We start from the raw sequence: 114,741 nt of genomic DNA, 5'->3' as shown, positions 1-114,741 counted from the left end.
ATGCCTTTCGTGACGCTCTGCGTCACACATCTACGCTGCACCTCACCCTCTGGACCGGACGCGGAGCTTCCAGACCGGCACACCCCACGGAGTACCAATAGGAATAGAGGGGTTTTTCACGAAGATGGTGTTTCATTGGGTGAGTTTTCGGCGATCATGCAGCCCCTTTCGCGAACAAGTTCGCTCCCACGGCCTCCGGCCAGAATCCAAAGCGGACTTGTATATGACGATGGGCACGAAGGGGTTCTTGCCGGCACCTGCAAGACGGATCAGAGCATCAGTTTGACCACGTGCTCGGAAGGGTCGCGGGATTTGCCGGCTTTCTCGAGCTCCTGCACATAGTCTTCCCACAGCGACGCCTGACGTGTGGCCAGTTCGTACAGGTATTCCCAGGTAAACAGGCCGCTGTCATGGCCGTCATCGAAGGTCAGTTTCAGCGCATATTGACCGGCGGGCTCGACCTTGGTCAGGCCGACGCCCAGTTTGCCGAATTGCAGGATCGGCCGGCCGTGGCCCTGAACCTCGGCAGAAGGGGAGTGCACCCGCAGAAATTCGGCGGGCAAATGGTATTCCTCATCCGGCGCGTATTTCAGCGTCAGGGTCTTGGAGGCCTTGTGCAACTGGATGGCAGTGGGCAGAGCGGGCATGGCTGCAGTCTCGGGTTTTAAGCTTCGGGCAGAAGCAAAAAGCTGCAAGAGTGAACAACCTCTTGCAGCCTGAAATGCCAACCGCTTGTGGCTTAGAGAATATAGCGCGACAGGTCTTCGTTTTCCGCCAGATCACCGAGGTGGCTGTTGACGTATTCCGCGTCGATCTCGATCGGCGCTGCGTCAGGGCTGATGGCCAGGTCACCGGCGCTGAACGAGACTTCCTCGAGCAGGCGCTCAAGCAGCGTATGCAGGCGGCGGGCACCGATGTTCTCGGTTTTCTCGTTGACCTGCCAGGCAATCTCGGCCAGACGCTTGATACCTTCAGGCTTGAACTCGATCTTCAGGCCTTCGGTCTTGAGCAGCTCACGGTACTGCTCGGTCAGCGACGCATGCGGCTCGCTGAGGATGCGTTCGAAGTCCTGTGGCGACAGCGCCTTGAGTTCAACGCGGATCGGCAGACGGCCTTGCAGCTCGGGGACCAGATCACTCGGTTTGCTCAAATGGAACGCACCCGACGCGATAAACAGGATGTGGTCGGTCTTGACCATGCCCAGTTTGGTGTTCACGGTGCAACCCTCGATCAGCGGCAGCAGATCGCGTTGCACGCCTTCACGGGACACGTCGACACCGCCCGAATTACCGCGCTTGGCAACCTTGTCGATTTCGTCGATGAACACGATGCCGTGTTGCTCGACCGCTTCCAGCGCCTTGGCTTTCAGCTCTTCTTCGTTGACCAGACGGCCAGCTTCTTCTTCGCGCACCAGTTTGAGTGCTTCCTTGACCTTGAGTTTGCGGCTCTTGGTCTTGCCCTTGCCCATGTTGGCAAACAGGCTCTGCAGCTGATTGGTCATTTCCTCCATGCCGGGCGGCGCGGAGATATCGACACCAACCGCTTCGTTGATCTCGATCTCGATTTCCTTGTCATCCAGCTGGCCTTCGCGCAGGCGCTTGCGGAACAACTGACGGGTGTTGGAATCACTGCTCTGCGCCGGGTCTTCGTTGAAACCCACCCGGGCAGGTGGCAGCAGGGCGTCGAGGATGCGCTCTTCGGCAGCATCTTCGGCGCGGTGACGCACCTTGACGATTTCCTGTTCGCGCAGCAGCTTGATCGCGGCATCGGCCAGATCGCGGATGATCGACTCTACATCGCGGCCCACATAACCCACCTCGGTGAATTTGGTGGCTTCGACCTTGATGAACGGTGCGTTGGCGAGCTTGGCCAGGCGACGGGCGATTTCGGTCTTGCCGACACCGGTCGGGCCGATCATCAGAATGTTCTTGGGGGTTACTTCGACGCGCAGTTCTTCAGGCAACTGCATGCGGCGCCAGCGATTGCGCAGGGCAATGGCCACGGCGCGCTTGGCATCGTCCTGGCCGATGATATGGCGGTTGAGTTCATGGACGATTTCGCGGGGAGTCATTGACATGGTTATTCACGGTCCTCTGTTGCGGGCAAGTCGCTGGGGCCGCAGGCTGTGCGGCCCGGCAGCGGCTTAGCCGGCGAGGTCCTGCTCCTCAATGGTGATGTTGTGGTTGGTGAACACGCAAATGTCGCCGGCGATATGCAGGGAAGTCTCGGCAATTTCGCGGGCCGACAGGTCGGTCTTGAGCAGCAGGGCGCGGGCTGCGGCCTGGGCGAATGCGCCGCCGGAGCCCATGGCGATCAGGCCGTCCTCGGGCTCGACCACGTCACCGTTGCCGGTGATGATCAGCGAGGCGTCCTTGTTGGCGACGGCCAGCATTGCTTCCAGACGGCTCAGCGAGCGGTCGGTGCGCCAGTCCTTGGCCAGTTCGACAGCTGCACGAACCAGATGCCCCTGGTGTTTTTCCAGTTGGGCCTCGAAACGTTCGAACAGCGTGAATGCATCGGCGGTGGCGCCAGCGAATCCGGCGATCACTTCACCGTGATACAGGCGGCGTACCTTCTTGGCGTTGCCTTTCATGACGGTGTTGCCCAGAGAAACCTGGCCGTCGCCAGCCATGACGACTTTACCGTGGCGGCGCACTGAAACGATGGTGGTCAAGGGAGAGTCTCCACACTGCGGGGCGAAAATGCCCTGATGCAAACTCATATGGGGGTGTTGGTGAGTATTTCAACCTTGGGGGTGAAGAGCGCGGGGTCGAGATGACCCTCGTGCCAGCACGGAGCATGGGCACGAGGTCGTCTCAAGGGGTACGTATTACCGGCTCTGACGCTGTTGCAACAACAGGTTACTAAAGCCGCCGCTTGCCAGTTGTTTTTGGGCCGTGGTCAGTTGTTCGCGGTTGCTGAACGGGCCGACCAGTACGCGATACCAGGTTTCATCCTTGACGGTGCCCGACTCGACGGTAGAGGTCTGGCCCAGCAGGATGATTTGCGCACGGACTTTCTCGGCGTCAGCCTGTTTGCGGAACGAGCCCGCCTGCAGGAAGAACGTCGTCACTGCGGCCGGCTTGGTGGTCGCAACCGGCGGCGCCGGTGGTGGCGTCAGGCCGCTGAGGGCTGCCTGGGCACGTGCCGTGTCGATCTTGGCTGCCTGTTCCGGCGAGACCGGTGCTGTCGGGGCCACGGGCGGCGGGGTCTTCTCCGGCACGGCTTCGTTCGGCACGATCACTTCCGATTCCGGCAGCAATGTATAGAAGTCGTACTTGGGTTTGACCGGCGCCGTAGGGCTCGGCGGTGTCTTGTTCGCTTCGGCGATCTTTGCAGCCTTGGCGTCTGCCTTGACCCGTTTGACGTCTTCGCCACCGGGTTCGAGCTTCATCAAAAAGACCACGAATGCGCCCACGGTCAAGCCAATCGCCAGCCATAACCATCCTGGAATCGGCTTCTTCGCGGGTGCCTGATAACGGCTGGCGCCCCGCTTGGGTGCCGGTTTCTTCTTCGCAACTGCCAACTTACATACGCTCCAGAGTTTCCAGACCCAACAGGTCCAGGCCTTGCTTGAGGGTGCGGCCGGTCAGTGCAGCCAGACGCAGACGGCTCTGTTGCTGATCGGGGTTTTCCGCACCAAGGATCGGGCAGTTTTCGTAAAAGCTCGAAAACAGACCCGCAAGGTCATACAGGTAAGCACAAAGTACGTGCGGTGTGCCTTTTTCTGCGACGTTGTTCAGTGTTTCGGTGAACTGCGCCAAGCGTGCGGCCAGTTCCTGCTCCTGCGGCGCCTCGAGGACGATCTGCCCCTTGCTGGCGTCGAAAGGTGTGCCCAGCTTGCGGAACACGCCTGCCACACGGGTGTAGGCGTACAGCAGATAGGGCGCGGTGTTGCCTTCGAAACTGAGCATCTGATCGAAGTTGAAGCTGTAATCGCTGGCGCGGTGCTTGGACAGGTCGGCGTATTTCACCGCACTGATGCCCACGGCCTTGGCAATGCTGCGCAATTCCGCTTCGGCCACTTCCGGGTTCTTTTCCTTGACCAGCGTGTAGGCGCGCTCTTCGGCTTCATCGAGCAGGTCTATGAGCTTGACCGTGCCGCCATCGCGGGTCTTGAACGGGCGGCCATCGGCGCCGTTCATGGTGCCAAAACCCATGTGCTCCAGCTGCATGCCGTCATGCACGAAACCGGCGCGGCGAGCCACTTCGAACACCTGCTGGAAGTGCAGGGCCTGACGCTGGTCGACGAAATACAGCACGCGGTCGGCCTTGAGCACCTTGCTGCGATAGCGGATCGCGGCCAGATCGGTGGTGGCATACAGATAACCGCCACCGGCCTTCTGCACGATGACCGGCAACGGCGTGTCATCGGCGGTGCGGAATTCTTCGAGGAACACGCATTGCGCGCCATTGCTCTCGACCAGCAGTCCCGCGGCTTTCAGGTCGTTGACCACATTGGCCAGGTCATCGTTATAGGCACTTTCGCCCATCACATCGGCCGGGGTCAGCTTGACGTTGAGGCGCTCGTAGGTTTCCTGGCAGTGCGACAGCGAGATGTCCTTGAAGCGCGTCCACAGCGCCAGGCACTCGGCATCGCCGGCCTGCAGCTTGACCACCAGGCCACGGGCGCGCTCGGCGAACTCTTCGGATTCGTCAAAGCGCTGCTTGGCGGCGCGGTAGAAGTTTTCCAGGTCGGACAGCTCGTCGCTGGTCGCCGGCTTTTCCTGCAGATAGGCCAGCAGCATGCCGAACTGGGTGCCCCAGTCGCCCACGTGGTTCTGACGAATGACCGTGTCGCCGAGAAACGTCAGGACGTTCGCCACGCCGTCGCCAATGATGGTCGAGCGCAAATGGCCAACGTGCATTTCCTTGGCCAGATTCGGTGCCGACAGATCGACGACCACGCGCTGTGCAGCGCCCGCCTTGCGGACTGACAGGTGCGCGTCGGCCAGTGCAGCGTCGAGGCGCGCGGCCAGCGCGGCAGTATTCTGGAAGAAGTTCAGGAAGCCCGGCCCGGCAATTTCGACCTTGCTGACCTGCTCGTCGGCCGGCAGCGCGGCGATCAGCTTTTCAGCCAGATCGCGTGGTTTCATGCCGGCAGGCTTGGCGAGCATCATCGCGATATTGCTGGCGAAGTCGCCGTGCGTCTTGTCGCGGGCGTTTTCCACCTGAATCGCCGGCGTCAGCCCTTCTGGCAAGACGCCCTCGGTGACGAGACGGGTCAGGGCTTGTTGAATCAGCTGGCGAATCGTGTCTTTCATGGTGCTCTCTTCGACCGCAAGCGCGGTGGCGCTTCGATGCGCGGGTGGAAAAACTCCGCATTATCCGTTGCTCAAGCCTGCTTGCCAACGGCGTGACTTAATAAAGATCCACAGGATCCACATCCAGCGACCATCTGACCTGTCGACCGCTGGGCATTTGCTCCAGCGCGAGCAGCCAGGTGGCAAGCAATTTATGCAAGGGCGCGCGTGCGCTGGACTGCACCAGCAGTTGCGCACGATAACGCCCTGCGCGGCGTTCCATCGGCGCCGGAACCGGGCCCAGCAGCTCGATGCCGCCCAGCGCCATTTGCGTAACCAGTTGCTCCGCATCGCTGCAGGCCTGATCGAGAAAGGCCTCGGCCTGTCCCGGTTTGTGTGCTTCAGCGCGCAGCAGTGCGAGGTGTGAAAACGGTGGCAGACCCGCGGAACGGCGCTCGCTCAAGGCCTGTTCGGCAAAGGCGAAATAACCCTGCTCGGTCAGCTGGATCAGCAGTGGATGGTCGGCCAAGTGGGTCTGGATGATCACCTTGCCAGGCTCTTCGGCGCGCCCGGCACGGCCTGCCACCTGCACGATCAGTTGTGCCATGCGCTCGCTGGCGCGGAAGTCGCCGGAAAACAGCCCGCCGTCGGCGTCCAGAATCGATACCAGCGTGACCCGGGGAAAGTGATGCCCTTTGGCGAGCATTTGCGTGCCGACCAGAATGCACGGCTGGCCGCGCTGGATCGTCGTGAACAGCTGGTTCATGGCGTCCTTGCGCGACGTGCTGTCGCGGTCGACGCGCAGCACGGGATAGTCCGGAAACAGAATCGCCAGGCGCTCTTCGGCGCGCTCGGTGCCCGCGCCTACCGGGCGCAAATCCACCTTGCCGCACGACGGGCACTGACGCGGTACACGCTCGACATACCCGCAGTGATGGCAGCGCAGCTCGCCCGAGCGCTGGTGCACGGTCATGCGTGCATCGCAGCGCTGGCAGCCGGACATCCAGCCGCAGTCGTGGCACAGCAGGGTTGGCGCAAAGCCGCGCCGGTTGAGAAATACCAAGACCTGCTGGCCTGCCGCGAGTGTCTGGCCGATGGCCTGCTGCATGGGGCCGGAGATGCCGCTGTCCAGCGGTCGGCTCTTGACGTCCAGGCGCATGAAGCGCGGCTGCTGTGCGCCGCCCGCTCGCTGATTCAGGCGCAGCAGGCCGTAGCGGCCGGTGTAAGCATTGTGCAGGCTTTCCAGGGATGGGGTGGCCGAGCCCAGGACAATCGGAATGTTTTCCTGGCGCGCCCGCACCAGCGCCAGATCGCGGGCGTGATAGCGCAGACCTTCCTGCTGTTTATAGGAGCCGTCGTGTTCTTCGTCGATGATGATCAGGCCGGGGTTTTTCATCGGCGTGAACAGCGCCGAACGCGTGCCGATGATGATGTCCGCCTCGCCATCGCGAGCCGCCAGCCAGGCATCCAGCCGTTCGCGGTCGTTGACCGCCGAGTGGACCAGCGCAATGCGCGCATTGAAGCGTTGCTCGAAGCGCGCCAAGGTCTGCGGGCCGAGGTTGATTTCCGGGATCAGTACCAGCGCCTGCTTGCCGGCTTCGAGGGTTTCACGGATCAGTTGCAGATAGACTTCGGTCTTGCCGCTGCCCGTCACGCCGGCCAGCAGAAACGCATGAAAGCTGTCGAACCCGGCGCGGATCGCTTCGTAAGCGGCGCGTTGTTCGGTGTTGAGCGGCAATTCAGGCTGGGCCAGCCAGTGTTCATGGCGTGCGCTGGGCGCATGGCTGCGGACCTCGACGTACACCAGCTCCTTGGCCAGCAACAGGTTGAGACTGTCCTTGTTCAGCATCAGCTTGCTGAGCAGTTGATGCGCCACCCCGTGCGGGTGTTGGGCAAGGGTGGTCAGGGCTTCGCGCTGCTTGGGCGCGCGGGCGATGCGCGGATCATCGACGCTGGCGCCCGGGGCTACGTGCCAGAAGCGTTCCTGGCGACTTTCGGCCAGTTCGCCCTGACGCAGCAGCACCGGCAGGGCCCAGCTCAGTGTGTCCCCGAGGCTGTGCTGGTAGTACTGCGATGTCCACAGGCACAGCTTGAACAGCGCGGCTGGCAGCGGCGCTTCGCTGTCGAGCAGGGCGATAGCCGGCTTGAGCTTGTCGGCGGGCACTTCGCTGTGATCGACCACTTCCACCAGAATGCCGATCATTTCCCGACGTCCGAACGGCACTCGCAGACGCATGCCCGGCTGCAAGGCGCTGCGCGTCACGCCCGCAGGGGCGCGGTAGTCGAACAGGCGGCGAAGCGGTGAGGGCAGGGCAAGGCGCAGGATGGCGTCGGGCACGCGGTGTTTCCCTGTGGTGATAAGTGATGACGGAGGCGCGATCTTAGCAGACGACCGGTGTGAAGGTTCGCTTGCGTCGTTGCGATTGTCTGGTACTATCCGCAGCCTATTTCCGTGCGGTATTCAACAATAGTGTTGAGTGGCGGCGCGTTAGACCGAGGAAGTACCGATGAAAGCTGATATCCATCCAGTTTACGAAGCCATTGACGCTACCTGCAGCTGCGGCAATGTCATCAAGACCCGTTCCACCCTGGCCGCTCCTCTGAGCCTGGACGTGTGCAACGAGTGCCACCCGTTCTACACCGGCAAGCAGAAGACGCTTGACGTTGGCGGCCGTGTCGACAAGTTCAAATCCCGTTTCGGTGCGTTCGGCGCTACCAAAGCGAAGTAAGACTGGCTGCCTTATGGGCATCTCCAGGCTGCTTGAAAAGGCGCTCCTTGTGGGCGTCTTTTTTATGCCCGCGATTTGGGTGTCCGGCGCGCAGGCCTTCTGCCCGGCACCTGCCTCATTGCCGGTCGCCCAGGTGCAGCGTGTGGTCGACGGCGACACCTTGAGGCTGGCCGATGGCCGCAGTGTGCGCATGATCGGGCTCAATACGCCTGAAACCGGCAATAAAGGCCGGTCTGCCGAACCCTTTGCCGAGGCTGCCAAAAAGCGCTTGCAGGCGCTGGTCAATGAAAGCGGTGGCAAGGTTCGCCTGCGTGTCGGTCAGCAGGGCAAGGATCATTACGGCCGCACGCTGGCCAACGTCTATGACCGCAAAGGCGCAAACCTCGAGGCGCAGTTGCTCAGCGAAGGGCTGGGCTATCTGGTAGCGGTTGCGCCCAATGTCAAGCTGGTCGCTTGCCAGCAGGGCGCGGAGCGTCAGGCACGTCAGGCGCGGCTGGGTGTGTGGCGCAATTCGCCGGTACAGTCCTCGACCCGGCTGAGCAAAAGCGGGTTCGCGATTGTGTCCGGTCAGGTCAGGCGTGTGCAGCGCAATCGCGGCGGCATCTGGATCGAGTTGCAGGGCTCGCTGGTCCTGCGTATCGCGCCTGCCCACCTGAGTGCATTCGATACGGCGCTGCTCCAGCGCCTCGAAGGGCAGCAGGTCGAAGCGCGTGGCTGGGTAGTCGATCGCTCCCGGCGCGGAGGTCTGAAAGCGGGGCAGTCCCGCTGGCTGCTGCCATTGACCCATCCCGCAATGCTGGACCTTTCACGCCGTTAGGCTCTGTACGAAAAGTGGCTGCGCTCGGTGATGCTTCGTTAAAAACAGGCTCGGATGCGAGTCCAATCGGAATGCTCATTTACAACACGTAGAGTCGAACGCGACCCCGGCCGTTCCTCGCCTGTTTTTGCCTCGCCTGACCTTCGCTCGCCGACTTTTCGTACAGAGCCTAGAAGCGGCCTTCAAACCGGTGATCTGACGAGCGTGACCGAGTGTTCACGTTTCAGGCCTCTAAGCGTAAAGTCTAAGCCCGAGCCTATTGACAGCAGTGACTGGTCAGTCTTGTTAGGACTATGCATCTTGCGTATCCTCGGCGGTCCGTCTGTCCCACAGTAAAAAAAGCGGAATCCAATACATGTCAGATCTGAAAACTGCCGCGCTCGAATACCATGCCAATCCTCGTCCGGGGAAGCTGAGCGTCGAACTCACCAAGCCGACCGCAACCGCTCGTGACCTGGCTCTGGCCTACAGCCCTGGCGTTGCTGAACCCGTGCGTGAAATTGCCCGTGACCCCGAGCTGGCTTACAAGTACACCGGCAAAGGCAACCTGGTAGCAGTTATTTCCGATGGCACCGCGATTCTCGGCCTCGGCGATCTGGGTCCATTGGCTTCCAAGCCGGTCATGGAAGGTAAAGGGGTTCTGTTCAAGCGCTTCGCCGGTATCGACGTTTTCGATATCGAAGTCGATTCCGAAAGTCCTCAAGCGTTCATCGACACCGTCAAGCGTATCTCCATCACCTTCGGTGGCATCAACCTGGAAGACATCAAGGCGCCTGAGTGCTTTGAAATTGAGAAGGCACTGATCGAACAGTGCGACATCCCGGTTTTCCACGATGACCAGCACGGCACCGCTATCGTGACGGCGGCCGGCATGATCAACGCACTGGAAATCGTCGGCAAGACCCTCGATTCGGCGAAGATCGTCTGCCTGGGCGCTGGCGCTGCGGCCATCTCGTGCATGAAGTTGCTGGTGAGCATGGGCGCGAAGATCGAAAACATCTTCATGGTCGACCGTACTGGCGTTGTCCACTCCGGCCGTACCGACCTGAACCAGTACAAGGCGGCATTCGCTCACGCTACCGAGAAGCGCTCGCTGACCGACGCACTGGATGGCGCTGACGTATTCGTCGGCCTGTCCGGTCCTAACCTGCTGAGCGCTGAAAACCTCAAGCTGATGGCCAAGGACCCGATCGTGTTCGCCTGCTCGAACCCTGATCCGGAAATCTCCCCGGAACTGGCTCACGCCACCCGCAGCGATGTGATCATGGCCACCGGCCGCTCGGACTACCCGAACCAGGTCAACAACGTGCTGGGCTTCCCGTTCATCTTCCGTGGGGCCCTGGACGTTCGCGCCAAGCGTATCAACGAAGAAATGAAAATCGCCGCGGCCAACGCCCTGCGCGAACTGGCCAAGCTACCTGTTCCACAGGAAGTCAGCGACGCCTACGGCGGCATCAAACTGGAATTCGGCCGTGAGTACATCATCCCGAAACCAATGGACACCCGCCTGCTGGGCCTGATCGCCGATGCAGTGGCCAAGGCTGCCATCGAAAGCGGCGTTGCTACCCTGCCGTATCCGAAGCACTACCCGCTGACCAGCGTGGATGACGTGTTCAAGGGTTGATCCCTGACCCAATAAAAAACCCCTGCAGCGATGCAGGGGTTTTTTTATGACTACGGATAACGCTGAACCTGCTCGGGGTAGGACGCGTAGCGTCCAGAACGGCATACCCACGCTGAGCATGGGCACGATGGTGATCTGACTGATGACTATCGTTCCTCACGCTCCAGCGTGGGGATGCCTTTCGTGACGCTCCGCGTCACAAGCCTGCGCAGTGCTGTCAGAACAGATCGATCGGCGCTGACTCATCCGCTGGCAGCGGACTGCCCGGTGCGCTGCTGCCGCCCAGTTCGTTGACGCTTGGCGGTGTATCTTCGCTTTTGAACAGCTCGAAGAATGCGTTCGGCGTGCTTGGCGTAGCCGCGCGGCCACTCAACGGGTCGACGCGCAGGCTGAGAATGCCTGGTGGTTCGGCCTGCTGATGGGGCGGTTTGTCCTTGAGCGCGGCGCTCATGTAGTCCATCCAGATCGGCAGCGAGACCGTCCCACCAAATTCGTGACGGCCAAGGCTTTCAGGCTGATCGAAACCACTCCACACCGTCGTCACGTAGTCCGCGTTATACCCGGAGAACCAGGCATCCTTGGAATCGTTGGTGGTACCGGTCTTGCCGGCGATGTCCGGTCTGTTCATGGACAGTGCACGACGCCCGGTGCCGCGCTTGATCACGTCCTGCAGCATGCTGTTCAGAATGTAAGTGGTGCGCGCATCGACCACGCGCTCAGCCACTGCGGGCGCCTGAGGCTGAGCGGGTGCCCCTGGCGCGCCGGTGACGACGCTCGGGCTGTCATGTACCGCAAAGGTCGACGTGTTGGGCGCGGTGTTGACGTCGTTGGCCGGAACGCTTGGCGGGTTGGCGACAAACAGGGTCTGGCCGTCGCGGTTCTCGATGGTCTGGATCAGATAAGGACTGACCTTGTAACCGCCGTTGGCGAAGGTCGCCCAGCCGGTGGCGATTTCCATCGGGGTCAGTGTCGCCGTACCCAGTGCCAGCGACAGGTTGCGCGGCAAGTCCTGCTTGGAGAAGCCGAAGCGGGTGATGTAATCGATGGTGCTGTCAATGCCGAGGGCCTGGAGCAGGCGGATCGATACCAGGTTACGAGACTTGTACAGCGCCTCGCGCAGGCGGATCGGCCCGAGGAATGTGTTGGTGTCATTTTTCGGACGCCATACCTTGTCCAGGTATTCATCGACGAACACGATAGGCGCGTCGTTCACCAGGCTCGAAGCGGTGTAACCGTTATCCAGTGCGGCGCTGTAGATGAACGGCTTGAAGCTGGAGCCCGGTTGACGTTTGGCCTGCATGGCGCGGTTGTAGTTGCTCTGCTCGAACGCAAAGCCGCCGACCAGCGCGCGGATGGCACCGTTCTGCGGATCAAGCGAGACAAGTGCGCTCTGCGCGACGGGAATTTGACTGAATTTCAGCGAGCCATCGTCCTGGCGCAGCAGACGAACGAGGTCGCCGACCTTTGCAACATCACCTGGCTGCTTCGGATTGGCGCCCAGGCTGTTGGTATTCAGATAAGGGCGAGCCCACTTCATGGTGGCCCAGTCGACGGTCTCTTCCTTCTCGCCGTTGCGAGTCAGAACGCGCAGACCGGTCTTGTCGACCTGGGTCACGATGCCGGGCTCAAGGCCGTTGATCGTGCGCTGTTTGGTCAGTTCCTGTACCCAGTTGGCGCGGGTCATGCCCGGGAAGCGGCTTTCCGGACCACGATAGCCGTGGCGCTGATCGTAATCGATCAAACCCTGCTGGATGGACTTGTTGGCGTGTTCCTGAAGGTCGCTCGGCACCGTCGTGGTGACGCGGAAACCTTCTGTATAGGCCTCGCTGCCATAACGGCCGACCATTTCTGCGCGTGCCATTTCAGCGATGTACGGCGCATTCACTTCCGGCGTCGGCACGTGATAGCTGGCGTTGAGCGGTTCGTTCAGGGCTGCCTGATAAGCCGTCTGGTCGATCTTGCCCAGGCGATACATACGGCCGAGGATCCAGTCGCGACGTTCCTTGGCACGGGTCGGGTTGGCCAGTGGGTTGAAACGTGAAGGTGCCTTGGGCAGACCGGCAATCATGGCCATTTGCGCAAGGCTTACATCGCGAATCGATTTGCCGTAGTAGACTTGCGCCGCCGCCTCGATTCCGTAGGCGCGGTTACCCAGATAAATCTTGTTTACGTACAGCTCGAGAATCTCGTCCTTGGTGAGTTGGCGCTCGATTTGCAAGGCCAACAGAATCTCGGTGGTTTTGCGCGAAAAGCTGCGCTCGCTGGTCAGGAAGAAGTTTTTCGCGACCTGCATGGTGATGGTACTGCCGCCTGACTGAATATGGCCGCTCTTGACCAACTGAGTGGCGGCGCGCATCAGGCTGCCAGGGTCGACGCCATAGTGGTTGGCGAAGTTGTCGTCTTCGGCAGACAGCAGTGCGTTGATGAAATTGGGCGGGATTTCCGCGAAGCGAATCGGCGTGCGACGCATTTCACCGAACTCGGCAATCAGCTTGCCGTCGCTGGTGAACACGCGCAGGGGGATTTGCAGTTGAATGCTTCGCAGCGCGTCAACGGAGGGCAGGGTCGGGCTCAGGTAAAGAAACGCGCCGCTCAGGCCAAGCAACAGCGAGCAGAATACCGCGACGAGGGACCACCAGAAAAACTTCAGCAGGCGTATCAAGGCTTTTGGATTTCCAGAAAAAATAATGGGTTAAGCGCAGGCATTTACAAATGAACATGCCTTGAAGCTTTATTAAATGAAAAAAACGCTGGGCATTATAAGCATTTTTCGTCCCCAAGCGTGATTTGCGCTACTGTCAAGGCTGTCGACCGTGACATTGGCCCGAAATAACTCCGTAAGTGACGGAAACTCATAGGAATCACGTTGTGTTCGAACTCTTCAGTAAGAAGGCCAACACCCTTCTAGGGATCGATATTAGCTCCACCTCGGTAAAACTCCTGGAATTGAGTCGTTCCGGCACCCGTTACAAGGTCGAGTCTTACGCAGTTGAGCCATTGCCGGCCAACGCTGTCGTCGAAAAGAATATTGCCGAACTCGAAGGGGTCGGTCAGGCGTTGTCACGCGTACTCGTCAAGGCCAAGACCAGCGTCAAGATCGTGGCGGTTGCAGTGGCCGGTTCGGCGGTGATCACCAAGACCATCGAGATGGACGCCGGTCTTTCCGACGATGACATGGAAAACCAGCTCAAGCTTGAAGCTGACCAGTACATCCCTTATCCGCTGGAAGAGGTTGCCATCGATTTCGAAGTGCAGGGCTACTCGGTGCGCAATCCCGAGCGCGTCGAGGTGTTGCTGGCTGCCTGCCGCAAGGAGAACGTCGAGGTGCGCGAAGCCGCGCTGGCACTGGCCGGACTGACCGCGCGGGTCGTCGATGTCGAGGCCTACGCCCTGGAGCGTTCGTTCGGGCTGCTGGCAGCGCAACTGGGCAACGGTCATGACGAGCTGACGGTGGCCGTGGTCGATATCGGCGCCACCATGACCACCCTGAGTGTGCTGCATCATGGCCGGATCATTTACACCCGCGAGCAGCTGTTTGGCGGGCGCCAGCTGACTGACGAAATCCAGCGTCGCTACGGGCTTTCCATGGAGGAAGCCGGGCTTGCCAAGAAGCAGGGCGGCTTGCCCGACGACTACGTCAGCGAGGTGCTCGATCCCTTCAAGGAAGCGCTGGTGCAGCAGGTTTCCCGATCTCTGCAGTTCTTCTTTGCAGCCGGTCAATACAACTCCGTGGATCACATCATGCTGGCAGGCGGCACGGCTTCGATTTCAGGGCTGGAGCATCTGATCCAGCGCCGCATCGGCACTCCGACCATGGTCGCCAACCCGTTTGCCGATATGGCTCTGAGCTCCAAGGTCAACGCCGGCGCCCTGGCCAGTGATGCGCCGGCGCTGATGATCGCCTGTGGGCTGGCGTTGAGGAGCTTCGACTGATGGCACGGATCAACTTATTACCGTGGCGCGAAGAGCTTCGCGAAGAACGAAAGAAACGCTTCCTGACCGCACTGGTCGGCGTGCTGGTGGTGTCAGTCGGCATTCTGTTTCTGATCGATCGTTACGTCAGCAACGCCATAGAGCATCAGATGGCGCGCAATGCGTTTCTGCAGACGCAGATTGCCCAGCTCGATATCCGCATCAAGGAAATCAGCGATCTCAAGGCCCGTCGCAAGCAACTGCTTGAGCGCATGAAGATCATTCAGGACCTGCAGGGCAACCGGCCGATCACCGGGCGCGTCTTCGATCAACTGGCGCGCACCCTGCCGGACGGCGTCTATTACTCGCAGGTCAAAATGACCGACAAGCTGATTGCGATCAATGGTGCTGCCGAGTCGAACAACCGGGTTTCCGACCTGATGCGCAATCTTGAAGCCTCTGACTGGCTCGAAGCGCCAAGCCTTACCGAGGTCAAGGCCACCACGGCCGGTGCTGTGGATCAGGCCAACGTCTTTCAACTGACCGTGCGCCAGACCCAGCCACCGGTTGCCGCTGCCGCAGGAGCCAAGCCATGAATATGTCCGAATGGCTTGAAGGGCTGCGCAAGGTCGATCTGAGCGAGCTGGACCTGAACAACCTCGGCTCATGGCCAGCAGCGGTCAAGGCCATTGCCGGGGTACTGGTTGCGGTACTGATTTTCGCACTGGGCTATTTCTTCTTTATCCAGGACCTGGAAACCCAGCTGGAAAGCGCGCAGAACAGCGAGGTGACGCTCAAGGAGCAGTTCTCCAACAAGGCCTTCCAGGCGGCCAACCTCGAGCCGTACAAGAAACAGATGGAAGAAATGGAAAACACCTTCGGTGCCCTGCTGCGGCAGTTGCCCAGCGACACCGAAGTGCCCGGCCTGCTTGAGGACATCACCCGTACCGGGCTGGGGAGCGGGCTCGAGTTCGAGGAAATCAAGCTGTTGCCCGAGGCGGTCCAGCAGTTCTACATCGAGCTGCCGATACAGATCACCGTGGTCGGCAGTTATCACGATCTGGCGACCTTCGTCAGCGGCGTGGCCAGCCTGCCGCGCATCGTCACGTTGCATGATTTCGAGATCAAGCCGGTCGATCCCAAGGTGCCGACCAAGTTGCGCATGAGCATTCTGGCCAAGACCTACCGCTACAACGATGAAGGGCTGAAGAAATGAGGGCGGCGCGATTGCTGTGCGTCAGTGTGGTTCTGGCAGGGCTGGCCGGTTGCGGTAATGACAATGATTTTGCCGATCTTTCTGAATTCATGGATCAGGCCAGAGCCCGCCCGAGTGGCAACATCGAGCCGCTCCCCAAGTTTCGGCCGTATGAGGCGTTCACCTACAATGCCTCCACGCTGCGCAGTCCTTTTCAGCCGCCGGTCAAGATCGACCTGCTCAACCGCCAGAAGGGTTCACGGCTGGTGGCACCGGACGAACACCGGGTCAGGCAGTTCCTCGAAGGCTTCAATATCGAGTCGTTCGAGATGGTCGGCACGATTGGCAACGAGTCAGGCACATTTGCCCTGCTGCGCGGTGCCGGAGGTGTTCATCGCGTCAAGGTTGGCGATTATCTGGGGCGTAACAACGGCCGGGTAGTGTCGATCGGCGATGCGCAGGTTGATGTCATCGAAATTGTTCCTGATGGAGAGGGGGCGTGGCTGGAAAGGCCGCGCACGATCGCCCTCAAAGAACGCTCATGAAGTGGGCAAGGCCAAGTATGCACAGTAGCGCTCAACGGAAATTGATCATGACCCGGATTCTCTCGATTATCGGCGTGTCGTTATGCATCGCGATGCTGTCGCCGGTTCTCCAGGCTGCCAACCTCAAGACCCTGGATGTCGCCGCCCTGCCGGGTGACCGCATCGAGCTGAAACTGGCATTCGACGCCCCGGTGCCTGCGCCGCGGGGCTACACCACGGCGCAACCGGCGCGCATTGCGCTGGACCTGCCGGGTGTTACCAGCCAACTGGCGACCAAAAGCCGAGACCTGGGCAGTGGCAATGCGCACAGTGTCGTCGTGGTACAAGCTCAGGACCGCACTCGGGTGATCATCAACCTGACCACGCTTTCGCCTTACAGCTCCCGCGTCGATGGCAACAACCTGTTCGTGGTCATCGGCCAGGGTGCCGCCGCTGCGCAAGCCTCCCAGCCGACCACTGCAATGGGCGCGCAACGGGTCGCGGTACCGCCGCCCACGCCAGCATCCGCCAAGCCGTTTATCCCTGCAGGCGTCAAGGCCATCAGGAACGTCGACTTCCAGCGTGGCGAGCTGGGTGAGGGCAATGTGGTCATCGACCTGAGCAACCCCAGCATTGCCCCGGATATCCAGGAGCAGGGCGGCAAGATTCGCGTGGACTTCGCCAAGACTCAGTTGCCCGAACCGCTGCGCGTCCGGCTGGACGTCAAGGACTTCGCCACGCCGGTGCAGTTCGTCAGTGCTTCGGCGTCGGGTGACAAGGCCAGCATTCTGATCGAGCCGTCGGGCGCCTTCGATTACTCGGCGTTCCAGACCGAAAACAAGCTGACCATCAGCGTGCGTCCATTGACCAACGAGGACCTGGACCGCCGCGCTGCCGACAAGCCGGTGTATACCGGTGAAAAGCTGTCGTTGAACTTCCAGGACATCGATGTGCGTTCGGTGCTGCAACTGATTGCCGACTTCACCAACCTCAATCTGGTGGCCAGCGATACGGTCCAGGGCGGTATCACGCTGCGTCTGCAGAATGTGCCGTGGGATCAGGCGCTGGATCTGGTGCTGAAAACCAAGGGGCTGGACAAGCGCAAGGTCGGCAACGTTCTGCTGGTCGCGCCCGCCGATGAAATTGCTGCCCGCGAACGTCAGGAGCTGGAATCGCTCAAGCAGATCGCCGAGCTGGCGCCCTTGCGCCGCGAGCTGCTGCAGGTCAATTACGCCAAGGCCGCCGACATCGCCAAGCTGTTCCAGTCCGTGACCAGTGCCGAATCCAAGGCCGACGAGCGCGGCTCGATCACGGTGGACGACCGGACCAATAACATCATTGCCTACCAGACCCAGGAGCGACTCGACGAACTGCGTCGTATCGTTTCGCAACTGGACATCCCGGTACGCCAGGTGATGATCGAGGCACGCATCGTCGAGGCCAACGTCGATTACAACAAGCAGCTGGGGGTTCGCTGGGGCGGTAGAACCAACATCTCGGGAACCAGTAACTGGAGCGCGGGAGGCCTGGACAACAGGGGCGACGAGGCCGGCAACACCGGCAACAGCCTGGGGCCGAACATTCCCTTCGTCGATCTGGGTGCCGCGGATGCGACGACCGGTATCGGCCTTGGTTTCGTGACCAACAATACGCTGCTGGACCTTGAGCTGAGTGCCATGGAGAAAACCGGTAACGGTGAAATCGTCTCCCAGCCCAAGGTGGTCACTTCCGACAAGGAAACCGCCAAGATCCTCAAGGGAACGGAGATCCCGTATCAGGAATCCAGCTCCAGCGGTGCGACGACGGTGAGTTTCAAGGAGGCTTCCCTGTCGCTTGAAGTGACGCCGCAGATCACGCCCGACAATCGCATCATCATGGAAGTGAAGGTCACCAAGGACGAGCCGGACTACCTGAATGCGGTACTGGGCGTACCGCCCATCAAGAAGAACGAGGTCAACGCCAAGGTGCTGATTTCCGACGGCGAAACCATCGTCATCGGTGGTGTGTTCTCGAATACGCAAAGTAAAGTTGTCGATAAAGTGCCATTTCTTGGCGATGTGCCGTATCTTGGCCGGCTTTTCAGGCGCGATGTGGTATCCGAGTCCAAATCCGAGCTGTTGGTATTTCTGACTCCGCGTATCATGAACAACCAGGCGATTTCTGTGAGTCGTTGATTTTGTGCGAAATTTAATACTTGTGGGGCCGATGGGTGCTGGCAAGAGCACCATCGGCCGTTTGCTTGCCAAAGAATTGCGACTGCCGTTCAAGGATTCCGACAAGGAAATCGAGCTGCGTACGGGCGCCAACATTCCCTGGATCTTCGACAAGGAAGGCGAACCGGGTTTTCGTGATCGCGAGCAGGCCATGATTGCCGAACTGTGCGACGCCGATGGTGTGGTTCTGGCGACCGGCGGAGGCGCGGTCATGCGCAGCGAAAATCGCCAGGCGCTGCGGGCCGGCGGGCGCGTGGTTTATCTGCATGCCTCGATCGAGCAGCAGGTGGGGCGCACCGCGCGTGACCGCAATCGTCCTTTGCTGCGTACCGCCGATCCTGCCCGGGTGCTGAGCGAACTGCTGGCCATCCGCGACCCGTTTTATCGGGAAATCGCCGATATAGTGATTGAAACCGATGAGCGGCCGCCCCGAATGGTGGTTCTCGAGATACTGGCGCGACTGGCAGAGCTTCCTCCCCGTTAAAGCGCAGGCGAAAATGCGCTATTCTCGTCGACCAGCAAAACAGCGTCGGTTCATGGCCTTGCGTCCTGACCTGCTGAAGCACAAACCGTCCAACCGGTAATCAATGTGGGGATACATGCAGACACTTAAGGTCGAGCTTGGTGAGCGTAGCTACCCGATCCATATTGGCGAAGGCCTGCTGGATCAGCCAGAGCTCCTGACCCCGCATATCGTCGGGCGACAGGTGGCTATCGTCTCCAACACGACAGTTGCACCGCTGTACCTGGAGCGTCTGACGCAAACCCTGGCCGGTTACAACGTTCTGCCGATTGTTCTGCCCGATGGCGAGGCGTTCAAGAACTGGGAAACCCTGCAGACCATTTTCGATGGCCTGCTGACCGCCCGTCATGATCGTCGCACCACGGTCATCGCCCTCGGGGGCGGGGTGATCGGCGACATGGCCGGGTTTGCCGCCGCCTGTTACCAGCGCGGCGTGAACTTCATCCAGATCCCGACCACGCTGCTGTCTCAGGTGGACTCGTCGGTCGGCGGCAAGACCGGTATCAACCATCCGCTGGGCAAGAACATGGTGGGTGCCTTCTATCAGCCGAGTGTGGTGCTGATCGATACCGCCTCGCTCAATACCCTGCCCGAGCGTGAGCTGTCCGCCGGGCTGGCGGAAGTCATCAAATATGGTCTGATCTGCGACGAGCCCTTTCTGACCTGGCTCGAAGAGCACGTCGATGCGCTGCGCGGGCTGGACCAGGCGGCGCTGACTGTAGCCATCGAACGTTCCTGCGCCGCCAAGGCGCTGGTGGTCGGCGCCGATGAGCGCGAGTCCGGTGTTCGTGCGACATTGAACCTGGGTCACACATTCGGGCACGCCATCGAGACGCATATGGGCTATGGTGTCTGGCTGCATGGCGAGGCGGTTGCTGCCGGTACGGTCATGGCGCTGGAAATGTCCTCGCGCCTGGGCTGGATCAGCACGCAGGAGCGGGATCGCGGCATTCGCCTGTTTCAGCGTGCCGGGCTGCCGGTCGTGCCACCGCAGGACATGACGGAAGACAATTTCCTCGAACACATGGCGATCGACAAGAAAGTCATCGACGGTCGCCTGCGTCTGGTGCTGTTGCGCCGGATGGGTGAAGCGGTTATCACGGACGAATATCCAAAAGAAGTATTACAGGCCACTCTGGTTGCGGATTATCGCGCCCTGGTGGATCAGCTCAGAGGTTAACGGAAACCCCATGACTAGTTTGCATGCCGACGAGGCCTTCCTCGGCCATTATCAGTTGAGTCATGACCCCTTTGCTGCGCGGGTACCTGGCTTCAAATTCTTTCCTGCCCAACGCAAGCCTGTGCTGGGTCAGCTTCACCATCTGGCGCGCTACAGTCAGCTTTTGCTGGCGGTGACCGGGCCTCAGGGCAGCGGCAAGACCCTGCTGCGCCAGGCGCTGGTGGCAAGCACCAACAAGCAGTCGGTACAAAGTGTCGTGATTTCTGCGCGCGGTGCCGGCGATGCGGCGGGCGTGCTGCAGCAGGTCGCGCAGGCGCTGAGCGTCGCGCAGGCTGAAATGCAGTCGATCCTGTCGCAGGTCGTGCAGCTCGGGCTGACCGGCCAGGAAGTCTACTTGCTGGTTGACGATGCGGAACAACTTGGCGATTCGGCGCTCGAAGCGTTGCTGGGTCTTGCTGCGGGAACGCCTGAAGGGCGTCCGCATGTATTCCTGTTCGGAGAGCCATCACTGCTCGATCGTCTCGATCAGATGTGTGCCGACCTCCAAGGCGATGTCGAAGGCGAACGCTTTCACGTCATCGAGCTGCAACCCTATACGGAAGAGGAAACCCGGGAGTATCTGGCTCAGCGTCTGGAGGGTGCAGGGCAGGGAATCGCGTTGTTTACCGCCGACCAGATCACCGATATTCATGAACAGTCCGATGGCTGGCCTGGCGCAATCAACCAGGTAGCCCGCGATTCAATGATCGAGGCGATGATCGCGAGTCGTTCCGCGGTCAAGCGTCCAAGTGTGGGGTTCAAAATGCCGAAAAAACACGTATTGGCCTTGGGTGCCGTTGTCATAGTGGCCGTGGCAGCAGCCGTGCTGATCCCGGGTCGCGGCGACAAGACGGGTACACCCGCCAATGCCCCGGCTTCCGCTCAGGCGCAACTGCCGCTGGGTGAAGGCAAGCCAACTGCTCAACAATCGAACAACGGTAGCCCGGCTATCGAGTTCGCGGGCAACTCCCAGCCGATGCCGTTGCCGATGAATGGCAACTCGCAGCCGGTGATGCGCGGTCCTCTGGCTGAAGCCGCCGGATCCAGTGATTCCGACGAAGACGCAGTGCCGACAGGTTCGCCTGCACAGCCGCCGACCGTGACCACGACTGCGCCGCCAGCCGGTGTCCCGGCAGGTCAGGCCGCAGCGCAGACGCCTCGTTCGTCCATCCCTGCACCGACCCCGGCGCCCGCGCCAGCCGCCAAGCCTGCGCCTGCGCCTGCGCAGACTCAGGTCGCCACAGCCAAGCCAGCCCCGGCTCCGGCTGCCAAACCGGCTGAAAAACCGGCAGCGGCCGCCGCCAAACCAGCCGCCGGCGGTAGCTGGTACAGCAGCCAGGCACCAGGCCACTACGTGGTGCAGATTCTCGGCACCAGCTCCGAAGCGACGGCTCAGGCCTATGTTGCAGAGCAGGGTGGCGAGTATCGTTATTTCAAGAAAACCCTGCAGGGTAAGCCGCTGTACGTTGTGACGTATGGCAACTTTCCTGACCGTGCTGCCGCCCTGGCAGCCATCAAGGTATTGCCAGCCAAGGTTCAGGCTGGTAAACCTTGGCCTCGTACTGTCGCCAGCGTCCAACAAGAGCTCGGCGCCACTCGTTGAAGTCGCAGCGGCCCTACCCGGGCCGCCCGCCGACCTACCTGACTTAACCCGCCTGCGCGCGCGGCCTATCGGCCCGCGCCTTGCGGCGTCTGCGTTACAAGCGCCTTGCAGTCTCCCGTCGCGTCAGTCAGATTCCCGAAGAAATACTTTGACTAGCACAGCGACCCGTTTTAAAACTTTCATAATTGCGACATTGATTATCAACCAATCGTCGTTAAATTTGTGAGCTCTGGTGTCGCTGTGTACAATGACCTCCGTTTTGCCTGTCCGAAGCTGGCGCACGTTCGGCGTGACGGGTAATTGGTTGAATTAAAAGGAAATTTGCCTCAAATAGAGGCAGCCTGGTGAGAAAGTGTCTATGAAAGCAGGTCTGTACCAACCAGATGAATTCAAGGATAACTGCGGCTTCGGCCTGATCGCTCATATGCAGGGCGAGCCCAGTCATCACCTGTTGCAGACGGCCGTTCAGGCCCTGACCTGCATGACCCACCGTGGCGGTATCAACGCCGACGGCAAGACCGGCGACGGTTGCGGTCTGTTGATTCAGAAGCCTGATGGCTTCCTGCGTGCGATCGCCAAGGAACACTTCGGTGTCGATCTGCCCCGCCAATATGCTGTGGGCATGGTGTTCCTCAATCAGGACGACGCCAAGGCCGATGCCGCACGCGAAAACATGAACCGCGAAATCCTCGCCGAAGGCCTGGATCTGGTCGGCTGGCGTCAGGTGCCGATCGATACCAGCGTTCTGGGTCGTCTGGCGCTGGAGCGCCTGCCGAAAATCGAGCAGGTGTTCATTGGCGGTGAGGGCCTGAGCGATCAGGAATTCGCCATCAAGCTGTTCAGTGCGCGTCGCCGCTCGTCGGTGTCCAACGCCGTAGATACCGATCACTACATCTGCAGTTTTTCGCACAAGACCATTATTTATAAAGGCTTGATGATGCCGGCCGACCTCACGGCCTTCTTCCCGGACCTGAGCGACGAGCGTCTGCAGACCGCCATCTGTGTGTTCCACCAGCGCTTTTCCACCAATACCCTGCCGAAATGGCCGCTGGCGCAGCCGTTCCGTTTCCTCGCCCACAACGGCGAGATCAACACCATCACCGGCAACCGCAACTGGGCACAGGCGCGGCGAACCAAGTTCACCAACGATCTGATGGACCTGGACGAGCTGGGCCCGCTGGTCAACCGCGTGGGTTCTGACTCATCGAGCATGGACAACATGCTCGAGCTGATGGTCACCGGCGGCATCGACCTGTTCCGTGGCGTGCGCATGATCATTCCGCCTGCGTGGCAGAACGTCGAGACCATGGACCCGGATCTGCGGGCGTTCTATGAGTACAACTCCATGCACATGGAGCCGTGGGACGGCCCTGCGGGCGTGGTCATGACCGAAGGTCGCCATGCGGTCTGCCTGCTTGACCGCAACGGCCTGCGCCCGGCGCGCTGGGTTACCACCAAGAACGGCTACATCACCCTGGCGTCGGAAATCGGCGTGTGGGACTACAAGCCTGAAGATGTCATCGCCAAGGGCCGTGTCGGTCCGGGGCAGATCTTTGCCGTGGACACCGAAACCGGCCAGATCCTCGACACTGATGCCATCGACAACCGCCTCAAGTCGCGTCATCCGTACAAGCAATGGCTGCGCAAGAATGCCCTGCGCATTCAGGCCACCATGGAAGACAACGACCACGGCTCGGCTTTTTACGACAGCGAGCAGCTCAAGCAGTACATGAAGATGTATCAGGTCACGTTCGAAGAGCGTGATCAGGTGCTGCGTCCGCTCGGCGAGCAGGGTCAGGAAGCCGTAGGCTCGATGGGTGATGACACGCCAATGGCCGTGCTGTCGCGTCGTGTCCGTTCGCCTTACGATTACTTCCGCCAACAGTTCGCGCAGGTCACCAACCCGCCGATCGACCCTCTGCGCGAAGCCATCGTCATGTCGCTGGAAATCTGCCTCGGTGCCGAGCGCAATATTTTCCAGGAGTCGCCGGAGCACGCCTCGCGCGTGATCCTCAGCTCGCCGGTCATTTCGCCAGCCAAATGGCGGTCGTTGATGAACCTGGAGCGTCCAGGGTTCGAACGCCATATCATCGACCTGAACTACGATGAAAGCCTGGGTCTTGAAGCCGCTGTACGCAGCGTTGCCGATCAGGCCGAAGAGGCTGTGCGTGCCGGCCATACGCTGATCGTGCTGAGCGACCGACACATTGCGCCGGGCAAACTGCCGGTGCACGCCTCGCTGGCGGTCGGCGCGGTTCACCACCGTCTGACCGAACGGGGTCTGCGCTGCGACAGCAACATTCTGGTCGAAACCGCGACGGCGCGTGACCCGCACCATTTCGCCGTGCTGATCGGCTTCGGTGCCTCGGCGGTCTATCCGTTCCTGGCCTACGAAGTGCTGGGCGACCTGATCCGTACCGGCGAAGTGCTGGGCGATCTGTACGAAGTCTTCAAGAACTACCGCAAAGGCATTACCAAGGGCCTGCTCAAGATCCTCTCGAAGATGGGCATCTCGACCGTTGCGTCCTACCGTGGCGCGCAACTGTTCGAAGCCATCGGTCTGTCCGAGGAAGTCTGCGACGTCAGCTTCCGCGGTGTACCGAGCCGTCTGAAGGGCGCGCGCTTCGTCGACATCGAAGCCGAGCAGAAGGCGCTGGCTGCCGAAGCCTGGAGCCCGCGCAAGCCGATCCAGCAAGGCGGCCTGCTCAAGTTCGTGTTTGGTGGCGAGTACCACGCCTACAACCCGGACGTGGTCAGCACCCTGCAGGCTGCCGTGCAGCAGGGCGACTACAGCAAGTTCAAGGAATACACCTCGCTGGTGGATCAGCGCCCGGTGTCGATGATTCGCGACCTGCTGCAGGTCAGGACAATCGATCAGCCGCTGAACATTGACGAAATCGAGCCGCTGAGCGAAATCCTCAAGCGCTTCGACTCGGCCGGTATTTCTCTGGGTGCCTTGTCGCCCGAGGCCCACGAAGCGCTGGCCGAGGCGATGAACCGTCTGGGCGCGCGCTCCAACTCCGGTGAGGGGGGCGAAGACCCTGCCCGTTACGGCACGGTGCGCAGTTCCAAGATCAAGCAGATCGCGACGGGTCGCTTTGGCGTGACGCCAGAGTATCTGGTCAATGCCGATGTGCTGCAGATCAAGGTCGCGCAGGGCGCCAAACCGGGCGAGGGCGGGCAACTGCCGGGCGGCAAGGTCAATGGCCTGATCGCCAAGCTGCGTTATGCGGTACCGGGCGTGACGCTGATTTCGCCGCCTCCGCACCACGACATCTATTCCATCGAAGACTTGTCGCAGCTGATTTTTGACCTGAAGCAGGTCAACCCGGCGGCGCTGGTATCGGTCAAGCTGGTGGCAGAAGCGGGCGTCGGCACCATTGCCGCCGGTGTCGCCAAGGCCTACGCCGACCTGATCACCATTTCCGGTTACGACGGTGGCACCGGTGCATCGCCGCTGACCTCGATCAAATACGCCGGCGCGCCGTGGGAGCTGGGGCTGGCCGAAACTCACCAGACCCTGCGTGGCAACGACCTGCGCGGCAAGGTCCGGGTACAGACCGATGGTGGTCTGAAAACCGGCCTGGACGTGATCAAGGCCGCCATCCTCGGGGCCGAAAGCTTCGGCTTCGGCACCGCGCCGATGATCGCGCTGGGCTGCAAATACCTGCGTATCTGCCACCTGAACAACTGCGCCACCGGCGTAGCGACCCAGAATGAAAAGCTGCGCAAGGACCACTACATCGGCACCGTCGACATGGTGATCAACTTCTTCACCTACGTGGCAGAAGAAACCCGTGAGTGGCTGGCCAAGCTGGGTGTTCGCTCGCTGGAAGAGCTGATCGGTCGTACCGACCTGCTGGACATCCTGCCGGGCGAAACCGAGAAGCAGCAGCATCTGGACCTGACACCGTTGCTGGGCAGCGACCACATCCCGGCCGACAAGCCTCAGTTCAGCCTGGTGGATCGCAACCCACCGTTCGACAAGGGCCTGCTGGCCGAGAAGATGGTAGAAATGGCCAAGCCGGCCATCGAGTCGCTCAGCGGCGGCGACTACGAACTGGATATCTGCAACTGCGACCGTTCGATCGGCGCGCGCATCTCCGGCGAAATCGCCAGATTGCATGGCAACCAGGGCATGAACAAGGCACCTGTCACCTTCCGCTTCAAGGGCACTGCCGGTCAGAGCTTCGGGGTGTGGAACGCCGGTGGCCTGCACATGTACCTGGAAGGCGATGCCAACGACTACGTCGGCAAGGGCATGGCCGCTGGCAAGCTGGTAATCGTGCCGCCCAAGGGCAGCCCGTTCAAGACCAACGAAAGCGCGATTATCGGCAACACCTGCCTGTACGGCGCAACCGGCGGCAAGCTGTTTGCGGCGGGTACGGCAGGCGAGCGTTTCGCCGTGCGTAACTCCGGGGCCCACACCGTCGTGGAAGGCACTGGCGATCATTGCTGCGAATACATGACCGGTGGTTTCGTCTGCGTACTGGGCAAGACCGGCTACAACTTCGGTTCCGGCATGACCGGCGGTTTCGCCTATGTGCTCGACCTGGACAACACCTTCGTTGACCTCGTCAACCATGAACTGGTCGAGATCCAGCGTATCAGCGGCGAATCGATGGAGGCTTACCGCACTCACCTGCAAAGTGTCCTGAATGAATACGTCGCGGAAACCGACAGCGAATGGGGCCGCAATATCGCGGAAAACCTGGACGATTACCTGCGTCGTTTCTGGCTGGTCAAGCCCAAGGCTGCCAACCTGAAATCGCTGCTCTCCAGTACACGGGCCAATCCGCAATAACAGCAGCTGCGAGCGGCAAGCATCACGCCGCACGTTAACAGCAGTGCGCCAATTGCCTGCGATCATGATTCCCGCAGCTTCAGGCTTGTAACCTGAAGCTGCTGCAAAGAGGCTCCAGAGAATGGCTGAACGTCTCAGTAACGACTTCCAGTTCATCGACGTCGGACGTAAAGACCCGAAGAAGAAACTGCTGCGTCAACGCAAGAAAGAGTTCGTGGAAATCTACGAGCCTTTCAAGCCGCAGCAGTCTGCCGATCAGGCACACCGCTGCCTGGGCTGCGGCAACCCGTATTGCGAATGGAAGTGCCCGGTGCACAACTTCATTCCCAACTGGCTCAAGCTGGTCGCCGAGGGCAATATCCTTGCGGCTGCGGAATTGTCGCACCAGACCAACACCCTGCCGGAAGTCTGCGGCCGCGTGTGCCCGCAGGATCGCCTGTGTGAAGGTGCCTGCACACTGAACGACGGCTTCGGTGCGGTAACCATCGGTTCGGTCGAGAAGTACATCACCGATACTGCCTTCGCCATGGGCTGGCGTCCGGACATGTCCAAAGTCGTGCCGACCGGCAAGCGCGTCGCGATCATCGGCGCAGGGCCTGCGGGCCTGGGCTGTGCCGACGTGCTGGTGCGTGGCGGCGTGGCCCCGGTGGTGTTCGACAAGAACCCGGAAATCGGCGGTCTGCTGACCTTCGGCATCCCGGAATTCAAGCTGGAGAAATCCGTGCTGAGCCATCGCCGCGAAGTGTTCACCGGCATGGGCATCGAATTCCGTCTCAACACCGAAGTCGGCAAGGATGTCACCATCGATCAACTGCTCGAAGAATACGATGCCGTGTTCATGGGCATGGGCACCTACACCTACATGAAAGGCGGTTTCCCCGGTGAGGATCTGCCGGGCGTGCACGACGCGCTCGACTTCCTGATCGCCAACGTCAATCGCAACCTGGGCTTTGAAAAGGCGCCGGAAGACTTTGTCGACATGAAAGGCAAGCGGGTTGTGGTTCTGGGCGGTGGCGACACGGCGATGGACTGCAACCGCACCTCGATCCGCCAGGGCGCCAAGTCAGTGACCTGCGCCTACCGTCGCGACGAAGAAAACATGCCGGGTTCGCGCAAGGAAGTGAAAAACGCCAAGGAAGAAGGCGTGAAGTTCCTCTACAACCGTCAACCTATCGCCATCATCGGCGAGGGCAAGGTTGAAGGCGTGAAAGTGGTCGAGACACGCCTGGGCGAACCGGATGCCCGTGGTCGTCGCAGTCCCGAACCGATTCCGGGCTCCGAAGAGATCATCCCGGCAGAAGCCGTGGTCATCGCCTTCGGCTTCCGCCCGAGCCCGGCGCCCTGGTTCGAGCAGTTCACGATCAGCACCGACAGCCAGGGCCGTGTCGTGGCCCCGGAGCAGGCGCAGTACAAGCACCAGACCAGCAACCCGAAAATCTTCGCCGGTGGCGACATGGTGCGCGGCTCCGACCTGGTGGTGACCGCTATCTTCGAAGGCCGTAATGCGGCTGAAGGGATTCTGGATTACCTGGGCGTCTGAGCCTTGTGTGGCCAGAGCGCGCCGTTACTGAGGCGCGCTCTGGCAACATGCGTCTACCCTTCGTATGCACTGTGCCAATGTCTCTGACATTCCTCCTCTCACTGCTTACCCTGAACAACAAGGGGCCGGAGCTTAACGCGGTCATCGAAGTCAATCCCGATGCGCTGCATCCTCCTGATTCAACAGGGCGGGGCAAATGGCGCTTGATACTCGAACCGGGCGAGAAGGGCGCCATCAAGAGGCTTTGGAGATCAAGGACACCCGCAAAAAGAAAGTTCAGGTGGCGTAGCGACACGATCCGTTGCAGCGTATTACCACCACAAATCGCCTCGATAGACAAAAGGCACGGCTCTCGCCGTGCCTTTTGCGTCGGGCTCTGAGAAAATGCCGGCACTTTTATTGCGGATGCCGACATGACTGCCCTGAAGAACGACCGTTTCCTTCGCGCTTTGCTCAAGCAACCCGTAGACGTCACGCCGGTATGGATGATGCGTCAGGCAGGCCGCTACCTGCCCGAGTATCGCGCCAGCCGTGCCAGTGCAGGGGATTTCATGAGCCTGTGCAAGAACCCGCAGTTCGCCTGTGAAGTCACCTTGCAGCCGCTGGATCGCTACCCGCTGGATGCGGCGATTCTGTTCTCCGACATCCTGACCATCCCCGATGCGATGGGCCAGGGGCTGTACTTCGAAACCGGCGAAGGCCCGCGTTTCAAGAAAACCGTCAGTACGCTGGCCGACATCGAAGCGTTGCCGATCCCTGATGCACAGCAGGATCTGGGCTACGTGATGGATGCGGTCAGCACCATTCGCCGCGAACTCAACGGTCGTGTACCGCTGATCGGTTTCGCCGGCAGCCCCTGGACGCTGGCGACCTATATGGTCGAGGGCGGCTCGTCGAAGGACTTCCGCAAGTCCAAGGCGATGCTCTACGACAACCCGCAAGCCATGCACCTGCTGCTCGACAAGCTGGCGCAGTCAGTGACCTCTTACCTCAATGGCCAGATTCTGGCCGGGGCGCAGGCCGTGCAGATTTTCGACAGCTGGGGCGGCAGCCTCTCCTCGGCGGCGTACCAGGAGTTCTCGCTGGCCTACATGCGTAAGATCGTCAACGGCCTGATTCGCGAAAACGACGGGCGCAAGGTGCCGGTGATCGTATTCACCAAAGGCGGCGGTCTGTGGCTGGAAAGCATTGCCGACATCGGTGCAGACACCCTCGGGCTGGACTGGACCTGCGACATCGGCGAAGCGCGTCAGCGTGTCGGCAGCAAGGTTTCGCTGCAAGGCAACATGGACCCGACCGTGCTTTACGCGCGCCCGGAAGCCATCCGCCAGGAAGTCGCACGCATCCTTGCCAGCTACGGCAGCGGCACCGGCCACGTCTTCAACCTAGGCCACGGCATCACCCCTGAAGTCGACCCGGCCAATGCCGGCGCGTTCATCAACGCGGTGCACGAGTTGTCGGCGCAGTATCACGCGTAACTGTCGAAGCAACGATGCGTCGATACCTCAAGACGCATCGGTTTATTCCAGCGCCGACGACTATGTCGGCGCTTTCGCATCCGCAAACCCTTCCCGCAGCGAACCGCTGCGCGGCAGGAATCGGCCCTGTCGCTCGCCTTGTGGCTTGCCTTCGGCGTAGCTCAAGCGTCCGTTCACCCAGACACCGTCGATGCCCTGCGCCGCTCGCTGAGGGGCTTTGAAATCCGCGACGTCGCGCACGGTTTGCGGGTTGAACAGCACCAGATCCGCCCAGTAACCCTCGCGAATGAGGCCGCGCTCGTGCAAGGCGAAGCGCGCGGCCGACAGCCCGGTCATTTTGTGTACGGCGGTGTGCAGTGCAAACAACCCCTTGTCCCGGCTGAAATGCCCGAGCACCCTTGGGAACGCACCCCACAAGCGCGGGTGTGGAAACGGGTCTTCCGGAAGGCCATCGGAGCCGATCATCGTGAGCGGGTGAGACATGATGCGTTCGACGTCGCCCTCATCCATGCCGTAGTACACCGCGCCGGCAGGCTGCAACTTGCGTGCGGCGTCGAGTAATGACAGCCCCCAGTCGGCGGCAATCTCCTGCAGATCCCTGCCGCCCTGATCCGGGTGCGGCGTAGACCAGGTGATGGTGATGCGGAACGCGTCTGTGACCTGTTTAAGGTCCAGCGTCGAAGAGCTCGCCGCATAGGGATAGCAGTCGCAGCCTACCGGATGGTCCTGCGCGGCTTTTTCCAGTGCCGCCAGCAGTTGCGGGCTGCGTCCCCAGTTGCCCGCACCCGCGCATTTCATGTGCGAGATGATGACCGGTGAGCGCGCATGGCGGCCTATATCGAATGCTTCTGCCATGGCCTCGAGCACCGGCTCGAATTCGCTGCGCAGGTGGGTGGTATAGATCGCGCCGAACGCGCTGAGCTCTTCAGCCAGTTGCTTGACCTCGCTGGTTTCGGCCGAGAACGCCGAGGCGTAGGCGAGGCCGGTCGACAACCCCAGCGCGCCTGCTTCCAGGCTGTCACGCAACTGCTCGCGCATCGCGGCAATTTCTTCCGGGCTGGCGCTGCGCAACAAGTCATCCATATGGTTGCTGCGCAATGCCGTGTGGCCGATCAGGGCCGCCACGTTCACGGCGGGCCGGGCGTTTTCAACCGCCGCGCGGTAGTCGCTGAAACGTGGGTAGACGAACGCCGCCGCGTCGCCCAGCAGGTTCATCGGGTCGGGCGGATTGCCGCTCAGCGAGACCGGCGACGCGCTGATCCCGCAGTTGCCGACGATGACGGTCGTCACTCCCTGGCTGATTTTCGGCAGCATCTCGGGTTTGCGGATGACCACCGTATCGTCGTGGGTGTGCACATCGATAAACCCCGGGGCCAGCACGCGACCGGCCGCATCGATTTCTTTCCGGGCACCGGCATCGCTCAGACTGCCGATGCGCTGGATGCGTCCCTCGCTGATCGCCACATCGGCGCGCACTCCGGGTGTGTCACTGCCGTCGATGACCAGTGCGTCGCGAATGATCAGGTCATAAAGCATGGTTCAGTCTCCCAGCGGCAGGCCATCTTCGCCGCCACGGTATTCATCCAGCGCAAGCTTGATCCGGCGCAGCCGCTCCTGATTGTCTTCAGTGCTCGCCAACGCCAGTTCAGTGGCCAGCACATCGATGGTCAGCAGCATGCCGTAACGCGCTGCGGTGGGTTTGTAGATGAAATTGGTTTCAGCAATCTGCAGCGGCAGCACGACCTCGGCCAGCTGTGCCAGCGGCGAGTCAGGCAGGGTGATTGCCAGCACGCGGGCGCCGTAGCTGCGGGCCAGGGTCATGGCGTCGAGCAGTTCCGGTGTGCGTCCGCTGAGCGAGCAGACAATCAGACTGTGTTGCGGGCCAAGCGTGGCAGCGATCATGCGCATCATCACCGGGTCGCGACAGGCCGCTACCGGGTAACCCAGGCGCACCAGACGGGTTTGCAGTTCCTCACTGCACAGGCTGGAGCAACCGCCCATGCCGAATGTGTGAATCATGCGTGCGTCGGCGACACAGGCGATGGCGGCGGCAAAGCGCGTTGCATCAAAGCCGGCCAGGTGCTGGCGCAGGGTGGCTTCGATGTCGTCGACAATCCGGGTGAAAAACGCCGATTGCTCCGGCGCTGGTTCGGGATGCAGAAAACGGCTGCCGACGCCGCTGGCCTGGGCCAGTTGCAGGCGCAAGTCGCGCAGATCCCGACAACCGATGCTGCGCGCGAAGCGTGACAGCGTCGCACTGCTGACCTCGGCGCGGCTGGCCAGCTCGTCCAGGCTGGCACTGGCCGCGAAGGCGATATCGCTGAGCAAGAGCCTGGCGATTCGCCCCTCTCCCGCGCTGAGGGAATCCTGACGGGCACGTATCTGGTACAGAATGTCCACTCAAATCACCTGCGCCAGGCCCAGCGTCAGGGCGAAAGCGACGACGGAAATCAGCGTCTCCAATACCGTCCAGGTCTTGAACGTTTGCGCGACGGTCATGTTGAAATACTCCTTGATAAGCCAGAATCCACCGTCGTTGACGTGGGAAAAGATCACCGAGCCTGCGCCCGTCGCCAGCACCAGCAATTCGGGGTGCGGGTAACCCAGCCCAAGCGCGACAGGCGCGACGATGCCCGATGCCGTGGTCATGGCCACCGTCGCCGAGCCGGTCGCAACCCGCATCAGTGCCGCGAACAACCAGCCCATCAGCAGGGGTGACAGGTGAAAGTCCTGCGCCAGGCCGACGATCTGATTAGTCACGCCGCTGTCGATCAGAATGCGGTTCAAACCGCCGCCGGCACCTACCAGCAACGTGATGCTCGCGGTCGGTGCCAGGCACTCGTTGGTGAATTTCAGGATCGAGTCGCGGTTGAATCCCTGCGCGATGCCCAGTGTCCAGAAACTCAGCAGGGTGGCCAGCAGCAAGGCAATCACCGAGTTGCCGATGAACAGCAGAAAGCTGTTGAACGCGCTGCCCGGTGTGCTGATCAGGTTGGCCCAGCCACCCAGCAGCATCAGCACCACCGGCAGCAGAATCGTTGCCATGGTCAGGCCGAAGCTGGGCAGCTTCTGGCGTGGTTCGCGGTCGAGAAACTGCCTGGCCAGCGGGTTTTCAGCTGGCAGATGGATGTGCGGGACAATGAATTTGGCATACACCGGACCGGCGATGATCGCCGTAGGGATGCCGATCAGGATGGCGTAGAACAGCGTTTGTCCTACCGACGCCTGATACGCCTGCACCGCAAGCATCGCAGCAGGGTGCGGCGGCACCAGCGCATGCACCACCGACAGACCGGCGACCATCGGCAGGCCGACCATCAGAATCGACACCCCGACACGCCGGGCCACGGTGAAGGCAATCGGCACCAGCAGAACGAAGCCGACTTCGAAGAACAGTGGCAAACCCACCAGAAACGCAATGCAGACCATGGCCCAGTGGGCGTTACGTTCGCCAAAGCGGTCGATCAGGGTGCGCGCCACCTGCTCGGCACCGCCAGACTCGGCCATCATCTTGCCCAGCATGGTGCCCAGCGCCACGACCAGCGCGATGTGCCCCAGCGTTTTGCCAACCCCCGCTTCATAAGAGGCGACCACGCCACTGGCCGGCATTCCAGCGACCAGTGCCAGAGCGACCGAAACGAGCGTAATGACGATAAACGGATTAAGGCGATAACGCGCGATCAGCACGATCAAGGCGATGATGGCGACAACGGCGTAGACCAATAGCGAAATACCGGGTGACGGCGACATAGCGACGGTTCCTTGCAAAGTGGGTAGGCGAGGGCGCAACACCAACGGCTGAAGCCGTCAGCCTGAAGGCGACTCGGGAGTACTCGGCAGGGATGACGCAATAAAGTGGAGCAGCGGCGTTTCAGGGCGATCACAGGTATTCATTGTTTTTATCTCTGCTTTCGTGATGAAAATAAATTACACGAAAATGAAATATAAACAAATATATGAAAATAAATTTCTTGGGAGGGGGGACTGGCCGATGGCAGGACACATTGCGTCCCTGCTCATCAGCCAGCGTCTGCCAGGTGACTAAACCTTCGCCCCCAGCGGCTGCAACCTTGCCAGCCGCAACGCTACCCCGAGGGCGATGAGCAGCAACACGCCGATAAACAGCCCGATACCGTTCCAGCCCGCGTAGTGCCAGAACACGCCGCCGCCGGTTCCGGCCACGCTCGAGCCTGCGTAGTAACAGAACAGGTAGAGGGACGCGGCCTGACCTCTGGCGGTGGTGGCCCTGCGTCCCACCCAGCTGCTGGCCACCGAATGCGCGCCGAAGAAGCCGAAGGTGAAGATCAGTACGCCGACGATCACCAGCGGCAGCGGGGTGAACAGGGTCAGCAGCAGGCCGGCCAGCATCATCACGATGACGGCCCACAGCACTTGTCGACGGCCGAGGCGGTCAGCCAGCGAGCCGATCTTTGCCGAGCTGTAGATGCCCGACAGGTACACCACGGAAAACACGCCGACCACGGCCTGGCTCAGGTTGTAGGGTGCACTCAGAAAACGGTAGGCGATGTAGTTGAACAGCGTGACGAAGGCGCCCATCAGCAAAAAGCCGGTCAGGAACAGCAGCGGCAGGCCAGCATCGCGGAACTGCACCACAAACCCGTCGAGCAGACTACGAGGGTGCAGCGAGCGCGGGCGGAAGTTGCGTGACGCCGGCAGGATCCTCCAGAACACCGCTGCGGCGATCAGCGCCAGTCCGCCGACCACCAGCATCGCCGCGTGCCAGCTGACGTAGTCGATCATCACCCCGACGATCAGCCTTCCGCTCATGCCGCCGACGGCGCTACCGCCTATATACAGCCCCATTGCCAGGCCCAGATGCGTAGGGTGGATCTCTTCGCTCAGGTAAGTCATTGCCACTGCTGCCAGGCCGCTCAGCGACAGGCCTACCAGGGCGCGGGTTATCAGTACGCCTTCCCAGCTGGGCATCAGGGCGCTGGCAATGGTGAACAGCGAGGCGCAGAACAGCGCCATGACCATTACCGGCTTGCGACCCAACCGGTCGGATATCGGCCCGGTGATCAGCAGACCGATGGCGAGCATTGCGGTGGCTACCGACAGGATCAGGCTACTTTGTGCCGCAGTCAGGGAGAACTCGCTGGACAGCGTCGGCATCATCGGCTGAACGCAGTACAGCAGGGTAAAGGTCGAAAACCCGCCAGCGAACAGCGCCAGTGCCGTGCGTTTGAAAAGTGGCGTGTTCTTTTCGATGTAGGTATCGCCGGGCAGTATCGACGACTGCACCGGTGAGGTATTCAAGTCAGGGGCGGGCGGGGCAACTGCAGGGTTCACAAGGACCTCAGGGCACGATTGAGCAGGCAATGAAAAAATCATATAGCTCGCTAATCATTCCATCCAATATATTGTTCGACCTGTTTGATAGGTAAAACGACTTAATGGAGGCCGCATGGAATTGCGCCATCTGCGTTACTTCATCGCGGTAGCCGAAGAGCTGCATTTTGGCCGTGCAGCGCAGGCGCTGGGGATTTCGCAACCGCCGCTCAGCCAGCAGATTCAGACCCTGGAGCAGGAACTGGGCACGCGTCTTTTCGAGCGCACCAACCGGCGCGTCGAGCTGAGCGAATCCGGGCGGCTGTTTCTCGAGGAAGCACGGCTGGTGCTGGCGCAGGTCGACAAGGCCACTGATGTGGCGCGGCGCGCGCAACTGGGTGAGATCGGCGAATTGAAGATCGGCTTCACCTCGTCTGCGCCGTTTACGTCGAGCATCCCGCAGGCGATTTTTGCCTTCCGTCAGGCCTACCCGGACGTACACCTGACCCTGACCGAAATCACCAGTCAGGAAGTGGCGGCAGGTCTTGAGGACAAGACCATTCAGGTCGGCATCATGCGCCCGCTGGCATTGCCCGATTCACTGGTGGTGTTCGAACTGCTGAACGAACCACTGGTGGCGATCATGCGTGCCGACCATCCGCTGGCGGCAGAAAGCGAAGAGGGAATCTACATGGCAGCGCTGGCTACGGAGCCGTTTGTGTTTTTCCCGCGCACCTACGGCAGCGGCATCTACGCGCAAGTCCTGAGCCTGGCGCGTGCCGCAGGGTTCAGCCCTCTGATCACCCAGGAAGCGGGCGAAGTGATGACCATCATCGGCCTGGTTGCAGCAGGCTTGGGCGTCACCGTACTGCCTGCGTCCTACCGGCGAATGCGCATCGACGGCGTGGTCTACCGCAACGTCCTCGACCCCGGTGCAACCAGCGCCGTGTGGCTGGTGCAACGCAAGGACGAACAATCGCCCATGGCCAAGGCGTTCACCGAGCTGTTGACGCGTAACGTCGGGTGATTCAAAGGCGCTGATGATAGGACGCAGAGCGTCCAGAATGGCATGCGACGCGGAGCGTCGCACGATAGTTGAGATTCTGCTTTTGGTTCTGGCCGCAGGCCGTAGGAGCGAACTTGTTCGCGATCTGCCGGGAACCGGCAGCAAGACTGATGTATACGGAACATCAGGCACGACCGGGCCACTTCGCAGCCCGTTGTAACCTCCTGAAACTCCCACGCCCTCCGGTCAGAAGCGGGATCTTATAGGCATATTGATACGTAAAAATCGGACGCGGAGCGTCCAGAACGGCGTTCCCACGCTGGAGCGTGGGGACGATAGGTGTGTGGGCTGGATCGTGAGGAAAGGCAGGTGCTCGGGAGAGCGCTGCTCATCCCCAACGCCTGAAGATCAGCGAGGTGTTCACGCCGCCGAACGCGAAGTTGTTGTTCATCACGTATTCGTTGCTCATGTGTCGTGGTTCGCCGACGATGTAGTCCAGTTCGCCACAATGTGAATCGATATCGACCAGGTTCAGCGTATGGATATAGCGGTCGCTGTTGAGCATTTCGATGCTGAACCATGACTCCAGTGCGCCGCACGCCCCCAGGGTATGACCGAGGAAGCTTTTCTGCGAGCTGAGCGGCATGCGTGGGCCGAACAGGCTGCTGGTGGCCAGGGTCTCGGCGATGTCGCCCTGTTCGGTGGCAGTGCCGTGACCGTTGACGTAACCAATGGCGTCGGGCGGCAGGCTGGCGTCTTCGAGGGCCAGTTCCATCGCGCGGCGCATGGTGGCCTGCTCGGGGCGAGTGCTGTGGGCGCCGTCGGCGTTGCTGCCGAAGCCGACGATTTCGGCGTAGATATGCGCGCCGCGTGCCTGGGCATGTTCCAGCTCTTCAAGCACCAGCATGCCGCCGCCTTCACCGATTACCAGACCGTCGCGTGCGCTGTCGTAGGGGCGTGGTGTGGTGTGTGGCGCGTCATTCTTGAGGCTGGTGGCGTACAGCGCGTCGAAGACCATGGCCTCGGTCGGGCACAGCTCTTCGGCGCCGCCCGCCAGCATCAGCGGCAAACGGCCGAACTTGATCGCCTCGTAGGCATAGCCGATGCCCTGACTGCCACTGGTGCAGGCGCTTGAAGTCGGAATCAGGCGTCCGGTCAGGCCGAAGAAGATGCTGATGTTGGCGGCGGTGGTGTGCGGCATCATCCGCACGTAGGAGTTGGCGTTCAGGCCTACGGCCACCGAGTTGATCAGCATGTTGCCGAAGGCTTTGATCTCGTCGGTGCTGCCGGTGGACGAGCCGCAGGCCGTACCCATGCGCCCATCGCGGATGATCGGGTCATTCAGCAGCCCGGCGTCGATCAGGGCCTGCTCCGCCGCCGCCACGGCCAGACGTGACACGCGGCCCATGCTGCGCAGTTGCTTGCGTGTCCAGTGCCCCGGCACGGCGAAATCGTCGATGGGGCCAGCCAGGCGGGTATTGAGCTCGGCAAAACGATTCCACTCGTCCATCCGGCGAATGCCGCTGCGATTGGCCGTGAAGCTGGCATCGATCGTCGGCCAGTCGCTGCCCACCGAGGTGATGCCGGACATCCCGGTCACTACCACACGCTTCATCAGCACAGTCCCCCGTTGACGGCCAGAACCTGACGAGTGATATAGCTCGCTTCGGCCGACATCAGAAAATTCACCGCACCTGCCACTTCCTCGGGCGTGCCCATGCGCTGTGCCGGAATCATTTTCATCAGTTCTTCCACCGGCACGTTCTCGTCGAGCATGGCCGTATCGATCAGGCCCGGCGCGACGCAGTTGACGGTGATCCTGCGCTTGCCCAGTTCGATGGCCAGCGCCTTGGCGGCACCGATCAGCCCTGCCTTGGACGCGCTGTAATTGACCTGGCCGCGATTACCGATCAGCCCGGAAACCGAGGTGATGCAGACGATTCGCCCAGCTGCACGACGGCGAATCATCGGCATCGTCAACGGGTGCAGCACGTTATAGAAGCCGTCCAGGTTGGTGCGTAGCACCTGATCCCAGTCATCGTCGCTAAGCGCCGGAAACGCGCCGTCGCGGGTCAGCCCGGCGTTGAGTACCACGCCGTAATAGGCGCCGTGCGTCTCCACGTCTTGTTCCAGAATTGCCTTGCAGGCGGCCCGGTCCGAGACATCGAATTGCAGCACGCGTGCCTGACGGCCCAGCGCAACGACTTCGGCCTGTACGGCTTCGGCTTCGCTGCGGCCGGTGCGGCAATGCAGGATCAGGTCGTATCCGGCCTGCGCCAGACGCAGTGCGATGGCGCGGCCGATGCCACGGCTGGAGCCGGTGACCAGTATCGATTCAGTCATGCCGGGGCTCCTTCAGCCAGGTAGTCAGCAGTGTTGGGCGGGCAATATACATTGAGTCGGGCAAAAGCCTCGATACCCGGTCCGGTGAGGGTGCATTCGAACATGCCCATGCCGTTGTCGTCCTGCAGCGAGCGCACGGCGTGGATGTGCAGTTCACTGCCCAGCGGGAAGCGCGCCACGTTGCAGTCGAACTTGCGGCTGCCAAGCAGAAAACCCAGCTTGACCGCTTCGCCCTCGTTGCGTGCCTTGCAACCGGCATAGGCCGCTACGCTCTGCGCCATCAGTTCTATGCCGAGCCATGCCGGCAGGCTGCCGTCCGCTTGATTGAACAGGCCGTCGGCGCGCACGGTCAGGCGGGTTCGAATCTGTTCTTCGTCAAAGCTCAGCACCTGATCGATGAGAATCATGTCGCCGGCATGGGGGATAAGTTCGGCGAGCGGCCACTCGGTCATGGGGCATCTCCGATAATCAGGCTGATGTTGTTGCCACCGAAGGCAAACGAATTGCTCATCATGTAACGAGCGTTATCAGGTGTCAGGCGCGAGCCTGGGTGTGTCCACTGCAGCGCAGGCAGGAGCGGATCGGCCTCGCCGTCCCACAGGTGCGGGGGCAGGGCCTGCTCGGTATTCTCCGGGGCCAGGCTCAGCCAGCAAAACGCCGCTTCCAGCGCGCCGGCCGCTCCCAGGGTGTGGCCGCTGAGTGGCTTTGTCGAAGAGCAGGGCACGCCGTTCGGAAATACGCCCTGCACGGCCAGGCTCTCCATCGCATCGTTGTGCTGCGTGGCGGTGCCATGCAGGTTCAGATAACCGATCTGCTCCGCCTCGAGTCGGGCGTTGCGCAACGCTTGCAACATCGCATCGCGTGCACCACGCCCGGTGGGTTCGGGGGCCGAGATATGGTGAGCATCGCAGCTGGCACCTGCGCCCAGCAGGGCAATCGAGTGCCTGCTGTCGGCTTCGCGAGTCATAAGGAACAGTGCGGCCGCCTCGCCGATATTGATCCCGTTGCGGTTGCTGGAGAACGGGTTGCAGAGCTGCGGCGACATGGCCTCGAGTGCCGAGAACCCCTGCAGCGTCAGCCTGCACAGGCTGTCGACGCCGCCGCACAGCACGGCATCGCACAGGCCCATGTCCAGCGCCCGTCGCGCACTGAGCAACGCCCGCGAGCTGGAGGTGCAGGCTGTCGATATGACGTAGGCCGGGCCGCTCAATTGCAGCCAGGCGGCGAGAAAATTCGCCGGTGCGCCCAGTTCCTGTTGCCGATAATCGTAATCGTCGGGGAATATCCGGTCACGCAGCCAGACGGCCATGCTCTCGCTCGCTTCATCGATACCCGAGGTGCTGGTGCCGATGATCACACCAATCCGCCCGGCGCCGAAGCGCGCGATGGCTCGGCTGATGTCAGCCTCGATCTGCAGAGCGGCGGCCAGCAGCAACTGGTTATTGCGGCTGCGATGCAAATGCACGGCAGGTGGAATGGGCGGCAGTGCGGATTTGACCGCGCCGACCGGCAATGCACGTTCCCGCACCCAGCCGCTTTCGAACACCATGCCCGAGCTGTCGCCGGCGAACAGCCTGCGCGACACCTCTTCACGGCTGTCGCCCAGCGCGCAGATCAGGCCCAGTGCATTGAGATAGGCAGTCATGGCAGGCTCTCGTTGTTCAGCGGTGTGACCTTGTAGCTCAGCCCGTCCTTGAGGCGGATAGTGAACGCATTGGCCGACTGATATTCGACCAGCCAGCGATCATCCAGACGACGCTGCATGCCCTGGCGGTAAGCCGTCGGGTAGCGGCCATGCATCTCCAGGTCCGGGGTCATGGCGAACATCAGCGCAGCGAACAGCTCGCGGGCCTCCGGATTGGGCGGCAGCAAACCATCGGCCTGCCATTTTCCGTTGATCAGCAACTGGCGCGCCTGGGGAATGCCCAGCGGGTCCATCATCGACCAGCGCAATCCGCCGTTCTCACGCTGGATGATCAGCAACCAGTCCTGACGCTGATCGGTCTGTCGGCGTTCGATGTGCAGTTGCATCGGCAATTGCATGGTCGGTGCGCTGGTCGGCAGCGGGGCTTGTGCCGCACAGCCGCCGAGCAGCAGGAAGGCTAAAAACAGTACGCGAATCATGATGCTCCAACTTCCAAGGGTTTGCGGGCCACGACATTGACCAGCGTTTCCTCCCGTTGGCCGAACGGCCTGGGTTTTTGCAGTTTCAAGGCTTCGAGCAGGCCGAAGTCCCTGGCGCGGCTCCACCACAGGTACGGATACGAAACATTCTGTGCATCGAACTCGAAACCCTGGTCGCGGATCATCTGCAGGTACTGCGCCGCACTTTTCTGAACGTGCATCGGGTGGCGGAACAGCCAGCGAATCACCCAGGTGTCGATGTACGCCTCGGTCGACTCGGCAAACAGCAGGTAGCCGCCCGGTTTGAGCACACGATAAAACTCGGCCAGCGCTTGTTCCTGCTCGACCAGATGGTGGAAAGTCTGATGGCAGAACAGCAAATCGACGCTGGCGTCGGGTACTGGCAGGGCTGCGCAGTCGCTGCCGAGCAGTTCGACGTCTATGCCTCTGGCCCGCGCCTCTTCGCCACTCATGTCGAGGCTGTGCGGGTCGGCGTCGACGCCGATGAGCCTGGACGGCTGAAAAACCTTGTTCAGGTGCTGGAACGAGCGGCCCTGACCGCAACCGGCGTCGAGCACCACCGGCGCAACCGGCGGCGGGCTGGCGAACAGGCTGCGCAAATCATCTATCGCCACGCGCAGCACGCGGTACTGCCAGATGTTGCTGCGCAGAAACCACAGGCCGAAGCGGGTTTCCTCGACATAACTGTCACTCAGGAACGGTCGATTCATGAGCCACTGTCCGCGCAGATTTCCGAAAGCGTGCGCAGGCGGCGCTTGGGCTCGCTGACAAACGGATTGCGTTCGTCCCAGGCATAACCGGCCAGAATCGAGCTGATCATCCGGCGGATATCCGGAGCGCTGCCGGGGTAGAAAATCACGCTCTGGAACGTACCGTCGTACCAGCCTTCGACATAGGCCCTGAAGGTGTCGACGCCACGTTTCAACGGCACAGCGAACTCGCTTTCCCAGTCCACGTTTTCGCCCTGCAACTGCCGGCTCAGCACGCCAGCCGCCATGCTCGCCGAACGCATGGCGATGGTCACGCCCGAAGAAAACACCGGGTCGAGGAATTCTGCCGCATTGCCCAGCAGCGCAAAGCCTTTGCCGTGCAGGGTCTTGACGTTGGCCGAGTAGCCGCCGATGGTCCTCGCCGGCGTATCCCAGACCGCGTTTTTCAGCACGCTGGCCAGTTGCGGCGTTTCATCGATGAAGGCGCGCAGGCAGGTATCCAGATCCTCGGGCTTGCCCTTGAAGCGTTCAGCCGAGGCCACCACGCCTATCGAACAGCGGCCTTCGCTGAACGGGATCGACCAGAACCACACATCGCTGTGCTGCGGATGGATGCTGACGAGAATCTTGCGGCGGTCGAAGGGCGGGCTTTCGATGCGGTCTTCGATATGGGTAAACACTGCCTGGCGCACTGGAAAACCCGACGGCGCTTCCAGGTCCAGCAAGCGCGGCAGCACACGGCCATAGCCGCTGGCGTCGAGTACGAAGGCCGCCTGCACGCTGTATTCGCTGCCGTCCTCGCGCTTTACACATAAAACCGGCTGCGGGCCATCGAAGTCGGCGCTGACGATTTCTTCCCGGTAGCGGATGTCCACGCCTTGCAGCGCGGCCTGATCGGCGAGCAGTTTATCGAACTCGCTGCGCTGCACCTGAAAGGTCGTCGGCTTGCCGTTGCTGAAGGTATCGCCGAAGTCGAAATCGCTGTATCGCTCGCCCCGCGCGAACGCTGCGCCATTCTTGGGCTGGAAACCGGCGGCCTGCACGGCCTCCAGCATCCCGGCCTCTTCGACGAAGTCCAGACAATGGCACAGCAGGCTCTCACCAATGGAGAAGCGCGGAAACAGCTGGCGCTCGATGATCAGCACGTCATGGCCCTGGCGTTTGAGCAGGGCAGCCGCTATTGAACCGGCCGGGCCGGCACCGATGACGACGACCTGACGAATTTCCCTATCAGTGATGGGCACAGGTATTCCTTTCCGGTTGGGCGGTGGCAGGGAGTGATGACAACGCTGCAAGACTCATGCGTGTGGCCCTTCAGCATTGGCTGGCGGATGAGACGCTTTACGCGGGCTGGCCCAGGGCGCCAGCAGGAAGCTGAACGCCAGCCCCAGACTGACCGACAGACCGAAGTTGCTGATCGCCGGGGTGCTGGAAACGGCCAGCAGCCCGAACGACAGCCAGGTGGTAACCGCTGCCAGCAGCGTGCCCAGCAGGCTGACGGCCGCGCCGCCTATCTGCTCGCGCATCAGGATGGCGTAATCGACGCTGATCGCCGTGACCAGCAACAGGCCGAACAGGCTGAACAGAGTCAGCGGCTGACCGAGCCAGCCCAGGCTGGCGAGGCTGCACAGGGCCGCCAGCAGGGGCAGGGCGACGATGCGCAACGCACCACCAAAGCCAAACGGCGCGATCAGTAGCAGGACAATCAGTACGCACGACGCCAGCTTCAATTCCGCTGCGCTGATCTGCGTGTGGGCAAACACCTCGTTGAGCTCACCCAGGCGGTCGACCAGTTGCACACCCTCCAGGCCGATGGCCTGCACACGCAGCAACGCCATGCTGTTCATGCCACGCAGGCTGACGATGCTGGCAACACCCTGTTCGCCGTTGTCATTGCGCGCCGGCCCCAGCCAGAGCGTGCGCCACGGCTCGCTCAGTGGGCCTTGAAGCGCATGATCGATATCTTGCGTCGGCAGTGCCTGCAGTTGGGCCAGCTCAGCCTTCAAGGCGCTGGCCGGAACGCCAAGCTCTACCAGCGGCGCCCAGTATTGCGGCAATTTGCCCAGAGCGTCGCGGGTGCTCTGTTGTTCGGCCGGCGAATCAAGCAACTGGTTGAGCGCCATGTAGCCTTGCAGCTTGTCCATGCTGACCAGTTGGTCGAGCCGTTGGGTCAATTCGGACTGCCGATCCAGCAATTGCTGTTGGTCCTTGCCCCGCACCAGAAAAAACTGGCTGGTGGGCTGATAGCCGGTGATTCGTGCGATGGCCTGGGCTTCATCGGTCAACGCCTGAGGCGCTGCCACCCATTGGCGAATATCGTTCTTGGTGGTCAGGTGCCAGAGCCCGCCGCCACAGAATGTCAACAGCAGCACCAGCAGAATCGGTGTGCTGACGCGCAGCAGCAAGGCGGCGCGGCAGTCGAGCATCAATTGCGCCAGTTTCAGTGGCCACTGTGCAGGGCTGATCTCGACGTTGGCGAGCAGCGCGGGCAACAGGCACACCGCGGTCAGATAAGCGCCGATCAGGCCGGCCGCCGAGAACACTGCAATTTGCGTGAGTGCCGGGAACGGCGTCCAGGCCAGCGCCAGGTAGCCGATGCAACTGGTGATCAGGCTCAGGCTCAGGCCCGGCAGGGTCAGGCGCAAGGCGGGCCAACTGCGCCAGGGCTTGAGGCTCCAGCTCTTGGACAGGTAATGCAGCGGGTAATCCACCGCCACCCCGATCAGGCTCGAGCCCAGCACCAGCGTCATGACGTGCATGCTGCCGAATATCGCGACGCAGGCCACCGCGCCGAAGAGCATGCCGACCACCACCGGCACGAAGGCCAGCAACACGCTCCAGCGCCGGAAGGCCAGCAACAGCAACAACAGGATACCGACCGTTGCGCCACCGCCGACCCAGGTGATTTCCCGGCTGGCCTGCTTCTGCCCGTCGGCAGCGTAAAGCAGCCCGCTGGCCGCGAGCAATTGCCCCCCCGCCTGACTGGCCTGCACCCGCGCTTTCGCCAGCAGGTCCGCAACCTGGCCGGGCAGGTGCATGTCGAACGCATCGGTTCGGGTTCGCGAACGCAGCAGTACCCAGCTTTTACCCTCGGCGGTGGCCACCAGCGCACCACTGGCCAGGTCCGCTTCGACCGAGCCCTGTTTCGGCAGGCCGTTCTGGATACGTCCGGTCAGCCCCAGCCAGTCATCCTGGCCAGGCACCAGGCTGAACCCGGCAAACGGGTCGAACAGCGTCTGTACGCGCTGCTCGATGAAGGTTTTCGGGTCGTCGATCAGCAGTGTGCGGTCCGCTGTCGGCAACATGGCGATGCGCCCTTGCAGCAACTGGGTGCGCAACGCGGGCAGGTCGGCCTGCAATGACCACTGGACCTTCTCGAACAGGCCGGTCGACTGCCATTGTTCAGCCAGATTGCGTGCCAGTTCGACGGCCTTCTGCCGATCGCTGTGGCCCACCAGCACCAGCATTTCGCGGTTGAGCGGTTCCTGCATGCGCTTTTCGGCGCTGACGACCAGTTCGTCGTTATCGGTGCCCGGCACCAGCTCCATCAGATTGGCCGACAGCGGCGAGCGGTCGTGCCACTGCCAGCCCGCGAGCGCCAGCACGCCTGCCAGAATCAGCAGGAACAGTCGCGGCAACAGCCGCTCAGTCCTTGAAGTCATTACGCTGCGCATCGGTCAGAATCGGGGCACTGCTGCTGTCGATCATTTTCAGGACGGTGCTGTCGCCCTGGGTCTCCAGCAGCTCGATACGCTGCACCAGTTCGCCGCCGTCGATGTTGATCTGCTTGAACACTTGTTGCAAAAGCATCGAGCGTGGCGTGAGGGTGAGGTGCCAGGCATTCGCCTCGCCCTTGAGCTGCAAGTCGAAGTCCCGTTGCAGGCCGCTGCTGTCGCCTTGCAATACCGCCAGGAACAGACGGTTCTGCTCGGCGCCGGCGTTCTTGTTCGGCACCGGCTTCCAGGTACTGACATTGCCATCGGTTTCACGACGGGCAATACCCTCGGCATTGATGCGGTAATCCTGCTTGAGCGGTGTTTCCAGCAGCCAGAGCAGCCCGAAATCCCTGGCGAGCACGAAGCGGCCCTTGCTGAGCAGCGGTTGCGGCAGGGCGCGCAGGTGTTTTTCCTGAACGAAACGACCCTGTACCACCGCAGGTTTGGCGAGCTGGTCGCTCAGTTGTTGCAGGTCGAAAGCCTGCGCCAGGGACGAAAGGCACAGCAGCCCCAGCAGAATCAAGGTACGAAGCGGGCGGTTCATGGCGAAGTGCTCTCTGGTGTGTTCGCAAGGGCATTTTTGACGGCATCGATGAACACCTGCGGCGATGCCAGTTGCATTTCCCGGCTCTGGCTGTCGACTGCGACCTGCACGGTGCTGGCGCGGGTCATGCGCTCACCGGTGTGTGCGTCGGTGATCAGGTAATTGATCTTCAGACGGTTCTCCCACTCCACCAGACTGGCGCGCACGTTCAGTGTCTGACCGAACACGGCACTGCGCACATAGCGCAATTGCAGATCGATCACCGGCCAACCATAACCGGATTCGAGCATCTGCATATAGTTATGACCGATGTGATCGAGCAGTGCGCAACGTGCCACTTCGAGGTACTTCACGTAGTGCCCGTGCCAGACGATGCTCATCATGTCGACGTCGAAAAACGGCACGACGATTTCAGTGTCGATGTGCAGAAAACCCTTACTGCGCATGCAACCTCCAGTGGCGGTTGGCAATATGTTTCAGGCACAGGCGCAGTTCGCTCTCCAGTGCCCGGTCTTCGATGACAGGGGCGAAGTCTTCACCCAACTGATGATGCATGGCCGCCAGTGCCGGTGGCAGCGGGCGCGCATCGGCTGCCCTACTGCGCAGCCAGACACCCTGATTGGCGGCGATCAGCGTGGCGGCGGCAACCTGCTCGGTCAGCTCCAGTACCCGGATGGCGTCACGCGCGGCGATCGTGCCCATGCTGACCTTGTCCTGATTGTGGCATTCGGTGGAACGCGAGAAGACACTGGCCGGCATGGTGTTTTTCAGGGCTTCGGCCGTCCACGCGCTGGCGCCGATCTGCACCGCCTTGAAACCATGATTGAGCATCGACCGCTCGGCACTGGCCCCTGACAGATTACTCGGCAAACCATGGTTATAACGCTCGTCCACCAACAGCGCCAGTTGCCGGTCGAGCAGGTCTGCCACATTGGCCACCAGGGTTTTCAGACTGTCCATGGCAAAGGCGATGTGCCCGCCGTAGAAATGCCCGCCGTGCAGCACGCGCTCGGCCTCGGCATCGATGATCGGGTTGTCGTTGGCGCTGTTTAACTCGATCTCGATGAATGACCGCAGCCAGTTCAGGCTGTCGGCCAGCACGCCCAGAACATGTGGCGCGCAACGCAGTGAATAGCGGTCCTGCAAACGGTGCAGGGGGGCCGTCGGTGCATCGATGGCCAAATCCTGGCGCAACCACGCCGCCACCTGCATCTGGCCCGGATGCGGCTTGGTGGCGAACAGGCGTTCGTCGAAATGCTCTGGGTTGCCTTGCAGTGCTACCACGTTCATGGCCGTGATTCGTGTTGCCAGTTGCAGCAGGTAATCGGCCCGGCCGAAAGCCAGGCAGGCGATACCGGTCATGACGGCGGTGCCGTTCATCAGTGCCAGAGCTTCCTTGGGGCGCAGCACCAGCGGTGTCCAGCCCAATTGCTGATGCACATCGATGGCCCGGCGGCGTTCACCGCGAAACATGACTTCTCGCTCGCCCGACAGGGTCGCGGCCACATAGGAAAGCGGCGTCAGATCGCCGCTGGCACCCACCGAGCCTTCTTCGGGGATCAGTGGCAGCACGTCCTGCTCGATGAACGCCTGCAAACGCTCGATCAGTTCGACACGCACACCGGAAACACCCTGACACAGTGACTGCAAACGCGCCGTCAGCACTGCGCGGGTAGCCTGCTCATCGAGCAGTTTGCCCAGTCCGCAGCCGTGGAAGGTGTAGAGATGACGCGGCAGCGCTTCGACATGCTCCAGCGGCACGGCGACCACGCAGGAATCGCCGTAGCCGGTGGTGACACCATAGATCACGCCTTCCCTGTCCAGCAGCGAATCCAGAAACTGCGCGCCCCTGGCAATCCGCGCACGGAACTCTTCGTCGCCCTGCAATGTGCTCGGCGTTTGCCGGTTGGCCAGTGCCAACACGTCTTCGATGCGTAGCGCACGCTCGCCGAAGGTGATCAGGTCAGGCGCTTGGTTTGTCATCGGACTTCCAGAACGGGTAGAAATTGAACCACTGCTGCGGCGCTTCCAGGCAATAGTGCCCAAGACGCGCGGCATAACGCGTGGCCCACTGCTCGATGACATGAGCGCGGTCGCTGCGCCGCCACTCGATGGCGTCGGCGAACGGTTCGAGAATCACCCGATAGCCTTTCGCACCCTTGAGGCAGAAGAACAGGTTGACCGGGCACTTGAGCAGCCCGGCCAGCAGCCAGGGGCCTTGCGGGAAAGTGGCCGGCTGGCCGAGAAAGTCGACCCGCACATTGCGCCCGCCGTGCAGCGCGACGCGGTCACCGGCAATCGCCAGCCACTCGCCTTCGTCCAGGCGCTGGCTTAATTGCAGCATGATGGCCGGGTCCAGTTCGCTGACCTGAATCAGGCGCAGATGGGTCGCGCCGGCTTCGCCGAGCAGGCGATTGAAACGTTCGGCGTGCTTGGTGTGCACCAGCACGTTCATGGTGACCTTTTCGCCGAGTTCGGCCAGCGCACGGCACACTTCAAGGTTGCCCAGGTGCGCACCGACCAGCATCTGTCCGCGTTGGCCACGCAGGTTCTGGCGCAGCAGGGCCTTGTCGACGATCTCGATCTGATCGATACCCAGCCTGCCGTTCCATACGTCGAGCTTGTCGAGCAAGGCATCGGCAAATGCCATGAACTGTCCGAACACCCGGCGCTGGCTGGGCCGCAGTTCGGGTTTGCCGCTCCAGTCCGCCAGGTGCTGCTGGTATTGCCAGATGCTGTGCCGGGCACGTCGGCCGAAGACAAAGAAATACAGGACGATGCCATACAGCACCGGGCTGAGCAGGCGCCGGCCGAGCACCCGCATGCCCCAGGCGGTGAGTTTCATGAGCATGAAACTGCCACGCTCCTGATGACTGGCCCAATGCTCCCTGGGCGGCTTGTCGACGCTCATGGCCGCCACCGTCGCCACAGGATCATTGGCAGGCGTACCAGCATGCCGAAGAACAGCTTGGCGTGCATTTTCGAAATCAGGGCGTTGTCGTGAAACAGGCGGAAATGCGACAGGCCGTCCTGCGGGTAATGAACGCGGGTCGGCAGCCAGCGCATCGGCTGGCCACGCCAGGACAGGCGTACGAGAATTTCCGAGTCGAAATCCATGCGCCTGCCGATCTGCACGCTGTCGATCAGCGCCAGGACCGGGGCCAGTGGATACAGGCGAAAGCCGCACATGGAATCGCGAATGTGCAGCGACAGGGTGTTGATCCACACCCAGACATGGGTGAGGTAGCGCGCATACAGACGGCCTTTGGGCACGCTCTCGTCGAACTGCGGATAGCCGCAGATCAGCGCATCCTGGTGCTGGCGCGACTGCTCCAGAAATACCGGAATATCGCGCAGATCATGCTGGCCATCGGCATCGACCTGCAACGCATGGCTAAAGCCCAGCCTGATCGCCTCGCGGAACCCGGCCATGACCGCGCCGCCCTTGCCCTGATTGACCGGCAGGCGCAGCAGGTAGATATCCTCCCCCTGCGCCAACTGCTGTAACACGGCGGCGCAGGCCGGACTGCTGGCATCGTCCACCAGGATGCATGGCAACCCGGCGTTGCCCACGGCCTTGACCACACTGGGCACGGCCAGCTCGTGATCAAACACCGGGATGATCACGCAAGGCTTATGCATGGTCGTCCTCCAGGAGGATCCGGCCACTTGAGCAGGGTGCGTTGTCGGCGTTGCGAAAGGCGAAGTGCAGCTTGGAGCGTGCTGCATCGAAGCGCAGCGTCAGCGTCAGGCGGTCGCCGGGGCGCACCAGTTGCTGGAATTTGAGCACCTCCATGCCGGCGAATCCGGATGGCAGGTCGAGCAGGCGCTGGCCCAGGCTGATCGCCCAGTCGACCTGCACCACGCCCGGCAGGATCGGCGCCTTGGGAAAATGGCCACTGAAAAACGCCAGATCGGGCGGAACACTCAATTGCAGGTGCAGCTCACCTTCGACGCTTTGTTGCTCGAGCACTTCCGGTTGTTTCGAGCGCGGCGCCAGCAGCAGCGCCTCGACTGCCGATTGAGGCAGCTTGCCCTGGGCATTGAGTGGCATCTGCCGCAGCAGCCGCCAGCGACGCGGCAGGGCGATGGTTTCGCAATGCGGCTGCAGGTGTTGTCGCAACGCTTCGGTGAGCGCCCGACGGCCCTGATTGCGCAGGGCCTGCAAGCCAGCATCGCTCAACACCAGCAGCGCGCCCAGCGAGGCTCGGTTTGCCTGAACCACGCCAAGGCGCGCTTCACTCACCCACGGGTGCGTCGTGAGGGCCTGTTCGATCAGCGGCAAGGACACACGTTTCTCTTCGAGTTTGACGATGCGGTCGAGCCTGCCCAGCAGTTCAAAGCGACCGTCTGCGCCGATCAGCGCTGCATCGGCGGTCTGCTCGACATGGCCGGGCGGCAGATAGGGCGAGCTGATGCGCAGCGCACCCTGCGCATCCTGACTCAGCTCTACGCCGTCGAAGGCCTGCCAGCGCTGTCCACCCTGACGCCAGGCGATGCCGCCGGTTTCCGAGCTGCCGAGAATTTCCGTCGGCCACTGACCAAGGCGTTGCTGCAGGCTCTGTGCGGCTTCGGCGGGTAACGCGCCACCGGAAGAGAACACCCGGCGCACTGCCGCGAGACCGGGCCAGTCGAGGTTGTCGCCCATGCGCTTGAGCAGCGCGGGGCTGGCGACCCAGGCGAACGACGGGTATTCACGGCTGGCGCGTTGCAGGTCTTCGGCGAACGGCAACTGACGGCGGACGAACGGGCGTGCCGCGCACAGCGGCCACAGCAAACGAAACAGCAGCCCGTAAATATGTTGCGTCGCCACGCTGCCGATCATGCATGCCGAGCCGAGCCCCGCGCCCCACAGCTGTTCCAGCCCGCAGACTTCGTTGGCCAGTTGCCGCAGGCGCTTTTCGATCAGTTTGGGCTCGCCGCTGGAACCTGAAGTGCACAGGCTCAGCCGGCACTGGTCGAGGTCCAGCTCGGCCGCCGGGAGGGGCGCGGCATGCAGATCGCTCAGATGGGTGTCACTGGGCAGGTCGGTCAGCCACAGGTCGACCTGATTCGCCCAGCGCTCGCGGGTCTGGCCCTGCAAGTCGGCGGGCAGCAACACATGCACGCCTGCGCGCCAGGCTGCAAACAATGCAATGGCCAGGTCGGCGGCATCCTCGAGGTGCACGGCGAGGTGCTTGATGCCTCGCGCTTGCAGACCTGCGGCGACGCTGAGCGCCTGATCACGAAACTGCACATGGTCCAGGGTCGGGGCCAGCGTCAGCAGCCGGTCGGGCAGCGCATCGAGCAGCAGGTGTTCCAGGTTCAACCAGTTCATGCGATCCATTTCATTTGCCGCCCGCGGAGGGTGGGCGGACGATCCATTCGACAGCGAACAACACGCCCATCAGGCCGTAGGAAATCAGGCCGGTGTACAGCGTCCACCATGACAACGGTGCCCACAGCGTCAGGATGGCTGACGTGAGTCCGTTGGCGAAAAAGAACAGGCACCATATCTGCGTGACTTTGCGGGTGTAGCGGATACCCGAATCAGGCAGATCGGGGCGGTTCAGGCGCGCCATTTTTTCCACAATCGGCGGGCCGTATACAAGGCTTGAGCCGAACAGGCCGAGCATGAACGTACTGACCAGTACCGGATACCAGCGCAGCATCATGTGGCTGTCGAGGGTGCCGAGCACCACGCAAAAGATCAGGGCGACAATTGCCATCGCCAGGCTGCCTTGCTTGCGCTCTCCGGTCAGCGCGCGCGCCAGCCACAGGCTGCCGAGCAGCAGCGCGAACTGCCAGGGGGCGAAATGCTCGGTCCCCCAATAGACGGCAAAGGGATACAGCACGCCGGCCAGCACCAGAATCAGGCCAATCAGCCGCTTCATTCGGCGCTGTTGACCAGTTTGTAGACGGCCTCTACCACGTCATTCACGGTTTTCACCGATTTGAACTCTTCAGCCGCAATCTTCTTGCCGGTCTTGCGTTTGATGTGATCGATCAGGTCCACGGCATCGATACTGTCGATTTCCAGGTCCTGATACAGGTTGGCGTCAAGCGTAACTCTCTCAGGCTCCAGTTCGAACAGTTCCACCATTGCGGTGCGCAGGATTTCGAAGATGTCTTCACGGGTTTGCATGTTCAATTCTCAGGCCGGTTGTCTGGCGCTGACGAAGGCCGCAAGGCTGTCGACGCTGGCGAAATGGTTACGGGTGTCCTTTGCATCGGCATCGATCCTGATGCCATAACGCTTCTGGATGGCCAGGCCCAATTCGAGTGCATCCACCGAGTCCAGTCCCAGTCCTTCGCCAAACAGCGTCATATCGTTGCCGATATCTTCCGGGGTGATGTCTTCGAGGCCCAGGGCATCGATGATCAACAATTTAATGTCCTGGTGCAGATCGCTCATCTGAGGCGAGCTCCTTGGTGAAATAGTCATGCAGGTAATCGTTGAGCTTGCGGGACGCCAGGGGCGGTGGGCCTAGCGCACTGAAGGCGGTTGGGTCTATATCGGCACCGACGCGCAAAGTGAAGTGCACGCGGCGTTGCGGAATGCGATACCAGGGTTCGGCCTTGGTCAGGGTGGTCGGCTGGACCTTGATCGTCACCGGGGTGATGACGCTCGCGCCACGCAGTGCAATGGCTGCCGCGCCGCGGTGAAAGACCGGCGGCTGGCCTGGCTGGGTGCGTGTGCCTTCCGGAAAGATGATCAGTGTCTGGCCGGTTTGCAGGCGCTCTACGGCGGCGTCGAGCATGTCCATGCTGCCATCGTTGCTGATGTAACCGGTGGAACGCACAGGGCCGCGGGTAAACGGGTTCTCCCACAGGCTGCGTTTGACGACGCAGTTGGCGTCACGCACCAGCCCGATCAGGAATACGACATCGATCAGTGACGGGTGGTTGGCGATGATCATCTGCCCGGGGCGGCCAAGCTTTTCGGCGCCTTGCACTTCATAGGTCAGTACACGCATGCGCGCCATGATGCGGATGAACCGCCAGAACAGGTGGCTGATGGTCCGCCGGGCGCGGCGCTGATGGCTGGCCACACTGCCAGGCAGGCAGCTCAATACTGGAAAGACGAACAACCGCAGGCACAAACCGCTCAACCCGAACAGGGCAAAGCTGATGCCTGTTGCCAGCAGGCGCCAGTAGTAAGCGTCCCGACCTTTTTTCAGTGATTGCGTTGCCAGTTCCATAACCGGTTATTCCAGGGGTGCAGGCAGGCGGATTGATCAGTGTGCAAGGCTTGCAGCAGGTTCAGGGCGTGAGGCCACTGAGTGCGCGTTGTGCCTTGCGTATCGGTGTTCAGAGACAGCTGCCACTCATTCCCCGGCGTCAGCAGCAAGCCGACCGCGTAGGGAAAGGGCACGTCATCAATCCATTGGGCATAGGCTTGCGGCGGCTGTTCTTCAGTCACCACAAGCAATACTGCTTCTGCTCCCTCGGCCAGCAACGCTGCGGCCTCGAATGCTCCATACTCCAGCCCGTCGCCTGTTGCGGCCAGGGCTGTCATCTCACTTGTTTCACCACGCATGATCGACCACAGACCAATGACGGCGTTATGCACTGAAAGGCTGAACTGGGTCGGTGAAAGCGGCTCGTTGGCGGCCAGATCACGCAGGATTTCAAATGTTCTCGGGGTTTCTCCGTGGCGCGAGACAAACACCAGCGGGACGCGCCCCAGCCCCTCAGTCAATGGCCAGCCGACGGCAAACGCCATTCTGGCCATACGGCCCAGGCGGCGGCGTTGCATCGCAGGAAGAAAAGACACGTCTGGCGCTGCATCACTGGTTTCCAGCAACGTCGGATCGAGGCTCCATCTCTGCCAGTCTTCCGCGCTCGCCAGGCCCGGCGCCCAGGCTTGCCATCGTGCAATGTTGAAGGTGATCAAGGCTTCTCTTCCCGCCCCTGCGGGCTTGTTTCTCGCTACATCGATATCAGGTCGATATCAGCCTGGGTGCGGTAATTGACCGAGTGCGCGCATTATCCTGATGGGGCTCATTACTAGCAAATTTGTTACATAAAAACCGTTTACAGGCGTGTATTTTAAGGTTGAAGTCGTTTTTCTGTATGACAACCGGCAGGCAACTGTTTTGCGTTAAGCTCACCGTTGTCACATGCAATGTCTAGACTCGATTTCCTCTTACGGTCGTTATCGGCCAATCCTGCTATTTCTTCATCTTTCAAGGAATCCAAAGCATGCGTCGCGTGGTATTCAATCAGAAGGGCGGTGTCGGCAAATCCAGCATCGCCTGCAATCTGGCTGCAGTCAGCGCTCACGAAGGCTATCGGACGTTATTGATCGATCTCGATGCCCAGGCCAATTCGACTCAGTACCTCACAGGCCTCACCGGTCAGGATATTCCGATGGGGATTGCCGAGTTCTTCAAGAACACGCTGTCCGGCTCACCGGTGGCCAAGAAGAACCATGTCGATATCTATGAAACACCGTTCGACAATCTGCATGTGGTCACGGCGACTGCAGAACTTGCTGACCTGCAGCCCAAGCTCGAGGCCAAGCACAAGATCAACAAGCTGCGCAAACTGCTCGACGAATTGAGCGAAGATTACGAGCGTATTTACCTGGATACCCCTCCAGCGCTGAATTTTTATGCGGTTTCGGCGTTGATCGCATCTGATCGGGTGCTGATCCCTTTCGACTGCGACAGCTTCTCGCGTCAGGCGCTGTACGGGCTGATGCGCGAGATCGAGGAATTGAAAGACGACCACAACGAAGGTCTTCAGGTGGAAGGCATCATCGTCAACCAGTTCCAGCCAAGGGCCAGCCTGCCGCAGCAGATGCTCGACGAACTGATTGCCGAAGGCTTGCCGGTGCTGCCGGTCTACCTCAACGCCTCGGTGAAAATGCGCGAATCGCATCAGGCCAACCTGCCGCTGATCCACCTCGACCCACGGCACAAACTGACGCAGCAGTTCGTGGAACTGCATCACTTGCTGGAAACCAACGCTCATCCGTGATCGGCATACCTATACGGAGCCTCGGCGCTATAGTTGAAACGCAAGTCATGTGGGAGCGGGCTTGCTCGCGAAGGGGCCGGTACGACCCCGAAAGCAGGGCGTTTAAACGACCGCATTCGTGAGCAAGCTCACTCCCAAAAAGCATGTGTACGCTGAATACGGAGCATGGGCACGAGATTCGCAACTCAACACGGCTGCGAAAGAGGCCTGAGTACTTCGGGCGTATAGCTGCCGTCTCTCAATGAGCGGTCCAGATGTTCGGCATAGAGTCGTGCTGTCGAGGCCAGTTCTTCGGGGATGGTGATGGTTGCGTTCATGTCGGCCTGAATCTGCTCCTGCGAGGCAGTCAGCGTATTGCTGCCGGGTGCGCAGCCACACTGCACCTCATGACCCTGAGTGGCGACCGCCACCCGGTCATCGATGTAGGTGGGGTTTCCCTGAGCGATGAAACCAATCTCCCGGCAGGCCGGGCACCACACCGGGTCTCCCATACGCGCCACACGGCGCCGCTCGATGACTTCGCTTGCCGACGCGGCCAGCACGAAGCCGCCGGTGGTGGTGAGATCGCCTTCCCTGACTATAAATGACATGGCGCTACTGCCTCTGGGTTATGGAAAACCTGAAGGCTAGGCGCAAACACAGATTCCGATAGCATCCCAAGGCCTTTAGAGACCGGTCCTACGCAATTACCAGCCGGGCATTTCGAGTGTGTTGCATGAGCGACGAAGCGCCCGGCGAAATATCTGCTCCCCTATCGTTACTCCAGCCGTAATGATTCGACGCGCTGCTTGATTGATGCCCGATCGCTATCGCTTTTAAGGTGGCCGACGACAGCAAAATCGTGGAGCGATCATGACAACAACAACTTCCCCCGACGCACGCTGGACACGTCGTCGCAGCGAGAAGCAGCGGCGTCTGGAGCAAGTGCGGGCGTTGGCCGACGGTGTGGTGTTGCCGACCGACAACATCGTCGCAGCGCTGGAGGCCCTGCTGGTTTCAGGCGATCGTGTGGTGCTTGAAGGCAACAATCAGAAGCAGGCCGACTTCCTCTCCCGCGCGCTGGCTAAAGTCGACCCGGGCAAGGTGCATGACCTGCACATGATCATGCCGAGCGTTGGCCGCGCCGAGCATCTGGACCTGTTCGAGCAGGGCATTGCGCGCAAGCTGGACTTTTCGTTCGCCGGCACGCAAAGCCTGCGCATCAGTCAGTTGCTGGAAGACGGCCTGCTGGAAATCGGCGCAATCCACACCTACATCGAACTGTACTCACGGCTGGTGGTGGACCTCATCCCCAACGTGGTGCTGGCGGCAGGCTTCATGGCCGACCGCGCCGGCAACATCTACACCGGGCCCAGCACCGAAGACACCCCCGCACTCATCGAACCGGCGGCATTCAGCGATGGCATCGTCATCGTCCAGGTCAATCAACTGGTCGATGACGTCAGCGAGCTGCCACGCGTGGACATCCCGGCCTCGTGGGTCGACTTTGTGGTGGTCGCCGACAAACCGTTCTATATCGAGCCGCTGTTCACCCGCGACCCGCGCCACATCAAGCCGGTGCACGTGTTGATGGCGATGATGGCGATTCGCGGCATCTACGAGAAACACAACGTCCAGTCGTTGAACCACGGCATTGGTTTCAATACCGCCGCCATTGAACTGATTCTGCCGACCTACGGCGAGTCGCTGGGCCTGAAGGGCAAGATCTGCCGCAACTGGACACTCAATCCGCACCCGACGCTGATCCCGGCCATCGAAAGCGGCTGGGTCGAGAGCGTGCATTGTTTCGGCACCGAACTGGGCATGGAGAACTATATCGCCGCCCGCCCGGATGTGTTCTTCACCGGACGCGACGGTTCGCTGCGCTCCAACCGCCAGCTCTGCCAGCTGGCCGGGCAGTACGCCGTGGACCTGTTCATCGGCGCAACCCTGCAGGTCGATGGCGACGGGCATTCCTCGACGGTCACCCGTGGTCGCCTGGCCGGCTTTGGTGGCGCGCCGAACATGGGCCATGACCCACGCGGCCGGCGTCATGCCACTCCGGCCTGGCTCGACATGCGTCAGCAGCACGATGACGGCCCGGCTGCCTATCTGGAGCGCGGCAAGAAGCTGGTGGTGCAGATGGTCGAGACGTTCCAGGAGGGCGGCAAACCGACCTTCGTCGAAACCCTGGACGCCGTCGAAGTGGCGAAGAAAAGCGGCATGCCGCTGGCGCCGATCATGATCTACGGCGACGACGTGACCCACCTGCTGACAGAAGAAGGCATCGCCTACCTCTACAAGGCGCGCAGCCTTGAGGAACGCCAGGCGATGATCGCCGCAGTAGCGGGCGTAACCGTGATCGGTTTGCGCCACAACCCCAAGGACACCGCGCGCATGCGCCGTGAAGGGCTGATCGCGTTGCCCGAAGACCTGGGGATCCGCCGCACCGACGCCAGCCGTGAACTGCTGGCCGCCAAGAGCATTGCCGACCTGGTTCAGTGGTCCGGTGGCCTCTACAACCCGCCCGCCAAATTCAGGAGTTGGTAATGAGCGCACTTCAACTGGCACCGCAATCGGCCTCGCTGGCAGTGCGACTGGCTGATCTGGCCGTCGACGCCTTGATCGACGAAGCCGACCTGTCGCCCAAACCTGCCTTGGTGGACCGGCGTGGCAGCGGCGCGCACACCGATCTGCACCTGGGGTTGATGCATTCTTCGGCGCTGTCGTTGTGGCCGACTTTCAAGTTGATGGCTGACGCCGCCACACAGTTCGGTGTCGTGGGCCAGCCATTGCGTGAGGCCTTGGGGAGGCTTGGCCGCGAAGGCGAAGCCACGATGCTGCGCACCACCAGCGAGGTGAACACGCATCGCGGCGCGATCTGGGCGCTGGGCCTGCTGGTGACCGCTGCCGCGATGGATCACCAGGATTGTGCGCCCGATGCGGTCTGCGCACGCGCTGCCGCTCTGGCCAGGATCAAGGACCGCCAGGTGCTCACGCAGAACAGCCACGGCGATCAAGTGGTTCGTCGTTATGGCGTCATGGGGGCCAGAGAACAGGCACAGCAAGGTTTCCCGGCGGTCAGGCTGTTCGCCTTGCCGCAATTGCAACGCAGCCGTGCGGCAGGCAGTGGTGAGCAGAACGCCCGGCTGGACGCGCTGCTGGCAATCATGACCACGCTGGACGACACCTGCGTGCTGCATCGCGCCGGCATCGAAGGGCTGAATGCCATGCAGCGAGGAGCACAGCGCGTGCTGGACGCTGGAGGCAGCGCCAGCCTGGCGGGCCGCCGCGCACTGAACGAGCTGGATCAGCACCTGCTGGCCCTCAATGCTTCGCCCGGTGGCGCGGCGGATCTGCTGGCTGCCTGCCTGTTCATCGATGGCCTTGAGCCTGCGCTCGGCCCTGTTTCGAGGAGTGCCTGAAATGGAAACCCTGTCTTTTGAATTTCCTGCCGGACAGCCGCCCAAGGGCCGTGCGCTGGTGGGTGTGGTTGGCTCCGGTGATCTGGAGGTGCTGCTGGAACCCGGTAAGCCGGGCACCTTGTCGATTCAGGTGGTGACGTCGGTCAACGGCGCCTCGCTGCGCTGGCAACACCTGTTCGAACGCATGTTCGACGGCCAGACCCCGCCTGCGCTGAGCATCGATATTCATGACTTCGGCGCGACGCCCGGCGTCGTGCGTTTGCGCCTGGAGCAAGGCTTCGAGGAGATCGGTCATGACTGATAACGCACGTTTGCTGAGTCAGCACAGTTTTATCGAACTGGGTGCCCGGCAGCGCGCCCGCGCCTTGCTGGATACCGGCAGCTTCCGCGAACTGCTCGGTCCGTTCGATCGGGTCATGTCGCCGTGGCTGGCCATGCAAGGCGTGGTGCCCCAGGCTGACGATGGCGTGGTGGTCGCCAAAGGCACTGTCGATGGTCGGCCAGTGGTCATCGCCGCCATTGAAGGCTCGTTTCAGGGCGGCAGCATGGGCGAAGTCGGCGGCGCGAAAATGGCTGGCGCGCTGGAGCTGGCCGCCGAAGACAACCGCAACGGCATCCCCACCGCCGCGATCGTGCTGCTGGAAACCGGTGGCGTGCGTTTGCAGGAAGCCAATCTGGGCCTTGCAGCGATTGCCGAGATTCATGCGGCGATAGTCGACCTGCGTCAGTACCAGCCGGTGATCGGCGTGGTGGCCGGCAGCGTCGGCTGCTTTGGCGGGATGTCCATCGCCGCAGGGCTGTGCAGTTACCTGCTGGTGACCCAGGAAGCACGTCTTGGCCTGAATGGCCCGCAAGTGATTGAGCAGGAAGCGGGCATCGAAGAGTACGACTCACGTGACCGTCCGTTCATCTGGAGCCTGACCGGTGGCGAGCAACGCTTTGCCAGTGCTCTGGTGGATGGTTTTGCTGCCGACGATGTCGCCGATGTCCGCCAGCAGGTCAGCGCCTGGCTCAAGCAGGGCGTGCCGGAAACGCATCGCAGCAGTCAATACCAACTGTTTTTGCAACGCCTGGCGAGCCTCGACACCGAGCCGCAAATCGATCCGCAAGGTGTGCGCACCCTCTATCAAGGAGCCCGGTCATGAGTCATTCACAGCGGGGTTTGAACTGGTTCAACGCATTGAGCGCAGGTGCCCGTGAAGTCACTGGCCTGCCTGCCTCACTCAAGGTCGCCGACGGTTTTCTCGGCGAGCAGGCGGTGCGTTTTTTTGCAGTGATTGCCGATACCGACAACCGCTTTCCCCGGGCGCGTCAGGGCGAAGTCGGCCTGCTGGAAGGCTGGGGCCTGGCCAAGGCGGTGGACGAGGCCATCGAGCTGGATCGCGACCGCGCTGAAAAGCGCGCACTGATTGCCATTGTCGACGTACCGAGCCAGGCCTACGGACGTCGCGAGGAAGCGCTCGGTATCCATCAGGCATTGGCCGGGGCCGTGGACAGTTACGCGCGAGCACGCCTGGCTGGGCATCCGGTGATCGGCCTTTTAGTGGGCAAAGCGATGTCCGGAGCGTTCCTGGCTCATGGGTATCAAGCCAATCGATTGATAGCACTGCGTGATCCCGGCGTGATGGTGCATGCAATGGGCAAGGCCTCGGCAGCCCGCGTAACCCTGCGCAGCGTCGAGGACCTGGAAAAGCTCGCCGCCAGCATTCCACCGATGGCTTACGACATAGACAGCTACGCCAGTCTCGGTCTTCTCTGGGAAACCCTGGGGGTCAGCCAGATCGAACAGCCCGCTGCGGATGATCTCACCCAAGTGCGCGATGTACTGAGCAGGGCGATCAAGGACGTGCAGGCCCGTGGCGTCGATCTGAGCAGCCGCCTGGGCGCGAGCAACCGTGCAGCGTCGACCAATGTGCGCCAGTTGCTGCGCGCGCAATGGTGATCAGCAACACTGGCGCAGTGCGGCCCCATGATTTGTTGTGGGGCATGCCGCTGGCTGCGTTGCCGGATGACGCGCCCAAATGGGCGGTCGACGCCGTGCTGGCCGGGCAACCGGTGGTGGTCCGGCGTCAGGCAATGCCAGCCGGTCAGGTGGCGGTGGGCTTGCGCGGTCGCGGTCGGGAGCAACGCTATGCCGCGAGCATGCCGCTGGCGGATGTCCATCGACGGGTCATGCCCGAGCAGTTGATCGACGCCCCGACCGAGAGCCATCAGCAATGGCCGGCGTTGCATGCGTTGCGCCAGATCCGTCCGGTCATGGAGGCGCTGGAGCTGGACTGGGGCGTTGGCGGCAGTGCCGGATTCGAGCTGGCCAGCGGTATTGCTGCGTTGCATCAGGACAGCGATCTGGACCTGATTCTGCGCACCCCGGGACGCTTGAATCGCCGCTGTGCCGCCGAGCTGGTCGAGGCGCTGGAAACCTCGGTCTGTCGGGTCGACGTACAGTTGCAACTCGAGCAGGGTGCCGTGGCGCTGCGTGAGTGGGCGCGGCCAACGGGGCGCGTGCTGCTCAAGACCGCCACCGGCGCGCGGCTGGTTGCAGACCCTTGGCATTTGGCTCAGGTGTACGCATGAGCAGCCTGTGGGTGTTTCCCGGCCAGGGCGCGCAGCAAGCCGGCATGCTGCATCAGTTGCCGGACGATGCCGTGGTGCGCGACTGTCTGCAGGAAGCCGCCGATGCGCTGGGCGAAGACGTGCTTGCGCTGGACACCCCTGAGGCACTGCAAGCCACCCGTGGCGTTCAGCTTTGCCTGCTGATCGCTGGCGTCGCATGTGCGCGCGTGCTGCAGGCACGTGATTGTGTGCCGGACTACCTGGCAGGGCTGTCCATCGGCGCTTATCCGGCAGCGGTGATCTCGGGGGCGCTGGCTTTTGACGACGCTGTGCGCCTGGTCGCGCTGCGTGGCGAGCTGATGCAAAGCGCCTGGCCGCAGGGTTACGGCATGACCGCGCTCATCGGTCTGGATCAGGCGCAGGTAGAAGCGCTGATCGGGCAGATACACAGCGCGAAGACACCGGTGTTTCTCGCCAATATCAACGCCGACAACCAGATGGTGATCTCCGGCAGTGCCGAGGCGATGAATCAGGTCGGTCAGTTGGCCAGGGCTGCCGGAGCGGCAACGGTCAAGCGCCTTGCGGTCAGCGTGCCGTCGCATTGCGCGTTGCTGGACGCCCCCGCGCAACAACTGGCCGAGGCCTTTTCAACGGTCGCGCTGCAGGCACCCACGATACGTTACCTGAGCGGCAGCACGGCGCGACCTGTGCGCAATGCCGAGAAGCTGCGTGACGACCTGGCCTTCAACATGTGCCGGGTCATCGACTGGCGCAGCACCGTGGAAACCGCCTGGGAGCGGGGCGTGCGCCTGCACATCGAATTGCCGCCCGGCAGCGTGCTGACCGGGCTGGCGCGCAAGGTATTCCAGCAGGGCACCGCACTGGCTTTTCAGGCTGCGCGTCTGGACAGCCTGGTCGCGCTGTCGCGCGAGGAGGGTCGCCGAACCCCATAGAGCCGCCGTGCAGCTGCTACGAAGGACAAAAACAACAACTTCAGCAATGCAAACAGAGGAATAACAACAATGATTATCTACGGTGTTGCACTACTGGCCATCTGCACGCTTGCGGGCGTGATTCTCGGCGATATGCTCGGCGTTCTGCTGGGTGTGAAATCCAATGTGGGCGGGGTCGGGATCGCCATGATCCTGTTGATCTGCGCGCGCCTGTGGATGCAGAAACACGGCGGCATGAGCAAAGACTGCGAAATGGGCGTGGGTTTCTGGGGCGCGCTGTACATACCGGTGGTGGTGGCAATGGCCGCACAGCAAAACGTGGTGACCGCACTCAAGGGCGGGCCGGTGGCGGTACTGGCCGCGGTGGGTTCGGTGGTGCTGTGTGCCTGCACCATCGCAGTGATCAGCCGCACCAATCGCGGCGAGCCGTTACCCAAGGAAGAGCCGCTGCTGACACCTGAAATCGCCCCGGCCGGAGGTCGCTGATATGTGGGACCTCATCGAGAAGGGACTTGAACACAACGGCCTGATCACCGCATTCGCCTTCGTCGGCATCATCATGTGGGTCTCGGTGGTGCTTTCCAGACGCCTGACGTTTGGCCGGGTACATGGATCGGCCATTGCGATTGTCATCGGGCTGATTCTGGCCTGGGTCGGCGGCACCCTGACCGGCGGCCAGAAAGGGCTGGCGGATATCACGCTGTTCTCCGGCATCGGCCTTATGGGCGGGGCGATGCTACGTGACTTTGCCATCGTTGCCACCGCCTTCGAAGTGCAGGCCACTGAAGCACGCAAGGCCGGACTGATCGGTGTGATCGCTTTGCTGCTGGGCACGATTCTGCCGTTTATCGTCGGCGCGAGCATTGCCTGGGTATTCGGTTATCGCGATGCGATCAGCATGACCACCATCGGTGCCGGGGCGGTGACCTACATTGTCGGCCCGGTGACCGGTGCTGCGCTGGGCGCCACCTCCGATGTAATGGCGCTGTCGATTGCCACCGGCCTGATCAAGGCGATTCTGGTGATGGTCGGCACGCCCATGGCGGCGCGCTGGATGGGGCTGGACAATCCGCGCTCGGCGATGGTTTTCGGTGGGCTGGCGGGTACTGTCAGCGGCGTTACCGCAGGGCTGGCGGCAACCGATCGGCGTCTGGTGCCTTACGGCGCGCTGACCGCTACGTTCCACACCGGTCTGGGCTGCCTGCTCGGGCCATCGGTGCTGTATTTCATCGTGCGCGCCATCGTCGGCTAGGTCAGGTCGTCTGTTCCAGCAGCCGGTTCGCGTACATCCGGCACTCGGCCAATAGCGCGAGCAGGTTGGGATCGCGCTGTCTGGACTTGAGGAACACCATGCCGATGTGTTGCTGCATCCGGTAGCGGCTCTGCAACGGAATCAGGCGCACGCGGTTTTCATAGACCGCGGCGATTCGTCCCGGCAGCAGAGCGTAGCCGACGCCGGAGCTGACCATGCTCAGCAAGGTGAAGATGTCATTGACCTGCATCGCCACCTTGGGCTCGAAACCGGCCTGTTGAAACACCCGGATCCCGTCGCGGTGCGTGGCGAAACCCTGGGTCAGGGTGATGAACGTCGCTTCGCGCAGGTCGCCCAGGTCCACTTCAGGGTGTTCGGCGAACGGTGAGTCGGTGGGGACGGCGAGAAAGATGTCGTCGGAAAACAGCGCCAGATGCTCGCAGTCCGGGTCATGGGTGCTTTCATCCAGCGACACCAGCATCGCATCGACTTCCATGTTCTTGAGTTTGTAGAGCAGGTCCATGTTCGAGCCCAGAATCAGGTCGATATTCAGCTCGCTGCGGCGGATCTTCAGGCCCATGATCAGCTGCGGCACCGTCTTGACCGTCAGCGAATACAATGCCCCCAGCCGGAACCGCGCCGCTGAGAAACCTGCTGCCTGACGGGTCAGTTCCACCGTGGCGAGCACATCCTGGACCAGTTTCTGCGCGCGTTCTTCCAGCACATACGCGCTTTCCAGTGGCGTCAGGTTGCGTCCCTCATGCTTGAACAAGGGGCAGCGCAGCGCGCTTTCCAGCGAATGAATGGCGCGGTGCACGCTGACGTTACTGGTCTGCAACTCCTCCGCCGCCCGCGCCAGATTGCCGGTGCGCATGAAGGCGAGGAATATTTCCAGTTTCTTGAGCGTCAGTTCGTCATCAATCTGCATGTCGTGGCGCTTATGGTTGAGGTGCGCTGATTGTGCACAACTCATGCGTCGATAGCTGCTTAAAATATCCGTCACTGACACGGGTGTTGCGGTTTGTTTCAATAACCCGGAGTCTCTGTTTCCAGTGTTTTCGCCATCAAGAGGGGGGTATTGAGCGGATGTACTACGGAGAAAAATTCAACGCCTGGTCGCACCTGGTTGGCGCCGTACTGGCGGCCGTCGGTGCGATCTGGTTATTGGTCATGGCGTGTCTGCATGGTGATGTCTGGAAAGTGGTCAGCATGGCCATTTATGGTGTGTGTCTGGTGACGCTGTACAGCGTCTCGACGGTCTACCACAGCGTCAAGGGGCGCTCGAAATCGATCATGCAGAAGGTCGACCACTTTTCGATCTACCTGATGATTGCCGGCAGCTACACCCCGTTCTGCCTCGTGACATTGCGCGGCGCGTGGGGCTGGACCTTGTTCGGAATTGTCTGGGGGCTGGCGCTGATCGGCATCCTGCAAGAGATAAAACCGCGCTCCGAAGCGCGAATCATGTCCATCGTGATCTACGCCGTGATGGGCTGGATCGTGCTGGTGGCCGTCAAGCCACTGCTGGCTGCGCTCGGTGTATCGGGTTTCATCTGGCTGGCCGGAGGCGGCGTGTTGTACACCGTCGGCATCCTGTTCTTCGCCTACGACCAGATCCGCCACTTTCACGGCATCTGGCACCTGTTCGTCATCGGCGGCAGTCTGATGCACTTCGTGGCGATTTGTTTCTATGTGCTGTGAGGAGGGGCGGTCGGGAGCTGACTCCCGTTACCACGCTCCAGCGCTCTGCGTTATACGCAAGTCTGCTTCTGATTCTGGCCGAAGGCCGTAGGAGCGACCGGGGCGGCGATCCGCATTTTTCGCGAAAGGGCGAGTATATTCGTCGAAAATGCATCGCCTGAACTACTGTCTTCGCGAACGAGTTCGCTCCTACGCCCTCCGGGCAGAAGCCCATCAGGATTTGCGTATAACGATGAGCGCATGAGCGTGGGGACCATCATCAGCGATCAGAAGTCGCCCCACAGCTGCTGCGCCACGCTGAGCGCTACCACTGGGGCGGTTTCAGTGCGCAGAACGCGTGGGCCTAGGCGCGCGGCGTGGAAGCCGGCGTCTTGCGCCTGAGTGACTTCTGCATCGTTCAGACCGCCTTCCGGACCAATCAGAAAGGCCAGGCTGGCCGGCTTGTCATGGCTGGTCAGGGGTTCAGCTACCGGGTGCAGGACCAGCTTCAGGTCGGCCTCGGTGTGCTTGACCCACTCGGTCAGCGGCATCGGCGCATGAATCACCGGCACTACGGAGCGGCCACACTGCTCGCAGGCGCTGATCGCGATCTGCTGCCAGTGCGACTGGCGCTTCTCGGCGCGTTCGTCTTTCAGGCGCACCTCGCAGCGTTCGCTGACAATCGGCGTGATTTCGCTGACGCCCAGTTCGGTGGCCTTTTGAATCGCCCAGTCCATGCGCTCGCCCCGCGACAAGCCCTGACCAAGATGAATGCGCAGGCCTGACTCCACCTGCCCTGCGAAGCTTTCGGTGAGCTGCACATGCACGCGCTTCTTGCCGACTTCCAGCAAGATGCCGCGAAACTCCTGGCCCGAACCGTCGAACAGTTGCAGCGCGTCACCTTCGGTCATGCGCAGCACGCGGCTGATGTAGTGCGCCTGGGCCTCAGGCAGTTCGTGCTCGCCCAGACTCAGCGGCGTTTCAGTAAAAAAGCGCGACAGTCTCATGGTGTGTCTCGGTTCTGATGTTCATTCTGTGAGGGGGCATTCGCGAGCAAACCAAGGTCGCCCGGACAGGCCCCTGCCAGTGGGAGCGAGCTTGCTCGCGAAGGCGCCTGTCCGGCTGCATTTGGTTTCAGCCCTTAACCCGGATCCCTGAAATCCGGATGAAAGTTCTCACGCACGGCAACACTGACACTGCTGCGGGTCGCGATATCAATGCCTTCGCTGGCCACCTCGGCGAGGAAGTCGATCTGCTCCGGAGTGATCACGTACGGCGGCAGGAAATACACCACGCTGCCCAGCGGTCGCAGCAGTGCGCCACGCTCCAGTGCGTGCTGGAAGACTTTCATGCCGCGGCGCTCCTGCCACGGGTAGGCGGTTTTGCTTGCCTTGTCCTGAACCATTTCGATGGCGATGGCCATGCCGGTCTGGCGTACTTCCGCAACGTGCGGATGATCGACCAGATGCGCAGTGACCGTCGCCATACGCTGCGCCAGGGCCTTGTTGTTTTCGATGACGTTGTCCTGCTCGAAGATATCCAGGGTCGCCAGCGCAGCGGCACAGGCCAGCGGGTTGCCGGTGTAACTGTGCGAGTGCAGAAATGCACGCAGGGTCGGGTAATCGTCGTAGAACGCGTCATACACATCGTCGGTGGTCAGGCAGGCTGCCAGCGGCAGGTAGCCGCCGGTCAGCGCCTTGGACAGGCACAGAAAGTCCGGACGAATGCCTGCCTGTTCGCAGGCGAACATGGTCCCGGTACGGCCGAAACCGACAGCGATTTCATCGTGGATCAGGTGCACGCCATAGCGGTCGCAGGCGTCGCGCAGCAGCTTGAGGTAGATCGGGTGATACATGCGCATGCCGCCCGCGCCCTGGATCAGCGGTTCGACGATCACCGCCGCAACGCTGGCGTGGTGCTCGGCGAGGGTCTGTTCCATGGCGACGAACATGTTGCGCGAATGCTCTTCCCAGCTCATGCCGTCCGGGCGGTGGTAGCAATCGGGGCTCGGCACCTTGATGGTGTCGAGCAGCAGTGCCTTGTAGGTCTCGGTGAACAGCGGCACGTCACCGACCGACATCGCCGCCATGGTCTCGCCGTGGTAGCTGTTGGTCAGGGTGACGAAGCGTTTCTTGTCCGGCTGGCCGCGATTGAGCCAGTAGTGAAAGCTCATTTTCAGCGCGACTTCGATGCACGACGAGCCGTTATCGGCGTAGAAACAGCGGGTCAGGCCGTCAGGCGTAAGTTTGACCAGCCGTTCGGACAGCTCGATCACCGGCTGGTGGCTGAAACCGGCGAGGATCACGTGCTCCAGTTGGTCGACCTGGTCCTTGATGCGCTGATTGATGCGCGGGTTGGCGTGTCCGAAAACGTTGACCCACCAAGAGCTGACAGCGTCCAGATAACGCTTGCCCTCGAAGTCTTCAAGCCATACGCCTTCACCGCGCTTGATCGGTATCAACGGCAGATTTTCGTGGTCTTTCATCTGGGTGCAGGGGTGCCACAGGACCTTCAGGTCACGTTGCATCCACTGGTCATTGAGGCCCATTTTCAATCTCCGGGTAGCGACTCGCCTGATGCGAGGACGAACAATCGCGCAAGCCTATGCAATGCCCGGCTGCGGAACAACCTTTGATGCAGTTTTAACGGCTGATGGACATTGCTGGCGGCTATTTGATGGCTCGCGTATCCTGCGCAGCGAGTCGATGTGTCGGGCTGACTTGCCCTATCTTCCCTATGTTTTCTGGAGTTCGCCGAATGCTTTCTGGTTGGCTGCGCGCCTGTGCGCTGATAGTGGCAGGGTTGGTCAGCGTTTCGACGCTCGCCGATGAAAAACAACGAACCGCCATTGTCGTCGGTGGTGGTCTGGCAGGTTTGACTGCCGCCTATGAACTGCAGGCCAAAGGCTGGCAGGTGACCGTGCTGGAAGCCAAGCCGAGTCTGGGTGGACGCTCCGGTCTGGCGACCAGCGAGTGGATCGGCAATACCAAGGCTCAGCCTGTGCTGAACCGCTACCTGGACAGCTTCAAGCTGTCGACTGTGCCTGCGCCTGAATTTGTGCGCACGCCTAGCTACCTGATCGACGGTGTGTACTTCACCCAGGCTGACCTGGCCGTCAAACAGCCCGCGACCGCCGAAGCCATAAAGCGCTACAACGACACGCTGGATAATCTCGCGCGTTCGGTTGACGACCCGGAAAACCCGGCGTCCAACAGCACGCTGTTTGCGCTGGACCAGATCAACGTTGCCAACTGGCTGGACCGTCTGAACCTGCCTGTCACTGCGCGTCAGTTAATCAATCAGCAGATCCGTACCCGCTACGACGAGCCTTCGCGCCTGTCGCTGCTGTACCTCGCCCAGCAATCGCGGGTTTATCGCTCGGTCGACGAGCGTGACTTGCGTGCTGCGCGCCTGCCCGGTGGCAGTGCGGTGCTGACCCAGGCGTTCGTCAAGCAACTCAAGACCGTCAAGACCAACTCGCCGGTGACGGCAGTCATTCAAGAGAAGGACAAGGTCACGGTCAAGGCTGGCGCCACCAGCTATACAGCAGACTATGTAGTGATGGCCGTGCCGTTGCGTTCGCTGGGCAAGATCCAGATGACGCCTGCACTGGACGCGCAGCACATGGGCGCGATCAAGAGCACCAACTACGGCTGGCGCGACCAGATCATGCTCAAGTTCAAGACTCCGGTCTGGGACAGCAAGGCGCGTATGTCCGGTGAAGTATTCAGTAACACCGGTCTGGGCATGTTGTGGGTAGAGCCGGCGCTTAAAGGTGGCGCCAACGTGGTGATCAACCTGTCTGGCGACAACGCACGCATCATGCAGGCTTTCGGTGACAAGCAGATGGTCGATCAGGTGCTGATCCGTCTGCATGCGTTCTACCCTGAGGCACGCGGCGCCTACACCGGCTATGAAATCCGCCGTTACAGCGTCGATCCTTCTACCGGCGGTTCTTACCTGGCGTTCGGTCCCGGCCAGATCAGCAAATACTGGCGCTTGTGGGAACGGCCGATCCTGCGGGTAGCCTTTGCTGGCGAGCACACCGACACCTTGTACCCCGGCACCCTGGAAGGCGCCCTGCGCAGTGGTCAGCGTGCAGCCGGCCAGGTGCAGGATCTGGCCGCTGGCAAGTCGTTCGAACCGGTCAAGGTTGCACCGCCGAAAGCACCGGCCCCGGCTTCGCAGAAGTCCGAAGGCAATTTCTTCAGCAATCTGTTCGGCGGTTCCTCCGACAAACCGGCTGAACCTGCCAAGCCGCAGGCTGACAAGCCAGGCTTCTTCTCGCGCATGTTCGGTGGCGGCGAGGCACCGGCCCCGGCACCTGCTCCGGTTGAGAAAGCCGTAGAGCCTGCTCCAGCGCCTGCACCGGCTGTGGCTCCGGCACCCGTGGTTGCACCGGTTGTCCAGCCTGCCACACCGCCGGTAAAAGCCGAGCCAGCCAAGAAGCCGGCGACCAAGGCTGAACCTGCGAAGAAAGTGCAGAGCAAGGAAGCGGCCAGGAAAGAAGCGGCTAAAAAAGAAGCTGCGAAGAAGGAAGCGGCTAAAAAAGAGGCAGCGAAAAAGGCTCAGAGCAAACCGGCTCCCGCCAAGACCCCTGCTGAAGCAGCGCCTGCAGACGCCAATAACTGACCGTCCGATGGCTGACTGAAAGGGATGCGGTTCACACCGCATCCCTTTTTTTATGCGCGCTCGATTCGTTCTATCCTTGTGGGTTGACCTTGTCGGGCCTTATCTTGCCGTTCATCGGCATCGAAAGGCCGATGGTCATTGCAAAGTGTTACTGGCGGCAAATTATCGGGATGCTGCTGCAGCGCGGACAGCCTGGCAGCGCTGAACAGTGGTTCAGGTGTTCAGGCAGGCAACAGAATCGAGGTACGAAATGCCCACCAGACCTATCGTATTGTTCGATACGTCCGAGCGAAATTTTGCGCTTTCATTCGATAGATAAAAAGCTAGTCTGGTAACACTTCTGACAAGGTACTGGTAATGCAGCTACGTAATTCATCCTCTCGCTACGGTCTGGTCAGCATGGTGCTGCACTGGGGTGTGGCTGCTGTCGTGTTTGGAATGTTTGCGCTGGGGCTGTGGATGGTCGGGCTGGATTACTACGATACGTGGCGCAAGGCGGGCCCTGATTTGCACAAGAGCATCGGCATCACGCTGTTCGCGATCATGCTGATCCGTGTGGTCTGGCGTCTGCTCAGTCCGCCACCGCCGCCGTTGACCAGCTACAGTAAGTTGACGCGCATCGGTGCTGCATTCGGCCATCTGTTTTTGTACGTCGCACTGTTTGCCGTGATGTTCGCCGGGTATCTCATCTCCACCGCCGACGGCGTGGGGATTCCGATATTCGGCCTGTTCGATGTGCCCGCGCTGGTGTCGGGCCTTCCTGATCAGGCAGAAACGGCTGGCTGGATTCACCTGTATCTGGCCTGGGTCATCGTGATATTCGCGGGGCTCCATGGTCTTGCTGCATTGAAACACCACTTCATCGATCGCGATGTGACCCTCAAGCGTATGCTGGGTCGTAATTGATTGTTCAACCAAAACGGGAATAAACGCATGTTGAAGAAGTCTCTCGCCGCTCTGGCTCTGGGTACCGCATTGTTGTCTGCTGGCCAGGCCATGGCTGCCGACTACGTTATCGACAAGGAAGGTCAACACGCATTCGTTGACTTCAAGATCAGCCACCTGGGTTACAGCTTCATCCACGGTACCTTCAAGGACTGGGACGGCACGTTCAGCTTCGATGCTGCCAAGCCTGAAGCCAGCAAAATCAATGTCGATCTGAAAACCGCCAGCCTGTTCACCAACCACGCTGAGCGCGACAAGCACATCTCCAGCAAGGATTTCCTGGACGTTGCCAAATACCCGGAAGCCAAATTCGTTTCCACCGCAGTCAAGTCGACTGGCGAGAAAACGGCTGACGTCACTGGCGACCTGACCCTGCACGGCGTGACCAAGCCAATCGTCATCAAGGCGACCTTCAACGGCGAAGGCAAGGATCCATGGGGCGGCTACCGTGCCGGCTTCAACGGTACTTCGACGCTGAACCTGAACGACTTCGGCATCAAAGGCCCAGGCCCGACGTCGCAGACGCTGGATCTGGACATCAGCTTCGAAGGCGTACAGAAGAAGTAATTGCACGCTTGATCGACAGAACGCCGACCCTTGGGTCGGCGTTTTTGTTGGTGCGATGAAACGTCCTGAGGTGACTATCGTGCCAATGCTCCGCGTTGGCATGCAGTTCGTGACGCTCTGCGTCACAGATGTGAGCCGCGCTGCCCGCTCAAGATCGGACGCGGAGCGTCCATAGCGATCATTGATACAACAAACAAAAACGCCCCGAGCAAGTCGGGGCGTTTTCAGTGTTGCGTGGCTGTCAGCTGTCGCGGTTGCGGGTCAGCAGGGCCGGTTTTTCACCGCGTGGGCGGCTTGGCAACTGGTCCAGTTGCTCGGCAGACGGGAAGCGGTCGATCTTGGATTCCTTGTGCACGATCTTCGGCTGAGGCTGGCCGTCGCGTGGTGCGCGTGCGACTGGCTCCTCACCTTCACGTGGCAAGGGTTGCTCTTCACGTGCCGGGCGACGGCCACGTGGCTGACCATCACGCGAGCGGGGTGCCGATGAACCCGAGCCGTTGCGCTTTGGCGCGCCACTGCCCGAGCCGTTGCGAGCGCCACCGGCAGGGCGACCCGGATTAGCCGGGCGAGCAGCGCCGCCAGCGGCCGGTGCGGCTGCGCCAGGCGCGGCAGCAGGGCGACGACCACGGTTCTGGCCTTTGCCCTGATAAGGACTGACGTAGTCAGCGCGATTACCGAAGTTGTCTACTTCGTCGTCACGGAACTCATCCGGTGCACGATCGGCTGCCGGACGCGGTGTGGCGGGTTGCGATGCACGCTGTTCGCTGCGAGGCGTGCCCTCACGAGGTTTTTTTTCGCGTGGCTGCCTTGCAGGACGTTCGCCAGTGGCGGATGCAGCGGCAGGTTTTTCCTTGCCTTTATCCTTGCCCTTGTCGCGACGACCACCGTTGTTCTTGTCGCCATCGCCACGTGCAGGACGTGCGCCACGCGAATTGCGAACATCCGGACGCTCGCGCACTTCCGGCTTCTCAGCCTCTACTGCGGTGATGTCGAAGCCCATCAGATCGCCATCGGCGATCTTCTGCTTGGTCATGCGCTCGATGCTTTTGAGCAGCTTCTCTTCGTCCGGCGCAACCAGCGAAATGGCTTCACCGGAACGACCGGCACGGCCGGTACGACCGATACGGTGAACGTAGTCTTCGTCGACGTTGGGCAGCTCGAAGTTGACGACATGCGGCAACTGATCGATATCCAGACCGCGTGCGGCGATATCGGTCGCCACCATGATGCGTACATCACCTGCCTTGAAGTCGGCCAGCGCCTTGGTACGAGCGTTCTGGCTCTTGTTGCCGTGGATCGCGACAGCCGCAAGGCCGTGCTTGTCCAGGTACTCGGCCAGGCGGTTGGCGCCGTGCTTGGTGCGAGTGAAGACCAGCACCTGTTCCCAGGCACCGACGGTGATCAGATGCGCCAACAGCGAACGCTTGTGGTTGGCTGCCAGGCGGAAAACCCGTTGCTCGATACGCTCGACCGTGGTGTTCGGCGGCGTGACTTCGATGCGCTCGGGGTTGTGCAGCAGCTTGCCTGCCAACGACGTGATGTCATTGGAGAAGGTAGCCGAGAACAGCAGGTTCTGGCGCTTGGCCGGCAGCCGCGCGAGGACCTTCTTGACGTCGTGCACGAAGCCCATGTCGAGCATCCGGTCTGCTTCATCGAGCACCAGAATTTCGACGTGGGACAGGTCGACACTGCCTTGACCGGCCAGGTCGAGCAGGCGGCCAGGGCAGGCCACCAGAACGTCCACACCACGGGACATGGCCTGAACCTGCGGGTTCATGCCGACGCCACCGAAGATGCAGGCGCTGACGAACTTCAGGTCGCGGGCATAGAGCTTGAAGCTCTCGTGCACCTGTGCGGCCAGTTCGCGGGTCGGGGTCAGGACCAGAACGCGCGGTTGACGCGGGCCGTGACGCTGGGATTTGTCCGGAACACCATTGGGAAACAGCCGCTCCAGAATAGGGAGGGCGAAACCGCCGGTTTTACCAGTACCGGTCTGTGCCGCAACCATCAGGTCGCGACCTTGCAACACGGCGGGAATGGCCCGCTGTTGCACGGGGGTAGGCTGGGTATAGCCCGCTGCCTCGATGGCGCGGACTAAAGCCTCGGAGAGACCGAGGGAAGCAAAGGACATGAGTAATCCTGTTCTGTTGGAGCTTAAGCTCAAGGGATGTCTTGCCTGGCGCGAATGGCGTGTAAAGACAACGCGATCCCGTCCGGTCCTGCCGGGTCTTCAGTGCATTCCGTGACGTCTGCGCTTGATGAAAATTGCGCTGTTGGCGTGAACGGGTGACGATTGCAAGACCGGGCGTCCGGGCGTAAGCCTGGCGGGAAGGCTGGAGTATAACAGAGCGAGCGCAATACGCCGCTTTCCTGCTGCCCAACGGTGTATGAGGCCGCGATCCCCCGGAAACTGCCGGTCGGATCGCGGTGCCGCAGCCGTTTTCAGCGTGGCAGTTGCAGGTTGTTCCACACCGCCAGGCTCGGTTCTGCCTGGTTCAGGGTGTAGAAGTGCAGGCCGGGGGCGCCGCCTTGCAGCAGTCGTTCGCACATCTGCGTGATGACTTGTTCGCCGAACGCCTGGATGCTTTGCACGTCATCGCCATAGGCTTCCAGCTGTTTGCGGATCCAGCGCGGGATTTCCGCACCGCAGGCATCCGAGAAACGCGCCAGCTTGCTGTAGTTGGTGATCGGCATGATGCCCGGCACGATCGGAATGCTGACGCCCATCTTCTCGACACGCTCGACAAAGGTGAAATAGCTGTCGGCGTTGAAGAAATACTGAGTGATCGCACTGTCGGCGCCGGCGTTGGCCTTGTTGACGAAGTGCTTGAGGTCGTCTTCGAAATTGCGCGCCTGCGGATGCATTTCCGGGTAAGCGGCGACTTCGATGTGGAAATGGCTGCCGCTTTCCTGGCGAATGAAGCTCACCAGGTCATTGGCGTGACGCAGCTCACCGCTGGCCATGCCCATGCCGGAAGGCAGGTCGCCGCGCAGTGCCACGATGCGTTTGATGCCCGCATCCTTGTACTGCGCCAACAGGTTGCGCAGGTCATCCTTGCTGTCGCCTACGCAGGACAAATGCGGCGCAGCAGGTACTTTGATCTCGTTTTCCAGCTGCAGCACGGTATTGAGCGTGCGGTCGCGGGTCGAGCCACCGGCACCATAGGTGCAGGAGAAAAAATCGGGGTTGTACGTGGCCAACTGACGAGCGACGGTCAGCAGCTTTTCGTGTCCAGCGTCGGTTTTGGTGGGAAAGAACTCGAAGCTGAAGCGGCGTTCTTGAGACATGGAGCCGATCTCGTCGTAGGAGCGAACTTGTTCGCGAAAAGGCCGGAACGGCCTTCAGATACTGAGCATCACCGGCGTAGCGCGTGCTGCCGGTGATGGCTGATGACGCTCGATCCGCTTCTGCGTAAGAAGCGGACCGAAACGGCTCGATCAGTAGCGGTACGCGTGCGGCTTGAACGGACCTTCGACGGTCACGCCGATGTAATCGGCCTGGGTCTTGGTCAGTTTGGTCACAACGCCACCGAAGCCGCGGACCATTTCCAGGGCCACTTCTTCGTCGAGCTTCTTCGGCAGTACTTCAACGGTCAGACGCTCGGCTTTCTTGGCGGGTGCCAGGTCAGCGTACTTCTGCTCGAAGAGGAAGATCTGCGCCAGAACCTGGTTGGCGAACGAGCCGTCCATGATGCGGCTTGGGTGGCCAGTGGCGTTACCCAGGTTTACCAGACGCCCTTCGGCCAGCAGGATCAGGTAGTCGTCGTTCTGCGCGTCGAACGAGCCTGGGCCAGTACGATGGATCTTGTGAACCTGTGGCTTCACTTCTTCCCATGCCCAGTTCTTGCGCATGAAAGCGGTGTCGATTTCGTTGTCGAAGTGACCGATGTTGCACACTACAGCACGCTTTTTCAGCGCCTTGAGCATGTTCGCATCGCAGACATTGACGTTACCGGTGGTGGTCACGATCAGGTCGATCTTGCCCAGCAGCGCCTTGTCGATGCTCGCTTCGGTGCCGTCGTTTTCACCGTCGATGAACGGCGAGACCAGCTCGAAACCGTCCATGCAGGCCTGCATGGCGCAGATCGGGTCGACTTCGGTCACTTTGACGATCATGCCTTCCTGACGCAGGGACTGGGCCGAGCCCTTGCCCACGTCACCGTAGCCGATCACCAGCGCCTGCTTGCCGGACAGCAAGTGGTCGGTGCCGCGCTTGATGGCGTCGTTCAGGCTGTGACGGCAGCCGTACTTGTTGTCGTTCTTGCTCTTGGTCACCGAGTCGTTGACGTTGATGGCCGGGATTTTCAGCTCGCCCTTGGCCAGCATGTCCAGCAGGCGGTGCACGCCAGTGGTGGTTTCTTCGGTGACGCCGTGGATCTTGTCCAGCATCGCCGGGTATTTCTTGTGGATGATCTCGGTCAGGTCGCCGCCGTCGTCGAGGATCATGTTGGCGTCCCATGGCTGGCCATCCTTGAGGATGGTCTGCTCGATGCACCACTCGTATTCTTCTTCGGTTTCGCCTTTCCAGGCGAACACAGGAATGCCGGCAGCAGCGATGGCCGCAGCAGCCTGGTCCTGAGTGGAGAAAATGTTGCACGACGACCAGCGAACTTCGGCACCCAGGGCAACCAGGGTTTCGATCAGTACGGCAGTCTGAATGGTCATGTGGATGCAGCCGAGAATCTTCGCGCCTTTGAGCGGCTGATCACCGGCGTATTTGCGACGCAGACCCATCAGGGCAGGCATTTCGGATTCGGCGATGATGGTTTCGCGGCGACCCCAGGCGGCCAGGGAAATATCGGCAACCTTGTAGTCATTGAATTCTGCGGGCGTGATTACAGCACTCATTGAGAGTCTCCATTCCATAAATATGCGAATGGGCGCCGTTGTGCGTTTAAGGCTTGCCGGTCGAGGATCGTCCTGGCAAACAACGCCCCATCCGAGCCTGACAGGGAAAACCTGCTGCAGCGCCCCTCGGACAGGTGGCGGGAACGGTATCAAGCGTAGATGACCGTTTTGAAACGTTTGGCAGTATAGCGGTGCTCGCGATTCTTCCCAAGGTTTTCTGTCGGATCACCGTTCGGCGGATTTTCGACCCTCTATATTCCTGTACCGCACCTCGCTTCAGGGTTGCCCCTAGTCTCGCTTTCCATAAGGCAGGCGAAAAGCGTGAGCCACACGCTTTGCGCCTTACAAAAAGCAGCGCGTGCCAGCGCACCCTGAAACAACGGAAGGCAGAACTCGTTATGCACATGACCTCGAACGACACCCCTCTATCAATGACCAACCCCGAAGGCAGTTCTCGGGTGATTGTCGAGCATGCAGGCAAGCGCCGCATCACGTTGACCGATTATGAAAATGGCGTGACCCGCCTGGAACTGGCGCTGCCGCCGATTAACAAGCTGATTCTCAGTGGCGGTGGCGCGAAGGGCATTGCCTACTCCGGAGCGGTCAACGCATTGGAGCAGCAGGGGGTCCTGAACGACATTCAGGCGGTTTATGGCTCTTCAGTGGGGGCGATCATGGCGGTAATGCTTGCGTGCGGGATAGATGCACGGCAGTTCGACACGCTCACTGACGACACCGATCTGCTTGCCCTGCTCGACAGCGCTGATAACGGCGCAGGCTGGTTTCAGCAGGCCTTTTCCGGCCTCGGGGCGATAACGCAAAAAGCCCTGCCTGGCGCCATCGGCGACTTTACCCGTGTGCTGCTGGGGGTATTGCCGCGTATCCAGTCTCAGGCGCTGCCTCTGCAAGCCTTGCTGCGTGAAACCGCCCGGACGGCGGTCCTGAGCCGGATCCACGATGAACACGCTTCCGAGGTCACTGACATCCGGGATCGTCTGGTGGCCGGAGGTGTTGTGACGTTCGCTGACCTGGCAGTGCTCAACCGCCATATTCCGCAGATCAAGAATCTGAACATCACCGGCACGGCCATGCTCGCGGGGATGCCGCAACTGGTGGTATTCAGCGCGGCGTTGACTCCCGAACTGGATATTGCAATGGCCGCCCATGTTTCCGCGTCCCTGCCTGTGCTGTTCAAACAGCCTTCTGGAGAGGGGATGGCGTTTCAGGCAATCGACGAGCTGACGTTCTTTCAGGATGGCGGCGTCCTGCTCAATACTCCGGTACCGCAACTCATTGATCCCGGACTGGCCACAGACCTGATGTCCGGTTCGGACATGCTGATCCTCCGGTTCGAACAGCAGGAGAGCCCGATCGACCGTGGCGGCTTTACGCAGTTGTTGACCGATTGGCTGACAGGGGCCCCTGTCTCTGCAAGTCGTGAATTCCAGAACCTCAGCCTCAAGGCCTTTGCGGAGCAGACCGTCGTAGTACCACTGCGTACGGAAAAGGGTGATTTCAGCGGTGCATTGAGCGGCACGGTGAATTTTGGCATGACCGCCGACATCAAGGATCACTTGCAGGAGCGTTTGCAGCAGGCGGTCAGTGCACATTTGAAGCTGCGTGCAGAAAAACGAGAGGAATATGTTTTCGAATCCATGAACGAGGCGCTGCTGAGCATGGACGACGAGATGCTTGATAGCGTCCTGAGCAGGGCGCCCGACGGCACAATGAACAGCATAATGACGTGGCTCTCAGGGGCCAACGCCGCACTTGCCATGCTGGATGCCATGGTTGAAACCTACGAGAGCAGCAGTCGATTGACGTTAACTGGCAGTCTTGGCGAGGCGGTTGCGCGTCTTGATGGACTGGTTACCGACCCGGCGCACCTCCGGTGGTTGGCACTGCAATTGAATCGCTTCGACAGAAAGGCCCGCCTGCGCCTGCTTGATGCGGTGCGCAATAACGCAGTGGCATCGCCGGTTCTGGCTGCCGCGTTGGCCGAAATGCGTGAACGGGAAGTTCGGGTCATTGCAGGCAACATCAGAAAATCGGTGATCTTCCCTTCAATGCATCTCTTTCTGCAAACCTCAGCCAATATCAATCTGTTGCTGAGTGCTGACCGGATCCTGCTGCAGGCGACCACTGCCAGCGAAGTCAATCGCGCGCTGGATGGGATTATTGCGGCCTACGCCTCCAGATCCGCGCTGCCTGGGCAGTTGCTGCAATCAGGCACTGTGGAACTGGCAAAGTCGTGGCGTATAACAACTGCCGATGCAACTGCGCAATGACATGGGCATGGGCCGCTGGCTCTGCCATCATGCAGTTCTCTACAGGCCAGACGCTCAGGAGTGAACATGAATTTCCACACCCGCAAGTGGGTAAAACCCGAAGACCTGAACCCTAACGGCACGTTGTTCGGCGGTAGCCTGCTGCGCTGGATCGATGAAGAGGCAGCGATCTACGCCATCGTCCAGTTGGGCAATCAGCGGGTGGTGACCAAGTACATTTCCGAGATCAACTTCGTCAGCGCTTCGCGTCAGGGTGACATCATCGAACTGGGTATTACCGCCACCGAGTTCGGTCGTACCTCGATTACCCTGAAATGCCAGGTGCGCAACAAGATCACTCGCAAAAGCATCCTGACGGTCGAGAAGATCGTCTTCGTCAACCTCGACGAAGACGGTCAGCCCGCGCCACACGGCCGGACTGAAATTCGCTATATCAAGGATCAGTTCGACGTAGAGGACTGATGCTCAGCTCGCTGAACATCGGACGCAGAGCGTCCAGAACGGCGTGCCCACGGGGAGCATGGGCACGATAGTGTTCTCCCGGACGCCGACCATGCTTGGGCACGACAGTTACAGAATGATCGTTCCTCACGCTCCGCGTGGGGATGCCGTTCACGACGCTTCGCGTCGTCCATGCCCTCGTTTCAGCCCTTGGCTTGTAACTCGCGCAACCACGCCAGGCCCGCGCTGGTGTCGCCTTTCGGGCGATATTCGCAGCCGATCCAGCCGCTGTAGCCCAGTTCGTCGATGACGTTGAACAGGTGCTCGTAGTTCAGTTCGCCCAGGTCCGGCTCATGGCGATCCGGTACCCCGGCGATCTGGATATGGCCAATACCTGCAAAGTCGCGGCGCAGCTTGCTGGTCAGGTCGCCTTCGACGATCTGGCAGTGATAGCAGTCGAACTGCACTTTCAGGTTGTCGGCGCCCACCAGCTTGCAGATGTCCTGCGCCTGATCCTGACGGTTGAGGAAGAAGCCCGGCATGTCGCGGGTGTTGATCGGCTCGATCAGAATCGTGACGCCTGCGCCCTTGGCTTGCTCGGCCGCGAACGCCAGGTTTTCCAGGTAGACCGCCTGATGACGCTCACGCAAGCCTTCACTGGGCAGCAGACCGGCCATGACGTGCACACGGTCATTGCCCAGCACCTGCGCATATTCCAGTGCCCGCTCGATACCGCTGCGAAATTCCGCTTCACGGCCCGGCAGCGTGGCAATGCCTCGCTCGCCTGCCTCCCAGTCGCCCGGCGGAGCATTGAACAGCGCCTGCACCAGACCGTTGTCGCTCAGGCGCTGTTTGAGTTCCTGAGTGCTGTAGGCGTAGGGGAACAGGTACTCGACCGCGCCGAAACCATCGGCAGCGGCTGCGGCGAAGCGCTCAAGGAAATCATGCTGCGGGTACAGCATGCTGAGGTTGGCGGCAAAGCGAGGCATGTTAACTCCAGTCTTCAAAAGGTCAGACGAATGGCCAAAGCAGCAGGGTAATCACGAAGCCCAGTGTGCCGAGCAGCGTGACCAGTACGGTCCAGGTGCGCAAGCCGTCGGCGACGTTGAGGCCCGCCAGCTTGGTGAACATCCAGTAACCGGCATCGTTGATGTGCGACATGGCCAGACCGCCACCGCCCATGGCCAGACACAGCAGAGCCAAGTGGTTAGCGCTCAGGTCAAGTGTGGCGATCAGCGGGCTGAGAATGCCTGCGGTGGTCACCAGTGCAACGGTGGTCGAGCCTTGCACGGCGCGCAGCAGCAGGGTCAGCAGGAAGCCCAGCGCGAGCACCGGCAGACCGGTGTTGCGCAGCGCCTCGGAGACCACGGCACCAATGCCGGTGTCGACCAGCACCTTGCCGAATACGCCACCGGCGCCGGCAATCAGGATCACCATCGCCACACCCGGCAAGGCCGAGCCGATCACATCGGACACCTGGGTACGGCTCCAGCCGCGACGCGAGCCCAGCAGCCAGGCGCACAGCAGGGTATCGATCAGCAGCGCAACCAGAGGGGCGCCAAGCACGGTCAGCACTGCGCGCAGTGTGGACGTGGCCGGCAGCATGGTGGTGGCCAGCGTGCCCATCAGAATCAGCACGATCGGCAGCAGGATCAGCGCGATGATCAGTCCGAAACCCGGTGCGGGCGCGGGCGGCAGCTTGCTCGCCAGACTACTGGCGCTTTCTTCGACGCCCATGGTTCGGGTTTCGGTCGCTTCGCGCACGCCGGAGTAATCGTTACGGGCCCAGGCTTCCAGGTCTTCGTTGGTGACGTGCGGGCCATAGACTTCGGCGCGGATGTCATCGGTCATCGGGTAGGTCTTGCGGGTCATGCGTCCTGCGACGAAGTAGCCGATCATGCACAGCACGGCAACGATCGGAATACCCAGCATCAGCACCCGGCCCAGGTCCGCGCCCAACTGGCTGGCGGCGGCGACAGCGCCCGGATGCGGCGGCAGAAACGCATGCACGGCGAGCAGTGCGGCGCACATCGGCAGCGCGAAAATCAGCAGCGGCTTGCGTGCCGCACGCGCGACACCGTAGGCCAGCGGCATGAGGATGATCACGCCGACCTCGAAGAACACCGGAATGCCGACCATGAAGCCGGCAACGGTCAGCGCCAGTGGCGTGCGCCTGTTGCCGAAGCGGTTGATCAGGGTCTTGGCCAGTGCTTCGGCCCCGCCGGACAGCTCGATGATGCGCCCGATCATTGCGCCCAGGGCGATGATGATCGCGATATGGCCAAGGGTCTTGCCCATGCCGCCTTCAATGGTGGCAACCAGGTCGGCCGGTTTAACGCCGGCGACCAGCGCCACGATAATGCTGACCAGCATCAGGGCGACAAAGGGCTGGAATTTGTATTTGAGCACCAGAAACAACAGCAGTGCGATGCCCGCACCGGCCACGACCATCAACATGAGCGGCGTCATGCCCGTGCACTCCGGTCAATGGCGGTAAAGACTGACAACCAAACAGCGGGGTAGGGGTGAGTCATGCTCTCGATTCCTGTTGTTATTGTTTTTCGACCGGGAGGCGCAGTGCGCTCCCCGATCACCGTGTGTTCGTTACCACCTGGCGCCGAACACCTGACGCAACTCTTCAAGCGCCGCCGGGTCCAGCGGTGCAGGTTTGGGGTTGCTCATTAGCCACAGACGGGCAGTCTCTTCCAGTTCTTCCAGGGCATAGCAGGCCTTGGCCACCGAGCTTTCCCAGACCACCGGACCGAGCCGCTCCAGCATTACGCCGCGCACGCTGTTAGCCAGTTCCGCCACGCGCTCGGCGACTTTCGGCGAGCCCGGACGCTCGTAAGGGATCAATGGAATATGCCCAACCTTCATGACCTGATACGGCGTCAGCGGCGGCAGAATGTCGTCTTCCTGCCACACGCCGGCCAGGGTCAGCGCCACCAGATGCGTCGAGTGCGTATGCACCACGCCACCGACCTGCGGGTTGCGGTCGTAGACTTCGCGGTGCAGGGCCAGGGTCTTGGACGGCTTGCTGCCGGACACCCATTCACCGGCCAGATTGACCTTGGCGATGTCGGCCGGGTCCATGCGCCCCAGGCAGGCGTCGGTCGGGGTAATCAGCCAGCCGTCGTCGAGTCGTGCGCTGATGTTGCCGGCGCTACCCACCGTATAGCCACGGCCATACAGCAAACGGCCGACGTCGCAGATTTCCTGGCGCAGTGCGTTTTCATCGATCATCAGGCAGCCCCCGCCAGTTGCTTGAGCGCCTTGGTGAAGAAGTCGCGCGCACCGAAGTTGCCGGATTTGAGGGCCAGGGCCAGCGGTTGTGCGCCGCTGCTCACCGTTGCCGGAACACCCGGATCGATCTGTGCGCCGATTTGCAGCAACTGCACGCCCAGTGCCTGAACCACGGCACCGGAGGTTTCCCCGCCGGCCACCACGAAACGCCGTACGCCTGCGCCCAGCAGACCTTTGGCGATTTCGCCAAGTGCGGCTTCGACCATGGCCCCGGAGCGTTCGACGCCCAGTTCTTTCTGCACGGCTTTGACTTCGTCCGGGGTGCTGGTGGCGTAGATCAATACGGTCTGCCCGGCATCTCTGGCAAAGGCCAGCGCCTGCTCGACCACCGGCTTGCCTGCGGCCAGGTCCAGCGGATTGATGCGCAGCGCAGGACGATCGGCTTCCAGCCAGGCCGCAACCTGACCATTGGTGGCGACCGATGCGCTACCCGCCAGTACCACTTCACCGCCACTGATGGCGATCTGTTTGGCTGCATCGATATCGCGCAGCTTGCCCGCCTTGCGGAAGTTGCCCGGCAGGCCCAGCGCCAGACCCGAGCCACCGGTGAGCAGCGGCAAGTCGGCGCAGGCTTCGCCCAGGGTGTACAAATCCGCATCCGACAGCGCATCGGCAATCGCCATGCTCACACCTTCGGCGCGCAGCTCGGCAATTCTGTTGCGCACGCCTTCGACGCCCTGGGCAATGCTGTCGTAGCGCAACAGGCCGACCTTGTGGCGGGTCTGCGCTTGCAGCACACGCACCAGATTGGCGTCGGTCATGGGTGTCAGCGGATGGTTCTGCATGCCCGATTCGCTAAGTAACTGGTCCTGCACGAACAGGTGACCACGGAAAATCGTGCGGCCGTTTTCCGGAAAGGCCGGGCAGGCGAGGGTGAAATCGCTGCCCAGTTGCTCCAGCAGTGCCGCGCTGACCTGGCCGATGTTGCCGGCGGCAGTGGAATCGAAGGTCGAGCAGTATTTGAAGAAAATCTGCTCGCAGCCGCGCTCGCGCAGCCATTCCAGAGCAGCCAGGGATTCAGCCACCGCGTCCGCGCTGGGCGTGGTACGCGATTTCAGCGCGATGACAATCGCGTCGGCGTCCAGACCGGCAGCCATCTCTGCGCTGGGGATGCCAATGCTCTGTACGGTGCGCATACCGCCCCGCACCAGCATGTTGGCCAGGTCGGTGGCGCCGGTGAAGTCATCGGCAATGCAGCCCAGCAGCGGGCGAGCGTTATTCAGGCTCATCAGTCGCTCCTCAGGCTTTTTCCGGCTTGGCTTTCGGCAACTCGATGCCCGGGAAAATCTTGATCACTGCCGAGTCATCCTCGCGGCCGAAGCCGGCGCTGGATGCCTGCATGAACATCTGGTGCGCGGTGGCCGAGAGCGGCAGCGGGAATTTGCTGCTGCGTGCGGTATCCAACACCAGACCCAGGTCCTTGACGAAGATGTCCACTGCCGACAGCGGCGTGTAATCGGCATTGAGGATGTGCGGCACGCGGTTTTCGAACATCCACGAGTTACCGGCACTGTTGGTGATCACTTCATACAGCGCGTCAGCATCGACACCTTCGCGCAGGCCGAGGGCCATGGCTTCGGCGCTTGCTGCGATGTGTACGCCAGCGAGCAACTGATTGATGATTTTGACTTTCGAACCCAGACCGTGGACGTCGCCCAGGCGATAGACCTTGCCGGCCATGCCGTTGAGGATGGCTTCTGCCTTGGCATAGGAATCGGCCGGACCGGAGGTCATCATGGTCATCTGGCCAGCGGCAGCCTTGGCGGCACCCCCGGAGATAGGCGCATCGAGGTACAGCAGGTTCTGTGCAGCCAGACGCTCGCCAAGCTCGACAGCAAAGGTTGGCGCGACGGTGGCGCAACCGATGACCAGGCAGCCTGGACGCAGGGCGGCAATGGCGCCGTTCTCGCCAAACAGTACGGTTTCGGTCTGCTCGGCATTGACCACGACGGTGATGATCACATCGCAGGCAGCGGCCATGCTGGCCGGAGAATCACAGGCAACCCCGCCTTCCTGGGCGAATGCTTCGGTCACGCTGGTGCGCACATCACAGGCATGCACAGTGAAGCCGCTACGCAGCAACGAGCGGGCAATGCCCAGACCCATCGCACCCAGGCCGATAACGCCAACGTTTTTGCCAGTCATGCAGTAATCCTCGAAGTCAGTGCCGATGCCTGTGAAGCCGGCATTCGGACGTTATTGTTCTGATCTGTGAATTGGATAGTGAATCAATGAGTAAATAATGTGAAGTATTTTTATTTTTCACAAAAATTAACATCGATAGGCTTTTTCCATCGCGCACAAAAAAGCCCCTGTGCGGGGCTTGATTGACAACGATGATGTTCGGCGTGCTGCGCCGCCTTTCACGAATCAGAATTTCGGCACTGGCGCGCTGGTGGCGTTTCTCAGTGAGCCGCTTTCCTGACGCACGACTTCTTTGGGCTTGTACGCGCAATAACCTGGACGCGGCCCGACTTTCGGGTGGTTGCGGCAGGTGTCCGGGCGCTTGTCATAGATGGTGCACAGGCGGCTCTTGCGATCCAGGTACAGGCAGTCGTTGTTGCTCATGCGCTGCAAGGTGAAGATCTCGGACTTCTGGTTGTAGCGCTCGACGATGCCTTCTTTCTGCAGACGCTTGGCGATGTTCTTCGCCGGGTCGCCGCGTTCGAACTCATCGACGATGCCGATGCGGATCAGGTCCTTGATCTTCACTTCGACCGGCAGCGTGCAGCAACTGGACACGCAGCCTCCGCACATGTGGCTGGAGTATTTGGCCCAGGTGTCGATGCGATCGAGTTCTGCGGCGGCGATCAAGGTGGGTTTCATTTCAGGTCAGGCTTCCGGGTGTATCGGGGCGCGCGATCATACCGGTCTGCAGCGATTTGCAGAAAGCAAAAATTGCCGAGGCGACTGTCGGTCGGGTGTGGGGAGGCAGTTGGCTGCAGAGTCCACGCCTGCCGAGCGCAGTCGGTCAGCAGGCGCGGTGTCTCAGTGGGGGCTCAGGACTTGAGCTTGTCGTCGGCCCTGAACATGCTGCGGATGCCGCGAACGGCCTGGCGGATGCGGTCCTGATTCTCGATCAGGGCAAAGCGCACGTGGTCGTCGCCGTACTCGCCGAAACCGATGCCCGGCGAGACACACACCTTGGCTTCGGCCAGCAGCTTCTTGGCGAACTCCAGCGAACCCAGGTGCGCATAGGCTTGTGGAATCTTCGCCCAGACATACATAGAGGCCTTGGGGTTCTCGACCATCCAGCCCAGCTCGTGCAAGCCCTTGACCAGCACATTGCGGCGCTGGCGATACTGCTCGGCAATGTCGAGCACGCATTGCTGATCGCCTTCCAGCGCGGCAATCGCCGCCACCTGCAGTGGCGTAAAGGTACCGTAGTCGTGGTAACTCTTGATCCGCGCCAGTGCATTCACCAGCTCGGGGTTGCCGACCATGAAGCCAATCCGCCAGCCTGCCATGTTGTAGCTCTTGGACAGGGTGAAGAACTCGACGGCAATGTCCTTGGCACCCGGAACCTGCATGATCGACGGGGCTTTCCAGCCGTCGTAGACGATGTCGGCGTACGCCAGGTCATGCACCACCAGCACGTCGTACTGTTTGGCCAGGGCCACCACGCGCTCGAAGAAATCCAGCTCCACGCATTGCGCGGTCGGGTTGGACGGGAAGCCCAGAATCATCATCTTCGGCTTGGGAATCGAGCCGCGAATGGCTTTTTCCAGTTCGTCGAAGAAGTCCACGCCCGGCACCAGCGGCACCGATCGCACCTGGGCGCCGGCAATCACGGCACCGTAGATGTGGATCGGGTAACTGGGGTTGGGCACCAGCACCGTGTCGCCCTGATCCAGCGTGGCGAGCATCAGGTGGGCCAGGCCTTCCTTGGAACCAATGGTCACGATCGCTTCGCTTTCAGGGTCGATGTCGACCTCGTAGCGTTTCTTGTACCAATTGGAAATCGCCCGGCGCAGGCGTGGAATGCCGCGCGAGGTGGAGTAGCCGTGGGTGTCTTCGCGCTGGGCGACGGTGATCAGTTTTTCGACAATGTGCGGCGGTGTGGCCCCATCGGGGTTGCCCATGCTCAGGTCGATAATGTCCTCACCGCGACGACGAGCAGCCATTTTCAGCTCGGCGGTGATGTTGAACACGTAAGGGGGGAGTCGATCGATGCGCGCAAAGCGGCGCGGCGAACCTTGGTCTGCCATGAGTATCTCGCGTACGTAAGCGCCCGGAACCGTCCGAGCGACGTGGCCACATGAGGCGGCCTGGCGAGGAAGATAAATGCGCTGATAGCCTTTTGTCCATCGGGATTTGCAACCCCGTGCCAAGACCGATATTCGGACCCCACCAAACCACCCGGCGGTGTAGAATCGACGCTATTCATCGCCAGTCATCCCCGGCGGGTTTATGAGCTCAGGCCGAGTACACGGTGATCCCGTGGTGTTCGGTTTCTTCGCTGCCTGCGGTCACTGCCGCTCGTCCGCGACGTCAATAGAAGCTCACTCCCTTCCTGATCAGCCTTATTTTTGCCGGAGTGCTCCAATGCCTGATTACCGCTCGAAAACCTCCACCCACGGCCGCAACATGGCCGGCGCCCGTGCCCTGTGGCGCGCCACGGGCATGAAGGATGAAGACTTCAAGAAACCGATCATCGCCATCGCCAACTCCTTCACCCAGTTCGTACCGGGCCACGTCCACCTCAAGGACATGGGCCAGCTGGTCGCTCGTGAAGTCGAACGCGCCGGTGGCGTGGCCAAGGAATTCAACACCATTGCGGTCGACGACGGCATCGCCATGGGCCACGACGGCATGCTCTATTCGCTGCCGAGCCGCGAGATCATTGCCGACTCGGTCGAGTACATGGTCAACGCGCATTGCGCCGACGCCATCGTGTGCATTTCCAACTGCGACAAGATCACCCCCGGCATGCTGATGGCGTCGCTGCGCCTGAACATTCCGGTGATCTTCGTCTCCGGCGGGCCGATGGAAGCGGGCAAGACCAAACTGGCCAGCCACGGCCTGGATCTGGTCGATGCGATGGTCATCGCCGCCGACTCGACGGCCAGCGACGAAAAAGTCGCCGAGTACGAGCGCAGCGCCTGTCCGACCTGCGGGTCGTGTTCCGGCATGTTCACCGCCAACTCGATGAACTGCCTGACCGAAGCGCTGGGCCTGGCCCTGCCGGGTAACGGTTCCGCACTGGCCACCCACAGCGACCGCGAGCAACTGTTCCTGCAGGCTGGCCGCACCATCGTTGACCTGTGCCGTCAGTACTACAAGGAAAACGATGACTCGGTGTTGCCGCGCAACATCGCCAACTTCAAGGCGTTCGAGAACGCCATGACGCTGGACATCGCCATGGGCGGTTCGACCAACACCATCCTGCACCTGCTGGCGGCGGCTCAGGAAGCCGAGATCGATTTCGACCTGCGTCATATTGATCGTCTGTCGCGCAAGGTGCCGCAGCTGTGCAAGGTCGCGCCGAACATCCAGAAGTACCACATGGAAGACGTGCACCGCGCCGGCGGGATCTTCAGCATCCTCGGCGAGCTGGCCCGTGGCGGCCTGCTGCACACCGACCTGCCGACCGTACACAGCAAGACCCTGGCCGAAGGCATCGCCAAATGGGACATCACCCAGACTGACGACGAGGCCGTGCATACCTTCTTCAAGGCAGGCCCGGCGGGCATCCCGACGCAGACCGCGTTCAGCCAGTCGACCCGCTGGGAAAGCCTGGATGACGACCGTGAAAACGGCTGCATCCGTAGCGTCCAGCACGCCTATTCGCAGGAAGGTGGCCTGGCCGTGCTGTACGGCAACATCGCACTGGACGGCTGTGTGGTGAAAACCGCCGGTGTCGACGAGTCGATCCACGTCTTCGAAGGCAACGCGAAGATCTTCGAAAGCCAGGACAGCGCGGTACGCGGGATTCTTGCCGACGAAGTCAAGGCCGGCGACATCGTGATCATCCGCTACGAAGGCCCGAAAGGCGGCCCGGGCATGCAGGAAATGCTCTACCCGACGTCCTACCTGAAGTCCAAGGGGCTGGGCAAGGATTGCGCGCTGCTGACTGACGGCCGTTTCTCGGGCGGTACTTCCGGCCTGTCCATCGGCCACGCCTCACCGGAAGCTGCGGCAGGCGGAGCGATCGGTCTGGTGCGCGACGGTGACAAAGTGCTGATCGATATCCCGAATCGCTCGATCAACCTGCTGATTGACGATGCCGAAATGGCCGAGCGTCGCGCCGAACAGGACAAGAAAGGCTGGAAGCCTGTCGAGTCGCGTCCACGCAAAGTGACCACCGCCCTCAAGGCCTACGCCCTGCTGGCGACCAGCGCCGACAAGGGCGCGGTGCGTGACAAGGCGTTGCTGGACAAGCTGGTGCCTTGATCTGCATCGGCAACAATAAAAAGCCCGGCAGAGATGCCGGGCTTTTTGCTACGTTTGAAAAAGCAGCGCTTACTTGCGGTCGGCAATCACCCCGATCAACACCAGCACCACCAGCAGCACTGGCGCCAGGCTGTAGTTATTAAACTGGCTGAGGCCGCGCACTACCCAAGGCGTTGCGTAGATCAGCGCTGCGCCACTGCCGACTGCGCAGAGCAGGGCGATGAGCGGGATGCGCAGGGCTCCGGTAATGCCGCTGATTCGCTGTTCCAGCCAGCCTTTGATGTCCGAGCCGAACAGCACCAGCAGGCAGCCCACCAGCGCGAGCGCGATTTCCGAGAGATTGCTGCGGCTCCAGCGCGAGACGGTGGCGAGCAAGTCGAGTACGAAATCCATGCAGGGTCCTTAGATCAGAAAGTATTGCAGCAGGTCGTTGAGGAACAGCTGGCCTTGTGGCGTGGCGATCAGGCGTGTCGGGTCCTGGTGCAGCAACCCCTTTTGTTCAGCCTGTCGACGCGCCTTGGCCAGCGAATCGAGGCTTAGACCGGTTCTTTCGCGAAATAACGCAGCGTCCACACCATTTGTCAGGCGCAGTGCGTTCATCAGGAATTCAAACGGCAATTCATCGAGCGGCAATAGCTTGGAACCGGCCTGAAACGGCTTGTCCGGGTTCAGGTAATCCTTGGGCAGCCGGGTTTTCCAGGTGCGCATGATGCGCCCGTCCGGGTGGCTCAGCTTGCCGTGTGCGCCTGCGCCGATGCCGATGAAATCACCGAACGCCCAATAGTTGAGGTTATGCCGCGCCGGTTTGCCGGGCTGTGCATAAGCCGACACTTCGTATTGCGCGTAGCCATGAGCAGCCAGCAACTGCTGCCCGGCTTCCTGAATGTCCCAGAGAATGTCGTCTTCGGGCAGTACCGGTGGCTGATTCCAGAACACCGTGTTGGGCTCCAGGGTCAGTTGATACCAAGACAGATGGGTCGGCGCGAGGGTAATGGCCTGGTGCAGATCGGCCAGTGCTTCGTCCTGGGATTGATCCGGCAGGCCGTGCATCAGGTCCAGGTTGAAGTTGTCGAAACCGGCCTGGCGCGCCATGTCGGCGGCACGAATCGCTTCGTCACCGTTGTGAATGCGGCCCAGCGCCTTGAGTTTGGATTCTTCGAAGCTCTGGATGCCGATCGACAGGCGGTTGATGCCCAGACCGCGATAGGCGCTGAACTTGACCTGCTCGAAGGTGCCGGGGTTGGCTTCCAGGGTGATCTCGATGTCGCTGGCAAAGCGGATGCGCTGTTCGACGCCTTTCAGCAGGCGCCCCAGCGCATCGGCGCTGAACAGACTCGGCGTACCGCCACCAAAGAAAATCGATTGCAGCTCGCGGCCGTAGACGTGCGGCAGATCAAGGTCCAGGTCGGCGAGCAGGGCGTCGACGTACTCCTGCTCCGGCAGCACCGGGCTGGCCGTGTGCGAGTTGAAGTCGCAGTACGGGCATTTGCGCACGCACCATGGAATGTGGATGTACAGCGACAGCGGCGGCAGGTGCGGCAGCGCAGGGCGCGGGCTCTCTGACGAGAAGCCGCTCGCGCCAAGAAACAGCGGCTGCGCAGGCGAATCGTGGGTCATTGCAGACCCAGGCGTTGCCGCAACAGGACCATCGCGCGGGCGCGGTGGCTGAGCTGGTTTTTCTCGGTCGGGCCCAGTTCGGCGCTGGAGCAGTTGCGCTCCGGCACCCAGAACAGCGGGTCATAGCCGAAGCCGTGTTCACCGCTGGCGGCATGCAGAATGCGCCCATGCCACAGCCCTTCACAGAGGATCGGCAATGGATCGTCGGCGTGGCGTACCAGCGCCAACACGCACACGAACTGCGCACCACGCTGCTCGTCCGGCACGTCTTTCAGCGCCTCCAGCAGTTTGGCGTTGTTGGCGGCATCGCCCTGGCCATCGGCGTAGCGTGCGGAGTAGATACCCGGCGCACCGCCGAGAAAGTCCACTGCCAGCCCCGAGTCGTCGGCCAGCGCAGGCAGGCCAGACAGGCGCGCGGCGTTGCGTGCCTTGAGGATCGCATTCTCGACGAAGGACAGGCCGGTTTCTTCCGGCTCCACCAGGCTGAACTCGCTGACCGAGCGCAGCGTTACGCTGCCGCCGAGCATGGCCTGGAGTTCCTTGAGTTTGCCGCCATTGTGGCTGGCCAGTACGAGTTGTGTGAGGTTCATGGTTGGCCTGTCGTGGTGCATGAAAACGGTCGGTTAAACGGCAATCCTGTGGTCTGTCAGCCCGGGGCTGGTGACGCGGTAGATACCGATCTCGCCGAGCAGATTGGGCCAGAGTTTGCTGGCCCAGCCGTGACGGTGCTGCTGATCGACCGCCAGCCTGTCGAGCACCTGCGCATCGCGCTCGCGGCACAGCTCTTCGAAGTCGCCGAAGGTGCAGAAGTGAATGTTCGGCGTGTTGTACCAGGTATACGGCAGGAATTCGGACACCGGCATGCGGCCCTTGCTCGCCAGATACCAGCGACAGCGCCAGTGGCCGAAATTGGGGAAGGTGATGATGCACTGGCGACCGACGCGCAACATTTCGTCGAGGATTCGGTCCGGGTAATGCACCGCTTGCAGGGCCTGGGTCATGACCACGACGTCGAAGCTGTTGCTGGCGAAGTTGCCGAGCCCCTTGTCGAGGTCCTGCTCGATGACGTTGATGCCCTTGGCGACACACTCGGCAATGTTGGCTGCGTCGTTTTCCAGCCCGTAGCCGGTGACCTGCTTGTGGTCACGCAGCCAGGTCAGCAATTCGCCGTCACCGCAGCCCAGATCGAGCACGCGGCTGCCCGCGGGAATCCATTCCTGAATGATTTCCAGATCGGCTCTCATGGCGTCCTCACAACGAAATTCGGTTCATGTAATTACCGAAAGCCTGCAAGTAGCGCGGAATCGGGATCAGAAAGGCGTCGTGGCCTTGCGGTGCGTCGATTTCCAGGTAGCAGACGTCCTTGCGCGCGGCCATCAGCGCGTCAACCAGTTCCCGCGAGCGGGCCGGCGAGAAGCGCCAGTCGGTGGTGAACGACATCACGCAGAATTTGGCGGTGGCGTTGGCGAATGTCTTGGCCAGGTCGTCATTGAAGTTCGCCGCAGGGTCGAAGTAATCCAGCGCCTTGGTCATCAACAGGTAGGTATTGGCGTCGAAACGCCCGGAAAACTCTTCACCCTGATAGCGCAGGTAGCTTTCAACCTGAAACTCGACACTGTGGAAGTCGTAGTTGAGTTTTTCGCTCTTCAGGCCACGGCCGAATTTCTCGCCCATCGAGTCATCCGACAGGTAGGTGATGTGCCCGACCATCCGCGCCAGCATCAGGCCGCGCTTGGGGATCACGCCGCGTTCCTGGAACGAGCCACCGTGAAATTCCGGGTCGGTGAGAATGGCCTGGCGGGCCACCTCGTTGAACGCGATGTTCTGTGCCGACAGCTTGGGTGCCGAGGCGATTGCCAGGCAGTGGCGCACGCGGTGCGGATAGCTGATGGTCCATTGCAGCGCCTGCATGCCGCCCAGGCTGCCGCCAATCACTGCGGCCCAGGTGTCGATGCCGAGCAGATCGGCCAGCCGGGCTTGGCTGTTGACCCAGTCTTCCACGGTCACCACCGGGAAGTTGGCGCCGAACGGCTTGCCGGTGTCCGGATCAATGCTGCTCGGCCCGGTCGAACCGTTGCAACCGCCCAGATTGTTGAGGCTGACGACAAAGAACTTTTCGGTATCGATAGGCTTGCCGGGACCGATACAACTGTCCCACCAACCGGGTTTGCGGTCGTCGGCGCTATGGAAACCCGCGGCATGGTGATGCCCTGACAGCGCATGACAGATCAGCACGGCATTGCTGCGTGCGGCGTTGAGTTGACCGTAGGTTTCGTAAATCAGGTCATAGGCTGGCAACGAACGACCGCAGGCCAGCGCCAGAGGCTCGCTGAAATGTGCCGTTTGCGGTGTGACCAGTCCGACAGAATCGTGGGGGAATACCGTGGGCATCGACCCTGCTCTCGCGTGAATGAGGCGTAAGTCTAAAGACCGCGGGGTGCAGCGGCAATAAGGGATGTTGTGAGGCGTCAATCAACGGCACGATAGTTACAGAACTATCGTTCCTCACGCTTGGGCACGATAGGTGTTCTTGCGGACGCCTATCGTTCCTCACGCTCCGCGTGGGAATGCAGTTCGTGACGCTCTGCGTCACACGGCGGTTCTGCGATGTCAGGTGGATTGAGGTTCGGCTCAGTTCACCTTTTCGCCCCTCGGCGAGTCACTTTGATGGGGCCAAAGTAACCAAAGCCCCTAGCTCCGTTTCCGGCCCGACTTCGTCGGGTTCCTTCGCCCTGTCACTGATCCGGGGGTCGCCGCAACGGGCCATCCATGGCCCGGTGCGGCTAGCCTGGCGTCCTGCCAGGCTACCCCCGGATCAGCGCCAGGACTCAGCCGTCACTTACGTCGCACTCTGCGTCGTCTGTGCCATCGTGCTCGAAAAGCGCTTTAGAGCAATTTAGCTAAAGGCACGGCTTGTGAGCTGATGACCATCGTCCCCACGCATGGGCACGATAGTTACAAGGTGATCGTTCCTCACGCTCCAGCGTGGTAGCAGGAATGCTTACATCAACAACCGCAGCACATCCGGCATGCTGCTCATGGCGGCGAGGTTGTTGATGACCAGCATGTCCAGCAGCTTGAGCACCAGGAATGCGAGGATCGGCGAGATGTCCAGGCCGCCCAGGTTCGGGACGATCTTGCGAAATGGTGCCAGTGCCGGTTCGCAGATCTGGTTGACCAGTTCCGCACCAGGGTTATGGCTGCCCGGTGCGACCCACGACAGAATCACGCTGATGATCAGGGCAAAGAAGAAGATCTTCAGGAACAGCGCGGTCACGCCGATGATCGACCACAGCAGCAGGTGCAGCGGGTCGCCCGTGGTGCCGAACATCAGCAGCAGGGTCAGGGCCATCAGGATCATCTGCACGATGATTGCCAGCACCAGCGACGACATGTCCAGCCCGAACAGGCTGGGGATGATGCGCCGCAGCGGCTTGAGCAGCGGCTGGGTGGCGCGCACGATGAACTGGCAGAGAGGGTTATAGAAGTTGGCCCGTACCAGTTGCAGGACGAAACGCAACAGCACGATCAGCAGGTAAAGACTGCCAAGCGTCTGCAGGACGTAAATTGCAGCGGTGTTCAATCCGATCATCGATCTGCTCCAGAAAACCCGAAAATTATTTGCCCAGTTGTTCAGCCAGCTCGGCTGCACGATGGTCTGCGGCGGTCAGTGCCGTTTCCACCAGTGCCTCGAAGCCACCCGCCTGAAATGCCTTGATGGCTGCCTCGGTGGTCCCGCCCGGTGAGGCGACACGACGCCGCAGTTCGCCCGCGTCCACATCGCTGCCGGTCGCGATCAAGGCCGAGCCCAGCGCTGTTTGCAGGGTCAGCTTTTTAGCGATGTCCTCCGGCAGCCCCAGTTTCATGCCTGCCGCGGTCATCGCTTCCATCATCAGAAAGAAATACGCCGGACCACTGCCGGACACTGCCGTGACAGCGTCCATGTGCTTTTCCTGCTCGACCCAGACGGCGATGCCGACCGCGGCCAACAACGCCTCGGCCTGCTCACGCTGCTCTGGCGTGACGTTGTCGGTCGCATACAGCCCGCTGGCCCCCTGACGCAGCAGCGAGGGGGTATTGGGCATGCAGCGCACCACCGGCTGCTCGCCCAGCCACTGAGTCAGGCTGGCGCAGGTGATGCCGGCCGCGACCGAAACAATCAGCTGGTGAGGTTCGAGACTGGGCTTCAGGGCCTGACAGACGTTTTTCATCATCTGCGGCTTGACCGCCAGCACCACCACGTCGGCGCCACTGATGGCGTCGGCGTTGTCGGCGAATACCTGGATGCCGTGATCATTGGCGATGCGCTCGCGGGTTTCGGCACCCGGGGCACTGGCACTGATCAGTGCCGCCTCCACGCCCTGTGCGCGCAGGCCGCCGATCAGGCTGGCGGCCATGTTTCCGGCTCCGACGAAGGCAATTCGGGTCTTGCTCATGAAGGGGTCCTTATGAAGAGGTTATGGCTGGCCATAGTCGCGGGCGCCAAAAAGAGCGGTGCCGATACGCACCCAGGTCGCGCCTTGTGCAATGGCGGCTTCCAGGTCGTGGCTCATGCCCATGGAAAGTGTGTCGAGCGGCAGGTTCAACTGCTCCTGCAGTGTGCGCACTGCGGCGAAGGATGCTTTCTGCGCCGCAGGATCGTCTGTGGGCTCGGGGATGGCCATCAGGCCGCGCAACCTGAGTCGCGGCAGCGCCATGATGGCCGCGGCCAGCGCAGGCAGGTCCTGAGGCGTACAGCCCGACTTGCTGGCTTCGCCACTGACGTTCACCTGAATGCAGATGTTCAGCGGTTCAAGCGCTTCGGGGCGTTGCTCGGACAGGCGTTGAGCGATTTTCAGGCGGTCCACGGAATGTACCCAGTCGAAGTTCTCGGCGATAGCTCGCGTCTTGTTCGATTGAATGGGGCCTATAAAGTGCCAGCACAAGGGCAGGTCGCTCAGTTCGAGCTGTTTGCCCAGTGCTTCCTGTAGATAATTTTCGCCAAAATCGCGCAAACCTGCGGTGTAAGCTTCACGCAGGTCACTGGCGGGCTTGGTTTTGCTCACCGCCAGCAGGCCGACGGACGCCGGATCGCGTTCAGCGGCAAGCGCTGCGTCGCGAATTCGCTGTTCGAGCGTTGAAATGTTCGCTGCTATCGTGGACATTGATTTGCGCCAGCAGGGCTAAAGTCTGCGGCATTCTATGTGATTGAGGAGCTGTATGGATATTACCGAGCTGCTGGCCTTCAGTGCCAAACAGGGCGCGTCGGACTTGCACCTCTCTGCAGGTCTGCCGCCGATGATCCGCGTCGACGGCGATGTACGGCGTATCAACCTGCCCCCGCTGGACGCGAAGGAGGTCAAGGCGCTGATCTACGACATCATGAACGACAAGCAACGGCAGGACTTCGAAGAGCGGCTGGAAACCGACTTTTCCTTTGAAGTGCCGGGCGTGGCGCGGTTTCGGGTCAACGCCTTCAACCAGAACCGCGGTGCCGGCGCGGTATTTCGCACCATTCCCTCGAAAATCCTGAGCATGGAAGACTTGGGCATGGGTAGTGTGTTTCGGAAGATTACCGACGTGGCGCGCGGCCTGATTCTGGTCACCGGTCCGACCGGCTCAGGCAAGTCGACCACCCTGGCAGCGATGATCGACTACCTGAACAACAACAAGCATCACCATATTCTGACCATCGAGGACCCGATCGAATTCGTCCACGAGTCGAAGAAGTGTCTGGTCAACCAGCGCGAGGTTCACCGCGACACACTGGGTTTCTCGGAGGCCCTGCGCTCGGCGCTGCGTGAAGACCCGGACGTGATTCTGGTCGGTGAAATGCGTGACCTGGAAACCATCCGCCTGGCGCTGACCGCCGCTGAAACCGGCCACCTGGTATTCGGCACGCTGCACACCACGTCAGCGGCCAAGACCATCGACCGGATCGTCGACGTGTTTCCGGCTCAGGAAAAATCGATGATTCGCTCGATGCTCTCTGAATCGCTGCATGCCGTGGTTTCGCAGGCGTTGCTCAAGAAGGTCGGCGGCGGACGCGTGGCGGCGCACGAAATCATGATGGGCACCCCGGCGATCCGTAACCTGATCCGCGAGGACAAGGTGGCGCAGATGTATTCGTCGATCCAGACTGGCGGCTCGGTGGGCATGCAGACGCTGGACATGTGCCTGGCCGATCTGGTGAAGAAGGGGCTGATCACTCGCGAAAGCGCACGCGAACGCGCCAAGGTGCCGGACAACTTCTGATCGTGGGAAGCCTGCAGGAATGAAAAAGGGGCCTTGAACGCGTTCAAGGCCCCTTTTTCGAGGTGCAGTTTGCAGATTCAGGCTGCGATCAGATCAACGCTGAACCACACGCATCTGTCCTGCCTGCTTGGGCAGCACGCGCTTGGCGATCTTGTAGTGGCTGTTCCAATACGGTTTGTTCAGCGTATCGACAGTTACGGCCTTGCCACGGCGCGGCGCATGAACGAACTTGTTGTCGCCCAGGTAGATGGCGACGTGGTTGATGTTGCGGCTCTTGATGTTGAAGAACAGCAGATCACCGGGTTTCAGGTCCTTGCGATCCACCGTCTGGCCATGACCCTGGGCCATGGCGTTGGAGGTGCGTGGCAGGTCGACCTCACGGACATCCGTGTAGGCGTATTTGACCAGCCCGCTGCAGTCCAGGCCTTTGCCGGGCGTGTTGCCGCCCCAGCGATAAGGCGTCCCCACAGCCTGCAAGGCGCGCTTTACAACGGCGTTGCCTTGCTTGGCAGGGACAGAAGCCTGCAAGGCCGCGACTTTTTTGGCGTTCTTGCGTGAAAGCGGCTTCTGGACGGCGTGGGTGTTATTGCCGTACTGAGTTCGGGTGGTGGTGGCTTCCTGGGGTGCATTGCGAGTCGCGAGTGCCGGTGAAGAGTGGCTTTTGGCGGTGTAGCCCGAGAAGCTCGCAGGAAGTTGTTGCTCACGATTGGTGGCGTGGGCGGCCAGAGGCATAAATAGGCAAATGGTTAGCCATGTCTTGAAAAAAGGACGCATTCGGCAGGGCTCATGGTGGTCAGCGCGCAACTTTATAACAGCTTTTTCAAAAAAACTGACCCCATTTGTCGAGCGCATCACAGTGGCATCATTGCGTTTTATGCGACAGACTCTTTCTTTTTTCGGGCTAATCCCTTTAGCGACAAGGGCTTGGCGGCATTAAACCGCCTCATGTGCCATACGTCGGAATAGGGAAACCAAGTCACAATTTTGTTATGTATTTTTTTCTATCAGCGCAAAGAGGGCAAAAATGAACGCCTATCGTTCAGACACACACAGCAAGGTCATGGGCTACCTGATGTGGATTTTCGGGTTCTTGGGAGCGCATCGCTTCTACTACGGTAAACCGGTTACCGGAACCATCTGGTTCTTCACCTTCGGTCTGTTTGGCATCGGCTGGCTGATCGACCTGTTTCTGATCCCGTCGATGGACCGTGACGCCGACCTGCGCTTTACACCCGGCTCCACCGACTACAGCGTGGCGTGGGTGCTGCTGACCTTCCTCGGCCTGTTCGGCGTGCACCGCATGTACCAGGGCAAGTGGATTACCGGGATCATCTACCTGTTTACCGGCGGGTTGTTTCTGGTCGGTATCCTCTACGATTTCTGGACATTGAATGACCAGATCTCGATGAAGAACGCCCGACGCGGGTGAGGCTTGGGACGAGGGGCTGACGCAGAGCGCGGCTCCTACACCTATCGGTCCTCACGCTCTGCGTGGGAATGTCAGTCGTGACGCTCCGCGTTACAAATCTGCGCCGCGCCGCATGCTCAAGACCGGACGCAGAGCGTCCAGAACGGCATGCCGACGCGGAGCGTCGCAGGATAGTCGAAACCCTTCGCGAACAAGTTCGCTCCTACGGCCTTCGGCCAGAATCAAAAGCGGACTTGTTTATAACGATGAGTACTCTGTGCGGGAGCGAGAGCCCGGAGCGGGCTCAACGGCTGTAGCTGATACGTCCATCCACCAGTGTGTAGCGTACCGAGCCCGGCAGACAATGGCCGATGAAGGGGCAGTTTTCGCCTTTTGACAGCCAGGTCTCGCCTGCAACCGTCGAGGCGGCAGGGTCGAACAGCACGATGTCGGCCGGCGCTCCTGCGCTCAGCTTGCCGGCTGGCAGGCGCAGCGCGGCGGCAGGGCCGCTGCTCAGGCGGGCGATCAGGGTCGGCAGGTCAAGCAGGCCGTCGTCCACCAGCGTCATGGCCAGCGGCAGCAGCAGTTCGACGCTGCTGATGCCCGGCTCCGTAGCGCCAAACGGTGCCAGCTTGGCATCGCGTTCGTGCGGTTGGTGGTGGCTGGAAATCGCCTGGATGACTCCGCTCTTCACCGCTTCACGCAGACCATCGCGGTCAGCGCGGGTGCGCAGTGGCGGCTGGACGTGATAGAGGCTGGAGAAGTCGATCAGCGCCTCGTCAGTCAGAATCAACTGATACAGCGCGACATCCGCCGTCACCGGCAGACCGCGCGCCTGCGCCTGGGCAATCAGCGCCGCGCCGCGTGCACTGGTCAGCTGGCTGAAGTGCGCGCGTACACCGCTCTGTTCGACCAGCAGCAGGTCGCGAGCCAGCGCCACGGTCTCGGCCGTCTCGGGAATGCCCGCCAGGCCCAGGAAACTGGCCGTCGGACCATCATGCGCCAGACCACCTTCGGCCAGATCACGATCCTGCGAGTTGAAAATCACCGTCAGGTCAAAGGTCGCCGCATATTCCAGCGCCCGGCACAGCGTGCGGGTGTTGCTGAAGCTGCTCAGGCCGTTGCCGAAGGCCACGCAACCGGCGTCGCGCAGGGCGATCAGCTCTGCCAGTTGTTCGCCTTCCAGGCCCTTGCTCAGCGCCCCGATGGGGAACACCTTGCTGAACCCGGCCTCACGGGCGCGGTCCAGGATCAGCTCGGCCACTGCCGAGGTGTCGAGCACCGGTTTGGTACGTGGCGGGCAGCACAGGCTGGTCACGCCGCCTGCCACCGCCGCGCGGGTTTCGCTGGCGATGCTGCCCTTGCGACTGTAGCCAGGCTCGCGCAGGGATACGTTGAGGTCGACCAGGCCCGGTGCTGCAACCAGCCCGGTAGCGTCGATGGTCTGGGTGGGCTCGAAACCCTCCGGTGCCGAACCGATGGCGCTGAGTTTGCCTGCTTCGACGTGCAGGTCAGTGATCTGATCCAGCCCGCTGACCGGGTCGATGACGCGAGCGCCGAGGATGCTGAGCTTCACTGGGCGTTCTCCTGTTCGAATTGGCGTTGCGCGTTTTGTCCGCTCATGGCCATGGACAGCACCGCCATGCGGATCGCGATACCGTAAGTGACTTGATTGAGAATCACCGAATGCGCGCCGTCGGCCACTGCGGACTCGATTTCCACGCCGCGGTTGATCGGGCCGGGGTGCATGACAATCGCATCCGGCTTGGCGGCCGCCAGGCGCGCGGTGGTCAGGCCGAACAGGCGGTAGAACTCGCCTTCGCTGGGCAGCAGGCCACCGGTCATGCGTTCACGCTGCAGACGCAGCATGATGACCACGTCCACGTCCTTCAAACCTTCGTTGAGGTCGGTGTAGACCTTGACCCCGTATTGCTCGACGCCTACCGGCAGCAGGGTTTTCGGCCCGATCACGCGGATATCCGGGCAACCCAGCGCCTTGAGCGCGAGCATATTGGAGCGTGCCACCCGTGAATGCAGGATATCGCCGACGATGGCCACCGAGAGGTTCTCGAAACCGCCCTTGTGACGGCGGATGGTCAGCATGTCGAGCATGCCCTGGGTCGGGTGAGCATGGCGGCCGTCGCCGCCGTTGATGATCGCGACGTCCGGGCATACGTGCTCGGCAATGAAATGCGCCGCGCCCGAGTCGGCGTGGCGCACGACGAACATGTCGGCGGCCATCGCTTCAAGGTTGCGCAAAGTGTCGAACAGCGTCTCACCCTTGCTGGTGGACGAGGTCGAGACGTTCAGCGTGATCACGTCGGCTGACAAGCGCTGGGCCGCCAGTTCAAAGGTGGTCCGGGTGCGCGTGGAGTTCTCGAAGAATACGTTGCACACCGTCTTGCCGCGCAACAATGGGACTTTCTTCACCGCCCGGGCGCCGACCTCGAGGAACGAGTCGGCCGTGTCGAGAATTTCGGTGAGCAGCTCGCGGGGCAAGCCGTCCAGAGACAGGAAATGGCGCAGCTGGCCCAGGTGATTGAGCTGCAGCGGGCGCTTGGCGTCGAGAGGCGTCATCGCAATGGACTCTTAAAGGGCGGTGGAGAGGTCTTGAAGTTCGAGCGCCAGCGGCTCGGGGCCGGACAGCTTGATGCGTTCATTCGGTGCCAGCGACAGGGTAGCGCCGACCACGTTCGGACGCACCGGCAACTCTCCGGCGTCCAGGTCCAGCAGGCAGACCAGCGTGACGCTGGCCGGGCGGCCGTAATCGAACAGCTCGTTGAGCGCGGCGCGGACGGTACGGCCGCTCATCAGCACGTCATCGATCAGCACCAGGTGCTGGCCTTCGATTTCGAACGGCAGTTCAGAAGGGCGCACTTGAGGGTGCAGGCCATTCTGGCTGAAATCATCGCGATAGAACGAAACGTCCAGGGTGCCCAGTGGAGCGGGGTTGTTCAGCGCCTTGAGCAGCGCCTGGGCGACCCAGACACCGCCAGTGCGGATGCCGATGAAACGAGGGTCGCTGATGCCGCGCTTGCTCAGGTGAGCGTTCAGGTCAGTGGCCATCTGACGAATCAGTTCGGCGGGATCGGGCAGGCTCATGGTTGCTCCTTAGAGGCTCGGGCAGCGTCGGTCCGTGGCGCGATGCTCAAGCGATAACGTGGAATCCGGGTATCTCGAAGCGATAAAGGCAGAAAAAGTCACACATTCAGCAGTTCGGGGTGCTCGTCGAGCCAGCCTTGCAGCAACAGCGCAGCGGCAATGGCGTCCACCGGATTGTCGCGATAGCTGCCTTTCTGGCCGCCGCGCGCCATGCGCTCGCCTTTGGCTTCGAAGGTGGTCAGGCGTTCATCATGGGTGTAGACCGTTACACCAAAGCGTCCGTTGAGCCTGCGCGAAAACTTTTCCGCGCGCGCGCTCATGTCGCTGGGCGTGCCGTCCATGTTCAACGGCAGACCGACCACGATCGCATCAGGTTTCCACTCGTTGATCAGCGCCTGGACCTTGTCCCAGTCCGGCACGCCATTCTGCGCCTTGAGCGTACAGAGTTCACGTGCCTGACCGGTAATCGCCTGGCCGACTGCAACGCCGATCTGTTTGGTGCCGTAATCAATGCCCAGCAGCAGCCGTAAGGCGGCCATCAAGCGTGCCCTGCCTGGGTCGAGATCAGGTTGAGGTTGATGCCCAGGCGTCTGGCGGCGGCATCCAGACGCTGCTCGCTGTCGACATCGAACAGGATGGCCGGATCGAACGAACAGGTCAGCCAGGCATTGTCGGCCATTTCGGCATCCAGTTGACCTGCATCCCATCCCGCGTAACCCAGGGTGATCACATTTTGATCAGGCCCGTAACCATCGGCGATGGAGAACAGCACATCCTGAGAGGTCGACAAGGAAATCCCGCCCGGAAGATTGACCGTTGCTTGAAAGGTCTGGCCGGTGGGATGCAGGACAAAGCCCCGATCGGTCTGCACTGGTCCGCCGGTATGAATGACGATGTCCTGGCAGTGTCTCGGTGCCGGAAGCTCGGGTCGCAGTTGTTCGAGTACATCGGCCAGGGTCAGGCTTTGCGGGCGGTTGATCACCAGTCCCATGGCGCCATTGGCGTTGTGCTCGACAACGTAGGTCAAGGTCTGAGCAAAGTTTTCATCGTGCATGTGCGGCATGGCGATGAGGAACTGGTGCTTGAGATAACTCGGAGAGACTTTTTTCATGAGCCCTAGTTTGGCGTTGCCTTGCCCGGCTGACAACTGACACGTGCGGGTGTCGGGCGCCAGCAGGCAAAAAAGTTCAGTTGCTTGACAGCTTGTCTCCGCGTGCAAATTTCCAGGTGCGAATGATCTCCAGTCGATCGATATCTGCCAGATCGCCGGTGAACGGCGCAAAAGGCGCGGCCAGACGCACGATTCGTTGCGCTGCCTGATCCAGCAAAGGCTGTCCTGAAGATTCGAGCACCAGCACTTCATACAACGAGCCGTCCCGATTGATTGACACAAGAAGTCGCAAATTACCGTAGATCTGCTTGCGCCGTGCTTCCTCAGGATAGTTCAGGTTTCCGACCCGCTCGACCTTCTTGCGCCAGTCGTCCTTGTACCAGGCACCTTTATCGCGCATGGTCGAGGCGGCATTGAGACGGTGGATCTTCGGGCGCTTGGCGTAAAGCTGCTGTTCGGTCGACAGTTCGGCTTCCAGGCTGGCAATTTCGTTGCTCAGTTCCGAGCTGTCGAAGGTCGGCGCGGCCTTGGTGGTGGGCTCGGGCTTGACCTCGTCGCGCTTGGCAACGGTTTTCTGCTGGCTGGGCGCGGTGGTCGCGACGGCGGTCTTCGGGGCTTCCTGTTTGACCACCGGCTTGCTGGCCGGGGGTGGCGTGACCTTGTTGACCTTGGTGTCCTGATAAGGCGCCAGCTCAGTGGTCTTGAGCGTTTCGGCCTTGTCCAGGGTGCCGCTGCCCTGCTGATCGTCCTGCGCCAGAAAGTCAGCCTGTTTGGGCTTTTCTTCGCTTTTGAAGGTGGCCAGGGTGATTTCCAGCGTCTGTGAGATGTGCTCCGGCTTTACATAGGTGAATCCCACACCAAGGATCACCGCGAGGTGAATCAGCGCCGCGATCATCATGGTAAAGCCCAGGCGATCGGCAGGGCGCACACCGGCGTTGGCGAGTTCGAGGGGGAGGTCGTTGTTGGCCATGGATGTCATTGGCGGTTCAGCATCTCGTCAGCCTGCATGTCAAAATCCGTGTCGTGTTACAGGTGGCGCATGATAACGCAATGTGCCGCGCCGCTCTGCTGCGGATCGGACGAAGGGAATCGATCTGACGCCGTGGCGCACGGTGTTGCCCGTGGCCAGCGGCGTCAGCGGCTGATCAGCCCTTGCGCGCTTGCAGCTTCTTCTCGATCGCGTCCATCAGCAGGCCACCAATGTTGGTGCCGAAGGCATTGTCGATCTCGCGGATGCAGGTCGGACTGGTGACGTTGATTTCGGTCAGGTGCTCACCGATCACGTCGAGGCCGACGAACAGCAGGCCTTTTTCACGCAGGGTCGGGCCGATCTGTTCGGCGATCCAGCGGTCCTTGTCGCTCAACGGACGGGCCTCGCCACGCCCGCCTGCCGCCAGGTTGCCACGCGTCTCGCCGGCTGCCGGGATACGCGCCAGGCAATACGGGACCGGTTCACCATCGACCATCAGAATGCGCTTGTCGCCGTCCTTGATGGCGGGCAGGTAACCCTGCGCCATGATTTGCTGTGTGCCGTGTGCGGTCAGGGTTTCGAGGATCACTGACAGGTTCGGATCGCCCGCACGGTGGCGGAAGATCGACGCGCCGCCCATGCCGTCCAGCGGCTTGAGGATCACGTCGCCGTGCTGTTCGGCGAATTCGCGGATGATGTCCGCGCGGCGGCTGACCAGCGTCGGCGGCGTGCACTGCGGAAACAGCGTGGCGAACAGCTTCTCGTTGCAGTCACGCAGGCTCTGCGGCTTGTTGACCACCAGCACGCCTGCACGCTCGGCCTGCTCCAGCAGGTAGGTGGCGTAGACGAACTCCATGTCGAACGGTGGATCCTTGCGCATCAGGATCACGTCCAGATCGTCGAGACCTGCGTCGACTTCGGCTTCGAACTCGAACCACTTGGCCGGATCGGCAAACACCTTGAGCGGCTTCATGCGTGCGCGGGCCTGGCCGGCGTTCTGATACAGGTCTTTCTGTTCCATATAGAACAGTGACCAGCCGCGTTCCTGGGCGGCAAGCAGCATGGCCAGCGAGCTGTCCTTTTTATAGGAAATGCGCTCAATGGGGTCCATGACAATCCCTAGGCGAACGCTCATGGGCAATATCCTCTGATCGGTAAGGGCCGCAACGGCCGTAAAATTGGCATCAGGGTGGCGCTCCGATTGCTCCCGGTCAAGGGGCAGGCCTGCCGCAGTGCACCGAGGTGCACTTTATGGATTGCGTCTGGAGAGTGTGCTAAAAAGGCTCGGCATCCGGTCTTCGGTCCCAGTCGATCAACGAAGCGATACCGTCAGGCTCCCAGTGCCTCGCAGAATGCGCAAAAATTCGCTGCGGCGATGGAGCAGCTATGGAACAACACGCCTCCGCCCTGAAAGTCATGGTCATCGATGATTCGAAGACCATCCGCCGCACCGCCGAAACACTGCTCAAGAACGCAGGCTGTGAAGTCATCACTGCGATAGACGGTTTCGACGCGCTGGCCAAGATTGCCGATAACCACCCGCGAATCATATTCGTCGATATCATGATGCCGCGTCTGGACGGTTATCAGACCTGCGCGCTGATCAAGAACAACCGGGCATTCAAGTCGACGCCGGTCATCATGCTGTCCTCCAAGGACGGCTTGTTCGACAAGGCCAAGGGGCGGATTGTCGGTTCCGATCAGTTTTTGACCAAGCCTTTCAGCAAGGAAGAACTGCTCAGTGCGATCAAGGCTCATGTGCCGGGCTTCGTAGCAGCAGAACAACACATATCATGACGCCCGCGCCTGATGTAGCGCGCTCGTAATCTGACGGGGAACACCCATGGCTCGAATATTGATCGTCGATGACTCGCCGACTGAAATGTACAAACTTACCGGCATGCTGGAAAAGCACGGTCATGAAGTGCTCAAGGCCGAAAACGGCGCTGATGGCGTGGCCCTGGCCCGTCAGGAAAAGCCCGATGCCGTGCTGATGGACATCGTCATGCCGGGGCTCAACGGCTTTCAGGCCACGCGCCAGCTGACCAAGGATGCCGATACCAGCATGATCCCGGTGATCATGATCACCACCAAGGATCAGGAAACCGACAAGGTCTGGGGCAAACGCCAGGGCGCGCGGGATTACCTGACCAAGCCGGTGGACGAAGAAACCCTGATGAAAACCCTGAATGCGGTGCTGGCCGGCTGATTGCCGGAATCGCCATGGCCGAGCCGCGCACTGCTTTTGAACTGCTTCTGGATATGGATCGACGCTGTCGTTCGCTGGCGGCGGGCCTGCCGCTGCAGGAAGCCCATCAGCAGGATTGGGTCGGCATCGGCTTTCGCATGGGCGAGCAACGGTTTGTCGCGCCGATTGGCGAAATCGCTGAAATCCTTCACGAACCCCATCATGCCGTGATGCCCGGCGTGAAGTTCTGGGTGGCAGGTATCGCCAACCTGCGGGGCCGGTTGTTGCCGCTGATGGATCTGTGCGGGTTTTTCGGTCACGAACTGGCACCGGTGCGCAAACAGCGACGTGTGCTGGTGGTCGAGCACCATGACGTGTTTGCCGGTCTGCTGGTCGATGAAGTGTTCGGCATGCAACGTTTCAGTCAGTTGAGCCTCATACCCCAGACCCCGCAGGACATGGATCAGCGTATGGTGCCGTTCCTGCGCGGGCAGTTCATCCGCGAGCAGGCGTGGCAGATCTTCAGCCCTTGGGCGCTGGTGCAGTCTGCGGATTTCATGGACCTGGCTTCCTAGCATGTCGGGCCTGGTGTGTTTCACAATTGATCCAGGCGGGGGCCTGATTAATGAGTAGTACAGACCGGTCAAGGGAAGGCGCAAGAAGCCGCACGCAGATTATTCTGCTGTTCGTGGCGCTCATCGTTTTCATCATGTTGCTGTTCGCCAACTTCGCCTACCTCAACACTCAGTCCAACTACGACAAACAGTACATCGGGCATGCCGGTGAACTGCGCGTCCTGTCGCAACGCATCGCGAAAAACGCCACCGAAGCGGCTGCCGGCAAAACCCAGGCGTTCAAACTGCTGGCGGATGCGCGCAACGATTTCGACGTGCGCTGGGGCTACCTGAGAAAAGGCGACCCGGCCACCGGCCTGCCTGCAGCTCCCGACCTGATACGCGACGAGTTGCGCACTGTGCAACGTGACTGGGAAGGGCTGCGCAAGAGCACCGACGTGATTCTGGCCAGCGAACAGACCGTCCTGTCGCTGCATCAGGTGGCGGCGACGCTGGCCGAAACCATTCCGCAATTGCAGGCCGAATACGAAAAAGTCGTCGAGAACCTTCTGCAAAGCCGGGCCCCTGCTGCGCAGGTAGTGGTTGCGCAACGCCAGGCGCTGCTCGCAGAACGGATTCTCGGTTCGGTCAACACCGTGCTGGCCGGCGATGAAACGGCTGTGCAGGCCGCCGACGCCTTTGGCCGCGATGCCAGCCAGTTCGGTCGTGTGCTCAACGGCATGCTGGAGGGCAACGCCACGCTGCGCATATCTCAGGTCGAGGACCGCGATGCGCGCGCGCGGCTGGCGGAGATCGCCGAACTGTTCGAATTCGTCTCAGGCTCGGTGGACGAGATTCTCGAAACCTCGCCCGAGCTGTATCAGGTGCGCGAGGCGTCGGGCAATATCTTCAACACCTCACAGACCCTGCTGGATGAAACCTCGGTACTCGCCAACAGCCTGGAAAACCTCGCCAAGCGCCGTACCATGAACACCGTCGGCGGCTATGTGCTGGGCTTGCTGGCACTGGCGTCGATCATCCTCATCGGGCTGGTCATGGTGCGCGAGACCAATCGCCAGCTGCGCGAAACCGCGCAGAAGAGCGAACGCAACCAGACAGCGATCATGCGCCTGCTGGACGAGATCGAGAACCTCGCCGACGGCGATCTGACGGTCACGGCCTCTGTGACCGAGGACTTCACCGGAGCGATTGCCGACTCCATCAACTACTCCATCGATCAATTGCGCGAGCTGGTGGTGACCATCAACCTGACCGCCGAGCAGGTGGCGGCTGCGGTAACCGAAACCCAGGCGACGGCCATGCAATTGTCGGCTGCCTCAGAGCACCAGGCGTTGCAGATCAGTGCGGCGTCGACGGCGATCAACGACATGGCGGCGTCCATCGATCAGGTCTCGACCAACGCCTCGGAGTCCTCGGCCGTGGCGGAGCGCTCCGTGGCGATTGCCAATAAAGGCAACGAGGTCGTGCATAACACCATTCATGGCATGGACAACATTCGCGAGCAGATCCAGGACACCTCCAAGCGCATCAAGCGTCTGGGCGAGTCATCCCAGGAGATTGGCGACATCGTCAGCCTGATCGACGACATTGCCGACCAGACCAATATCCTCGCCTTGAACGCCGCCATTCAGGCGTCGATGGCCGGTGATGCCGGACGAGGGTTTGCCGTGGTGGCTGACGAAGTACAGCGCCTGGCCGAGCGTTCGTCGTCCGCGACCAAGCAGATCGAAACGCTGGTCCGGGCCATTCAGAACGACACCAACGAGGCGGTTATCTCCATGGAGCAGACCACCAGTGAAGTCGTGCGCGGCGCCCGTCTGGCGCAGGACGCCGGGGTAGCGCTGGGGGAAATCGAAGGGGTGTCCAGGGTGCTGGCCGAACTGATCGAAAGTATCACCGACGCCGCCCACCAGCAGGCCGAGTCTGCCGGGCAGATTTCACAGATCATGACTGTCATTCAGCAAACCACTTCGCAGACCACCTCGGGCACATCGGCTACCGCCGAAAGCATCGGCAATCTGGCGAAAATGGCCAGCGAAATGCGTCGTTCGGTATCGGGCTTTGCCCTGCCGTCATCGAAGAAAGCCGGATGATGTACCGCACATGAACAACCTTGATTGGGTAACAGGCGGTACTCGTCATGGCTGATCGTCACGATTATGTAGCCCTTGAGTGGCTGAAAGGCGAGATCGCCGAAACACTGCGCCAGGCCCGGCAGGCGCTGGACCTGTTCATCGAAGACCCGGCCAACGCTGCGGCAATGGCCGAGTGCCTGAACCTGGTACATCAAGTTCACGGCAGTCTGCAGATGATCGAGTTCTATGGCGCCGCTTTGCTGGCCGAGGAAATCGAGCAACTGGCGCTGGCGGTCCAGCAGAACCGCGTCAGCCATCCGGTCGAGTCCGAGCAACTGTTGATCCAGGCCATGAGTCAGTTGCCGGTTTACCTGGAGCGTATTCATTCTGCGCGCCGGGACCTGCCGCTGGTAGTCTTGCCACTGCTCAACGACCTGCGCAGTGCGCGGGGCGAAAGTCTGCTCTCGGAAACCAGCCTGTTTGCCCCGCAGTTGGTCGTCGTGCCGGCGCTTGATGAACAGGAGCTGGCGCGGCGCAATACCCCGGAATTACCCAGCCTGCTACGCAAGCTGCGCCAGACCCTGCAGGCGGCGCTGGCCGGCCTGATGCGTGAGCAGGGCGTTCAGACCCAGCTCGGCTACATGGCCAAGGTGTTTGCCCGGCTTGAGCAGTTGTGCGAAGACGCGCCGCTCGGTGCGCTCTGGCGAATCGCCTCGGCACTGGTCGAAACCATGCTCAACGGCAACTTCACCAACAGTCCGGCGCTGCGCAGCCTGTTGAAGGACGCCGACAAGGAACTCAAGCGTCTGGCCGAGCAGGGCGTCACCGGCATCAATCAGCCCGCCCCCGAAGAGCTGTTGAAAAGCCTGCTGTTCTACATCGCCAAGTCCGACAGCCTGGCGCCGAAGATGCTCGACCTCAAGGACCAGTACGCGCTGGCCGATGCCTTGCCCGGCAACGACGTGGTCAACGAAGAGCGTGCCCGCATGGCCGGTCCGGACCGTGACGCCATGCGCTCGGTGATCGTGGCCTTGTGCGAAGGGCTGGTCAGGGTCAAGGAGCGGCTCGATGTGTTCGTGCGCGGCGACCGTCAGCATGTCAGCGAGCTCAACGCGTTGCTGCCACCGTTGCGGCAGATTGCCGACACCCTGGCGGTGCTGGGGTTCGGCCAGCCGCGCAAGGTGATCATCGATCAGCTTTCCGTGGTCCTCGGTCTGGCGCAGGGGCAGCGCGAGCCCAGCGACGCTGCGCTGATGGATGTCGCGGGTGCCTTGCTCTACGTCGAATCGACCCTTGCCGGTATGGCCGGGAGTCACGAGCAGGTCAGCCGCGAGGAAAGCCGCCTGCCGACCACCGACCTGACGCAGATTCATCAACTGGTGATTCGCGAAGCCCGCACGGTGCTGCAGCAGGCCAAGGACGTGATTCTCGATTACATCGACGGCGAATGGGACCGGCAGCGGCTCGATCCGCTCTGCGCGCTGATCGTGCAGGTTCGTGGTGCGCTGGCGATGATTCCGCTGGCCCGGGCTGCCAGTCTGCTGGCCGCCTGCAACGAATACATTCAGGAACACCTGCTGGTGGACGAAACCCGTCCCGCCTGGGTTCAGCTCGATTGTCTGGCCGACACCATCACCGGTATCGAGTATTACCTGGAGCGCATGCTCGAAGACCATCAGGCGCCGGGCGACCAAGTGCTCGACATGGCCCAGCAAAGCCTGGCGCGGCTGGGCTATACGCCTGCTGCTGACACCCTCGAAGTGCCGTTGCTCGAAGAAGTCATCACTCAGGACGAGTTGCTGGAACTGGATGACCGCAAGGCGCTGGTCAGCCCCACGCAAACCATTGCCCAGGTCCTCGCCAGCCCGGTCTCGGCCGTCAACCCTCCCGCCCGTAACGTCCCCACCAGCCTGTTGCCGCCCTCGGCCGGGGAAGAGGCGGTGGACGATGAGTTGCGCGATGTGTTTCTCGAAGAGGCCGACGAGGTGCTCGACGCGCTGCGCGAGTACCTGCCGCGCTGGTTCACCTCGCTCGGCCGCGACGGCCATTGGGACAGCACGGCGTTGACCGAAGTGCGTCGTGCGTTTCATACCCTCAAGGGCAGCGGCCGGATGGTGCGTGCGCTGATCCTCAGCGAACTGGCCTGGTCGGTGGAAAACCTGCTCAACCGGGTGCTGGAAGGCGATGTGCTGCCGGGCCTCGAAGTGCAGCAACTGATGAGCGAAGTGCAGGCGCTGCTGCCGTCGGTCATCCGCGACTTCGCCGAAGATGCCCAGTGTCAGCGTGACGATGTCGACCTGTTGGCGGCCCGTGCCCATGCGTTGGCCAATGGGCTGGAGCCTCCGACGCTGCCGGCCTTGGATGATCCTGCACCAGGTAAACCTGTTGCCGACGAACCGCTCGATCCACAGTTGCTGGAGATTTTCCGTCAGGAAGCGCTCGGCCATCTGAACACACTCGGTCGCTTCCTCGACAACGCCGAACAATCAGCGTCACCGGCGATCAGCGACGCGGTGCTGCGTGCGCTGCATACACTCAAGGGCAGCGCACACATGGCCGGGGTGCTGCCGATTGCCGAACTGGCCAGCCCGCTCGATCAGTTGGTGCGTGAATACAAGGCCAACCTCATCGATATCGGCTCACCGGAGCTCGTCCTGCTGCGCAGCGCCGAACCGTTGCTGCACAAGGGCCTCAAGCAACTCGACAGCACCCCGCTGGCCGATATTCCGGGTGCCGCGCAGCTGATCGAGGCTGCCCTGGCGATGCTCAACGACCGCCTCACCGTGGTGCTGCGCGAGTCGGACAGCGGCCTACGGATCAAGCGCAACCCCACGCTGCTCGCCGGTTTTCTGGCCGAGGGCATGGACATCGTGCTGGATGCGGAAAACCTGCTGCAGCGCTGGCGGCAGCACCCCGGCGAACGCCAGGAACTGAGCGCGCTGCTCGATGAGCTGACCACCCTCGGTCATGGCGCGCATCTGGCTGACCTGCCGCAGGTCGATGAGCTATGCGAAGCCTTGCTCGACCTCTACGGTGCGGTCGAGGAAAGCAGTCTGGCGGTCAGCGACCGGTTTTTCGATGTGGCGGAAAATGCTCACGAAGCGCTGATCAACATGCTTGATCAGGTGGCTGCCGGCCAGGATGTCGAGCCGCGTCCCGAATGCGTGCGTGCCTTGAACCAGTTGCTGGATCAGGCGCTTGACCCGTCGGCGACCGGACTGGTCAAGAGCGACGGCCATCGCACCTTGAGCGTGACCGAGCTCAATGCCGCCACCGAGCAACTGGCCAGCGAGGCGGGGCACGCTGAGACTGAAGTTGCCGGTCCGGACGACGAAATCGTCGAGATATTTCTGGAGGAGGCCGTCGATATCCTCGACAGCGCCGGTCAAGCCTTGCAGCGCTGGCTGGCCGATCCGGAAAACCCTGCACCGCTGGCCTCGTTACAGCGCGACCTGCACACCCTCAAGGGCGGTGCGCGGATGGCTGAGGTGGTCGAGGTGGGCGATTTGGCCCACGAACTGGAAAACCTTTACGAAGGCTTGATCGACCGGCGCTTCAATCATTCGCCGACACTGGCCGAGCTGCTGCACGAGAGCCACGACCATCTGGCGATTCTGCTGGAGCAACTGTACCGGCAGGAAGCGCTCAGCGACCCCTCGGCCTTGATCGAAGCGCTGCGCAGCTGCCGCACGCTGGAGAGCGCCGGGCTCGAGGTGCAGGCCTCGCCTGCCGTCAATGAAGATCTTCCCGAACATGACACCGAGCTGCGTGAAGTCTTCCTCGAGGAAGGTTTCGACATCATGGAAAGCTCCGGCGCGGCATTGGCGCGCTGGCAGGCCGATCCGCACAACATGCTGGAAGTCGAAAACCTGCTGCGCGACCTGCATACCCTCAAGGGCGGCGCGCGGATGGTGGAAATTGCTCCGATAGGCGACCTCGCCCACGAGCTGGAGACGCTTTACGAGGGGCTTTCCGCCGGAAGTCTGCAGCCCGCGCCGCTGATGATCGGCCTGTTGCAGAGCGGTCAGGATGTGTTGGCCGACATGCTCGATGCCGTGCGCAATGAAAAGCCGCTGCCTGACGCCACCTTGCTGATTGAGAGCATTCGCAGGCTGGCCACCGATGAGCCTTCGGGCGCACCGCTGGCTGCGCAGGACCCGGAGGTCCATCCGGAGTCGGTGGTAACCGTGGCCCCGGTCGCCGAGGGGGAGGCCGAGCGCAGTGGCCCGGAAATGGTCAAGGTGCCTGCCGAGCAACTGGAAGACCTGGTCAACCTGGCCGGCGAAACCTCCATTTTCCGTGGACGTATCGAACAGCAGATCATTGATTCACAGATCGCCCTGGTAGAGATGGAAACCACCATCGAGCGGATGCGCGACCAATTGCGTCGTCTGGATATGGAAACCCAGGGGCGCATTCTCAGCCGTGAGCAGGTCCAGGCCGAGCGGCTCGGCTACGAAGAGTTCGACCCGCTGGAAATGGACCGTCATTCCCAGCTGCAGCAGCTGTCGCGCGCTCTGTTCGAATCGGCGTCCGACCTGCTGGACCTCAAGGAAACCCTCGGCGCGCGTGCCCGCGACGCGGAAACGCTGCTGTCGCAACAGGCCAGGGTCAACACCCAGCTTCAGGAAGGCCTGATGCGTACGCGCATGGTGCCGTTCGAGCGTTTGGTGCCGCGCCTGCGTCGTGTGGTGCGCCAGGTGGCTTCGGAACTGCACAAGAAAGTCCATTTCGACGTGGGCAACGCCGACGGTGAAATGGACCGCAACGTGCTGGAACGAATGGTCGCGCCGCTGGAGCACATGCTGCGCAACGCCGTCGATCACGGGCTTGAAAGTACCGAAAAGCGCATTGCCGCCGGCAAGCCGGAACAGGGCCATATCAGTCTGGAACTGATGTACGAAGGCGGCGATATGGTCATCGAGCTGAGCGATGACGGCTCGGGCGTCGATCTGGCAGCGGTACGCCGCAAAGCTATCAAGCGCGGCATGATTCATCCGGATGCCGATCTGTCCGACCATGAGGTGTTGCCGTTCATCCTCCAGGCGGGGTTTTCCACCAGCGAGATCATCACCCAGATTTCCGGACGTGGTGTGGGCATGGATGTAGTGCACGCCGAGGTCAAGCAGCTGGGCGGTTCGATGGTCATCGACTCGGTGCCGGGCCAGGGCACGCGCTTCCGTATTCGACTGCCGATTTCGGTGTCGGTCAACCGGGCGCTGATGGTCACGTGCGGTGAAGAACAGTATGCGGTGCCGCTCAATACCGTCGACGGCATCGTGCGCGTCATGGCCAATGAGCTGGACGGCTATTACCAGACCAGCCCGCCGCGCTATCAATATGGCGGGCGCAGTTACGAGTTGCGCTATCTGGGCGAATTGCTGGGCAGCAGTCCGCCCAGACTGGCCGGGCAATTGCAGCCGCTGCCGGTGTTGCTGGTGCATCTGCAGGATCAGTGGGTGGCGGTGCAGGTCGATGCACTGGCAGGCTCGCGCGAGATTGTGGTCAAGAGCCTTGGTACGCAGTTCTCCAGGGTGCAGGGCATTTCCGGCGCGACCATTCTGGGTGACGGCCGGGTGGTGCTGATTCTCGATCTGATGGCGCAGATCCGTACCTTGCAGGGCTTGCCTTTCAGAGGGCTGGCGCCTGCCTACCACGAAGCCGAGCACGCCAGACCGTTGCTGGTGATGGTGGTGGACGATTCGGTGACGGTACGCAAAGTCACCAGCCGCTTGCTGGAGCGCCACGGCATGCATGTGTTGACGGCCAAGGACGGTGTCGATGCCATGACCCTGTTGCAGGAGCACACGCCTGACATCATGCTGCTCGATATCGAAATGCCGCGCATGGACGGCTTTGAAGTGGCCAGCCAGATCCGCCAGGACGAACAGCTCAAGGAGCTGCCTATCATCATGATCACCTCCCGCTCGGGCCAGAAGCATCGCGATCGGGCGATGGCGGTGGGCGTCAACGAGTACCTGAGCAAGCCGTATCAGGAAACCGTGTTGCTGGAGAGCATCGCTTACTGGAGCCAGGCACATGTCTGAAGGTACGTTCCAGACCAGCCGTCTGACTAGCCTGACCGGCTTGCTGGTGCCGTTGAGTGACCGGCATCTGCTGCTGCCCAACGTCGCGGTCGCCGAGTTGATCGATTACCAGGATTGCAGCGCAGAGCCGGACGCCCCCGAGTGGTATCTGGGGCCGATCAGCTGGCGCGAACTGACCTTGCCGCTGCTCAGCTTCGAAGCTGCCTGCGGAGGCCGCACCCGCGTCGGTGGTCGAGCCCGTATCGTGGTGCTTAACGCACTGGGCGGACGCAACGACGTCAGGTTCATCGCCCTGCTGACTCAAGGCATCCCGCGCTCGTGCAAGGTCGACAGCCAGTTGAGCTACGTCGATGTACCGCTGGCCGAGCTGGAACTGGCCGCCGTACAGATCGGCGAAACCGTAGCCCGTATTCCCGACCTAGAAGGACTGGAGCAATGGCTGGTGGATGCAGGGCTGTCATAGGTAAAGAGGACGCGGAGTGTCCAGAACGGCATGCGACGCGGAGCGCCGCACGATAGTTACAGGGTTATCGCTTCTCACGCTCCAGCATGGGCACGATAGGGAATCACAGCCTCACGACGAACAGCTGATTTCCAGGTGCTTGCCCCAGTCCGGTGGCCGTTGGGCATAGCCTTGCATGCCGGGCTGTTCGGTGAAGGGGGTACAGAGCACTTGGTGCAGGCGGCGGACTTCTTCGTAGTCGCCTTTTTCCGCTGCGGCGATGGCGTTCTGTGCCAGATAGTTGCGCAGGATGTACAGCGGATTGACCGCATGCATGCGGGTCTGACGCTCCTCCCCGGTGCCGTTGTCCTCGAGGGCGATACGCGCCTGATACGCTTCCGCCCAGCCATCGAAGCCCTTGATATCGACGAAGTCGTCGCGCAACGTGCGCAGTGCCTCGACAGCGGGCTGATCGCCCAGGCGGCGAAAGAACAGGGTGTAATCCACGCCGCTGTTCTGCATCAGCTTCAGTAACTGACTGACCAGTTGTTCGTCCTGCTCATGCGCAACGGTCAGTCCCAGTCGGCGGCGCATCAGGTCCAGGTAGTGCGCCTGATACAGCGGCAGGAACAAGCCGATGGCCTCACGCAACGCTTCCACGCTGATGAACGGGGTCAGCGCCTGTGCCAGCGCGCTGAGGTTCCACTGCGCGATAGGCACCTGATTGCTGAAGGAGTAGCGACCTTCGTGATCGGAATGGTTGCAGATGAAGTGCTCATCGAAATCATCCAGAAACGCGAACGGTCCGAAATCGAAGGTAATGCCCAGGATCGACATGTTGTCGGTGTTCATGACGCCGTGGCAAAAGCCGTAGGCCTGCCACTTGGCAATCAGCTCGGCGTTGCGCTCGACGATTTCCCGGAACATCGCCAGATACGGCTCCGGCTGCTCCTGGCAGTGCGGGTAATGCATCGTCAGCACATGTTCGGCGAGGGTCTTCAGCTGCTCTGGCTGCTTGGTATAGAAGAAGTATTCCAGACTGCCGAAGCGCACATGACTTTGCGCCAGACGCAGCACCATGGCTGCATGTTCCTGGGTTTCGCGCCATACCGGGGTGCTGGAACTGACCACGCACCCCGCACGGCTGCTGGGTATGCCCAGTGCGTGCAGGGCTTCGGAGGCCAGAAACTCGCGGATCGACGAGCGCAGTACGGCGCGCCCGTCACCCATCCGTGAATACGGCGTGCGGCCTGCGCCCTTGAGGTGCAGGTCCCAGTGCTCACCGGCGTCGTTGTAGACCTCGCCGAGCAACAGCCCGCGACCGTCGCCCAGGCGCGGGTTGTAGGAGCCAAATTGATGCCCGGAATACACCATTGCCCGTGGTTCGGCTTCAGACCACAGCTTGTGGCCGCTGAAGATTTCCGCGAACAGCGGCAGGTCGGCCTGTTCGGGGGCCAGGTCCAGCAGCGCCAGCGCTGACTGGCTGGCAACCACAAGCTGCGGCGCATCAATGGGCTCAGGCAGCACGGAAGTGGAGAACGCGTCGCCCAGACGGGCAAAGCGGTTGTCGAA

General features: G+C 61.4%; 101 protein-coding genes and 1 riboswitch (1 of these 102 running past the window's edge). Of the genes, 40 read left to right on the top strand and 61 right to left on the bottom strand.

Annotation, left to right across the window (positions count from 1 at the left end):
• Positions 1–269: 269 nt before the first annotated feature.
• The 6 genes from BLR20_RS16225 to BLR20_RS16200 all read right to left on the bottom strand — a co-directional run bounded on the left by BLR20_RS16225 (position 270) and on the right by BLR20_RS16200 (position 7,581).
• Positions 270–647 (bottom strand): gamma-butyrobetaine hydroxylase family protein, encoded by a 378-nt coding sequence (locus BLR20_RS16225; protein ID WP_010437548.1) that lies wholly within the window; start codon positions 645–647, stop codon positions 270–272.
• 92 nt (positions 648–739) lie between these two features.
• The gene (gene hslU / locus BLR20_RS16220; RefSeq protein ID WP_003316641.1) at positions 740–2,077 is read right to left on the bottom strand and encodes an ATP-dependent protease ATPase subunit HslU; all 1,338 of its coding nucleotides are present in this window, start codon (positions 2,075–2,077) and stop codon (positions 740–742) included.
• A gap of 66 nt (positions 2,078–2,143) precedes the next feature.
• Complete coding sequence (gene hslV, locus BLR20_RS16215; protein WP_003392345.1) at positions 2,144–2,674, bottom strand: ATP-dependent protease subunit HslV; 531 nt, start codon at positions 2,672–2,674, stop codon at positions 2,144–2,146.
• A gap of 156 nt (positions 2,675–2,830) precedes the next feature.
• Complete coding sequence (locus BLR20_RS16210; RefSeq protein WP_002551645.1) at positions 2,831–3,526, bottom strand: SPOR domain-containing protein; 696 nt, start codon at positions 3,524–3,526, stop codon at positions 2,831–2,833.
• A gap of 1 nt (position 3,527) precedes the next feature.
• Positions 3,528–5,264, bottom strand: a complete 1,737-nt coding sequence (argS, locus tag BLR20_RS16205; protein WP_054992532.1) for an arginine--tRNA ligase — start codon at positions 5,262–5,264, stop codon at positions 3,528–3,530.
• Between the two features lie 97 nt (positions 5,265–5,361).
• Positions 5,362–7,581: a primosomal protein N' gene (locus tag BLR20_RS16200; protein WP_054992533.1), complete on the bottom strand. Its 2,220-nt coding sequence runs from the start codon at positions 7,579–7,581 to the stop codon at positions 5,362–5,364.
• Positions 7,582–7,750: 169 nt separating this feature from the next.
• Between BLR20_RS16200 and rpmE the strand changes: the two genes are divergently transcribed.
• The 3 genes from rpmE to BLR20_RS16185 all read left to right on the top strand — a co-directional run bounded on the left by rpmE (position 7,751) and on the right by BLR20_RS16185 (position 10,413).
• A complete protein-coding gene (rpmE, locus tag BLR20_RS16195; protein ID WP_002551648.1) occupies positions 7,751–7,972 on the top strand; it encodes a 50S ribosomal protein L31 in 222 nt (73 codons plus the stop codon).
• 13 nt (positions 7,973–7,985) lie between these two features.
• Complete coding sequence (locus BLR20_RS16190) at positions 7,986–8,789, top strand: thermonuclease family protein (RefSeq protein WP_054992534.1); 804 nt, start codon at positions 7,986–7,988, stop codon at positions 8,787–8,789.
• Between the two features lie 355 nt (positions 8,790–9,144).
• Positions 9,145–10,413 carry a malic enzyme-like NAD(P)-binding protein gene (locus BLR20_RS16185; protein ID WP_003365988.1) on the top strand — a complete coding sequence of 423 codons (1,269 nt, stop codon included), beginning with the start codon at positions 9,145–9,147 and terminating at the stop codon, positions 10,411–10,413.
• A 217-nt stretch (positions 10,414–10,630) separates the two neighbouring features.
• On the opposite strand, the gene BLR20_RS16180 is transcribed toward BLR20_RS16185, so the two are convergent.
• Positions 10,631–13,072: a penicillin-binding protein 1A gene (locus tag BLR20_RS16180; RefSeq protein WP_390175887.1), complete on the bottom strand. Its 2,442-nt coding sequence runs from the start codon at positions 13,070–13,072 to the stop codon at positions 10,631–10,633.
• A gap of 209 nt (positions 13,073–13,281) precedes the next feature.
• Between BLR20_RS16180 and BLR20_RS16175 the strand changes: the two genes are divergently transcribed.
• The 11 genes from BLR20_RS16175 to hemE all read left to right on the top strand — a co-directional run bounded on the left by BLR20_RS16175 (position 13,282) and on the right by hemE (position 29,424).
• Positions 13,282–14,346, top strand: coding sequence for a pilus assembly protein PilM (locus BLR20_RS16175; protein ID WP_003414236.1), 1,065 nt, complete (start codon positions 13,282–13,284; stop codon positions 14,344–14,346).
• On the top strand, positions 14,346–14,921 hold the full coding sequence (locus tag BLR20_RS16170; protein ID WP_032613284.1) for a PilN domain-containing protein: 576 nt from the start codon (positions 14,346–14,348) through the stop codon (positions 14,919–14,921). Before BLR20_RS16175 ends, BLR20_RS16170 begins: the two co-directional genes overlap by 1 nt.
• A complete protein-coding gene (gene pilO, locus BLR20_RS16165; RefSeq protein ID WP_010438765.1) occupies positions 14,918–15,541 on the top strand; it encodes a type 4a pilus biogenesis protein PilO in 624 nt (207 codons plus the stop codon). Before BLR20_RS16170 ends, pilO begins: the two co-directional genes overlap by 4 nt.
• The gene (pilP, locus tag BLR20_RS16160; protein WP_003350151.1) at positions 15,538–16,065 is read left to right on the top strand and encodes a type 4a pilus biogenesis lipoprotein PilP; all 528 of its coding nucleotides are present in this window, start codon (positions 15,538–15,540) and stop codon (positions 16,063–16,065) included. The genes pilO and pilP overlap by 4 nt, the downstream gene beginning before the upstream one ends.
• 47 nt (positions 16,066–16,112) lie before the next feature.
• Positions 16,113–18,218, top strand: a complete 2,106-nt coding sequence (locus BLR20_RS16155; protein WP_010438770.1) for a type IV pilus secretin PilQ — start codon at positions 16,113–16,115, stop codon at positions 18,216–18,218.
• A gap of 4 nt (positions 18,219–18,222) precedes the next feature.
• Positions 18,223–18,741 (top strand): shikimate kinase AroK, encoded by a 519-nt coding sequence (aroK, locus tag BLR20_RS16150; RefSeq protein ID WP_024684306.1) that lies wholly within the window; start codon positions 18,223–18,225, stop codon positions 18,739–18,741.
• A 115-nt stretch (positions 18,742–18,856) separates the two neighbouring features.
• Positions 18,857–19,960: a 3-dehydroquinate synthase gene (gene aroB, locus BLR20_RS16145; protein WP_010438776.1), complete on the top strand. Its 1,104-nt coding sequence runs from the start codon at positions 18,857–18,859 to the stop codon at positions 19,958–19,960.
• A gap of 10 nt (positions 19,961–19,970) precedes the next feature.
• The gene (locus BLR20_RS16140; protein WP_010438779.1) at positions 19,971–21,602 is read left to right on the top strand and encodes an SPOR domain-containing protein; all 1,632 of its coding nucleotides are present in this window, start codon (positions 19,971–19,973) and stop codon (positions 21,600–21,602) included.
• 358 nt (positions 21,603–21,960) lie between these two features.
• Positions 21,961–26,406 (top strand): glutamate synthase large subunit, encoded by a 4,446-nt coding sequence (gene gltB, locus BLR20_RS16130; protein ID WP_054992535.1) that lies wholly within the window; start codon positions 21,961–21,963, stop codon positions 26,404–26,406.
• 121 nt (positions 26,407–26,527) lie between these two features.
• Complete coding sequence (locus tag BLR20_RS16125; RefSeq protein ID WP_054992536.1) at positions 26,528–27,946, top strand: FAD-dependent oxidoreductase; 1,419 nt, start codon at positions 26,528–26,530, stop codon at positions 27,944–27,946.
• Between the two features lie 413 nt (positions 27,947–28,359).
• Entirely contained in the window at positions 28,360–29,424 is a 1,065-nt protein-coding gene (gene hemE, locus BLR20_RS16120) for a uroporphyrinogen decarboxylase (RefSeq protein ID WP_054992537.1), read from the top strand.
• A gap of 60 nt (positions 29,425–29,484) precedes the next feature.
• Here hemE and BLR20_RS16115 read toward each other — a convergent pair whose 3' ends face one another.
• From BLR20_RS16115 to BLR20_RS16100, 4 genes are all read right to left on the bottom strand, one after another.
• Positions 29,485–30,960 (bottom strand): N-acyl-D-amino-acid deacylase family protein, encoded by a 1,476-nt coding sequence (locus BLR20_RS16115; protein ID WP_054992538.1) that lies wholly within the window; start codon positions 30,958–30,960, stop codon positions 29,485–29,487.
• 3 nt (positions 30,961–30,963) lie between these two features.
• Positions 30,964–31,824, bottom strand: coding sequence for a MurR/RpiR family transcriptional regulator (locus BLR20_RS16110; protein ID WP_054992539.1), 861 nt, complete (start codon positions 31,822–31,824; stop codon positions 30,964–30,966).
• A complete protein-coding gene (locus BLR20_RS16105) occupies positions 31,825–33,174 on the bottom strand; it encodes a GntT/GntP/DsdX family permease (RefSeq protein ID WP_032613293.1) in 1,350 nt (449 codons plus the stop codon).
• 291 nt (positions 33,175–33,465) lie between these two features.
• A complete protein-coding gene (locus BLR20_RS16100; protein ID WP_074594849.1) occupies positions 33,466–34,734 on the bottom strand; it encodes an MFS transporter in 1,269 nt (422 codons plus the stop codon).
• A 115-nt stretch (positions 34,735–34,849) separates the two neighbouring features.
• On the opposite strand from BLR20_RS16100, the gene BLR20_RS16095 reads away from it, so the two are divergent.
• Positions 34,850–35,740, top strand: a complete 891-nt coding sequence (locus BLR20_RS16095) for a LysR family transcriptional regulator (RefSeq protein ID WP_010438806.1) — start codon at positions 34,850–34,852, stop codon at positions 35,738–35,740.
• A 367-nt stretch (positions 35,741–36,107) separates the two neighbouring features.
• Here BLR20_RS16095 and BLR20_RS16090 read toward each other — a convergent pair whose 3' ends face one another.
• Genes BLR20_RS16090 through BLR20_RS16000 form a run of 19 tightly spaced genes read right to left on the bottom strand, consistent with a single transcriptional unit; the run spans position 36,108 to position 53,053 of the window.
• The gene (locus BLR20_RS16090) at positions 36,108–37,334 is read right to left on the bottom strand and encodes a beta-ketoacyl-ACP synthase (protein WP_054992541.1); all 1,227 of its coding nucleotides are present in this window, start codon (positions 37,332–37,334) and stop codon (positions 36,108–36,110) included.
• On the bottom strand, positions 37,334–38,062 hold the full coding sequence (gene fabG, locus BLR20_RS16085) for a 3-oxoacyl-ACP reductase FabG (RefSeq protein WP_054992542.1): 729 nt from the start codon (positions 38,060–38,062) through the stop codon (positions 37,334–37,336). Before fabG ends, BLR20_RS16090 begins: the two co-directional genes overlap by 1 nt.
• The gene (locus BLR20_RS16080; protein WP_054992543.1) at positions 38,059–38,514 is read right to left on the bottom strand and encodes a hotdog family protein; all 456 of its coding nucleotides are present in this window, start codon (positions 38,512–38,514) and stop codon (positions 38,059–38,061) included. The genes fabG and BLR20_RS16080 overlap by 4 nt, the downstream gene beginning before the upstream one ends.
• Positions 38,511–39,707 (bottom strand): beta-ketoacyl-[acyl-carrier-protein] synthase family protein, encoded by a 1,197-nt coding sequence (locus tag BLR20_RS16075; RefSeq protein ID WP_054992544.1) that lies wholly within the window; start codon positions 39,705–39,707, stop codon positions 38,511–38,513. The genes BLR20_RS16080 and BLR20_RS16075 overlap by 4 nt, the downstream gene beginning before the upstream one ends.
• On the bottom strand, positions 39,704–40,186 hold the full coding sequence (locus tag BLR20_RS16070) for a hypothetical protein (protein ID WP_054992545.1): 483 nt from the start codon (positions 40,184–40,186) through the stop codon (positions 39,704–39,706). Before BLR20_RS16070 ends, BLR20_RS16075 begins: the two co-directional genes overlap by 4 nt.
• A complete protein-coding gene (locus tag BLR20_RS16065) occupies positions 40,183–40,917 on the bottom strand; it encodes a class I SAM-dependent methyltransferase (RefSeq protein ID WP_054992546.1) in 735 nt (244 codons plus the stop codon). The genes BLR20_RS16070 and BLR20_RS16065 overlap by 4 nt, the downstream gene beginning before the upstream one ends.
• On the bottom strand, positions 40,914–42,161 hold the full coding sequence (locus BLR20_RS16060) for an NAD(P)/FAD-dependent oxidoreductase (protein ID WP_054992547.1): 1,248 nt from the start codon (positions 42,159–42,161) through the stop codon (positions 40,914–40,916). The genes BLR20_RS16065 and BLR20_RS16060 overlap by 4 nt, the downstream gene beginning before the upstream one ends.
• Positions 42,162–42,215: 54 nt before the next feature.
• Positions 42,216–44,579 (bottom strand): MMPL family transporter, encoded by a 2,364-nt coding sequence (locus BLR20_RS16055; protein ID WP_054992548.1) that lies wholly within the window; start codon positions 44,577–44,579, stop codon positions 42,216–42,218.
• Complete coding sequence (locus tag BLR20_RS16050) at positions 44,563–45,177, bottom strand: outer membrane lipoprotein carrier protein LolA (protein WP_032613309.1); 615 nt, start codon at positions 45,175–45,177, stop codon at positions 44,563–44,565. The genes BLR20_RS16055 and BLR20_RS16050 overlap by 17 nt, the downstream gene beginning before the upstream one ends.
• Positions 45,174–45,623 (bottom strand): acyl-CoA thioesterase, encoded by a 450-nt coding sequence (locus BLR20_RS16045; RefSeq protein WP_032613311.1) that lies wholly within the window; start codon positions 45,621–45,623, stop codon positions 45,174–45,176. Before BLR20_RS16045 ends, BLR20_RS16050 begins: the two co-directional genes overlap by 4 nt.
• Positions 45,613–47,160 carry an HAL/PAL/TAL family ammonia-lyase gene (locus BLR20_RS16040; protein WP_054992549.1) on the bottom strand — a complete coding sequence of 516 codons (1,548 nt, stop codon included), beginning with the start codon at positions 47,158–47,160 and terminating at the stop codon, positions 45,613–45,615. The genes BLR20_RS16045 and BLR20_RS16040 overlap by 11 nt, the downstream gene beginning before the upstream one ends.
• A complete protein-coding gene (locus BLR20_RS16035; protein WP_054992550.1) occupies positions 47,141–48,088 on the bottom strand; it encodes an LpxL/LpxP family acyltransferase in 948 nt (315 codons plus the stop codon). The genes BLR20_RS16040 and BLR20_RS16035 overlap by 20 nt, the downstream gene beginning before the upstream one ends.
• The gene (locus tag BLR20_RS16030; RefSeq protein WP_054992551.1) at positions 48,085–48,819 is read right to left on the bottom strand and encodes a glycosyltransferase family 2 protein; all 735 of its coding nucleotides are present in this window, start codon (positions 48,817–48,819) and stop codon (positions 48,085–48,087) included. Before BLR20_RS16030 ends, BLR20_RS16035 begins: the two co-directional genes overlap by 4 nt.
• Positions 48,812–50,494 (bottom strand): acyl-CoA synthetase family protein, encoded by a 1,683-nt coding sequence (locus BLR20_RS16025; protein ID WP_054992561.1) that lies wholly within the window; start codon positions 50,492–50,494, stop codon positions 48,812–48,814. Before BLR20_RS16025 ends, BLR20_RS16030 begins: the two co-directional genes overlap by 8 nt.
• A gap of 10 nt (positions 50,495–50,504) precedes the next feature.
• Complete coding sequence (locus tag BLR20_RS16020; RefSeq protein ID WP_054992552.1) at positions 50,505–51,050, bottom strand: COG4648 family protein; 546 nt, start codon at positions 51,048–51,050, stop codon at positions 50,505–50,507.
• The gene (locus tag BLR20_RS16015; protein WP_054992553.1) at positions 51,047–51,301 is read right to left on the bottom strand and encodes an acyl carrier protein; all 255 of its coding nucleotides are present in this window, start codon (positions 51,299–51,301) and stop codon (positions 51,047–51,049) included. The genes BLR20_RS16020 and BLR20_RS16015 overlap by 4 nt, the downstream gene beginning before the upstream one ends.
• Before the next feature lie 9 nt (positions 51,302–51,310).
• A complete protein-coding gene (locus BLR20_RS16010; RefSeq protein ID WP_003316688.1) occupies positions 51,311–51,571 on the bottom strand; it encodes a phosphopantetheine-binding protein in 261 nt (86 codons plus the stop codon).
• Positions 51,546–52,358 carry a lysophospholipid acyltransferase family protein gene (locus BLR20_RS16005; RefSeq protein WP_010438836.1) on the bottom strand — a complete coding sequence of 271 codons (813 nt, stop codon included), beginning with the start codon at positions 52,356–52,358 and terminating at the stop codon, positions 51,546–51,548. The genes BLR20_RS16010 and BLR20_RS16005 overlap by 26 nt, the downstream gene beginning before the upstream one ends.
• Positions 52,334–53,053 (bottom strand): beta-ketoacyl synthase chain length factor, encoded by a 720-nt coding sequence (locus tag BLR20_RS16000; protein ID WP_010438837.1) that lies wholly within the window; start codon positions 53,051–53,053, stop codon positions 52,334–52,336. Before BLR20_RS16000 ends, BLR20_RS16005 begins: the two co-directional genes overlap by 25 nt.
• Before the next feature lie 308 nt (positions 53,054–53,361).
• On the opposite strand from BLR20_RS16000, the gene BLR20_RS15995 reads away from it, so the two are divergent.
• A complete protein-coding gene (locus BLR20_RS15995) occupies positions 53,362–54,141 on the top strand; it encodes a ParA family protein (protein ID WP_010438838.1) in 780 nt (259 codons plus the stop codon).
• 185 nt (positions 54,142–54,326) lie between these two features.
• Here the strand turns inward: BLR20_RS15995 and BLR20_RS15990 are convergent, their stop codons facing one another.
• Positions 54,327–54,731 carry a PAAR domain-containing protein gene (locus BLR20_RS15990; protein WP_010438839.1) on the bottom strand — a complete coding sequence of 135 codons (405 nt, stop codon included), beginning with the start codon at positions 54,729–54,731 and terminating at the stop codon, positions 54,327–54,329.
• 262 nt (positions 54,732–54,993) lie between these two features.
• Between BLR20_RS15990 and mdcA the strand changes: the two genes are divergently transcribed.
• From mdcA to madM, 9 genes are all read left to right on the top strand, one after another.
• Positions 54,994–56,670, top strand: a complete 1,677-nt coding sequence (gene mdcA, locus BLR20_RS15985; protein ID WP_003402963.1) for a malonate decarboxylase subunit alpha — start codon at positions 54,994–54,996, stop codon at positions 56,668–56,670.
• The gene (locus BLR20_RS15980) at positions 56,670–57,545 is read left to right on the top strand and encodes a triphosphoribosyl-dephospho-CoA synthase (protein WP_032613321.1); all 876 of its coding nucleotides are present in this window, start codon (positions 56,670–56,672) and stop codon (positions 57,543–57,545) included. Before mdcA ends, BLR20_RS15980 begins: the two co-directional genes overlap by 1 nt.
• A 1-nt stretch (position 57,546) precedes the next feature.
• Positions 57,547–57,846: a malonate decarboxylase subunit delta gene (locus tag BLR20_RS15975; protein WP_003316694.1), complete on the top strand. Its 300-nt coding sequence runs from the start codon at positions 57,547–57,549 to the stop codon at positions 57,844–57,846.
• Complete coding sequence (locus BLR20_RS15970) at positions 57,839–58,690, top strand: biotin-independent malonate decarboxylase subunit beta (RefSeq protein WP_010438842.1); 852 nt, start codon at positions 57,839–57,841, stop codon at positions 58,688–58,690. Before BLR20_RS15975 ends, BLR20_RS15970 begins: the two co-directional genes overlap by 8 nt.
• Positions 58,687–59,487 carry a biotin-independent malonate decarboxylase subunit gamma gene (gene mdcE / locus BLR20_RS15965; RefSeq protein ID WP_010438845.1) on the top strand — a complete coding sequence of 267 codons (801 nt, stop codon included), beginning with the start codon at positions 58,687–58,689 and terminating at the stop codon, positions 59,485–59,487. Before BLR20_RS15970 ends, mdcE begins: the two co-directional genes overlap by 4 nt.
• A complete protein-coding gene (locus BLR20_RS15960; RefSeq protein WP_010438848.1) occupies positions 59,481–60,119 on the top strand; it encodes a malonate decarboxylase holo-ACP synthase in 639 nt (212 codons plus the stop codon). Before mdcE ends, BLR20_RS15960 begins: the two co-directional genes overlap by 7 nt.
• Positions 60,116–61,051, top strand: a complete 936-nt coding sequence (gene mdcH / locus BLR20_RS15955; RefSeq protein ID WP_010438851.1) for a malonate decarboxylase subunit epsilon — start codon at positions 60,116–60,118, stop codon at positions 61,049–61,051. Before BLR20_RS15960 ends, mdcH begins: the two co-directional genes overlap by 4 nt.
• 69 nt (positions 61,052–61,120) lie before the next feature.
• A complete protein-coding gene (gene madL, locus BLR20_RS15950) occupies positions 61,121–61,537 on the top strand; it encodes a malonate transporter subunit MadL (RefSeq protein WP_010438854.1) in 417 nt (138 codons plus the stop codon).
• Position 61,538: 1 nt separating this feature from the next.
• On the top strand, positions 61,539–62,303 hold the full coding sequence (gene madM, locus BLR20_RS15945) for a malonate transporter subunit MadM (RefSeq protein ID WP_003316700.1): 765 nt from the start codon (positions 61,539–61,541) through the stop codon (positions 62,301–62,303).
• A gap of 1 nt (position 62,304) precedes the next feature.
• Here the strand turns inward: madM and BLR20_RS15940 are convergent, their stop codons facing one another.
• Positions 62,305–63,231, bottom strand: coding sequence for a LysR family transcriptional regulator (locus BLR20_RS15940; protein ID WP_010438857.1), 927 nt, complete (start codon positions 63,229–63,231; stop codon positions 62,305–62,307).
• 158 nt (positions 63,232–63,389) lie between these two features.
• Here BLR20_RS15940 and trhA point away from each other — a divergent pair, with 158 nt between their 5' ends.
• Positions 63,390–64,004, top strand: coding sequence for a PAQR family membrane homeostasis protein TrhA (gene trhA / locus BLR20_RS15935; RefSeq protein ID WP_003414317.1), 615 nt, complete (start codon positions 63,390–63,392; stop codon positions 64,002–64,004).
• Between the two features lie 266 nt (positions 64,005–64,270).
• Here the strand turns inward: trhA and BLR20_RS15930 are convergent, their stop codons facing one another.
• Both BLR20_RS15930 and BLR20_RS15925 read right to left on the bottom strand, forming a co-directional pair.
• A complete protein-coding gene (locus tag BLR20_RS15930; protein ID WP_054992554.1) occupies positions 64,271–64,990 on the bottom strand; it encodes a 16S rRNA (uracil(1498)-N(3))-methyltransferase in 720 nt (239 codons plus the stop codon).
• 134 nt (positions 64,991–65,124) lie between these two features.
• On the bottom strand, positions 65,125–66,531 hold the full coding sequence (locus BLR20_RS15925; RefSeq protein WP_054992555.1) for an adenosylmethionine--8-amino-7-oxononanoate transaminase: 1,407 nt from the start codon (positions 66,529–66,531) through the stop codon (positions 65,125–65,127).
• 209 nt (positions 66,532–66,740) lie between these two features.
• On the opposite strand from BLR20_RS15925, the gene BLR20_RS15920 reads away from it, so the two are divergent.
• The 3 genes from BLR20_RS15920 to BLR20_RS15905 all read left to right on the top strand — a co-directional run bounded on the left by BLR20_RS15920 (position 66,741) and on the right by BLR20_RS15905 (position 70,127).
• Entirely contained in the window at positions 66,741–68,615 is a 1,875-nt protein-coding gene (locus BLR20_RS15920; RefSeq protein ID WP_032613328.1) for a flavin monoamine oxidase family protein, read from the top strand.
• A 357-nt stretch (positions 68,616–68,972) separates the two neighbouring features.
• Positions 68,973–69,521, top strand: coding sequence for a cytochrome b (locus BLR20_RS15910; RefSeq protein WP_010437340.1), 549 nt, complete (start codon positions 68,973–68,975; stop codon positions 69,519–69,521).
• A gap of 27 nt (positions 69,522–69,548) precedes the next feature.
• Positions 69,549–70,127 carry a YceI family protein gene (locus BLR20_RS15905; RefSeq protein ID WP_003346342.1) on the top strand — a complete coding sequence of 193 codons (579 nt, stop codon included), beginning with the start codon at positions 69,549–69,551 and terminating at the stop codon, positions 70,125–70,127.
• Between the two features lie 241 nt (positions 70,128–70,368).
• Here BLR20_RS15905 and BLR20_RS15900 read toward each other — a convergent pair whose 3' ends face one another.
• The 3 genes from BLR20_RS15900 to ahcY form a co-directional block, all read right to left on the bottom strand.
• On the bottom strand, positions 70,369–72,258 hold the full coding sequence (locus BLR20_RS15900; protein WP_032613332.1) for an RNA helicase RhlE2: 1,890 nt from the start codon (positions 72,256–72,258) through the stop codon (positions 70,369–70,371).
• 311 nt (positions 72,259–72,569) lie between these two features.
• Positions 72,570–73,415 carry a methylenetetrahydrofolate reductase [NAD(P)H] gene (gene metF, locus BLR20_RS15895; protein WP_010429660.1) on the bottom strand — a complete coding sequence of 282 codons (846 nt, stop codon included), beginning with the start codon at positions 73,413–73,415 and terminating at the stop codon, positions 72,570–72,572.
• Between the two features lie 150 nt (positions 73,416–73,565).
• On the bottom strand, positions 73,566–74,975 hold the full coding sequence (gene ahcY / locus BLR20_RS15890; RefSeq protein ID WP_032613334.1) for an adenosylhomocysteinase: 1,410 nt from the start codon (positions 74,973–74,975) through the stop codon (positions 73,566–73,568).
• Between the two features lie 23 nt (positions 74,976–74,998).
• Positions 74,999–75,109, bottom strand: a riboswitch (S-adenosyl-L-homocysteine riboswitch).
• Between ahcY and BLR20_RS15885 the strand changes: the two genes are divergently transcribed.
• Entirely contained in the window at positions 75,110–77,263 is a 2,154-nt protein-coding gene (locus BLR20_RS15885) for a patatin-like phospholipase family protein (protein WP_240035949.1), read from the top strand.
• Between the two features lie 66 nt (positions 77,264–77,329).
• A complete protein-coding gene (locus tag BLR20_RS15880) occupies positions 77,330–77,725 on the top strand; it encodes an acyl-CoA thioesterase (protein ID WP_002551711.1) in 396 nt (131 codons plus the stop codon).
• 182 nt (positions 77,726–77,907) lie between these two features.
• Here the strand turns inward: BLR20_RS15880 and otnI are convergent, their stop codons facing one another.
• From otnI to alaC, 7 genes are all read right to left on the bottom strand, one after another.
• Positions 77,908–78,693 (bottom strand): 2-oxo-tetronate isomerase, encoded by a 786-nt coding sequence (gene otnI, locus BLR20_RS15875; RefSeq protein WP_010429645.1) that lies wholly within the window; start codon positions 78,691–78,693, stop codon positions 77,908–77,910.
• Between the two features lie 22 nt (positions 78,694–78,715).
• Entirely contained in the window at positions 78,716–80,173 is a 1,458-nt protein-coding gene (locus tag BLR20_RS15870; RefSeq protein ID WP_032613339.1) for a GntT/GntP/DsdX family permease, read from the bottom strand.
• A 135-nt stretch (positions 80,174–80,308) separates the two neighbouring features.
• Positions 80,309–80,947: a 3-oxo-tetronate 4-phosphate decarboxylase gene (gene otnC / locus BLR20_RS15865; RefSeq protein WP_003392253.1), complete on the bottom strand. Its 639-nt coding sequence runs from the start codon at positions 80,945–80,947 to the stop codon at positions 80,309–80,311.
• The gene (gene otnK, locus BLR20_RS15860; RefSeq protein ID WP_054992556.1) at positions 80,947–82,236 is read right to left on the bottom strand and encodes a 3-oxo-tetronate kinase; all 1,290 of its coding nucleotides are present in this window, start codon (positions 82,234–82,236) and stop codon (positions 80,947–80,949) included. The genes otnC and otnK overlap by 1 nt, the downstream gene beginning before the upstream one ends.
• A 10-nt stretch (positions 82,237–82,246) precedes the next feature.
• A complete protein-coding gene (gene ltnD / locus BLR20_RS15855; protein WP_010429627.1) occupies positions 82,247–83,152 on the bottom strand; it encodes an L-threonate dehydrogenase in 906 nt (301 codons plus the stop codon).
• 225 nt (positions 83,153–83,377) lie between these two features.
• On the bottom strand, positions 83,378–83,833 hold the full coding sequence (locus BLR20_RS15850; RefSeq protein ID WP_002551717.1) for a YkgJ family cysteine cluster protein: 456 nt from the start codon (positions 83,831–83,833) through the stop codon (positions 83,378–83,380).
• 173 nt (positions 83,834–84,006) lie between these two features.
• On the bottom strand, positions 84,007–85,215 hold the full coding sequence (gene alaC, locus BLR20_RS15845; RefSeq protein ID WP_003346356.1) for an alanine transaminase: 1,209 nt from the start codon (positions 85,213–85,215) through the stop codon (positions 84,007–84,009).
• Positions 85,216–85,552: 337 nt separating this feature from the next.
• Here alaC and ilvD point away from each other — a divergent pair, with 337 nt between their 5' ends.
• Entirely contained in the window at positions 85,553–87,400 is a 1,848-nt protein-coding gene (gene ilvD, locus BLR20_RS15840; protein ID WP_054992557.1) for a dihydroxy-acid dehydratase, read from the top strand.
• A 69-nt stretch (positions 87,401–87,469) separates the two neighbouring features.
• Here the strand turns inward: ilvD and BLR20_RS15835 are convergent, their stop codons facing one another.
• The 8 genes from BLR20_RS15835 to BLR20_RS15795 all read right to left on the bottom strand — a co-directional run bounded on the left by BLR20_RS15835 (position 87,470) and on the right by BLR20_RS15795 (position 94,161).
• Positions 87,470–87,793 (bottom strand): DUF3392 domain-containing protein, encoded by a 324-nt coding sequence (locus BLR20_RS15835; protein WP_002551720.1) that lies wholly within the window; start codon positions 87,791–87,793, stop codon positions 87,470–87,472.
• Between the two features lie 9 nt (positions 87,794–87,802).
• On the bottom strand, positions 87,803–89,017 hold the full coding sequence (gene hemW, locus BLR20_RS15830) for a radical SAM family heme chaperone HemW (RefSeq protein ID WP_054992558.1): 1,215 nt from the start codon (positions 89,015–89,017) through the stop codon (positions 87,803–87,805).
• Positions 89,014–89,607 (bottom strand): RdgB/HAM1 family non-canonical purine NTP pyrophosphatase, encoded by a 594-nt coding sequence (gene rdgB, locus BLR20_RS15825; RefSeq protein ID WP_032613349.1) that lies wholly within the window; start codon positions 89,605–89,607, stop codon positions 89,014–89,016. Before rdgB ends, hemW begins: the two co-directional genes overlap by 4 nt.
• 33 nt (positions 89,608–89,640) lie before the next feature.
• Positions 89,641–90,261: a methionine biosynthesis protein MetW gene (gene metW, locus BLR20_RS15820; RefSeq protein ID WP_003316724.1), complete on the bottom strand. Its 621-nt coding sequence runs from the start codon at positions 90,259–90,261 to the stop codon at positions 89,641–89,643.
• A 7-nt stretch (positions 90,262–90,268) separates the two neighbouring features.
• On the bottom strand, positions 90,269–91,408 hold the full coding sequence (metX, locus tag BLR20_RS15815) for a homoserine O-succinyltransferase MetX (RefSeq protein ID WP_010429616.1): 1,140 nt from the start codon (positions 91,406–91,408) through the stop codon (positions 90,269–90,271).
• 610 nt (positions 91,409–92,018) lie between these two features.
• On the bottom strand, positions 92,019–92,609 hold the full coding sequence (locus BLR20_RS15805; protein WP_010440016.1) for a YggT family protein: 591 nt from the start codon (positions 92,607–92,609) through the stop codon (positions 92,019–92,021).
• A gap of 25 nt (positions 92,610–92,634) precedes the next feature.
• Positions 92,635–93,453, bottom strand: coding sequence for a pyrroline-5-carboxylate reductase (gene proC, locus BLR20_RS15800; protein ID WP_054992559.1), 819 nt, complete (start codon positions 93,451–93,453; stop codon positions 92,635–92,637).
• Positions 93,454–93,474: 21 nt separating this feature from the next.
• The gene (locus BLR20_RS15795; protein ID WP_054992560.1) at positions 93,475–94,161 is read right to left on the bottom strand and encodes a YggS family pyridoxal phosphate-dependent enzyme; all 687 of its coding nucleotides are present in this window, start codon (positions 94,159–94,161) and stop codon (positions 93,475–93,477) included.
• A gap of 55 nt (positions 94,162–94,216) precedes the next feature.
• Here BLR20_RS15795 and BLR20_RS15790 point away from each other — a divergent pair, with 55 nt between their 5' ends.
• Positions 94,217–95,251 (top strand): type IV pilus twitching motility protein PilT, encoded by a 1,035-nt coding sequence (locus BLR20_RS15790; RefSeq protein ID WP_010440024.1) that lies wholly within the window; start codon positions 94,217–94,219, stop codon positions 95,249–95,251.
• Positions 95,252–95,344: 93 nt separating this feature from the next.
• On the opposite strand, the gene BLR20_RS15785 is transcribed toward BLR20_RS15790, so the two are convergent.
• The gene (locus BLR20_RS15785) at positions 95,345–96,025 is read right to left on the bottom strand and encodes a C40 family peptidase (RefSeq protein WP_010440029.1); all 681 of its coding nucleotides are present in this window, start codon (positions 96,023–96,025) and stop codon (positions 95,345–95,347) included.
• 250 nt (positions 96,026–96,275) lie between these two features.
• Between BLR20_RS15785 and BLR20_RS15780 the strand changes: the two genes are divergently transcribed.
• Complete coding sequence (locus BLR20_RS15780; RefSeq protein WP_003345171.1) at positions 96,276–96,680, top strand: NINE protein; 405 nt, start codon at positions 96,276–96,278, stop codon at positions 96,678–96,680.
• Between the two features lie 283 nt (positions 96,681–96,963).
• Here the strand turns inward: BLR20_RS15780 and BLR20_RS15770 are convergent, their stop codons facing one another.
• The 7 genes from BLR20_RS15770 to gshB all read right to left on the bottom strand — a co-directional run bounded on the left by BLR20_RS15770 (position 96,964) and on the right by gshB (position 102,977).
• The gene (locus tag BLR20_RS15770) at positions 96,964–98,235 is read right to left on the bottom strand and encodes a dihydroorotase (RefSeq protein ID WP_010440032.1); all 1,272 of its coding nucleotides are present in this window, start codon (positions 98,233–98,235) and stop codon (positions 96,964–96,966) included.
• Positions 98,232–99,236, bottom strand: a complete 1,005-nt coding sequence (locus BLR20_RS15765) for an aspartate carbamoyltransferase catalytic subunit (protein WP_003366142.1) — start codon at positions 99,234–99,236, stop codon at positions 98,232–98,234. The genes BLR20_RS15770 and BLR20_RS15765 overlap by 4 nt, the downstream gene beginning before the upstream one ends.
• Before the next feature lie 12 nt (positions 99,237–99,248).
• Positions 99,249–99,761, bottom strand: a complete 513-nt coding sequence (gene pyrR / locus BLR20_RS15760) for a bifunctional pyr operon transcriptional regulator/uracil phosphoribosyltransferase PyrR (RefSeq protein WP_003366144.1) — start codon at positions 99,759–99,761, stop codon at positions 99,249–99,251.
• Positions 99,762–99,859: 98 nt separating this feature from the next.
• Positions 99,860–100,300, bottom strand: a complete 441-nt coding sequence (ruvX, locus tag BLR20_RS15755) for a Holliday junction resolvase RuvX (protein ID WP_010440037.1) — start codon at positions 100,298–100,300, stop codon at positions 99,860–99,862.
• Positions 100,300–100,872, bottom strand: a complete 573-nt coding sequence (locus tag BLR20_RS15750) for a YqgE/AlgH family protein (protein ID WP_010440039.1) — start codon at positions 100,870–100,872, stop codon at positions 100,300–100,302. The genes ruvX and BLR20_RS15750 overlap by 1 nt, the downstream gene beginning before the upstream one ends.
• 76 nt (positions 100,873–100,948) lie before the next feature.
• Complete coding sequence (locus tag BLR20_RS15745) at positions 100,949–101,851, bottom strand: energy transducer TonB (protein ID WP_025991169.1); 903 nt, start codon at positions 101,849–101,851, stop codon at positions 100,949–100,951.
• A 166-nt stretch (positions 101,852–102,017) separates the two neighbouring features.
• Positions 102,018–102,977 carry a glutathione synthase gene (gene gshB, locus BLR20_RS15740; protein ID WP_003316740.1) on the bottom strand — a complete coding sequence of 320 codons (960 nt, stop codon included), beginning with the start codon at positions 102,975–102,977 and terminating at the stop codon, positions 102,018–102,020.
• A gap of 251 nt (positions 102,978–103,228) precedes the next feature.
• Here gshB and pilG point away from each other — a divergent pair, with 251 nt between their 5' ends.
• The 6 genes from pilG to BLR20_RS15710 are packed head-to-tail and all read left to right on the top strand — an operon-like array spanning position 103,229 to position 113,190.
• Positions 103,229–103,639 (top strand): twitching motility response regulator PilG, encoded by a 411-nt coding sequence (gene pilG / locus BLR20_RS15735; protein WP_002551738.1) that lies wholly within the window; start codon positions 103,229–103,231, stop codon positions 103,637–103,639.
• Between the two features lie 46 nt (positions 103,640–103,685).
• Positions 103,686–104,051, top strand: coding sequence for a twitching motility response regulator PilH (pilH, locus tag BLR20_RS15730; RefSeq protein WP_003316741.1), 366 nt, complete (start codon positions 103,686–103,688; stop codon positions 104,049–104,051).
• 14 nt (positions 104,052–104,065) lie between these two features.
• Positions 104,066–104,605 (top strand): chemotaxis protein CheW, encoded by a 540-nt coding sequence (locus tag BLR20_RS15725; protein ID WP_003316742.1) that lies wholly within the window; start codon positions 104,066–104,068, stop codon positions 104,603–104,605.
• A 50-nt stretch (positions 104,606–104,655) separates the two neighbouring features.
• Positions 104,656–106,698 (top strand): methyl-accepting chemotaxis protein, encoded by a 2,043-nt coding sequence (locus BLR20_RS15720; RefSeq protein ID WP_010440052.1) that lies wholly within the window; start codon positions 104,656–104,658, stop codon positions 106,696–106,698.
• Between the two features lie 47 nt (positions 106,699–106,745).
• Positions 106,746–112,727 (top strand): Hpt domain-containing protein, encoded by a 5,982-nt coding sequence (locus BLR20_RS15715; RefSeq protein WP_054993340.1) that lies wholly within the window; start codon positions 106,746–106,748, stop codon positions 112,725–112,727.
• Positions 112,720–113,190, top strand: coding sequence for a chemotaxis protein CheW (locus BLR20_RS15710; protein WP_003392217.1), 471 nt, complete (start codon positions 112,720–112,722; stop codon positions 113,188–113,190). Before BLR20_RS15715 ends, BLR20_RS15710 begins: the two co-directional genes overlap by 8 nt.
• 111 nt (positions 113,191–113,301) lie before the next feature.
• Here BLR20_RS15710 and selO read toward each other — a convergent pair whose 3' ends face one another.
• A protein-coding gene (gene selO, locus BLR20_RS15705; protein ID WP_054993339.1) for a protein adenylyltransferase SelO crosses the window boundary here: on the bottom strand, positions 113,302–114,741 show its 3' portion. The gene runs 24 nt beyond the window's last position; 1,440 of the gene's 1,464 nt are visible here — the last part of the coding sequence; the start codon falls outside the window, past its right edge — the gene reads right to left on this strand; it ends in the stop codon at positions 113,302–113,304.

Origin of the sequence: Pseudomonas congelans (assembly GCF_900103225.1) — a bacterium.
In the GTDB taxonomy this organism is placed as follows: domain Bacteria; phylum Pseudomonadota; class Gammaproteobacteria; order Pseudomonadales; family Pseudomonadaceae; genus Aquipseudomonas; species Aquipseudomonas congelans.
This window is presented reverse-complemented; position numbering and strand designations above follow the sequence as displayed.

What these genes read in the sequence shown, in the direction of transcription:
- ilvD (WP_054992557.1), top strand. Translation starts at nt 85,553, where the DNA reads ATGCCTGATTACCGCTCGAAAACCTCCACCCACGGCCGCAACATGGCC.
- BLR20_RS15850 (WP_002551717.1), bottom strand. Translation starts at nt 83,833, where the DNA reads ATGAAACCCACCTTGATCGCCGCCGCAGAACTCGATCGCATCGACACC.
- BLR20_RS16080 (WP_054992543.1), bottom strand. Translation starts at nt 38,514, where the DNA reads ATGACCGAGTGGCCGCTCGCCGAACTTATCCCCCATGCCGGCGACATG.
- BLR20_RS15940 (WP_010438857.1), bottom strand. Translation starts at nt 63,231, where the DNA reads ATGCAGATTGATGACGAACTGACGCTCAAGAAACTGGAAATATTCCTC.
- BLR20_RS16115 (WP_054992538.1), bottom strand. Translation starts at nt 30,960, where the DNA reads ATGCTTTATGACCTGATCATTCGCGACGCACTGGTCATCGACGGCAGT.
- BLR20_RS15780 (WP_003345171.1), top strand. Translation starts at nt 96,276, where the DNA reads ATGAACGCCTATCGTTCAGACACACACAGCAAGGTCATGGGCTACCTG.
- BLR20_RS15745 (WP_025991169.1), bottom strand. Translation starts at nt 101,851, where the DNA reads ATGACATCCATGGCCAACAACGACCTCCCCCTCGAACTCGCCAACGCC.
- BLR20_RS15725 (WP_003316742.1), top strand. Translation starts at nt 104,066, where the DNA reads ATGGCCGAGCCGCGCACTGCTTTTGAACTGCTTCTGGATATGGATCGA.
- BLR20_RS16015 (WP_054992553.1), bottom strand. Translation starts at nt 51,301, where the DNA reads ATGCAAACCCGTGAAGACATCTTCGAAATCCTGCGCACCGCAATGGTG.
- BLR20_RS16055 (WP_054992548.1), bottom strand. Translation starts at nt 44,579, where the DNA reads ATGACTTCAAGGACTGAGCGGCTGTTGCCGCGACTGTTCCTGCTGATT.
- BLR20_RS16030 (WP_054992551.1), bottom strand. Translation starts at nt 48,819, where the DNA reads ATGCATAAGCCTTGCGTGATCATCCCGGTGTTTGATCACGAGCTGGCC.
- BLR20_RS16125 (WP_054992536.1), top strand. Translation starts at nt 26,528, where the DNA reads ATGGCTGAACGTCTCAGTAACGACTTCCAGTTCATCGACGTCGGACGT.
- BLR20_RS16170 (WP_032613284.1), top strand. Translation starts at nt 14,346, where the DNA reads ATGGCACGGATCAACTTATTACCGTGGCGCGAAGAGCTTCGCGAAGAA.
- BLR20_RS15870 (WP_032613339.1), bottom strand. Translation starts at nt 80,173, where the DNA reads ATGACGCCGCTCATGTTGATGGTCGTGGCCGGTGCGGGCATCGCACTG.
- BLR20_RS15710 (WP_003392217.1), top strand. Translation starts at nt 112,720, where the DNA reads ATGTCTGAAGGTACGTTCCAGACCAGCCGTCTGACTAGCCTGACCGGC.
- fabG (WP_054992542.1), bottom strand. Translation starts at nt 38,062, where the DNA reads ATGACTGAATCGATACTGGTCACCGGCTCCAGCCGTGGCATCGGCCGC.
- BLR20_RS16050 (WP_032613309.1), bottom strand. Translation starts at nt 45,177, where the DNA reads ATGAACCGCCCGCTTCGTACCTTGATTCTGCTGGGGCTGCTGTGCCTT.
- BLR20_RS16105 (WP_032613293.1), bottom strand. Translation starts at nt 33,174, where the DNA reads ATGTCGCCGTCACCCGGTATTTCGCTATTGGTCTACGCCGTTGTCGCC.
- pyrR (WP_003366144.1), bottom strand. Translation starts at nt 99,761, where the DNA reads ATGAGCCTGCCCGATCCCGCCGAACTGATTCGTCAGATGGCCACTGAC.
- metW (WP_003316724.1), bottom strand. Translation starts at nt 90,261, where the DNA reads ATGAGAGCCGATCTGGAAATCATTCAGGAATGGATTCCCGCGGGCAGC.
- BLR20_RS16035 (WP_054992550.1), bottom strand. Translation starts at nt 48,088, where the DNA reads ATGAGCGTCGACAAGCCGCCCAGGGAGCATTGGGCCAGTCATCAGGAG.
- BLR20_RS16010 (WP_003316688.1), bottom strand. Translation starts at nt 51,571, where the DNA reads ATGAGCGATCTGCACCAGGACATTAAATTGTTGATCATCGATGCCCTG.
- BLR20_RS15905 (WP_003346342.1), top strand. Translation starts at nt 69,549, where the DNA reads ATGTTGAAGAAGTCTCTCGCCGCTCTGGCTCTGGGTACCGCATTGTTG.
- gshB (WP_003316740.1), bottom strand. Translation starts at nt 102,977, where the DNA reads ATGAGCGTTCGCCTAGGGATTGTCATGGACCCCATTGAGCGCATTTCC.
- BLR20_RS15910 (WP_010437340.1), top strand. Translation starts at nt 68,973, where the DNA reads ATGCAGCTACGTAATTCATCCTCTCGCTACGGTCTGGTCAGCATGGTG.
- BLR20_RS16040 (WP_054992549.1), bottom strand. Translation starts at nt 47,160, where the DNA reads ATGACAAACCAAGCGCCTGACCTGATCACCTTCGGCGAGCGTGCGCTA.
- BLR20_RS15990 (WP_010438839.1), bottom strand. Translation starts at nt 54,731, where the DNA reads ATGTCATTTATAGTCAGGGAAGGCGATCTCACCACCACCGGCGGCTTC.
- mdcH (WP_010438851.1), top strand. Translation starts at nt 60,116, where the DNA reads ATGAGCAGCCTGTGGGTGTTTCCCGGCCAGGGCGCGCAGCAAGCCGGC.
- BLR20_RS15920 (WP_032613328.1), top strand. Translation starts at nt 66,741, where the DNA reads ATGCTTTCTGGTTGGCTGCGCGCCTGTGCGCTGATAGTGGCAGGGTTG.
- BLR20_RS15835 (WP_002551720.1), bottom strand. Translation starts at nt 87,793, where the DNA reads ATGGATTTCGTACTCGACTTGCTCGCCACCGTCTCGCGCTGGAGCCGC.
- madM (WP_003316700.1), top strand. Translation starts at nt 61,539, where the DNA reads ATGTGGGACCTCATCGAGAAGGGACTTGAACACAACGGCCTGATCACC.
- BLR20_RS16140 (WP_010438779.1), top strand. Translation starts at nt 19,971, where the DNA reads ATGACTAGTTTGCATGCCGACGAGGCCTTCCTCGGCCATTATCAGTTG.
- otnI (WP_010429645.1), bottom strand. Translation starts at nt 78,693, where the DNA reads ATGCCTCGCTTTGCCGCCAACCTCAGCATGCTGTACCCGCAGCATGAT.
- BLR20_RS16045 (WP_032613311.1), bottom strand. Translation starts at nt 45,623, where the DNA reads ATGCGCAGTAAGGGTTTTCTGCACATCGACACTGAAATCGTCGTGCCG.
- BLR20_RS15900 (WP_032613332.1), bottom strand. Translation starts at nt 72,258, where the DNA reads ATGTCCTTTGCTTCCCTCGGTCTCTCCGAGGCTTTAGTCCGCGCCATC.
- rdgB (WP_032613349.1), bottom strand. Translation starts at nt 89,607, where the DNA reads ATGAACCTCACACAACTCGTACTGGCCAGCCACAATGGCGGCAAACTC.
- BLR20_RS15930 (WP_054992554.1), bottom strand. Translation starts at nt 64,990, where the DNA reads ATGAGACTGTCGCGCTTTTTTACTGAAACGCCGCTGAGTCTGGGCGAG.
- BLR20_RS15750 (WP_010440039.1), bottom strand. Translation starts at nt 100,872, where the DNA reads ATGAAAAAAGTCTCTCCGAGTTATCTCAAGCACCAGTTCCTCATCGCC.
- pilP (WP_003350151.1), top strand. Translation starts at nt 15,538, where the DNA reads ATGAGGGCGGCGCGATTGCTGTGCGTCAGTGTGGTTCTGGCAGGGCTG.
- BLR20_RS16025 (WP_054992561.1), bottom strand. Translation starts at nt 50,494, where the DNA reads ATGAACTGGTTGAACCTGGAACACCTGCTGCTCGATGCGCTGCCCGAC.
- BLR20_RS15785 (WP_010440029.1), bottom strand. Translation starts at nt 96,025, where the DNA reads ATGCGTCCTTTTTTCAAGACATGGCTAACCATTTGCCTATTTATGCCT.
- BLR20_RS16155 (WP_010438770.1), top strand. Translation starts at nt 16,113, where the DNA reads ATGACCCGGATTCTCTCGATTATCGGCGTGTCGTTATGCATCGCGATG.
- rpmE (WP_002551648.1), top strand. Translation starts at nt 7,751, where the DNA reads ATGAAAGCTGATATCCATCCAGTTTACGAAGCCATTGACGCTACCTGC.
- BLR20_RS16090 (WP_054992541.1), bottom strand. Translation starts at nt 37,334, where the DNA reads ATGAAGCGTGTGGTAGTGACCGGGATGTCCGGCATCACCTCGGTGGGC.
- trhA (WP_003414317.1), top strand. Translation starts at nt 63,390, where the DNA reads ATGTACTACGGAGAAAAATTCAACGCCTGGTCGCACCTGGTTGGCGCC.
- BLR20_RS16065 (WP_054992546.1), bottom strand. Translation starts at nt 40,917, where the DNA reads ATGAATCGACCGTTCCTGAGTGACAGTTATGTCGAGGAAACCCGCTTC.
- ltnD (WP_010429627.1), bottom strand. Translation starts at nt 83,152, where the DNA reads ATGACTGGCAAAAACGTTGGCGTTATCGGCCTGGGTGCGATGGGTCTG.
- BLR20_RS15720 (WP_010440052.1), top strand. Translation starts at nt 104,656, where the DNA reads ATGAGTAGTACAGACCGGTCAAGGGAAGGCGCAAGAAGCCGCACGCAG.
- hemW (WP_054992558.1), bottom strand. Translation starts at nt 89,017, where the DNA reads ATGACCCACGATTCGCCTGCGCAGCCGCTGTTTCTTGGCGCGAGCGGC.
- BLR20_RS16185 (WP_003365988.1), top strand. Translation starts at nt 9,145, where the DNA reads ATGTCAGATCTGAAAACTGCCGCGCTCGAATACCATGCCAATCCTCGT.
- BLR20_RS16005 (WP_010438836.1), bottom strand. Translation starts at nt 52,358, where the DNA reads ATGGAACTGGCAACGCAATCACTGAAAAAAGGTCGGGACGCTTACTAC.
- mdcE (WP_010438845.1), top strand. Translation starts at nt 58,687, where the DNA reads ATGAGTCATTCACAGCGGGGTTTGAACTGGTTCAACGCATTGAGCGCA.
- metX (WP_010429616.1), bottom strand. Translation starts at nt 91,408, where the DNA reads ATGCCCACGGTATTCCCCCACGATTCTGTCGGACTGGTCACACCGCAA.
- proC (WP_054992559.1), bottom strand. Translation starts at nt 93,453, where the DNA reads ATGAGCAAGACCCGAATTGCCTTCGTCGGAGCCGGAAACATGGCCGCC.
- BLR20_RS15960 (WP_010438848.1), top strand. Translation starts at nt 59,481, where the DNA reads ATGGTGATCAGCAACACTGGCGCAGTGCGGCCCCATGATTTGTTGTGG.
- pilO (WP_010438765.1), top strand. Translation starts at nt 14,918, where the DNA reads ATGAATATGTCCGAATGGCTTGAAGGGCTGCGCAAGGTCGATCTGAGC.
- alaC (WP_003346356.1), bottom strand. Translation starts at nt 85,215, where the DNA reads ATGGCAGACCAAGGTTCGCCGCGCCGCTTTGCGCGCATCGATCGACTC.
- BLR20_RS15795 (WP_054992560.1), bottom strand. Translation starts at nt 94,161, where the DNA reads ATGTCCACGATAGCAGCGAACATTTCAACGCTCGAACAGCGAATTCGC.
- BLR20_RS15995 (WP_010438838.1), top strand. Translation starts at nt 53,362, where the DNA reads ATGCGTCGCGTGGTATTCAATCAGAAGGGCGGTGTCGGCAAATCCAGC.
- BLR20_RS15715 (WP_054993340.1), top strand. Translation starts at nt 106,746, where the DNA reads ATGGCTGATCGTCACGATTATGTAGCCCTTGAGTGGCTGAAAGGCGAG.
- BLR20_RS16070 (WP_054992545.1), bottom strand. Translation starts at nt 40,186, where the DNA reads ATGATTCGCGTACTGTTTTTAGCCTTCCTGCTGCTCGGCGGCTGTGCG.
- BLR20_RS16225 (WP_010437548.1), bottom strand. Translation starts at nt 647, where the DNA reads ATGCCCGCTCTGCCCACTGCCATCCAGTTGCACAAGGCCTCCAAGACC.
- metF (WP_010429660.1), bottom strand. Translation starts at nt 73,415, where the DNA reads ATGTCTCAAGAACGCCGCTTCAGCTTCGAGTTCTTTCCCACCAAAACC.
- madL (WP_010438854.1), top strand. Translation starts at nt 61,121, where the DNA reads ATGATTATCTACGGTGTTGCACTACTGGCCATCTGCACGCTTGCGGGC.
- hslU (WP_003316641.1), bottom strand. Translation starts at nt 2,077, where the DNA reads ATGTCAATGACTCCCCGCGAAATCGTCCATGAACTCAACCGCCATATC.
- aroB (WP_010438776.1), top strand. Translation starts at nt 18,857, where the DNA reads ATGCAGACACTTAAGGTCGAGCTTGGTGAGCGTAGCTACCCGATCCAT.
- BLR20_RS16095 (WP_010438806.1), top strand. Translation starts at nt 34,850, where the DNA reads ATGGAATTGCGCCATCTGCGTTACTTCATCGCGGTAGCCGAAGAGCTG.
- BLR20_RS16190 (WP_054992534.1), top strand. Translation starts at nt 7,986, where the DNA reads ATGGGCATCTCCAGGCTGCTTGAAAAGGCGCTCCTTGTGGGCGTCTTT.
- BLR20_RS16020 (WP_054992552.1), bottom strand. Translation starts at nt 51,050, where the DNA reads ATGAAGCGGCTGATTGGCCTGATTCTGGTGCTGGCCGGCGTGCTGTAT.
- BLR20_RS15765 (WP_003366142.1), bottom strand. Translation starts at nt 99,236, where the DNA reads ATGACGCCTCTCGACGCCAAGCGCCCGCTGCAGCTCAATCACCTGGGC.
- ahcY (WP_032613334.1), bottom strand. Translation starts at nt 74,975, where the DNA reads ATGAGTGCTGTAATCACGCCCGCAGAATTCAATGACTACAAGGTTGCC.
- argS (WP_054992532.1), bottom strand. Translation starts at nt 5,264, where the DNA reads ATGAAAGACACGATTCGCCAGCTGATTCAACAAGCCCTGACCCGTCTC.
- BLR20_RS15880 (WP_002551711.1), top strand. Translation starts at nt 77,330, where the DNA reads ATGAATTTCCACACCCGCAAGTGGGTAAAACCCGAAGACCTGAACCCT.
- otnK (WP_054992556.1), bottom strand. Translation starts at nt 82,236, where the DNA reads ATGAGCCTGAATAACGCTCGCCCGCTGCTGGGCTGCATTGCCGATGAC.
- otnC (WP_003392253.1), bottom strand. Translation starts at nt 80,947, where the DNA reads ATGATCGATGAAAACGCACTGCGCCAGGAAATCTGCGACGTCGGCCGT.
- BLR20_RS15790 (WP_010440024.1), top strand. Translation starts at nt 94,217, where the DNA reads ATGGATATTACCGAGCTGCTGGCCTTCAGTGCCAAACAGGGCGCGTCG.
- BLR20_RS15970 (WP_010438842.1), top strand. Translation starts at nt 57,839, where the DNA reads ATGACTGATAACGCACGTTTGCTGAGTCAGCACAGTTTTATCGAACTG.
- BLR20_RS15980 (WP_032613321.1), top strand. Translation starts at nt 56,670, where the DNA reads ATGAGCGCACTTCAACTGGCACCGCAATCGGCCTCGCTGGCAGTGCGA.
- mdcA (WP_003402963.1), top strand. Translation starts at nt 54,994, where the DNA reads ATGACAACAACAACTTCCCCCGACGCACGCTGGACACGTCGTCGCAGC.
- gltB (WP_054992535.1), top strand. Translation starts at nt 21,961, where the DNA reads ATGAAAGCAGGTCTGTACCAACCAGATGAATTCAAGGATAACTGCGGC.
- BLR20_RS15975 (WP_003316694.1), top strand. Translation starts at nt 57,547, where the DNA reads ATGGAAACCCTGTCTTTTGAATTTCCTGCCGGACAGCCGCCCAAGGGC.
- BLR20_RS15925 (WP_054992555.1), bottom strand. Translation starts at nt 66,531, where the DNA reads ATGGGCCTCAATGACCAGTGGATGCAACGTGACCTGAAGGTCCTGTGG.
- ruvX (WP_010440037.1), bottom strand. Translation starts at nt 100,300, where the DNA reads ATGGCCGCCTTACGGCTGCTGCTGGGCATTGATTACGGCACCAAACAG.
- pilH (WP_003316741.1), top strand. Translation starts at nt 103,686, where the DNA reads ATGGCTCGAATATTGATCGTCGATGACTCGCCGACTGAAATGTACAAA.
- BLR20_RS16075 (WP_054992544.1), bottom strand. Translation starts at nt 39,707, where the DNA reads ATGACTGCCTATCTCAATGCACTGGGCCTGATCTGCGCGCTGGGCGAC.
- BLR20_RS15805 (WP_010440016.1), bottom strand. Translation starts at nt 92,609, where the DNA reads ATGATCGGATTGAACACCGCTGCAATTTACGTCCTGCAGACGCTTGGC.
- pilG (WP_002551738.1), top strand. Translation starts at nt 103,229, where the DNA reads ATGGAACAACACGCCTCCGCCCTGAAAGTCATGGTCATCGATGATTCG.
- hemE (WP_054992537.1), top strand. Translation starts at nt 28,360, where the DNA reads ATGACTGCCCTGAAGAACGACCGTTTCCTTCGCGCTTTGCTCAAGCAA.